This is a genomic window from Pseudomonas sp. PDM03 (assembly GCF_014852385.1).
Classification (GTDB): Bacteria; Pseudomonadota; Gammaproteobacteria; order Pseudomonadales; family Pseudomonadaceae; genus Aquipseudomonas; species Aquipseudomonas migulae.
Map to the genome: position 1 here is coordinate 1 of NZ_JACVBM010000017.1, position 115,343 is coordinate 115,343.

Annotated in this window: 94 protein-coding genes, 4 tRNA genes and 1 pseudogene (1 of these 99 running past the window's edge); 45 read left to right on the forward strand and 54 right to left on the reverse strand. The window is 59.7% G+C overall.

Going from position 1 to position 115,343, the window contains the following annotated elements:
* A pseudogene (locus tag IB254_RS21350) lies at window positions 1–121 on the forward strand (integrase core domain-containing protein); the annotation flags it as partial.
* Between the two features lie 14 nt (window positions 122–135).
* Here the strand turns inward: IB254_RS21350 and IB254_RS21355 are convergent.
* Window positions 136–294 (reverse strand): DUF3309 family protein, encoded by a 159-nt coding sequence (locus IB254_RS21355; protein ID WP_174602692.1) that lies wholly within the window; start codon window positions 292–294, stop codon window positions 136–138.
* Window positions 295–572: 278 nt separating this feature from the next.
* Here IB254_RS21355 and IB254_RS21360 point away from each other — a divergent pair, with 278 nt between their 5' ends.
* From IB254_RS21360 to csrA, 3 genes are all read left to right on the forward strand, one after another.
* On the forward strand, window positions 573–1,388 hold the full coding sequence (locus IB254_RS21360; RefSeq protein WP_008034550.1) for an SDR family oxidoreductase: 816 nt from the start codon (window positions 573–575) through the stop codon (window positions 1,386–1,388).
* 64 nt (window positions 1,389–1,452) lie between these two features.
* Entirely contained in the window at window positions 1,453–1,785 is a 333-nt protein-coding gene (locus IB254_RS21365; protein ID WP_192419301.1) for a YnfA family protein, read from the forward strand.
* Window positions 1,786–1,927: 142 nt separating this feature from the next.
* Entirely contained in the window at window positions 1,928–2,113 is a 186-nt protein-coding gene (csrA, locus tag IB254_RS21370) for a carbon storage regulator CsrA (RefSeq protein ID WP_008034548.1), read from the forward strand.
* A 5-nt stretch (window positions 2,114–2,118) separates the two neighbouring features.
* On the opposite strand, the gene IB254_RS21375 is transcribed toward csrA, so the two are convergent.
* The 5 genes from IB254_RS21375 to mnmC form a co-directional block, all read right to left on the reverse strand.
* Window positions 2,119–2,346, reverse strand: coding sequence for a YheU family protein (locus tag IB254_RS21375; RefSeq protein ID WP_003199186.1), 228 nt, complete (start codon window positions 2,344–2,346; stop codon window positions 2,119–2,121).
* 204 nt (window positions 2,347–2,550) lie between these two features.
* Window positions 2,551–3,741, reverse strand: a complete 1,191-nt coding sequence (locus tag IB254_RS21380) for an osmoprotectant NAGGN system M42 family peptidase (protein ID WP_192227889.1) — start codon at window positions 3,739–3,741, stop codon at window positions 2,551–2,553.
* Window positions 3,742–3,878: 137 nt separating this feature from the next.
* Complete coding sequence (ngg, locus tag IB254_RS21385; RefSeq protein ID WP_192419302.1) at window positions 3,879–5,627, reverse strand: N-acetylglutaminylglutamine synthetase; 1,749 nt, start codon at window positions 5,625–5,627, stop codon at window positions 3,879–3,881.
* A 3-nt stretch (window positions 5,628–5,630) separates the two neighbouring features.
* The gene (locus tag IB254_RS21390) at window positions 5,631–7,403 is read right to left on the reverse strand and encodes an N-acetylglutaminylglutamine amidotransferase (protein ID WP_192419303.1); all 1,773 of its coding nucleotides are present in this window, start codon (window positions 7,401–7,403) and stop codon (window positions 5,631–5,633) included.
* Between the two features lie 176 nt (window positions 7,404–7,579).
* The gene (gene mnmC, locus IB254_RS21395; protein ID WP_192419304.1) at window positions 7,580–9,559 is read right to left on the reverse strand and encodes a bifunctional tRNA (5-methylaminomethyl-2-thiouridine)(34)-methyltransferase MnmD/FAD-dependent 5-carboxymethylaminomethyl-2-thiouridine(34) oxidoreductase MnmC; all 1,980 of its coding nucleotides are present in this window, start codon (window positions 9,557–9,559) and stop codon (window positions 7,580–7,582) included.
* Between the two features lie 160 nt (window positions 9,560–9,719).
* Between mnmC and pap the strand changes: the two genes are divergently transcribed.
* Both pap and IB254_RS21405 read left to right on the forward strand, forming a co-directional pair.
* Window positions 9,720–11,243: a polyphosphate:AMP phosphotransferase gene (gene pap, locus IB254_RS21400; protein WP_192419306.1), complete on the forward strand. Its 1,524-nt coding sequence runs from the start codon at window positions 9,720–9,722 to the stop codon at window positions 11,241–11,243.
* A 101-nt stretch (window positions 11,244–11,344) separates the two neighbouring features.
* Window positions 11,345–12,529: a thiolase family protein gene (locus tag IB254_RS21405; RefSeq protein ID WP_192419308.1), complete on the forward strand. Its 1,185-nt coding sequence runs from the start codon at window positions 11,345–11,347 to the stop codon at window positions 12,527–12,529.
* 120 nt (window positions 12,530–12,649) lie between these two features.
* Here IB254_RS21405 and IB254_RS21410 read toward each other — a convergent pair whose 3' ends face one another.
* A complete protein-coding gene (locus tag IB254_RS21410) occupies window positions 12,650–12,844 on the reverse strand; it encodes a DUF6316 family protein (RefSeq protein WP_192419310.1) in 195 nt (64 codons plus the stop codon).
* A gap of 210 nt (window positions 12,845–13,054) precedes the next feature.
* Here IB254_RS21410 and IB254_RS21415 point away from each other — a divergent pair, with 210 nt between their 5' ends.
* Entirely contained in the window at window positions 13,055–14,014 is a 960-nt protein-coding gene (locus tag IB254_RS21415; RefSeq protein ID WP_008040922.1) for a DMT family transporter, read from the forward strand.
* A 129-nt stretch (window positions 14,015–14,143) separates the two neighbouring features.
* Here the strand turns inward: IB254_RS21415 and IB254_RS21420 are convergent, their stop codons facing one another.
* On the reverse strand, window positions 14,144–15,538 hold the full coding sequence (locus tag IB254_RS21420) for a class II fumarate hydratase (protein WP_192419312.1): 1,395 nt from the start codon (window positions 15,536–15,538) through the stop codon (window positions 14,144–14,146).
* 192 nt (window positions 15,539–15,730) lie between these two features.
* Here IB254_RS21420 and IB254_RS21425 point away from each other — a divergent pair, with 192 nt between their 5' ends.
* From IB254_RS21425 to IB254_RS21445, 5 genes are all read left to right on the forward strand, one after another.
* Window positions 15,731–16,261 carry a DUF2059 domain-containing protein gene (locus IB254_RS21425; protein ID WP_008035681.1) on the forward strand — a complete coding sequence of 177 codons (531 nt, stop codon included), beginning with the start codon at window positions 15,731–15,733 and terminating at the stop codon, window positions 16,259–16,261.
* 12 nt (window positions 16,262–16,273) lie between these two features.
* Entirely contained in the window at window positions 16,274–16,570 is a 297-nt protein-coding gene (locus IB254_RS21430) for a BolA family protein (protein ID WP_008035680.1), read from the forward strand.
* 266 nt (window positions 16,571–16,836) lie between these two features.
* Window positions 16,837–17,778, forward strand: a complete 942-nt coding sequence (locus IB254_RS21435) for a rhodanese-related sulfurtransferase (RefSeq protein ID WP_017340054.1) — start codon at window positions 16,837–16,839, stop codon at window positions 17,776–17,778.
* 3 nt (window positions 17,779–17,781) lie between these two features.
* Window positions 17,782–18,420: a DsbA family protein gene (locus tag IB254_RS21440; protein WP_008035678.1), complete on the forward strand. Its 639-nt coding sequence runs from the start codon at window positions 17,782–17,784 to the stop codon at window positions 18,418–18,420.
* Window positions 18,413–20,230 (forward strand): ABC transporter ATP-binding protein, encoded by a 1,818-nt coding sequence (locus tag IB254_RS21445; RefSeq protein ID WP_192419314.1) that lies wholly within the window; start codon window positions 18,413–18,415, stop codon window positions 20,228–20,230. The genes IB254_RS21440 and IB254_RS21445 overlap by 8 nt, the downstream gene beginning before the upstream one ends.
* Window positions 20,231–20,244: 14 nt before the next feature.
* On the opposite strand, the gene IB254_RS21450 is transcribed toward IB254_RS21445, so the two are convergent.
* Window positions 20,245–24,906 (reverse strand): deaminase domain-containing protein, encoded by a 4,662-nt coding sequence (locus IB254_RS21450; protein ID WP_192419316.1) that lies wholly within the window; start codon window positions 24,904–24,906, stop codon window positions 20,245–20,247.
* 290 nt (window positions 24,907–25,196) lie between these two features.
* On the opposite strand from IB254_RS21450, the gene IB254_RS21455 reads away from it, so the two are divergent.
* Window positions 25,197–27,656 carry an EAL domain-containing protein gene (locus IB254_RS21455; protein WP_192419318.1) on the forward strand — a complete coding sequence of 820 codons (2,460 nt, stop codon included), beginning with the start codon at window positions 25,197–25,199 and terminating at the stop codon, window positions 27,654–27,656.
* A gap of 78 nt (window positions 27,657–27,734) precedes the next feature.
* Window positions 27,735–28,496 carry an iron-containing redox enzyme family protein gene (locus IB254_RS21460; protein ID WP_225602451.1) on the forward strand — a complete coding sequence of 254 codons (762 nt, stop codon included), beginning with the start codon at window positions 27,735–27,737 and terminating at the stop codon, window positions 28,494–28,496.
* Between the two features lie 79 nt (window positions 28,497–28,575).
* Here the strand turns inward: IB254_RS21460 and sugE are convergent, their stop codons facing one another.
* The 3 genes from sugE to rdgC form a co-directional block, all read right to left on the reverse strand.
* Complete coding sequence (gene sugE, locus IB254_RS21465; protein ID WP_008035664.1) at window positions 28,576–28,890, reverse strand: quaternary ammonium compound efflux SMR transporter SugE; 315 nt, start codon at window positions 28,888–28,890, stop codon at window positions 28,576–28,578.
* A gap of 119 nt (window positions 28,891–29,009) precedes the next feature.
* Window positions 29,010–29,975, reverse strand: coding sequence for a bile acid:sodium symporter family protein (locus tag IB254_RS21470; protein WP_192419322.1), 966 nt, complete (start codon window positions 29,973–29,975; stop codon window positions 29,010–29,012).
* 151 nt (window positions 29,976–30,126) lie between these two features.
* Complete coding sequence (rdgC, locus tag IB254_RS21475) at window positions 30,127–31,047, reverse strand: recombination-associated protein RdgC (protein WP_008035659.1); 921 nt, start codon at window positions 31,045–31,047, stop codon at window positions 30,127–30,129.
* 160 nt (window positions 31,048–31,207) lie between these two features.
* On the opposite strand from rdgC, the gene IB254_RS21480 reads away from it, so the two are divergent.
* From IB254_RS21480 to IB254_RS21495, 4 genes are all read left to right on the forward strand, one after another.
* Window positions 31,208–31,283 (forward strand) — tRNA-Val (locus IB254_RS21480).
* Between the two features lie 19 nt (window positions 31,284–31,302).
* A tRNA-Asp gene (locus tag IB254_RS21485) sits at window positions 31,303–31,379 on the forward strand.
* A gap of 188 nt (window positions 31,380–31,567) precedes the next feature.
* Window positions 31,568–31,643: transfer RNA gene (locus IB254_RS21490), tRNA-Val, on the forward strand.
* A gap of 19 nt (window positions 31,644–31,662) precedes the next feature.
* A tRNA-Asp gene (locus IB254_RS21495) sits at window positions 31,663–31,739 on the forward strand.
* 143 nt (window positions 31,740–31,882) lie between these two features.
* Here the strand turns inward: IB254_RS21495 and IB254_RS21500 are convergent.
* Both IB254_RS21500 and IB254_RS21505 read right to left on the reverse strand, forming a co-directional pair.
* Window positions 31,883–33,052, reverse strand: coding sequence for a catalase family protein (locus tag IB254_RS21500; RefSeq protein WP_008030405.1), 1,170 nt, complete (start codon window positions 33,050–33,052; stop codon window positions 31,883–31,885).
* Complete coding sequence (locus tag IB254_RS21505) at window positions 33,049–34,857, reverse strand: di-heme-cytochrome C peroxidase (protein ID WP_192419324.1); 1,809 nt, start codon at window positions 34,855–34,857, stop codon at window positions 33,049–33,051. Before IB254_RS21505 ends, IB254_RS21500 begins: the two co-directional genes overlap by 4 nt.
* Window positions 34,858–35,126: 269 nt before the next feature.
* On the opposite strand from IB254_RS21505, the gene IB254_RS21510 reads away from it, so the two are divergent.
* The 5 genes from IB254_RS21510 to IB254_RS21530 all read left to right on the forward strand — a co-directional run bounded on the left by IB254_RS21510 (window position 35,127) and on the right by IB254_RS21530 (window position 37,826).
* Window positions 35,127–35,843 carry an FKBP-type peptidyl-prolyl cis-trans isomerase gene (locus IB254_RS21510; RefSeq protein WP_008030401.1) on the forward strand — a complete coding sequence of 239 codons (717 nt, stop codon included), beginning with the start codon at window positions 35,127–35,129 and terminating at the stop codon, window positions 35,841–35,843.
* A gap of 293 nt (window positions 35,844–36,136) precedes the next feature.
* Window positions 36,137–36,592, forward strand: coding sequence for a YkvA family protein (locus IB254_RS21515; RefSeq protein WP_192419326.1), 456 nt, complete (start codon window positions 36,137–36,139; stop codon window positions 36,590–36,592).
* Between the two features lie 113 nt (window positions 36,593–36,705).
* On the forward strand, window positions 36,706–37,047 hold the full coding sequence (locus IB254_RS21520; protein ID WP_008040908.1) for a helix-turn-helix domain-containing protein: 342 nt from the start codon (window positions 36,706–36,708) through the stop codon (window positions 37,045–37,047).
* Window positions 37,044–37,415, forward strand: a complete 372-nt coding sequence (locus IB254_RS21525; RefSeq protein WP_003223109.1) for a hypothetical protein — start codon at window positions 37,044–37,046, stop codon at window positions 37,413–37,415. Before IB254_RS21520 ends, IB254_RS21525 begins: the two co-directional genes overlap by 4 nt.
* Entirely contained in the window at window positions 37,416–37,826 is a 411-nt protein-coding gene (locus IB254_RS21530; RefSeq protein WP_192419328.1) for a sel1 repeat family protein, read from the forward strand.
* Between the two features lie 120 nt (window positions 37,827–37,946).
* On the opposite strand, the gene IB254_RS21535 is transcribed toward IB254_RS21530, so the two are convergent.
* Both IB254_RS21535 and IB254_RS21540 read right to left on the reverse strand, forming a co-directional pair.
* Window positions 37,947–39,737, reverse strand: a complete 1,791-nt coding sequence (locus IB254_RS21535; protein ID WP_192419331.1) for a bifunctional diguanylate cyclase/phosphodiesterase — start codon at window positions 39,735–39,737, stop codon at window positions 37,947–37,949.
* Window positions 39,738–39,869: 132 nt separating this feature from the next.
* Window positions 39,870–41,951 (reverse strand): carboxy terminal-processing peptidase, encoded by a 2,082-nt coding sequence (locus IB254_RS21540; protein WP_192419431.1) that lies wholly within the window; start codon window positions 41,949–41,951, stop codon window positions 39,870–39,872.
* Window positions 41,952–42,089: 138 nt separating this feature from the next.
* Between IB254_RS21540 and IB254_RS21545 the strand changes: the two genes are divergently transcribed.
* Entirely contained in the window at window positions 42,090–43,052 is a 963-nt protein-coding gene (locus tag IB254_RS21545) for a zinc-binding dehydrogenase (RefSeq protein ID WP_192419333.1), read from the forward strand.
* A 118-nt stretch (window positions 43,053–43,170) separates the two neighbouring features.
* Here the strand turns inward: IB254_RS21545 and IB254_RS21550 are convergent, their stop codons facing one another.
* From IB254_RS21550 to IB254_RS21575, 6 genes are all read right to left on the reverse strand, one after another.
* Window positions 43,171–43,824, reverse strand: coding sequence for an HAD family hydrolase (locus IB254_RS21550; RefSeq protein WP_192419335.1), 654 nt, complete (start codon window positions 43,822–43,824; stop codon window positions 43,171–43,173).
* Window positions 43,825–43,858: 34 nt separating this feature from the next.
* Window positions 43,859–44,848 carry an ABC transporter ATP-binding protein gene (locus tag IB254_RS21555; protein WP_008030381.1) on the reverse strand — a complete coding sequence of 330 codons (990 nt, stop codon included), beginning with the start codon at window positions 44,846–44,848 and terminating at the stop codon, window positions 43,859–43,861.
* Window positions 44,845–45,645 (reverse strand): ABC transporter permease, encoded by an 801-nt coding sequence (locus tag IB254_RS21560; RefSeq protein WP_008040901.1) that lies wholly within the window; start codon window positions 45,643–45,645, stop codon window positions 44,845–44,847. The genes IB254_RS21555 and IB254_RS21560 overlap by 4 nt, the downstream gene beginning before the upstream one ends.
* The gene (locus IB254_RS21565) at window positions 45,632–46,468 is read right to left on the reverse strand and encodes an ABC transporter permease (RefSeq protein ID WP_162130714.1); all 837 of its coding nucleotides are present in this window, start codon (window positions 46,466–46,468) and stop codon (window positions 45,632–45,634) included. Before IB254_RS21565 ends, IB254_RS21560 begins: the two co-directional genes overlap by 14 nt.
* Before the next feature lie 5 nt (window positions 46,469–46,473).
* Window positions 46,474–47,280, reverse strand: a complete 807-nt coding sequence (locus tag IB254_RS21570; RefSeq protein WP_192227872.1) for an alkaline phosphatase family protein — start codon at window positions 47,278–47,280, stop codon at window positions 46,474–46,476.
* Window positions 47,281–47,416: 136 nt separating this feature from the next.
* Window positions 47,417–48,481: an ABC transporter substrate-binding protein gene (locus tag IB254_RS21575; RefSeq protein ID WP_008030373.1), complete on the reverse strand. Its 1,065-nt coding sequence runs from the start codon at window positions 48,479–48,481 to the stop codon at window positions 47,417–47,419.
* 349 nt (window positions 48,482–48,830) lie between these two features.
* Between IB254_RS21575 and IB254_RS21580 the strand changes: the two genes are divergently transcribed.
* The gene (locus IB254_RS21580) at window positions 48,831–49,544 is read left to right on the forward strand and encodes a UTRA domain-containing protein (RefSeq protein WP_008030372.1); all 714 of its coding nucleotides are present in this window, start codon (window positions 48,831–48,833) and stop codon (window positions 49,542–49,544) included.
* 29 nt (window positions 49,545–49,573) lie between these two features.
* Here the strand turns inward: IB254_RS21580 and IB254_RS21585 are convergent, their stop codons facing one another.
* Window positions 49,574–50,341, reverse strand: a complete 768-nt coding sequence (locus IB254_RS21585; RefSeq protein WP_192419337.1) for a DODA-type extradiol aromatic ring-opening family dioxygenase — start codon at window positions 50,339–50,341, stop codon at window positions 49,574–49,576.
* A 102-nt stretch (window positions 50,342–50,443) separates the two neighbouring features.
* Between IB254_RS21585 and IB254_RS21590 the strand changes: the two genes are divergently transcribed.
* Window positions 50,444–51,100, forward strand: coding sequence for a thiopurine S-methyltransferase (locus tag IB254_RS21590; RefSeq protein ID WP_192419339.1), 657 nt, complete (start codon window positions 50,444–50,446; stop codon window positions 51,098–51,100).
* Between the two features lie 189 nt (window positions 51,101–51,289).
* On the opposite strand, the gene htpX is transcribed toward IB254_RS21590, so the two are convergent.
* Complete coding sequence (gene htpX / locus IB254_RS21595; RefSeq protein WP_008030365.1) at window positions 51,290–52,177, reverse strand: protease HtpX; 888 nt, start codon at window positions 52,175–52,177, stop codon at window positions 51,290–51,292.
* 318 nt (window positions 52,178–52,495) lie between these two features.
* The gene (locus IB254_RS21600; protein WP_008030363.1) at window positions 52,496–53,707 is read right to left on the reverse strand and encodes a pyridoxal phosphate-dependent aminotransferase; all 1,212 of its coding nucleotides are present in this window, start codon (window positions 53,705–53,707) and stop codon (window positions 52,496–52,498) included.
* A gap of 226 nt (window positions 53,708–53,933) precedes the next feature.
* Between IB254_RS21600 and msrB the strand changes: the two genes are divergently transcribed.
* From msrB to IB254_RS21615, 3 genes are all read left to right on the forward strand, one after another.
* Window positions 53,934–54,329, forward strand: coding sequence for a peptide-methionine (R)-S-oxide reductase MsrB (gene msrB, locus IB254_RS21605; RefSeq protein WP_192419341.1), 396 nt, complete (start codon window positions 53,934–53,936; stop codon window positions 54,327–54,329).
* 186 nt (window positions 54,330–54,515) lie between these two features.
* Complete coding sequence (locus tag IB254_RS21610; RefSeq protein ID WP_008030357.1) at window positions 54,516–55,001, forward strand: glutathione peroxidase; 486 nt, start codon at window positions 54,516–54,518, stop codon at window positions 54,999–55,001.
* Window positions 54,998–55,459 carry a MarR family winged helix-turn-helix transcriptional regulator gene (locus IB254_RS21615; RefSeq protein WP_008030355.1) on the forward strand — a complete coding sequence of 154 codons (462 nt, stop codon included), beginning with the start codon at window positions 54,998–55,000 and terminating at the stop codon, window positions 55,457–55,459. Before IB254_RS21610 ends, IB254_RS21615 begins: the two co-directional genes overlap by 4 nt.
* On the opposite strand, the gene IB254_RS21620 is transcribed toward IB254_RS21615, so the two are convergent.
* The gene (locus tag IB254_RS21620; RefSeq protein ID WP_276536153.1) at window positions 55,443–57,764 is read right to left on the reverse strand and encodes a response regulator; all 2,322 of its coding nucleotides are present in this window, start codon (window positions 57,762–57,764) and stop codon (window positions 55,443–55,445) included. The two genes, IB254_RS21615 and IB254_RS21620, sit on opposite strands and share 17 nt — an antisense overlap.
* Before the next feature lie 165 nt (window positions 57,765–57,929).
* Between IB254_RS21620 and IB254_RS21625 the strand changes: the two genes are divergently transcribed.
* Both IB254_RS21625 and IB254_RS21630 read left to right on the forward strand, forming a co-directional pair.
* Window positions 57,930–58,820 (forward strand): ATP-binding protein, encoded by an 891-nt coding sequence (locus IB254_RS21625; protein WP_008030353.1) that lies wholly within the window; start codon window positions 57,930–57,932, stop codon window positions 58,818–58,820.
* On the forward strand, window positions 58,817–59,299 hold the full coding sequence (locus IB254_RS21630) for a GAF domain-containing protein (RefSeq protein ID WP_008030351.1): 483 nt from the start codon (window positions 58,817–58,819) through the stop codon (window positions 59,297–59,299). The genes IB254_RS21625 and IB254_RS21630 overlap by 4 nt, the downstream gene beginning before the upstream one ends.
* Here the strand turns inward: IB254_RS21630 and IB254_RS21635 are convergent, their stop codons facing one another.
* The 9 genes from IB254_RS21635 to IB254_RS21675 form a co-directional block, all read right to left on the reverse strand.
* Window positions 59,300–62,242 (reverse strand): HD domain-containing phosphohydrolase, encoded by a 2,943-nt coding sequence (locus tag IB254_RS21635; RefSeq protein WP_192419345.1) that lies wholly within the window; start codon window positions 62,240–62,242, stop codon window positions 59,300–59,302.
* Between the two features lie 50 nt (window positions 62,243–62,292).
* Entirely contained in the window at window positions 62,293–65,592 is a 3,300-nt protein-coding gene (locus IB254_RS21640) for a transporter substrate-binding domain-containing protein (RefSeq protein WP_192419347.1), read from the reverse strand.
* A gap of 8 nt (window positions 65,593–65,600) precedes the next feature.
* On the reverse strand, window positions 65,601–66,227 hold the full coding sequence (locus IB254_RS21645; protein ID WP_008030344.1) for a response regulator transcription factor: 627 nt from the start codon (window positions 66,225–66,227) through the stop codon (window positions 65,601–65,603).
* A 250-nt stretch (window positions 66,228–66,477) separates the two neighbouring features.
* Window positions 66,478–66,870: a response regulator gene (locus IB254_RS21650; RefSeq protein WP_192419349.1), complete on the reverse strand. Its 393-nt coding sequence runs from the start codon at window positions 66,868–66,870 to the stop codon at window positions 66,478–66,480.
* 175 nt (window positions 66,871–67,045) lie between these two features.
* Window positions 67,046–68,374 (reverse strand): deoxyguanosinetriphosphate triphosphohydrolase, encoded by a 1,329-nt coding sequence (locus IB254_RS21655; RefSeq protein WP_192419352.1) that lies wholly within the window; start codon window positions 68,372–68,374, stop codon window positions 67,046–67,048.
* A 69-nt stretch (window positions 68,375–68,443) separates the two neighbouring features.
* Complete coding sequence (locus IB254_RS21660; RefSeq protein WP_192419354.1) at window positions 68,444–69,607, reverse strand: EAL domain-containing protein; 1,164 nt, start codon at window positions 69,605–69,607, stop codon at window positions 68,444–68,446.
* A gap of 124 nt (window positions 69,608–69,731) precedes the next feature.
* On the reverse strand, window positions 69,732–70,073 hold the full coding sequence (locus IB254_RS21665) for a hypothetical protein (protein WP_008044376.1): 342 nt from the start codon (window positions 70,071–70,073) through the stop codon (window positions 69,732–69,734).
* Entirely contained in the window at window positions 70,070–70,459 is a 390-nt protein-coding gene (locus IB254_RS21670; RefSeq protein WP_192227863.1) for a phage holin family protein, read from the reverse strand. The genes IB254_RS21665 and IB254_RS21670 overlap by 4 nt, the downstream gene beginning before the upstream one ends.
* Before the next feature lie 2 nt (window positions 70,460–70,461).
* Complete coding sequence (locus IB254_RS21675; RefSeq protein WP_008030332.1) at window positions 70,462–70,776, reverse strand: DUF883 family protein; 315 nt, start codon at window positions 70,774–70,776, stop codon at window positions 70,462–70,464.
* 305 nt (window positions 70,777–71,081) lie between these two features.
* Here IB254_RS21675 and IB254_RS21680 point away from each other — a divergent pair, with 305 nt between their 5' ends.
* Window positions 71,082–72,290, forward strand: a complete 1,209-nt coding sequence (locus IB254_RS21680; RefSeq protein WP_192227862.1) for an ammonium transporter — start codon at window positions 71,082–71,084, stop codon at window positions 72,288–72,290.
* 1 nt (window position 72,291) lies between these two features.
* On the opposite strand, the gene IB254_RS21685 is transcribed toward IB254_RS21680, so the two are convergent.
* Entirely contained in the window at window positions 72,292–74,004 is a 1,713-nt protein-coding gene (locus IB254_RS21685) for a cation:proton antiporter (RefSeq protein ID WP_192419356.1), read from the reverse strand.
* Window positions 74,005–74,215: 211 nt separating this feature from the next.
* On the opposite strand from IB254_RS21685, the gene IB254_RS21690 reads away from it, so the two are divergent.
* The 3 genes from IB254_RS21690 to IB254_RS21700 all read left to right on the forward strand — a co-directional run bounded on the left by IB254_RS21690 (window position 74,216) and on the right by IB254_RS21700 (window position 75,900).
* Complete coding sequence (locus IB254_RS21690; RefSeq protein WP_008030325.1) at window positions 74,216–74,452, forward strand: glutaredoxin family protein; 237 nt, start codon at window positions 74,216–74,218, stop codon at window positions 74,450–74,452.
* 165 nt (window positions 74,453–74,617) lie between these two features.
* Entirely contained in the window at window positions 74,618–74,938 is a 321-nt protein-coding gene (locus IB254_RS21695) for a hypothetical protein (RefSeq protein ID WP_008030323.1), read from the forward strand.
* A 71-nt stretch (window positions 74,939–75,009) separates the two neighbouring features.
* A complete protein-coding gene (locus IB254_RS21700) occupies window positions 75,010–75,900 on the forward strand; it encodes a pseudouridine synthase (RefSeq protein ID WP_032828803.1) in 891 nt (296 codons plus the stop codon).
* Between the two features lie 70 nt (window positions 75,901–75,970).
* Here the strand turns inward: IB254_RS21700 and IB254_RS21705 are convergent, their stop codons facing one another.
* Complete coding sequence (locus IB254_RS21705) at window positions 75,971–76,192, reverse strand: YgdI/YgdR family lipoprotein (protein WP_008030318.1); 222 nt, start codon at window positions 76,190–76,192, stop codon at window positions 75,971–75,973.
* Window positions 76,193–76,268: 76 nt separating this feature from the next.
* On the reverse strand, window positions 76,269–76,871 hold the full coding sequence (gene mobA, locus IB254_RS21710; protein WP_192419358.1) for a molybdenum cofactor guanylyltransferase MobA: 603 nt from the start codon (window positions 76,869–76,871) through the stop codon (window positions 76,269–76,271).
* Window positions 76,872–76,952: 81 nt separating this feature from the next.
* On the opposite strand from mobA, the gene moaB reads away from it, so the two are divergent.
* Window positions 76,953–77,492, forward strand: coding sequence for a molybdenum cofactor biosynthesis protein B (moaB, locus tag IB254_RS21715; protein ID WP_008030315.1), 540 nt, complete (start codon window positions 76,953–76,955; stop codon window positions 77,490–77,492).
* 22 nt (window positions 77,493–77,514) lie between these two features.
* A complete protein-coding gene (gene glp / locus IB254_RS21720; protein WP_192419360.1) occupies window positions 77,515–78,702 on the forward strand; it encodes a gephyrin-like molybdotransferase Glp in 1,188 nt (395 codons plus the stop codon).
* 66 nt (window positions 78,703–78,768) lie between these two features.
* Here glp and IB254_RS21725 read toward each other — a convergent pair whose 3' ends face one another.
* A complete protein-coding gene (locus IB254_RS21725; RefSeq protein ID WP_192419361.1) occupies window positions 78,769–79,077 on the reverse strand; it encodes a hypothetical protein in 309 nt (102 codons plus the stop codon).
* Window positions 79,078–79,305: 228 nt separating this feature from the next.
* Here IB254_RS21725 and yegS point away from each other — a divergent pair, with 228 nt between their 5' ends.
* Window positions 79,306–80,223, forward strand: coding sequence for a lipid kinase YegS (yegS, locus tag IB254_RS21730; RefSeq protein WP_192419433.1), 918 nt, complete (start codon window positions 79,306–79,308; stop codon window positions 80,221–80,223).
* Here the strand turns inward: yegS and IB254_RS21735 are convergent.
* The 3 genes from IB254_RS21735 to IB254_RS21745 all read right to left on the reverse strand — a co-directional run bounded on the left by IB254_RS21735 (window position 80,207) and on the right by IB254_RS21745 (window position 82,572).
* Window positions 80,207–80,866 carry a response regulator transcription factor gene (locus IB254_RS21735; protein WP_192419362.1) on the reverse strand — a complete coding sequence of 220 codons (660 nt, stop codon included), beginning with the start codon at window positions 80,864–80,866 and terminating at the stop codon, window positions 80,207–80,209. The two genes, yegS and IB254_RS21735, sit on opposite strands and share 17 nt — an antisense overlap.
* On the reverse strand, window positions 80,863–81,756 hold the full coding sequence (locus tag IB254_RS21740) for a sensor histidine kinase (RefSeq protein WP_192227965.1): 894 nt from the start codon (window positions 81,754–81,756) through the stop codon (window positions 80,863–80,865). Before IB254_RS21740 ends, IB254_RS21735 begins: the two co-directional genes overlap by 4 nt.
* A 345-nt stretch (window positions 81,757–82,101) precedes the next feature.
* Window positions 82,102–82,572 (reverse strand): hypothetical protein, encoded by a 471-nt coding sequence (locus IB254_RS21745; RefSeq protein WP_008030299.1) that lies wholly within the window; start codon window positions 82,570–82,572, stop codon window positions 82,102–82,104.
* 463 nt (window positions 82,573–83,035) lie between these two features.
* Between IB254_RS21745 and IB254_RS21750 the strand changes: the two genes are divergently transcribed.
* On the forward strand, window positions 83,036–83,971 hold the full coding sequence (locus IB254_RS21750; RefSeq protein ID WP_008044401.1) for a chemotaxis protein CheV: 936 nt from the start codon (window positions 83,036–83,038) through the stop codon (window positions 83,969–83,971).
* A gap of 126 nt (window positions 83,972–84,097) precedes the next feature.
* Entirely contained in the window at window positions 84,098–84,904 is an 807-nt protein-coding gene (locus IB254_RS21755; RefSeq protein WP_192419363.1) for an MOSC domain-containing protein, read from the forward strand.
* 70 nt (window positions 84,905–84,974) lie between these two features.
* On the opposite strand, the gene IB254_RS21760 is transcribed toward IB254_RS21755, so the two are convergent.
* The 8 genes from IB254_RS21760 to IB254_RS21795 form a co-directional block, all read right to left on the reverse strand.
* On the reverse strand, window positions 84,975–85,259 hold the full coding sequence (locus IB254_RS21760; RefSeq protein WP_054614024.1) for a pyrimidine/purine nucleoside phosphorylase: 285 nt from the start codon (window positions 85,257–85,259) through the stop codon (window positions 84,975–84,977).
* 69 nt (window positions 85,260–85,328) lie between these two features.
* The gene (locus IB254_RS21765; RefSeq protein WP_008030291.1) at window positions 85,329–85,871 is read right to left on the reverse strand and encodes an exonuclease domain-containing protein; all 543 of its coding nucleotides are present in this window, start codon (window positions 85,869–85,871) and stop codon (window positions 85,329–85,331) included.
* A 71-nt stretch (window positions 85,872–85,942) separates the two neighbouring features.
* Window positions 85,943–87,904, reverse strand: coding sequence for an acetyl/propionyl/methylcrotonyl-CoA carboxylase subunit alpha (locus IB254_RS21770; RefSeq protein ID WP_192419364.1), 1,962 nt, complete (start codon window positions 87,902–87,904; stop codon window positions 85,943–85,945).
* Window positions 87,905–88,020: 116 nt separating this feature from the next.
* Window positions 88,021–88,818: an enoyl-CoA hydratase/isomerase family protein gene (locus IB254_RS21775; protein WP_192419365.1), complete on the reverse strand. Its 798-nt coding sequence runs from the start codon at window positions 88,816–88,818 to the stop codon at window positions 88,021–88,023.
* Window positions 88,815–89,972, reverse strand: a complete 1,158-nt coding sequence (gene atuD, locus IB254_RS21780; RefSeq protein ID WP_008044426.1) for a citronellyl-CoA dehydrogenase — start codon at window positions 89,970–89,972, stop codon at window positions 88,815–88,817. Before atuD ends, IB254_RS21775 begins: the two co-directional genes overlap by 4 nt.
* A gap of 24 nt (window positions 89,973–89,996) precedes the next feature.
* A complete protein-coding gene (gene atuC / locus IB254_RS21785; RefSeq protein WP_192419372.1) occupies window positions 89,997–91,613 on the reverse strand; it encodes a geranyl-CoA carboxylase subunit beta in 1,617 nt (538 codons plus the stop codon).
* A gap of 3 nt (window positions 91,614–91,616) precedes the next feature.
* Window positions 91,617–92,501, reverse strand: a complete 885-nt coding sequence (locus IB254_RS21790; protein ID WP_192419374.1) for an SDR family oxidoreductase — start codon at window positions 92,499–92,501, stop codon at window positions 91,617–91,619.
* Window positions 92,502–92,513: 12 nt separating this feature from the next.
* Complete coding sequence (locus IB254_RS21795; RefSeq protein ID WP_192419376.1) at window positions 92,514–94,304, reverse strand: acyclic terpene utilization AtuA family protein; 1,791 nt, start codon at window positions 94,302–94,304, stop codon at window positions 92,514–92,516.
* A gap of 175 nt (window positions 94,305–94,479) precedes the next feature.
* On the opposite strand from IB254_RS21795, the gene IB254_RS21800 reads away from it, so the two are divergent.
* From IB254_RS21800 to IB254_RS21810, 3 genes are all read left to right on the forward strand, one after another.
* Window positions 94,480–95,106, forward strand: coding sequence for a TetR/AcrR family transcriptional regulator (locus IB254_RS21800; RefSeq protein WP_008030281.1), 627 nt, complete (start codon window positions 94,480–94,482; stop codon window positions 95,104–95,106).
* Between the two features lie 93 nt (window positions 95,107–95,199).
* The gene (locus IB254_RS21805) at window positions 95,200–95,994 is read left to right on the forward strand and encodes a substrate-binding periplasmic protein (RefSeq protein WP_192419378.1); all 795 of its coding nucleotides are present in this window, start codon (window positions 95,200–95,202) and stop codon (window positions 95,992–95,994) included.
* Window positions 95,995–96,095: 101 nt separating this feature from the next.
* Window positions 96,096–97,100: a GNAT family N-acetyltransferase gene (locus IB254_RS21810; RefSeq protein ID WP_192419380.1), complete on the forward strand. Its 1,005-nt coding sequence runs from the start codon at window positions 96,096–96,098 to the stop codon at window positions 97,098–97,100.
* A gap of 133 nt (window positions 97,101–97,233) precedes the next feature.
* On the opposite strand, the gene IB254_RS21815 is transcribed toward IB254_RS21810, so the two are convergent.
* A complete protein-coding gene (locus IB254_RS21815) occupies window positions 97,234–97,782 on the reverse strand; it encodes an RNA polymerase factor sigma-70 (RefSeq protein ID WP_008030278.1) in 549 nt (182 codons plus the stop codon).
* 372 nt (window positions 97,783–98,154) lie between these two features.
* On the opposite strand from IB254_RS21815, the gene IB254_RS21820 reads away from it, so the two are divergent.
* Both IB254_RS21820 and IB254_RS21825 read left to right on the forward strand, forming a co-directional pair.
* Window positions 98,155–111,153, forward strand: coding sequence for a non-ribosomal peptide synthetase (locus IB254_RS21820; protein ID WP_192419382.1), 12,999 nt, complete (start codon window positions 98,155–98,157; stop codon window positions 111,151–111,153).
* Window positions 111,154–111,335: 182 nt separating this feature from the next.
* Window positions 111,336–112,148: an alpha/beta fold hydrolase gene (locus IB254_RS21825; RefSeq protein WP_192419385.1), complete on the forward strand. Its 813-nt coding sequence runs from the start codon at window positions 111,336–111,338 to the stop codon at window positions 112,146–112,148.
* Between the two features lie 116 nt (window positions 112,149–112,264).
* On the opposite strand, the gene dsbG is transcribed toward IB254_RS21825, so the two are convergent.
* The 3 genes in view from dsbG to dsbD are tightly spaced (each overlapping or abutting the next) and all read right to left on the reverse strand, a layout consistent with a single transcriptional unit that may run on beyond the window.
* Entirely contained in the window at window positions 112,265–113,035 is a 771-nt protein-coding gene (gene dsbG, locus IB254_RS21830; RefSeq protein WP_192419387.1) for a thiol:disulfide interchange protein DsbG, read from the reverse strand.
* Window positions 113,011–113,877 (reverse strand): TlpA disulfide reductase family protein, encoded by an 867-nt coding sequence (locus tag IB254_RS21835; RefSeq protein WP_008044449.1) that lies wholly within the window; start codon window positions 113,875–113,877, stop codon window positions 113,011–113,013. Before IB254_RS21835 ends, dsbG begins: the two co-directional genes overlap by 25 nt.
* Window positions 113,877–115,343 carry the 3' portion of a protein-disulfide reductase DsbD gene (gene dsbD, locus IB254_RS21840; RefSeq protein ID WP_192419389.1) on the reverse strand. 270 nt of this gene lie beyond the right edge of the window, so 1,467 of the gene's 1,737 nt are visible here — the last part of the coding sequence; the start codon falls outside the window, past its right edge; it ends in the stop codon at window positions 113,877–113,879. The genes IB254_RS21835 and dsbD overlap by 1 nt, the downstream gene beginning before the upstream one ends.

Below are 115,343 nucleotides of genomic sequence, written 5' to 3' on the forward strand. Positions count from 1 at the left end.
GTGAGTGAATCAATATCGATCTACAACCACGAGCGTCCGCACCAGTCTTTGAAATACAAAACGCCCGATGCGATGCATCGGGCGCTGGGATGAAACAGGTGTAAACCTATTTCAGGACTAGACACTGTCAGATCTTTATATCTTGCCGAGTAACAGCAAAATCAACAGCACCACCAACACCACGCCGATGATACCCGACGGGCCATAACCCCAACTTCTGGAATGAGGGAAGACCGGCAGACCACCTACCAGCAGGAGGATCAGAATAATGATTAGTATTGTGCCCATGTCTATTTCCTTGTCGGAAGTGTTCTGAAATTGCCTGGTGTTAATTGTCAGCTGGACTGCAATAAACCCGAGCTGCTTACAAAATCCGACCGGTGCACTTGAAAGAAAATTCCAAGTTTTTTTAATGTTTTTCGAAGAAAGGCTTATTTCGTTTTCAGGGGCCTGGTTGATACAGGCGCGCTCGTGGTTTGCTCGCGCCATTCAGCAATCTGATGGAGCGTGGGTCGGGCAAGGTCCTTCGCTACACTCGACGCATCTTCCCCGGAACAACAAGGCTGTTTGCTATGCAAAATCGCATGATGATCACTGGTGCGGGCTCGGGCCTGGGTCGCGAAATCGCGCTGCGCTGGGCACGTGAAGGCTGGCAACTGGCTTTGTCGGATGTCAGCGAACCCGGTCTGCAGGAAACCCTGAAGCTGGTTCGCGAAGCCGGCGGCGATGGCTTTATCCAGCGTTGCGATGTGCGCGATTACAGTCAACTGACCGCGTTCGCCCAAGCCTGTGAAGTCAAGCTCGGCGGCATCGATGTCATCGTCAACAACGCCGGTGTCGCCTCGGGTGGGTTCTTCAGCGAACTGTCCCTGGAAGACTGGGACTGGCAGATCGCGATCAACCTGATGGGCGTGGTCAAGGGTTGCAAGGCGTTCTTGCCGCTGCTGGAAAAAAGCAAAGGCAAGATCATCAACATCGCGTCGATGGCCGCCCTGATGCAAGGCCCGGCGATGAGTAACTACAACGTGGCCAAGGCCGGTGTAGTTGCTTTGTCCGAAAGCCTGCTGATAGAACTGGCGCATCAGGAAGTTGGCGTGCATGTGGTGTGCCCGTCGTTCTTCCAGACCAACCTGCTGGACTCTTTCCGTGGTCCGACACCCGCCATGAAAGCGCAGGTTGGCAAGTTGCTGGAAAGTTCGCCGATTAGTGCGGCTGACATTGCCGACTACATCTATCAGCACGTCGCCGCCGGCGAATTCATGATCCTGCCCCACGAACAGGGCCGTATGGCCTGGGCGCTGAAGCAGAAGAACCCGCAACTGCTTTACGACGAAATGACCCTCATGGCCGATAAAATGCGCGCCAAGGCCAAACAGACCGCAGGCTGAACTTGCCCGCATACAACGTCGCCGTTAGGGTGGCCGCCATCGGTCATCCTCGCGAGACGTTCGCATGCTCAATTACCTGTGGTTTTTTCTTGCCGCGCTGTTTGAAATCGCCGGCTGCTTTGCCTTCTGGATGTGGTTGCGCCAAGGCAAAAGCGTCTGGTGGGTGGTGCCGGCGCTGCTCAGCCTGACCTTGTTCGCGCTACTGCTGACCCGTGTCGAGACGAGCTACGCGGGGCGGGCTTATGCCGCCTACGGTGGCATCTACATCATTGCGTCGATTGGCTGGCTGGCAGTGGTCGAACGGATTCGCCCGCTCGGTTCTGACTGGATCGGCGTGGCGCTGTGTGTGATCGGCGCAAGCGTCATCCTGTTCGGCCCGCGTTTTTCCGCTGCCTGAAGCAAAGCCACGGTTTGTAAGACGTTTCCTTAAGAGGTGTTCGCCTGGCGCTGTAGGGCGGGACTGTTTTGCCCTCGTCGCATTGAAGGCCCGCCGTGTGCCGGGCATCTTCAGGGTTCGATAACCCTGAAGGACGAATGCCATGCTTGTACTCAGCCGCGTTGTGGGCGAAATGATTTCCATCGGTGACGACATTTCGGTGCGTATTGTCGCCGTCAACGGCAACACGGTGCGCTTCGGCGTCGACGCGCCGCAAAGCGTCAATGTGCACCGTGCCGAAGTCTACAAGCGCATCCAGGTCAAACTGGCAAAAACCAAAGGGCGATGAAGGCGTCAGTCGAACAGATGCTTGGGCACGTCGTGCTTGAGCATCAACTGGCATTGCTCGCTTTCCGGGTCGAAGACAATCAGCGCCTGACCTTTGGTCAGGGCCTGGCGAACACGCAATACGCGGGTTTCCAGCGGCGTGTCATCGCCGTTATCGGTGCCGTCACGGGTCACGAAATCCTCGATCAGGCGGGTCAGGGTGTCGACTTCAAGTTGGTCGTGGGGAATCAGCATAGGCACCTCGGCTAAACAATGGCGCGATGCTACGGCGAATGATGGGTGGCGGCTAGTCTGCGTCTGATGGGGTGTCTGTCAGATCGCCATCGCCAGCAAGCCGGCTCCTACAGGTCTGCGTCGTTCAGGATTGGAGAACAACTCAAACCCTGTAGGAGCCGGCTTGCTGGCGATAGCGATCGATCAGTCAACGAAAATGCCGGATCAACTATCGGAGCGCTGCCCCACCAGACTATCCACCGAAGGCACCCGCGTATCGCTTTCCATCTGCGTGTCATGTTCGATCTGATGACTGAACCGGTCCAGCGAACCCTTGGCCGGTTGCGCATCGCTGGCGAACACCGGCGGGCTGAGGATGTAGGCGCCGAGCAGGCGACTGAGCGCCGCGAGGCTGTCGATGTGGGTGCGTTCGTAGCCGTGAGTCGCGTCGCATCCGAAGGCGAGCAGGGCGGTGCGAATGTCATGGCCGGCGGTGACCGCCGAATGAGCATCGCTGAAATAGTAGCGAAACAGGTCGCGGCGCACCGGCAACTCGTTGTCGCTGGCCAGTCGCAGCAGGTGCCGTGACAAGTGATAGTCATAAGGCCCGCCGGAATCCTGCATCGCCACGCTGACCGCATGTTCACTGGAATGCTGGCCGGGCGCGACCGGTGCGATGTCGATGCCGACGAATTCGCTGACGTCCCACGGTAACGCCGCCGCTGCACCGCTGCCGGTTTCCTCGGTGATGGTGAACAGCGGATGACAGTCGATCATCAGCTCTTCGCCACTGTCGACGATCGCTTTAAGTGCCGCCAGCAGCGCGGCAACGCCGGCCTTGTCGTCGAGGTGACGGGCGCTGATGTGGCCGCTTTCGGTGAACTCCGGCAACGGGTCGAACGCGACGAAATCGCCGACGCTGATCCCCAGTGAATCGCAATCGGCGCGGGTCGCGCAGTACGCGTCGAGGCGCAGTTCGATGTGATCCCAGCTGATCGGCATCTCGTCCACCGCCGTGTTGAACGCATGCCCGGACGCCATCAACGGCAACACGCTGCCACGGATAACACCGTTGTCGGTAAACAGGCTGACGCGGCTGCCCTCGGCGAAACGGCTGGACCAGCAGCCGACTGGCGCCAGGGTCAGGCGACCGTTGTCTTTCACTGCGCGAACGGCGGCGCCGATGGTGTCGAGGTGGGCGGAAACGGCGCGGTCGGGGCTGTTTTTCTTGCCCTTGAGCGTGGCGCGGATGGTGCCGCGGCGAGTCATCTCGAAAGGAATGCCCAGCTCTTCAAGCCGCTCGGCGACGTATCGCACGATGGTGTCGGTGAAACCGGTCGGGCTCGGAATGGCGAGCATTTCCAGGAGGACTTTTTGCAGGTAGTTGAGGTCGGGTTCCGGGATTTTATGGGTCATGGAAACTCCTGATGAGTTGAGCGCATCGATGGTTTCGATGAGGGGAATTTGTGGTGTCTGTGAGGCCGTCATCGCCAGCAAGCCGGCTCCTACAGGAGCTGGCTTGCCAGCGATGGCGTCAGCCCAGGAATACATACTTATGAGACCGCCGGCTGACTATGCGGAAACAACAGATCCACAAACCGCTCGGCTGTCGGCTGCGGCTCATGGTTGGCCAGGCCGGCGCGTTCATTGGCTTCGATAAACACGTAATGCGCCTGATCCGCCGCCGGCACCATCAGGTCGAGCCCGACCATCGGAATGTCCAGCGCCCGCGCCGCGCGCACGGCGGCCTCCGCCAGCGTCGGATGCAGGATCGTCGTGACATCTTCAAGAACACCGCCGGTATGAAGATTCGCCGTACGCCGTACGAACAAGTGTTCACCCGCCGGCAGAATGCTGCTGTAGTCGTAACCCGCTGCCTGCAACGTGCGTTCAGTCTCGTGGTCCAGCGGGATTTTGCTTTCACCACTGGTGGCCGCTTGCCGACGCCGGCTCTGGGCGTCAATCAGCGCACCGATGGAATGCTGCCCGTCGCCCACCACTTCGGCCGGTCGGCGAATCGCCGCCGCCACCACCTCAAACCCGATCACCAGAATCCGCAGGTCGAGGCCTTCGTGAAAGCTTTCCAGCAGCACGCGGCTGTCGAACTGACGGGCTGCTTCGATGGCTTGCTGGACGTCTTCGATGGTCCGCAGATCCACCGCTACCCCTTGACCCTGTTCGCCATCCAGCGGCTTGACCACCACCCGCTCGTGCTCGTCGAGAAACGCCAGGTTGTCATCGGCGTTGCCCGCCAGTTGCTGGCTCGGCAGATTCAGACCGGCCGCCTTCAACACTTTGTGCGTCAGGCTTTTGTCCTGGCACAGGCTCATGCTGATGGCGCTGGTCAGGTCACTCAGCGACTCGCGGCAACGTACCCGCCGTCCGCCGTGGCTGAGGGTAAACATCCCGGTCTCGGCATCATCGACCTGCACATCAATGCCGCGCCGATGGGCTTCCTCGACGATGATTCGCGCGTAGGGGTTGAACTCGGCTTCAGGACCGGGGCCGAGAAACAACGGTTGGTTAATGCCGTTCTTGCGCTTGATCGCAAAGGTCGACAGGTTGCGAAAACCGAGCTTGGCGTAAAGACTTTTCGCCTGGCGATTGTCGTGCAGCACGGACAGGTCCAGGTAACTCAGGCCACGGCTCATGAAGTGTTCGATCAAATGCCGTACCAGCACTTCACCGACGCCGGGCCGCGAACAGTGCGGATCGACCGCCAGGCACCAGAGGCTGCTGCCGTTTTCCGGATCGTTGAACGCCTTGTGATGATTGAGGCCCATGACACTGCCGATGACCGCGCCGCTGTCCTCGTCCTCGGCCAGCCAGTACACCGGGCCGCCCAGATGACGCGGGGTCAGCAGACGGGCGTCGATCGGCAACATGCCACGCGCCTGATACAACTGATTGATCGCCTGCCAGTCGGCATCACCTTGCGCACGACGAATGCGAAAGCCGCGAAACACACGGGTCGCCTGTCGGTAATCGCTGAACCACAAGCGCAAGGTGTCCGACGGATCGAGAAACAACTGGGCCGGCTCCAGCCCCAGCACTTGCTGGGGCGCGGCGACATAGAGGGCGATGTCGCGTTCGCCCGGTTGCTCATTGAGCAACTCTTGGGCGAGGCTCGCCGGGTCGGGGAACGTATGGCCGATCAACAACCGGCCCCAGCCGCAATGCACGGCAATCGGCGCGGTAGCGAGTTCACTGCCGTCTTCAGCGAGACGCGCCTGCAAGCGTTCGTAGGAGGGCGCCTGACCGCGCAACAAGCGTTGGCTGTACGCCGTGGCGTGAGGTTTCATCGATCAGATTCCTTGTTCACTGAGCCACAGGTTCAGCGCCGCCAATTGCCACAGCTTCGAGCCGCGCAACGGGGTCAACTGGCCTTGTGGATCGGTCAGCAAACGGTCGAGCATCGCCGGGTTGAACAGGCCGCGATCCTGGCTCGGGTCCAGCAGCAATTCGCGCACCCAGTTCAGCGTGTCGCCCTGCAAATGCTTGAGGCCCGGCACCGGGAAGTAACCCTTTTTACGGTCGATGACTTCACTCGGAATCACCAGTCGCGCCGCTTCTTTCAGCACTTGCTTGCCGCCGTCCGGCAGTTTGAATTTGCCCGGCACCCTGGCTGACAATTCCACCAGGCGATAGTCGAGAAACGGCGTGCGTGCCTCCAGGCCCCAGGCCATGGTCATGTTGTCGACGCGTTTGACCGGGTCGTCCACCAGCATCACCGTGCTGTCCAGACGCAAGGCTTTGTCCACCGCCGCATCGGCACCGGGCTGTGCGAAATGTTCCTTCACTAAGTCGCCGGCGGCGTCATTCGCGGTCAGCCATTTCGGCTGTACGGTGGCGGCGTAATCCTCGTAGCTGCGGTCGAAGAACGCATCGCGATACGCCGCGTACGGATCGGCCGCGCCATCGACCTGCGGATACCAGTGATAACCGGCGAACAATTCGTCCGCCCCCTGGCCGCTTTGTACCACTTTGCAATGCTTGGCCACTTCGCGGGACAACAGATAGAACGCGATGCAGTCATGGCTGACCATCGGTTCGCTCATCGCGCGGAAGGCGGCGGGCAGTTGCTCGATGATTTCTTTTTCGTCGATGCGCAGTTGATGGTGTTGGGTGCCGTAATGCCGGGCGATCAGGTCCGAATACTGGAACTCGTCACCGCGCTCGCCGCCGGCATCCTGGAAACCGATGGAGAAGGTCGACAGGTTCTCCACGCCGACCTCCCGCAACAGCCCGACGAGCATGCTCGAATCGACGCCACCGGACAGCAACACGCCGACGTCCACCGCTGCCCGTTGACGAATCGCCACCGCATCGCGGGTGCTGTCGAGTACGCGGTCGCGCCAGTCTTCGAGGGTCAGATTCTTCTCATCCTCGTGTGGGCCGTAGGGCAGGGTCCACCAGGTTTTCTGCTCGGTGGTGCCGTCCGCTTCGATGCGCATCCAGGTGGCGGGCGGCAGCTTTTCGATGCCGGCGAGCAAGGTGCGCGGCGCCGGGACCACCGCGTGGAAGTTCAGGTAATGATTGAGCGCCACCGGATCGAGGATCGGATTGATATCGCCGCCCTTGAGCAACGCCGGCAGCGCAGAAGCAAAGCGCAGGCGCTGGCCGGTGCGCGACAGGTACAGCGGCTTCACGCCGAGACGGTCACGGGCGATGAACAGGCGCTTGGCGTCGCGCTCCCAGATAGTGAAGGCAAACATGCCGTTGAGCTTGGGCAACAGCGCTTCGCCCCAGGCGTGGTAGCCCTTGAGCAGCACTTCGGTGTCGCCGCCGGAATAGAAGGCGTAACCGAGGGATTCAAGTTCGGTGCGCAGTTCGGGGAAGTTGTAGATCGCGCCGTTGAAGGCCAGGGACAGGCCCAGTTGATGGTCGACCATCGGCTGCGCCGAGCCGTCCGACAGGTCCATGATTTTCAGGCGACGATGACCAAGGGCAATCGGCCCCTGGCTGTAAAAACCCCACGCGTCAGGGCCGCGAGGCGCCAGGTGATGGGTGATTCGTTCAACGGCTGCAAGGTCTGCAGGTTGATGATCAAAGCGTAACTCGCCAGCTAATCCGCACATAAAGTCCTTACCGGTTTTTCCGTTGGGGAGGGTCAATCGATACCGCGCCCAAAGGGCAGGTACCCAGAAACTGACCCGGTGGGATCGTGGGAGTTTTAGATCGATAAGTAATAAGGGTGCTGGGTGCGTGCCAAGGCTTTAAGTACAAAACCTCGTATGCCCGGCAGCCAGGTGCCTCATTTGCCTCGAATCAATCGGCGCAAGGCGAAACGGTTCGGATGGCACGCCTCGGCCACGGCTCTGGGCAATGGCAGCGGTTCGTCATCCAGCCACGCGGCGAGCAATTCGCCTGACAACGGCGCGGTGATCAAACCCCGGGAGCCGTGGCCGCTGTTGACATACAAGCCGTCCAGCCATGGGCAAGGGATGTCCGGTGTTTGCCGGGCATCCTTGCTCAAGGCGCTGTAGGCGTCGGCGAACGCCTGACCGTCGGCCAGTGGGCCGACAATCGGCAAGTAGTCCGGGCTGGTGCAACGAAACGCTGCGCGGCCTTCAAGTGCTTCAGGTTGCAATGCATTTGCGCCGAGCCGAGCGACCAGGTCTACCGAGATTTCTTCGAGCATTTGCAGATTGCCTGCATGTTCGGCAGCGGTCGGGGTCAGGTCATCGGAGTTGAAATCGAAACTGGCGCCCAGGGTGTGTTCACCCAAACGAGCTGGCGCGACATAACCTTCGGCGCAGACGACGGTGCCCAGTGCCTGGCTTTCAGTCGTCTGTGGCAGGCGAGTGATTTGTCCACGAATGCGTTTGAGCGGCAACTCGCTGCTGTAAGTGAAACGCTTGATCTCGGCGGCGCCAGCCAGTACCACCACCGGGGCATCGGCCAGCACGGTTTCGCCATCCAGGGCTTGCCAGTGTCCGTGCGCTCGGCGCAACTCCAGCACCTCGCGATGGGTCAGGATCTGTATGTTCGGGTGCGCCGCTTGCCATTGGCACAGGGCGGGCGGGTGCACCCAGCCGCCTTCGGGGTAGAACAGGCCACCCGATTGCAGCGCGATGCCGGCGCGGATTTCGGCCTGCGCTTGATCGAGCGTGTGCAGCAAGTCTTCGGGAAACGCTGCGGCCAATTGCGCCTGACGCTCCGCTTCCTTGGCATTGAAGGCCAGTTGCAGCACGCCGCAGTCGTCCCAGTCGAGACCTCGATGCAACTGCTCAAGCAAGCGACGGGTGTGGCCGAACCCGCTGACGATCAATTGTGACAACGCGGTGCCATGGGCGGAAAGCTTGAGGTACAAAACCCCTTGAGGATTGCCCGAGGCTTCCTGCGCCAGTGCGCCGTGACGCTCCAGCAGACTGACTTGCCAACCCCGCGCCGCGAGGCTGGCGGCTGTCGCGCAACCGGCGAGGCCGGCGCCAATCACCAGGGCACGACGTTCGCCGGTCAGGGGGGCCGGACGCGCAAACCACGGTTTTACCATGACGGGTTTCGTGACCTCCTCAGGCCAACCGAGAAACACCCCGCGCAGGATTTCCCATTTGTGGCCGATGCCGGGCGTGCGTTTCATCTTGAAGCCTGCGGCATTCAACAGTCGACGCACCCAACCGGTGCTGGTGAAGGTGCTGATGGTCGAGCCGGGCGCCGCGAGTCGGGCCAGCTCGACAAACAGTTCGGCCGTCCACATGTCGGGGTTTTTCGCCGGGGCGAAACCGTCGAGAAACCAGGCATCGATCTGCGCGTCCAGCTGTGGCAACTGTTCCAGTACATCGCCGATCAGCAGCGTCAGGGTGATGCGTCCGTGGTCGAGAATCAGGCGCTGGAAACCTTGATGGATCGCCACGTATTGCGCCAACAGTTGATCGGCAAACGGTTTGAGCTCCGGCCACAAGGCCAGCGCCCGCTGCAGATCGGGCAGGCTCAGCGGGTACTTTTCGACACTGACAAAATGCAACCGCGCACCGGCCACAGCGTGCTGCTCGAACAACTGCCAGGCGCACAGGAAATTCAACCCGGTACCAAAACCGGTTTCGCCGATCACCAGTTTCCCGCCCACCGGCAACGCCGCGAAACGCTCACGCAACGCGTTCTGTTCGAGGAAGACGTAACGGGTTTCGTCCAGCCCGGACAGGTTGGAAAAATACACATCATCGAACACCCGCGAGCGCGGGAGACCTTGGTCGTCCCAGTCGAGCTGGGCGTGGGGCAGTACAGGTTTCATGGCAGGCTCGGCAACGGCAAGGCGACCATTCTAGCCGATCGCCGAGTCGCTGCTTGATCCATGGCAACGTCCGGATCTGGCCAGGCAGTGAAAATGGGATTTCTCCCACGCAGGAGAGGTCAATCCGCTAGTCTTGTTCAATCCTGGAAGGAGCCGTCCCATGTTCGAATCTGCTGAAATCGGTCACGTCATCGACAAAGAAACCTATGAAGCCGAAGTGCCGGCGCTGCGTGAAGCGTTGCTCGAGGCGCAGTTCGAACTTCAGCAGCAAAAACGCTTTCCGGTGATCATTTTGATCAACGGCATCGAAGGCGCCGGCAAGGGCGAGACCGTGAAGCTGCTCAACGAGTGGATGGACCCGCGCCTGATCGAGGTCCGCACGTTCGATCAGCAGACCGACGAAGAACTGGCGCGACCACCGGCCTGGCGCTACTGGCGGATGCTTCCGGCCAAGGGCCGCATGGGCATCTTCTTTGGTAACTGGTACAGCCAGATGTTGCAGGCCCGGGTTCATGGCGTGATCAAGGAACCCCGGTTCGATCAGAGCATCAACGGTGCCGAACGCCTGGAAAAGATGTTGTGCGACGAAGGCGCGCTGATCTTCAAGTTCTGGTTTCACCTGTCCAAGAAGCAAATGAAGGACCGCCTCAAGGCCCTGGCCGACGACCCGCTGCACAGCTGGCGCATCAGCCCGCTGGACTGGCAGCAATCGGAGACTTACGACAAGTTCGTCAAGTATGGCGAACGCATTCTGCGCCGCACCAGCCGCGACTATGCGCCGTGGCATGTGATCGCCGGGATGGACCCGCGCTATCGGAGCCTGGCGGTCGGCAAGATTCTGCTTGAAGGTCTGCAAGGCGCCTTGAAAAGGCCGAAGATCCACCCGGATAAAGTCAGCGCCGCACCATTGGCCAGCAGTGTCGATCTGGTGAACCTGCTCGACAGCCTCGACCTGAACCAGCACCTGGAAAAGGAAGACTACGAAGAGCAACTGATCACCGAGCAGGCGCGTTTTTCCGGTTTGATGCGTGACAAACGCATGCGCCGCCACGCCTTGATCGCCGTGTTCGAAGGCAACGACGCGGCCGGCAAGGGCGGGGCGATCCGCCGGGTGGCCGCCGCGCTCGATCCTCGGCAATACAGCATCGTGCCGATTGCTGCGCCCACCGAAGAGGAGCGGGCGCATCCGTATTTGTGGCGTTTCTGGCGACATATTCCGGCACGGGCCAAATTCACCGTGTTCGACCGTTCCTGGTATGGCCGGGTGCTGGTGGAGCGTATCGAAGGCTTTTGCAGCCCGGCCGACTGGCTGCGCGCCTACGGTGAGATCAACGACTTCGAAGAGCAGGTCGCCGATGCCGGAGTGATCGTGGTCAAGTTCTGGCTGGCCATCGACAAACAGACGCAACTTGAGCGCTTCGAAGAGCGCGAACAGATCCCCTTCAAGCGCTTCAAAATCACCGAAGACGACTGGCGCAATCGGGATAAGTGGGAGGCCTATCGCGCCGCGGTCGGCGACATGGTCGACCGTACCAGCACCGAAATTTCCCCCTGGACGCTGGTGGAAGCCAACGACAAGCGCTGGGCGCGGGTCAAGGTTTTGCGCACGCTCAACCAGGCGCTGGAAGCGGCGTTCGAAAAGTCCGACAAGCATGAAAAGAAACTGAAAAAGCCCAAGACTTGAACCGATGGTGACGCATACGCGGGGTGAATGATTGTCGCGACCGGTCACGGCTGGACTTATGCTCGATCCACTCTCAACCGACAACAATAATGAGGTATGCCATGCGTGAAGTGGTGATCGTCGACAGCGTGCGGACCGGCCTGGCCAAGTCCTTTCGCGGCAAGTTCAACCAGACCCGTCCGGACGACATGGCGGCTCACTGCGTCAATGCACTGCTGGCGCGCTCGGGCATCGACCCGGCCAGCGTCGAGGATTGCATCGTCGGCGCCGGCTCCAACGAAGGCGCCCAGGGCTACAACATCGGTCGCAACGTCGCGGTGCTGTCGCGCCTGGGCACCGGCACCGCCGGCATGACCCTCAACCGTTTCTGCTCATCGGGCTTGCAGGCGATTGCCATCGCTGCCAACCAGATCGCTTCGGGCTGCAGCGATATCATCGTCGCCGGTGGCGTCGAATCCATCAGCCTGACCATGAAAAGCGTCAACACCGACAACCTGATCAACCCGCTGCTGAAAGAACAGGTGCCGGGTATCTACTTCCCCATGGGCCAGACCGCCGAAATCGTTGCGCGTCGTTACAACGTCAGCCGCGAAGAACAGGATCTGTACGCCCTGCAAAGTCAGCAGCGCACCGCTCAGGCGCAGGCCGCCGGGTTGTTCGACGACGAAATCGTGCCAATGGCGGTGAAGTATCGGGTTGAAGACAAGGCCACCGGGCAGGTGCAGATCCTCGATGGTGTCGTTGACCGCGACGACTGCAACCGTCCGGACACGACCCTGGAAAGTCTGGCCGGGTTGAAGCCGGTATTTGCCGAAGACGGTTCGGTGACGGCGGGCAACTCGTCGCAGCTGTCCGACGGTGCGTCCATGACCCTGGTGATGAGCCTGGAAAAAGCGCTGGAACTGGGGTTGAAGCCGAAGGCGTTCTTCCGTGGTTTCACCGTGGCGGGCTGCGAACCGGATGAAATGGGCATCGGCCCGGTGTTTTCGGTGCCGAAGCTGCTCAAGGCCAAGGGTTTGCAGGTGGCCGACATTGACCTGTGGGAACTCAACGAAGCGTTCGCCTCGCAATGCCTGTACAGCCGCAACCGGCTGGGGATCGATAACGAGAAGTACAACGTCAATGGCGGCTCGATTTCCATCGGTCACCCGTTCGGCATGACCGGGTCGCGTCAGGTCGGGCATCTTGTGCGGGAATTGCAGCGACGTAAATTGCGCTACGGCATCGTCACCATGTGCGTGGGTGGCGGGATGGGCGCGACTGGGTTGTTTGAAGCGGTGCGTTAAGCCTTAAAGTTTGTGGTGATTATTACATCGCCATCGCCGGCAAGCCGGTCTCGCTCCCACAGTGGATTGCATTCCAATGTGGGAGCGAGACCGGCTTGCCGGCGATGGGAGCGCCGCGGTTTAACGACTGGCACTCAAATTCCGCATCCGCTCGATATAAGCCTCAATCTCCCGCGCCGCCGCCTCCGGGTTTTCAAACGGCCCCTCCAGGGTGTTTTCCCGGGTACTGAAATACAACTCTCCGTTCACCCGACACATCCGGTCACTGCGAAAGTGCACGGCGGGGGCGTTGTCCTGGGCGCGCATGCCGTACATGGCGGTCTCCTGAAGGGGGTTGCTGTTGGCGGATCCAATGAGCTTATGCATGAACCACTTGCAACGCCTGGCCAGCCGATCAGCGGCACATCGCCAATTTATTGCTGCGACCCGCACAGTTTCATTTGCGTCCGGCAGCCAACTGTCCCTGTGTACCAGGCACCGCTGGGCCTAGAATGACGGCTCTTGCCATCTGGCTTTGAGGTACGCATGCACATTTCATCGGGGCGCTGGGTTTATGGTCTGTTCCTGGCCTTGTTGACTGCGTTTTTGTGGGGAATCCTGCCGATCAAACTCAAGCAAGTGCTGCTGGTGATGGACCCGGTCACGGTGACCTGGTTTCGCCTGATGGTGTCCGGCGGCTGCCTGTTCATTTACCTGGCAGCGACCCGACGCCTGCCGAGCCGCAAAGTGCTCGGCCCGCGCGGTGGCTGGCTGGTGGTGATGGCGGTGCTCGGTCTGGTGGGCAACTACGTCCTGTACTTGATGGGCTTGAACCTGCTCAGCCCTGGCACGGCGCAATTGGTGGTGCAGATGGGCCCGATCATGTTGCTGATCGCCAGTCTGTTTGTGTTCAAGGAACGCTTCAGCGTGGGGCAGGGGATTGGCCTGCTGGTATTGCTGATCGGTTTCGGACTGTTTTTCAACCAGCGTCTGGTTGAGTTGTTCACCTCGCTGAGCGACTACACGGCGGGTGTGCTGCTGGTGTTGTTGGCGTCCACGGTCTGGACGTTCTATGCCCTGGGGCAGAAGCAGTTGCTGACGGTGTGGAATTCGTTGCAGGTGATGATGGTGATTTACCTGTTCTGCGGGTTGTTGCTGACCCCGTGGGTACACCCGCTGGAAGCGCTGCAACTGAATCCGCTGCAAGGCTGGCTGTTGCTGGCCTGCTGCATGAACACCCTGATTGCGTATGGCGCATTTGCCGAAGCGCTGGCGCACTGGGAAGCCTCGCGGGTGAGTGCGACGCTGGCAATCACGCCGTTGGTGACGTTCGCGGCGGTGGCCATGGCGGCCTGGTTATGGCCGGAGTATGTGCATGCCGAAACGATCAATGGCCTGGGGTATGGCGGGGCGGTGCTGGTGGTGCTGGGGTCGGCGCTGGTGGCGTTGGGGCCTTCGTTGATTGCGGGGCTCAAGGCGCGGAAGGTTCGGATGGCGGCCAGTTAGACCGCGTTATCGTTCATCGCGAGCAAGCTTGCTCCTACAGGGGTTGTGTCGATCACAAAATCTGCGACCGACACATAACTTGTAGGAGCAAGCTTGCTCGCGATGACGGACTGTCAGGCGCTGAAAAAATTAGCCCTTGGCCCCAGCCTCCAGCATATTCTCCGGCCGCACCCACGCATCAAACTGTTCATCGGTCAGATACCCCAACTGCAACGCCGCCTCCCGCAACGTCAGCCCTTCGGCATAGGCCTTCTTGGCAATTTCCGCCGACTTGTCGTAACCGATATGCGGGTTCAGCGCCGTCACCAGCATCAACCCACGCTCCAGATGCTCGGCCATTTTCTCGGCATCCGGCTCCAGGCCGGCGATGCAATGCTGTTGGAAGTTGCTGCAGCCATCGCCCAGCAAGCGGATCGATTGCAGCAGGTTGTGGATGATCACCGGTTTGAACACGTTCAGTTGCAGATGCCCCTGGCTTGCGGCGAAACCGATGGCCACGTCGTTGCCCAACACCTGGCATGCGAGCATCGACAGGGCTTCGCACTGAGTCGGGTTGACCTTGCCGGGCATGATCGAACTGCCGGGTTCGTTGGCCGGCAATTTCACTTCAGCGAAACCGGCACGTGGCCCGGAACCCAACAAGCGCAGGTCGTTGGCGATTTTCATCAGGGTCACGGCGAGGGTTTTCAGCGCGCCGGACAGCGTGGTCAGCGGTTCATGCCCTGCCAATGCGGCGAATTTATTCGGAGCGGTGACAAACGGCAGGCCGGAGAGCGCAGCCAGCTCGGAGGCAATCGCTTCGCCAAAACCGTGCGGCGAATTCAGCCCGGTGCCGACGGCGGTGCCGCCCTGGGCCAGTTCACACACATCGGGCAGGGCGCTGCGGATCGCCCGTTCGGCGTAATCCAGTTGCGCGATGTAAGCCGAGAGTTCCTGGCCGAAGGTGATTGGCGTCGCATCCATCATGTGGGTGCGGCCGGTCTTTACCAGCTTCATGTACCGCGCGGACAGCTCGGCCAGACCGCCCGACAGTTCGCTGATCGCCGGCAGCAAATGGTTCTGCACCGCCTGCGCGGCGGCGATGTGCATCGCGGTGGGGAAGCAGTCGTTGGAGCTCTGCGAGCGGTTGACGTGATCGTTGGGGTGCACCGGCACCTTGCCGCCGCGCGGGTTGCCAGCCAATTCGTTGGCGCGCCCGGCGATCACTTCGTTGACGTTCATGTTGCTCTGGGTGCCGCTGCCGGTCTGCCAGACCACCAGCGGGAACTGGTCGTCGTGTTTGCCGTCGAGCACTTCGTCGGCGGCCTGTTCGATCAGCCGGGCGATGTCGGCGGGCAGGTCGCCGTTGCGGTCATTGACCCGCGCCGCGGCTTTCTTGATCAGCGCCAGCCCATGCAGCACCGCCAGCGGCATGCGCTCGTTGCCGATGGCGAAGTTAATCAGCGAGCGTTGCGTCTGAGCGCCCCAGTAGGCCTCATCCGGCACTTCCACCTGGCCAAGGCTGTCGGTTTCGATACGGCTCATCATGCACACTCCTGTCAGTCTGATAGCGCAGTTTAGGCCGTGATCGCCGGCCGTGGTTCCATCGGTCAGTATTTTGACCATTCAACCCCTCTAATTCAGGCACGACAAGGCTTGGGGTTGAGCGACACACTTTTTTAGGCGCAGAATGGACGCCCTTGGGGTTTTACCTCGCCTGCTAGAAAAGGAAACTCGATGACTCGTCTTCGTGCCATCTGTACCGCGGTTGCACTGGTTTGCGCCAGCGGCCCTGTTTTTGCCGATACCGCCAGCCACAACGCCAGTGCCGAAGCTTTCCTGACCCTGGCGCACGCTGACAAATTGGGCACTCCGGTGTACATGCAAGTGCAGCAAATGTTCGCTCAGCGCTTTGAACAGACCAAAGCCCCTGAATCGAAAAAAGCCTTGCTGGAAACCTACCAGGCCAAAGCCAACGCCGCTCTGGATCAAGCCATTGGCTGGAACAAGCTGAAGCCGGACATGGTCAAGCTGTACACCTCCAACTTCAGCGAATCCGAGCTCAAGGACCTGGTCGCGTTCTACCAGTCGCCACTGGGCAAGAAAGTCCTGGAAAAAATGCCGCAGCTGACCCAGCAATCGGCCCAGATGACCCAGGCCAAGCTCGAAAGCGCCGTGCCAGTGGTCAACAAGCTGTTGGCTGACATGACCAACGAGCTGGACCCTAAGGCTAACGCCGCTGCACCTGCTGCCAAGAAAAAGCCTTAAGCGGAGTTCGGTATGACCATGCAACAACGCATCGAATCGACGCTGGGCCTGTTACAGCCCGAGCACCTGCAAGTGCTGGATGAAAGCCATATGCACAGTCGTGGGTTGCAGACCCATTACAAGGCCGTGGTGGTCAGCCAGCAGTTCGAAGGGCTCAACCGCGTCAAGCGTCACCAGAAAGTCTACGGCACGCTCGGCGAGCTGATGGGCGAGTTCCATGCGTTGGCGCTGCATACCTACACGCCTGAGGAATGGGCACAGATCGACACGGCTCCGGCCTCGCCGACCTGTGCCGGCGGCTCGCACTAATCAAATGCGCCATCTTCGGCGCTGCCTTTTGTAGGAGCCGGCTTGCTGGCGATGACGGTGGATCAGTCGACATCTTTGCTGGCTGTTCGGACGCTATTGTCGGAACGCCGCCCGCAGCAAGCCGGCTCCTACAAAGAGGTGTGGATAGTCGACATTAAGCCGGCTCCCACAATTTTTGCTAGAATCCGCAACGCGCCGCTTACCCGGCGCGTTTTTTTTCGCATCCGGTTCACCCCTTACGAGGGTAGCCACCTGGAGAATCACCCATGACACAACAGATTGTCGTGGCGGCACTGTATAAGTTCGTCACCCTGGAAAACTACGTCGACCTGCGCGAGCCGCTGCTGCAGGCCATGGTCGACAACGGCATCAAAGGCACGCTGCTGATCGCCGAAGAAGGCATCAACGGCACCGTGTCCGGCAGCCGCGAAGGCATCGACGGGCTGATGGCGTGGCTCAAGAACGACCCGCGCATGGACGACATCGACCACAAAGAGTCGTACTGCGACGAGCAGCCGTTCTATCGCACCAAAGTCAAACTCAAGAAAGAAATCGTCACCCTCGGCGTCGAAGGCGTGGACCCGAACAAAAAGGTCGGCACCTACGTTGATCCAGAGAACTGGAACGCGCTGATCAGCGATCCGGAAGTACTGTTGATCGACACCCGCAACGATTACGAAGTCTCGATTGGCACCTTCGAAGGCGCCATCGATCCGAAAACCACCAGTTTTCGCGAATTCCCCGACTACATCAAAGCCAACTTCGACCCGGCCGTGCACAAGAAAGTCGCGATGTTCTGCACCGGCGGCATTCGTTGTGAAAAGGCTTCGAGCTACATGCTCAGCCAGGGTTTCGATGAGGTCTACCACCTCAAGGGCGGCATTCTGAAGTACCTCGAAGAGGTGCCGCAGGAAGAAACCAAATGGCAGGGCGACTGCTTCGTGTTCGATAACCGCGTGACCGTTCGTCATGACCTCAGTGAAGGTGACTACGATCAATGTCACGCCTGTCGTACACCGGTTAGTGTTGAAGACCGCGCGTCCGAGCACTATGTGGCCGGCATCAGCTGCCCGCATTGCTGGGATAAGCTGAGCGAGAAGACCCGTCGCAGTGCCATCGATCGGCAGAAGCAGATCGAACTGGCCAAGGCTCGCAACATGCCGCACCCGATCGGCTACAACTACAAGCAAACCCCTTCCGAGGCTTGAACCATGTCTGCACGCCGCCTGCTCTATGTGATGGACCCGATGTGTTCCTGGTGCTGGGGCTTTGCGCCGGTGGCCAATGCGCTGGTCGAGCAGGCGCAGGCGGCGGGTGTGGACGTTCATTTGATTGTGGGCGGTTTGCGCACCGGCAGTGGTTCGGCGCTGGAGCCGACCACCCGGCGCTACATTCTGGAACATTGGCAGGCGGTCACCGAGGCCACCGGTCAACCGTTCAAGATCGAAGGTGCATTGCCCGACGGCTTTGTGTACGACACCGAGCCGGCCTGTCGGGCGTTGGTGACGGCGCGCAGCCTGGCGCCGGATTGTGCGTGGAAACTGCTTGGTCTGATCCAGCATGCGTTTTACGCAGAAGGGCGCGATGTCACCCACGCCAGTGTGCTGGTGGAACTGGCGGAGCAAGCCGGTTTGCCGCGCATCGAGTTCGCAGCCGCGTTCGACCGCGCCGATCAACATGCCGCGACCGCGGCCGATTTCACTTGGGTGCAGGACCTCGGCATCGCCGGTTTCCCCACCTTGCTGGCAGAGCGTGATGGTCAATTGGCGTTGTTGACCAATGGCTATCAGCCTCTCAGCGTACTGTCACCGCTGCTCGGCCGCTGGCTGGAGCGCGCTGCCTGTGCATGATCTGCCTGACGACGCCCCCACCGCTGCACGTGTCGACCGTCTGAGCTGGGCGGAAATCCGCCGCCTGGCCCTGCATCACAAGAAATCCCTGTGGATCGCCAACGGCGTGGCCGTGCTGGCGACGTTGTGCAGCGTGCCGATTCCCTTGCTCTTGCCCTTGCTGGTGGACGAAGTGCTGCTGGGCCATGGCGACGCCGCGCTAAAAGTCATGAACCACGCACTGCCCGAAGGCTGGCAGAAAGCGGCGGGGTACATCGGCCTGATGCTGCTGGTGACCTTGTTGCTGCGCTGCGGTGCCTTGCTGTTCAACGTGGTGCAGGCCAAGTTGTTCGCGGCACTGGCCAAAGACATCGTGTACCGCATCCGCCTGCGGCTGATCGAGCGCCTCAAGCGCATCTCATTGGGCGAATACGAAAGCCTGGGCAGCGGCACGGTGACCACGCACTTGGTCACGGACCTGGACACGGTGGACAAGTTCGTCGGCGAAACCCTCAGCCGGTTTCTCGTCGCCATGCTGACCCTGATCGGCACCGCGAGCATCCTGATCTGGATGCACTGGAAACTGGCGCTGCTGATCATGCTGTTCAACCCGCTGGTGATCTATGCCACGGTGCTGCTGGGCAAGCGGGTCAAGCACCTGAAGAAACTCGAGAACGACAGCACCTCGCGTTTCACCCAGGCGTTGACCGAGACCCTCGACGCCATCCAGGAAGTGCGCGCCGGCAACCGTCAGGGTTTTTTCCTCGGGCGTCTCGGCCAACGTGCGCGGGAAGTGCGCGATTACGCGGTGAATTCCCAGTGGAAAACCGACGCCTCGAACCGGGCCAGCGGTTTGCTGTTCCAGTTCGGCATCGATATTTTCCGCGCTGCGGCGATGCTCACGGTGTTGTTTTCCGACCTGTCCATCGGCCAGATGCTCGCGGTGTTCAGCTACCTGTGGTTCATGATCGGCCCGGTGGAACAGCTGCTGAATCTGCAATACGCCTATTACGCCGCCGGTGGTGCGCTGTCCCGAATCAATGAGTTGTTGGCAAGGGCCGATGAGCCTGAGTACCCGGGTGGGGTCGACCCGTTCAACGGTCGCGAAACCGTGGGTATCGAAGTTCAGGGATTGAGTTTCGGTTACGGCGACGAACTGGTGTTGAACCAGATGAACCTGTCCATCGCTCCTGGTGAAAAAGTCGCAATTGTCGGCGCCAGTGGCGGTGGCAAAAGTACGTTGGTGCAATTGCTGCTGGGCTTGTATACGCCACTGGCCGGGACGATCCGCTTCGGCGGTTCGACCCAGCAGGAAATAGGCCTGGAAACGGTGCGTGAAAACGTAGCGGTGGTCCTGCAACATCCGGCGCTGTTCAACGACACCATCCGCGCCAACCTGACCATGGGGCGCGAGCGCAGCGACGAGGCCTGCTGGCAGGCGCTGGAAATTGCGCAGCTGCACAACACGGTTCGGGAATTGCCCAACGGCCTGGACAGTATCGTTGGACGTTCCGGCGTGCGCTTGTCCGGCGGTCAGCGCCAACGCCTGGCGATTGCAAGGATGGTGCTGGCCGAACCGAAAGTGGTGATCCTCGACGAGGCCACTTCAGCGCTGGATGCCGCCACCGAATACAACCTGCACCAGGCGCTGGCGCGGTTCCTGAGCCACCGCACTACGCTGATCATTGCGCACCGATTGTCCGCCGTGAAGCAGGCCGACCGGGTGCTGGTATTCGACGGCGGGCAAATTGCCGAGGATGGCGACCATCAGCAATTGATTGCCGAGGGTGGTTTGTACGCCAAGCTGTATGGGCATTTGCAGCAGCACTGATCAGTGCTGCGCGGCTACTTCCAGATCACGTTCAACGCCTCGGGATTGCCGTCATAACCGAATTGCTTCATGACGATTGAACACGAATCGCAGGGGGCCATGGTGGTGGCGATGGTGATGGACTCAAGCTCCTGAGAGTCCGGATATTTCTGGCGTATGACGCTGATGAGTTTGCTCTCGGTGTCCAGTGAAGTAGGGCGTTGGGTGAGTTCGGGGGTGTATGTGCCGACGTCTTTGATCGTGTGCGGAATCGCTCGCAACTTGCCAGAAGCGGAGACGTTCAGCGATGTCTGTGGGAAGTTGGCACCGTGATCGATGTTGATGTAACTCGTGCCGTCTATGACCACCTCTTTCGATCCTCCGTTTCTCTCAAACAATGGCAGGTAAGCGGTGTCACCCTGTCTGCCGGAAACGCTGACATAAACCTCCCGAATACCCTGTCTTGTCTTGATTTCAGCGAATGCAACATTGCGCAGCTTGCCCAATTCACTGTTGTGAATGGTGCTGATGCGTTGCTGTAACTCCAACATGACGCGATCGATTTTCAACGCCTTGGGCCCACCCCGAACCGACGATTCCAGGGTGATGACGTTTTTCTGAAACAGCGTATTGATTACTTGCGCTGTCGTTTCACGGACACTTTCCGGAGCATTCAAGGAGGCTGACCAGGTCGTTGCGCCATCGGTGGAGTGCCTGACGATCATCCGGGTCGAGTGATCGAACAGCACGGCCTCGCCGGGGCTGGTATCGACCTTGATCAGCCTGAGTGTATCGGGTGGATTGGCATGGCCGCCGATAGGTATGGCGATGGTGTTCATCGCTCTCATGGCGCGCTCAACGAGAGTCACACCGTAAATCCTCGCCATGTTGTTGGCATTCAACGAGCCGGTGTACACCACCATCAACTCGTGCCGCAGCTCGGCGGGCAAGGTTGACGCTTGTTTGAAGGTCAGTGCGTTACGCAGGCTTTGCCCTTTTGCCAGTTCGGCAACGTAAAAATCCCCCGCATCGAGACGTGTGAAAACATACCGTTTCGAACCGTCTACGGAGTCCACGATGATGGCTCCGGAGTGGAAGATATCGGTCACACGTTTTTCGGTCACGTTGACTTTGACACGCCCGTAAATGCCTTTGCGGAACTCCATCGTCGCGCCGAGTGTTGTGTGAGTGGCCAACGAAACCTTTGTCAGGGGGGCGCCGGCAGCGCCTGGTGTGTAAATGCTGTCGCCAAACCAGGTGGCCCATCCCTTGGTTTCATCGAACGTGCCGACCGCGGGTGTCGGGGCCGGGTCTCGCGTCACATAACGGGTCGTGCACACGTCTGCTCCCGGTGCGCGCCGTGGCCGGCAAGGTATCGACTTCAGCGAATCACTCGTGTCAATCAAGTCAGCGCGGCGTAGCGTGTCACCCTCCAGCCGGTACGGTACGTCATCGATGAACAGTGTGGTTCGGCCGTCCACTTCAAGCACTTCGCGTACCTGGCGAGTCGTGGCTAGCTCCACAACCGATTGCTGGTTGCGGCTTTCCAGGGTGCGGTAGTGCGATTGCCCGGGTGAGAAGTCACTGGCGCGAGTTGTTAACGGAGGACCAAAGGGCTTGGAGGACAATGGATCGACCAGGCGCCAGTCGGTCTTGCCAGAGGCTCCGATGTTGCGTATTGGCACATCGTCTATGCCTTTGATGCTGGCTAACTGATCTCCAAGCGTTGCAGGCTTCCAGCGTCCGGCATCACTCAACTGCGGCAAGCTGCGCACGTACTCGTAGTAGCGGATTGTTCCCATGAATTCGTTGAAGTTGACCGTGACGGCTTTGTAAATGTACCGCAGTGCTTTTCCCAGACCTTTGAGCAGCGCGGGAACAATTTCCAGCGGGTTCAGCGCTCGCAATGTCGATACCAGCAGCGTTTTTGTCAGCATTGAAAATGAAGGAAGCGTTGCGCGCGTGGCCAGCCGGCCTGCGTTGCTGATCAGTCTGACCGACCCCGAGGCGAATTTGCCAATGGGGATCGCGAATGAAATCACGTCAAAAAACAGGCCGACTATCCCCAGCGCGATGCGGTTCTTGTCGCCTGACATCAGGTCTTCGGCAGGGCCCCAGAACGGTACAAACATCTTTGCGAGCTGGAGTGTCTTTCTACGTTGAGCGTCTTCGAGTTCAAACTTGGTCTGACCGTTCGCAAACGTGCGCAACTCTTTCGGGTCAACGAACAGGAGTTCGGTTGCTATGTGGCGGCTGATATCCATTGAGCGGCTGGACGACAGGGTCAATGGGGCGCGCTGATGTTGGTCTGTGATCTCGGAGCTGGCGCTTAGAGCCGGCGGCAGCTGATCGATGATGGCCTCGCAGAAGGCTGTTGCCTTGGGCAGAGTACCGGTCGAATGTGCGTCCCAGTCGAAGGGTAAATGCCGGTCGCGGATAACATCGACATAGTCCCCATTGGAGGTGGTTGCCATCGCCCCAATCCGGGGAGTCACCAACGTTGCATCAAAGTTTTCGAGGCGGCGTATGACTCCGGCTTTCGGGAGGAGTTCGTAAAAAGTGCTGACGGAAACGGCGGCTTCGTCCCCGATGGGCGCGTTTGTTTGAGTCGCTTGCAGGATCACGCCGTTGCGCGTTCTGAGCGGCAACGTAATTTCGGGCGTTTCGTCTTTGGCGGCGATTTTGCGGGTTTCTTTGCGCAGGCTGTAAATCTTGACTTCACCCAACTCCAGCGCCAGGCGGTCGGCATATGGAAGTGAGGTTAACAACGTTCTGATCAATGTTTGATAGGCCGTTGTGATCGTTTCCAGATGCCGCTTGAACTCATCGTCAAACAGCGCAGGGACATGGGGGATTTTGGTCAGCGGAGACAAGACTGGCCGAAGGCGGCCTTCCCAGTTGATACCGGGCACCGGCCAAGGCGCATCGGTTTTTACATACCGATCCTTGTCCATCCTGATCCATTGTTTGCTCAAGGTCTCGCCGTCGGCCTCAGTCACAAACCATATTTTCTGATCGTCGAACATGCCGGACGCCAAGACATCGGCGAACGAGTAATACTTGTATTCCTTACCCCTGAATGGCGGTGGGTCGCGAAAGCCGATCGAAGCCAACTCGTCATGCCTGGCCAGTTTTCGCCCGTCGGTATTGAACGCTTCGTTTCCGAACAGCGTTTGGATTTCAGCCTTGGCGATGGCCAGTCGTTTGGGTGGCTCTTCATCGATTCGGATAACCGCTTGATTGACCTCGTTCGAGTGTTTTTCCAGTTCGGAGCAGGCTCGTTCGATGTCGGCTTGCGTGTAGTCCTTGAGGTCTTTTTGCGAAACGAAACCCTGGGTGACAGCCCAATCCAGGGTCGGAAGCAGCCTGGTGATACTGAGGAGGTTCAATTCTTCCGTGGTTGCCACTTCGGCCCTGTGCATGGGCAAGTTGACCAACTGCTGGAAGCTCAGTCTGTCCAGCAATTCGGGGGAGACGGATTTGACGAAATTGACTCCGTTCAGGAAGTTGACCCAGACAACCGTGCTCCGGTAAGCGAGATCTGCCGGAATGTCCCGGACACGAAACTCAAAGGGGAACCGGGACAAAAACAATCGCGAAATGACCACGGCCTCTTTGTCCGACGATGCCAGTTTTGACGTGAGTAAATGGGCTTCAAATGCCTCGCGGATAGCCTGGTAGCTCTTTCCCCAATTCTCGTGAGTTTGCCAGTCGTAACCGGCGATCAAGTTGCTGGAATCCAGGGTCTGTGCACAAAGCCAATGCTGCAGCGCGTTGGCTATCAGTCTGGTGCGGATATAAGGCGAAGTCTCTTCACCGGTTTTTCCGCCGTACCAATCCATTGTCGTCAGTAAGGTGTTTCCTAGTTCTTGAGCCTCTGCGCTCTGCAGGATTTTTTCGAGATACACACTCGGCGTTGCGCGCACTTGTTCAATCGTTGCGGTAGGAAGAATGTCCTTGGCAAGGTAAGTCAGCGGCGAAGTAACGCTCTCCGGTAGAAATTGATTAACCGCATCAACTATTTCACCGCGGACCTGGCCGCTATGGAGTAACTGCGTATCGACTGGAGTGTCAGGAAATTCTTGTTGGATAGTCGCGAACGTTTCCAGATCCTTTTCTGTGGGAGGGGACTTCAGATCAAGGGCTTCAAACGCGTCCTCCAGTCTCAAACGATGGCTGGCGATCCTGTCTTGAACGATCTTTATCGTGGCCTGAACTTTTTGCGGATCTCCCGAAGTCAATGCAATGCCGTAAAAGACGCACATTCTTTCGAAGCCAATGGTGCGGTTTGAATTCAACACTCCGCCCAGCAATGCTGCTGCCCGCTCAATCCGCAGTTTCAGCGGCTGCCATTTGGCGTGTTCGGTCAACTCCAGCGTGACTTTATATCCTGTGTTTTTCCAGGCCCGGTAGACATACTTGCCTTCCTTGAACGCGACGGACAGATCACCGTGCTTTATTTCAAGCCTTGTGCACGCATCGATGTAATCCCGATCGCGTAGCACTTGCCATAACGCTGTTAATCCATCTGCGCTCACCTGGGTGAGCGGTGAAAAAGGTTTTAGTGGCAAATTGGGCCATAGAATATTTGCAGGTGTTTCGCGCAAGGTCGCGAGCAGAAGTTCGTAGTCCTCCAGTTGGCCTGCATGTAACTCAGCCTCGGAGGGTGAAGGTGGGTTTGAAATGTTCGATTGCATGTAATCGCTTCTCTAAGTTGTCGGTTGATCTGCGCATCGCTCTGGTGCGATGGCGTCGTTGGCCGATTTCAAGCGAAAACAAACAGGAGAGAGCGGTACATAGTTAGGTGATGGCGGTTTTTCTCCAGGAACTGTGTCGCGCGGGGTGTCCGCCACTCAATGAAAACCGTTATTTACCGGCACTTGCCCATAGAAAGGGCTTCCCGCTTGCCGGGATCGAGAACGCACCCTAGTCTAGCTGTAGCGATCACGTTGGATGATGATCTGGCAGTGCTAAAACAAGGGACCTCATGAATCAAACGCGGACTCTCGGAACGCCACGGTTGCTGGGCATCGTCTGGCCATTTATCGCTGTCGTGCTATTTCAGGCGCTGTTGGGCGGTTTCAGCCTGTATGTTCTGTCGGCGGTGCGCGGCTATGTCGCCGGCGAAAGCCTCTGGTCCAAGGGCCAGAAAGATGCCATCTATTACCTGAATCTCTACGCAGACAGTCGCGACGAGACGATATTCCTCAAATACCAGAACGCCATCGCCGTGCCTCAAGGGGGCCACGAGTTACGTGTGGCGCTGGACCATCAGCCGCCGAACATCGAAGCGGCACGCCAGGCGATCCTCAAGGGGGGCAACCATCCGGATGACGTCTCCAGCCTGATCTGGCTGTACCTCAATTTCCGCCACTTCTCTTACCTTGAGAAAGCCATCGACCTCTGGACGGTAGGGGATGCGTATCTGCTGCGCCTGGGTGATGTTGCACGGGAAATGCATCAGCGCATCACCGCCAGCCAGGCCACCAATGGCGATATCCAGCGCTGGAAAGATCAAATATTTGCGATCAACGATGAAGTGACGCCGGCGGCGAAGGCCTTCAGCGATGCCCTGGGTGAAGGCTCGCGGGTGATTCTGCGCCTGCTGCTGTTGACGAACCTCGCCACCGCCCTGGGTTTGATTGTCCTGGCCCTGATGCGCACGCACAAATTGCTCAAGCAGCGCCATGCGTTCGCCGACGCCTTGCAGTTGGAGAAGGAGCGCGCGCAGATCACCCTGCAATCGATTGGCGATGCCGTGATCACCACCAATGTCGACGGCGCGATTGCCTACATGAACCCGGCCGCCGAAGCGTTGACGCACTGGAAGGGCGAGCAGGCGACAGGCTTGCCCTTGGCCGCGCTGTTCAATCTGCTGGACGAGAATGCCCAGGCCGACGGTTTTACGCTGATCGAGCACATCCTGAGCGGTCAACTCAGCGGCGGCAGCGAGCATTCCAAATTGATTCAACGGCTGGATGGCAGCACGGTTTCGGTCACGCTGGTCGGTGCGCCGATCCGCAATGCCGGCAAGGTCAGCGGCACCGTGCTGGTGTTGCACGACATGACCCAGGAGCGGCAATACATTGCCAATTTGTCCTGGCAGGCGACCCATGACGCCTTGACCGGGCTGGCCAATCGCCGCGAATTCGAATATCGCCTGGAACAGGTGCTGCACAACCTGACGCGACATCCGGGGCGTCATGCCTTGATGTTTCTCGATCTGGACCAGTTCAAGCTGGTCAACGACACCTGCGGCCACGCGGCGGGGGACGAGTTGTTGCGGCACATCTGTGCGTTGCTGCAATCGGGCTTGCGCGAAGGCGATACCCTGGCCCGCCTGGGCGGCGACGAATTCGGCATCCTGCTGGAGAGTTGCGCGCCGGAAGCCGCGGAGAAAATCGCCGAGGGCCTGCGCCAGACTGTGCAGAACCTGCACTTCGTCTGGAAAGGCCGGCCGTTCGTGACCACCGTGAGCATCGGCCTGGTACACATCAATCAGCACCCGACTACCCTCGAAACATCGCTGCGTGCCGCCGATATGGCCTGTTACATGGCCAAGGAAAAGGGCCGCAACCGGGTTCAGGTCTATCACGCCGATGACTCGGAATTGTCCCTGCGCTTTGGCGAAATGGCTTGGGTGCAGCGCTTGCACATGGCGCTGGAAGAGGACCGCTTTTGTCTGTATGCCCAGGAAATCGCAGCCCTGGGTCATGTCGAAACAGGCGGCGGGCATATCGAAATCCTGTTGCGCCTGCATGACGAAGCCGGACGCATGATATTGCCCGACAGTTTTATTCCGGCGGCGGAACGTTATGGACTGATGACTTCGCTTGATCGTTGGGTTGTGCAGAATGTTTTCAAGATCATTGCCCAATGTATATCGGAGAAACACAAAGGGCCGTTGGCGATGTGTGCGATTAATCTGTCAGGCACAACTATAGGAGATGAGGCGTTCCTGGACTTCCTGCGTCAACAGTTCATTACTTATTCCATACCGCCTGAAATGATTTGTTTTGAAATTACTGAAACCAGTGCTATTTCCAATCTTGGAAGTGCAATTAGATTTATTAATGAACTCAAAGGGTTAGGTTGCCACTTTTCGTTGGATGACTTTTGCGCCGGTATGTCCTCATTCGCCTACTTGAAACATTTGCCTGTAGACTTCCTGAAGATCGACGGGAGTTTCGTAAAGGATATGCTGGACGACCCGATTAACCGCGCCATGGTCGAAGTGATCAATCACATCGGCCATGTAATGGGTAAGCGTACGATTGCCGAGTTTGTTGAAACACCCCAGATTGAACAGGCATTGCTGGAAATCGGGGTGGATTACGCTCAAGGGTATGTGATTGAGCGCCCGCATTTGTTTACCTGCGATAGTTTACAAAGTCGTCCTGCCAGGCCTCAGCCGTTGTTGTTCAAGGCGCCTGGCACGTTCCGTTGAAATCTCTTGCTGATCCTTACAATCACAATCAAAAGGAACCCGACAGTGATCGACGCATTCAACAGAACCGGACCCCTCATGGAAGCTGCAAGTTATCCCGCCTGGGCTCAGCAACTGATCCAGGACTGCAGCGAGAGTAAACGCCGGGTTGTCGAACACGAATTGTACAGGCGCATGCGAGATAACAAACTCAGCGCAAAGACCATGCGCAACTACCTTATCGGTGGTTGGCCCGTGGTTGAGCAATTCGCGTTATATATGGCACAGAACCTCACCAAGACCCGCTTTGCCCGCCATCCCGGCGAGGACATGGCGCGACGATGGTTGATGCGCAACATTCGTGTGGAATTGAACCATGCCGATTACTGGGTGCATTGGAGCCGTGCTCACGGTGTCAGCCTGGAAGAACTGCAGGCGCAAAAGGTGGCCCCTGAACTTCACGCCTTGAGTCATTGGTGCTGGCACACCAGTTCGGCGGACTCGCTGATCGTTGCCATTGCCGCCACCAACTACGCCATTGAAGGCGCGACCGGCGAGTGGTCGGCGCTGGTCTGTTCCAATGGCGTCTACGCGGCATCGTTCCCCGAAGAGGATCGCAAGCGAGCCATGAAGTGGCTGAAGATGCATGCCCAGTACGATGACGCCCATCCGTGGGAAGCGCTGGAAATCATCTGCACACTGGCGGGGCTGAACCCGAGCAAGTCATTGCAGGCCCAATTGCGCGAGGCCGTGTGCAAAAGCTACGACTACATGTACCTGTTCCTGGAACGGTGCATCCAGCTTGAGCATGCGGAAAAGGCTCCGGTCGCGCGTGGGCGCATGGCATTGGCCGAAAGCTGATCGGTTGGACTCACCATTGAAAAAGCCCGCGCCCTCTATCGATAGAGGGCGCGGGCTTTGTCGTATTGGCCGCAAGCCGTCAGGCGCTGACTTTCAGTCCAATCAGCCCGGCAATGATCAAGGTCACGCTGGCCAGCCTGAACAGCGCCATCGATTCACCGAACAGGATGATCCCGGCGATGACCGTGCCGACGGCACCCACGCCGGTCCAGATCGCATAGGCAGTGCCCAGGGGCAATTCCTTCATCGCCAGCCCAAGCAGGCCAAGGCTGATGGCCATCGCGGCAATCGTCAACGCAGTAGGGAGAGGACGGCTGAAACCGTCGGTGTATTTCAGGCCGACAGCCCAGCCCACTTCGAACAGGCCGGCGAAAAACAGAATGATCCAGGACATGAGAGACCTCCATCGATTGACGGGGTCGTCCCCAGATTAATGACTCGATCGAGCCGCGAGGTCGTCCTCGCGTTGCGCAGTATGGTGCCCATCATTAACCCGGGGATCAAGTTTTCCGCTTACTCGGTCACTTGCCGAGCCGCGGTTTCCCGGTCTTCTTTCTCGCTCATCCGGCGGAAATACGTCGAGAGCAGCGCCCCGGAAATGTTGTGCCACACACTGAACAACGCGCTCGGCACCGCCGCCAGCGGCGAGAAGTGCGCACTGGCCAGCGCGGCGCCCAAGCCGGAGTTTTGCATGCCGACCTCCAGCGCCAGGGATTTACGCTGGGCCAGTGGCAACTTGAACAGCCGTCCGGTGAAGTACCCCAGCAGATAGCCGAAGCTGTTGTGCAGCATCACCACGGCCATGATCAGCAGGCCGGACTCGGCGATCTTCGCCTGGCTGGCTGCGACGACAGCCGTGACGATGATCACGATGCTGACAACAGAAACCAGCGGCAATACGTCCACCGCGTGGCGAACCCGATCCCCGAGCACGCGCTGAGCGACCACGCCGAGCACGATCGGCAGCAGCACCACTTGCAGGATCGACCAGAACAACTCCATGAAGGACACCGGCAACCAGGCCGAGGCGAGCAGCCAGATCAGTGCGGGCGTCAGCAGTGGAGCGAGGAGGGTGGTGACGGCGGCGATGGCCACCGACAGCGCCAGGTCGCCACGGGCCAGCCAGGTCATGACGTTTGATGAGGTGCCGCTTGGGCAGCAACCGACCAGGATGACACCCACGGAGATTTCCGGCGGCAGATGGAACACCTGGCAGAGCAACCACGCCACACCGGGCATGATCACGAAATGTGCAACCACGCCCAGCGCCACGCGCCACGGATGGCGAGCGACTTCGGCGAAGTCTTCGAGCTTGAGGGTCAGGCCCATGCCGAACATCACCAGGCCCAGGAGCGGCACGATCGCGCCTTTCAGGCCGATGAACCATGCCGGTTGCAGGAAAGCCACGACGGCGAAAATCAGAACCCAGTAAGCGAAGGTGTTGCCGACAAAGCGACTCAATGCAGCCAATGCACGCATGGCCTGATCCTTATTTATAAGTAACGCCACAAAACCCCTGTAGGAGCGAGCCTGCTCGCGATGGTGTGTCAGGCAACACGTGTCTACTGACACTCCATCGTCGGAACGCCGCCCGGAGCCGGCTCGCTCCTACATTAGGGATCACCAGGCTTTAGATTCCCTGCGGCGTCTCTTCACCGCCCAACGCTTCAACCAGCGCCGGGAGGAAGTCGCCGAAAGTCAGCATCATCAGGGTGAAACTGGCGTCCAACTGGCCGAGGGCTTCTTCGCCGCCGTCCTGTTCCGCCTGATCCTGCAGCAGGTCTTCGAACTTCAGGCGCTTGACCACCATCTTGTCGTCGAGGACGAAGGACAGTTTGTCTTGCCAGGCCAGCGACAGCTGAGTGACCACTTTGCCGGTGCTCAGGTGCAACTGGATTTCTTCGCTGGTCAGGTCCTGACGCTTGCAGCGCACGATGCCGCCGTCTTCGTGGGTGTCGCGCAGCTCGCACTCGTCCAGCACAAAGAAGTCATCCGCGGCTTTCTGGGTGGTGACCCATTCAGTCATGGTGGCGGTCGGGGACATTTTCACGGTCAGCGGACGTACCGGCAGGGTACCGATGACTTCACGCAGGGTGGACAGCAGGTCCTCGGCGCGTTTCGGGCTGGCCGAGTTGACCAGAATCAGGCCCTGTTTCGGCGCGATCGCAGCGAAGGTCGACGAACGACGGATAAAGGCACGCGGCAGGAAGGCCTGGATGATTTCATCCTTGATCTGATCGCGTTCCTTTTTGTAGACCTTGCGCATTTGTTCGGCTTCGATCTCTTCGACCTTTTCCTTAACGGCGTCACGCACGACGCTGCCCGGCAGGATGCGTTCTTCCTTACGGGCGGAGATCAGCAGGAAGTCGCCGCTGACGTGCACCAGTGGTGCATCTTCGCCCTTGCCGAAAGGCGCGACGAAACCGTAGGTGGTCAACTCCTGGCTTGCACATGAACGCGCCAGTTTGGTGGCCAGTGCAGTTTCCAACGCCTCGGCATCAAAAGGCAGATCTTGGGTCAGGCGATAGATAAGCAGGTTTTTGAACCACATGGGGCGAGTCTCTCCTTTATACAAAGTGGGGCATTATTCTCTTCGTGGCGCCATAGGCCAACCCTTCTCTAAGCCTTTGGAAGGCCTGAAAAAATTATTTAAAAAAGTGCTTGCCAGAGGTGAGGTCGCTCCGTAGAATGCGCGCCACACCGAAAGTGAAGGGTGATTAGCTCAGCTGGGAGAGCGTCTGCCTTACAAGCAGAATGTCGGCGGTTCGATCCCGTCATCACCCACCATTCGCTTCAAGTGTTACGCGCAGCGGTAGTTCAGTCGGTTAGAATACCGGCCTGTCACGCCGGGGGTCGCGGGTTCGAGTCCCGTCCGCTGCGCCATATTCGGTAACCTGGAACGCTGAACGCCAGGTCACCACGGAAAAGCCCGCTAACGCGGGTTTTTTTCTGCCTGAAGTTCCTGCTGGATGTGTCGTTTCGCCGGTTTTCAGATTTTTTTGAATTATTTATCAATTAAATCAACACGTTATGAAAATCTGTGGCACAATGCGCCCCGCAACGAAGTTAAAGGGTGATTAGCTCAGCTGGGAGAGCGTCTGCCTTACAAGCAGAATGTCGGCGGTTCGATCCCGTCATCACCCACCATTTACTTTCAACGCTACGCGCAGCGGTAGTTCAGTCGGTTAGAATACCGGCCTGTCACGCCGGGGGTCGCGGGTTCGAGTCCCGTCCGCTGCGCCATATTCGGTAACCTGGAACACTGAACGCCAGGTAACCACGGAAAAAGCCCGCTTTAAGCGGGCTTTTTGCTGTCTGGAGTTTGGCTTTATGCCGACTTCCATTAAAAAAGCGACCTTCGGGTCGCTTTTTTCGTTTGTGCCTGCTTACTGTTCGGCGTTTCGGCTGTGTCGGTAATCGCTGACCGCCTCGTAAACAGCTTTGCGCAAGCGGTTGATGCCGCCAATCGGGCGATGGGCCTCAACACCAAACCATGGATTGAACGACTGGTTGTCGCATTGCAGGTTCAATGCTGGCGTGTCGAAGTCCTGGGCGGGCACGTTGATCCGCGCCACCGTCTGGAAAGGCGCGTCGCTTTCCTTCCATTCAACGCTGGTGTCCTCGATCGGCATGTACTTGCCTGCATCTTGCCGCTGGATCTGCAGGACAAAACAGGCGGGCACCCGATCGGTCGACAATTGCTGGTTCAGCGCATTGCGCAGAAAGTTCGGCAGCTTCTGGTTTTGCGCGGGCAGGGCATAGGTCGGGCAGTTCGCTGGGTCGGGCATGACCCGAAACTTGGCATTGGCCTCACCGAATTTGTAGGGCGAAACCGAAAAATACGTCGTCTGGGTCGGGCTCGGTGGTGGCGGAGAAAGCGTCGCTAAGGCAATAAACAGATGACGGACCTGCCAGGTGCGCGGGTCCCAGCCCGGAAAGAACGCCATCACCTTCTTGCCGTCCGCCTGGGCGGCGACATTCTGACGATACTCTGCGACATCGCTGACAAAGAAGTTCGGATGGCTGAACATCACGAAGTCCTGTTCGCCGCGACGCTGTTGATCGCTGAGCAATTGTTTGCCCGGCACATCGAGCAGTTTGATCGCCATGCCCCGCGCATCGCGGATGCTGTCGAATTGCGGGTAGGCATTGCCGTTGGACAGGCGCATCGTCGCTTGCCAGGTCTTGCCCGGCTCACTGAACACACCTTGACGCAACTCTGTCGCCAGATCCGGCAACACCTGCACTTCGGCCTTTACACAACCATGGGCCTTGGCATGGGCATCACGCAGATAGCGGGTGCTTTCACGGTGTTGATCGACAATCCGCACGGCGGTCTGGATCACGTCCTGGGTCATGGCGGCTTCGCCATCCGGAATCTGCTCCAGTGCCGAGACCGGTCCGCGGTGCTGCCAGGCAAACCAAGCGGTGGCCAGCGCCCAGCCAAGCAAGCCGATGCACAGCAAAACCAGCAGGGTTTTGCCGAGCAGGCGGCCCAGCCACAACCAGAACCGGGCAAACATCGGCAAATCCTTCTTGAAGGTGGTCATGATCATGGCAATTGCGCCTCCAGCGGGCCGCCCAGCACTTTCAGGTACTCCAGCAACGCAAAGCGTTCCTCGGGTTGCAGCAGCCGGCCAATCACCCCGTTGCCGCGTTTACCGGCGCGGAATTCATGGCCGCTGTTGTGGTTGCCGGTAATGCGCGTGTCGAACAGGAATGCATTGGTGAAGGCTTCGGTGCGATAGCCCAGGTGTTTCGGGTCGTACTCGAACGTGCCTTTATAGAAGGTGGCCGCGCGTTCGTCCTGAGGCGAGAGCAATTGATAAATGCTGGGTACCGAGCCGTTGTGCAGGAACGGTGCTGTCGCCCAGACGCCTGGCAGCGGCCGAGCCTTGTAGGCGACTTTTTCACGAACGCCGATCGGCAGGCCGAAGCCATCGAGCCGAGGCTTTTCTGCGGCTGTGACCTTGGCCTCCCGGTAAGCCCGGTCCTCGACGAACGCGGTGACGTAGGCCAGTCCCTTGGCCACCGAAAGCTGGCTCAGGTCCAGCGGCTCCTCGGGTGTCGGGTGCAGCTTCACGTCCATCTGTGCCAGTTCGGTCGGGTCCCATTGCAGCGCGGTCAGGTCGAAACGGTGGTTGGCGATGTTGCTCGCCGCTGTCGGATCAGTGCCGATGACGTCGACGGGCAGCATGTGCAACTGCTGCACCCAGCGCTCGCCGTCCTGGATCGTCCGCGGAACGTGGCAACCGGCGCAGTTCTCGGTGAACAGTGCGCGACCTTTGGCGGCCAAAGGTTTGTCGACAGCGCCCAGCAGCTCTTCCGGCCAGGCAGGTGGTTTGAGTCGTTGCAGGGTTTCTTCGATCAGGTGCAAATCGCGCACCCGCACGCTGGACGGATATCGGTAGTCGCCCTTGAGTGGCTGCCCGTTGCTGTCGAAGAAATTCAGCGTGGCGCCTACGCCCAACGCCTCACCGATGTTGCGGGCCATCGGCTGCTGCGCCGAACCGTTCCACTGCACCCAGTCGAATGTCCACATGTCCCACAGTTGCGGGTAGTCGACCGGCGCATTGGCCACCCGGTAGTTGGCCGGTGAGATCGCGTCGCCGAAGCTGGCGTTGGCAATACGCCCGAACGCGTCGGTGCGGCCAGGGCCTTCCTCGGTCGGGTAGAGCCCTCGATGGGTGTCGTTCCAGGCTACTTTCAGGAACGTATCGAGAGAGGTTTTGAAGTCTTTGCGCAGCTGTTGATGCCGGGCGTCGTATTCCTGGCCCAGCACGTTGCGAGCGAAACGTTCGAATTTCCATGGGTTGTAGTAAGTCGACGTCAGACTGGCGACCAGAGCTTGTCCGAAACTGCCACCGCGCAGTGTCGGAACGCTGGACGGCAAGACGTGTTGCGCCGCACCACCATCGATGCGGATGGCCTGACCGTTGAAGCGCAATTCGCCGGTGTGGCAGGCGGCGCAGGTGATATCCAGAAACTGTTCCTGGCTGCCGGGGTTTTGATGGCGGGCGAAACCCACGGGCAAGTTGCCGGGGTTGTTTGGCGTGGCTTTCTGGCCGGGATCGACCAGGAAGCCGAAGCGCGCAAGGTACTCCGGACTGGCGAATCGCTGTTGCGAAAAGGGCAGTTCGAGCGCATTGAACCACTCGTAGCGCAAGCCTTTGACCTGAGTGCCCTGGGGCGTGAAGTAGTAGGTCTGGCGGTCGGCCGCGCTCCACTGCTCCAGGTAATGCACTTGTTGTGCTGGCGACCAGTTCGGCAGTTTCGGGTTGGCTACGTAATACAGAATCACGGCGAGGGCGAGGCCCAGCAGCGCAACGATCAGAATCAGAAAGCGATAAAAGAGGCGCAAGTTAAACATCCTTGTCGAGTTGTCGCTCTCTTATGCCTCAGCTGCAATCGTGGGGCAAGTGGCCATTACGTCAGTTGTTGTGGGACGAAGCCGTCGTCCCTGTGGGGCGAAGATGACAGAAGCTTCATCATCCGATTCCGGAAATGCGTTAAAACACCTGAACTTATCAGAAGTTTCCTGCTCTCATGCCGGTAGCCATTGGTCGTGGCCGCCTGATAAGCTCGCGGCTTTACTCGATTGCCCTTTAGGCGCATGAACAAGGAAATAGCATGAAACAGCATCGGTTGGCGGCGGCGGTGGCCCTGGTTAGCCTGGTACTTGCGGGTTGCGACTCGCAGACCAGCGTAGAGCTGAAAACCCCGGCGCAAAAAGCTTCCTACGGGATTGGCCTGAACATGGGCAAGAGCCTGGCTCAGGAAGGCATGGATGATCTGGACTCCAAAGCCGTTGCCCAGGGCATTGAAGATGCCATCGGCAAGAAAGAACAGAAACTGAAGGATGACGAGTTGGTCGAAGCCTTCGCAGCACTGCAGAAGCGTGCTGAAGAACGTATGGCCAAAATGAGTGAAGAATCGGCAGCCGCCGGCAAGAAATTCCTCGAAGACAACGCCAAGAAAGCCGGTGTCACTACCACTGCTTCGGGTCTGCAGTACGAAGTGGTCAAGAAAGCTGATGGCGCACAGCCTAAGCCGACCGATGTGGTGACTGTTCACTACACCGGCACCCTGACCAACGGCACCGTGTTCGACAGCTCCGTGGAGCGTGGCAGCCCGATCGATCTGCCGGTCAGCGGCGTGATTCCGGGTTGGGTCGAAGGCCTGCAACTGATGCACGTTGGCGAGAAGTACAAGCTGTACATCCCTAGCGAGCTGGCTTACGGCGCCCAAAGCCCAAGCCCGGCGATTCCAGCCAACTCGGTGCTGGTATTCGACCTGGAACTGCTGGCGATCAAGGATCCGGCAAAACAAGACGACGCTGCCAAGTAATTAGCGTTTGTCCTGACAACAACGCCTCGCTTATGCGGGGCGTTGTTGCATCTGGCGTCCGGCAAGGGTAAACAAAGCGAACGGATGTTTCAGGCTGGAGTCATAGCCATTGAGAGCGCCTGCGCTAGCCGCGGCGGAGCGCCAAGTCAATGAAATCTTGGGTTTTTTTATGTGAGTAAAAAACGCCCGATCTGAGTTGAGCCCTTATGAAACGGGGCTTTCAGCCGTGAAATGCAGCTCTGTTCACAAGGTTATCCACAATTTGTGTGGATAACATTTCAGCGGGAGGAATGATGAAAGCACCCTGGAATTTCGCTCGTTTCCTGCCACTGGCCGGACGTCTGCTCGCTCGTGGGCGTTTGCCGACCTTATTGTTCGCGGTAGCCAGCAAAGGTGCCAGCCAGGGCAACCGTTTGGGCAAGCTCAAAGACGACCTGCGCTTGTTGCAGGCGTTGTGCCTGGCTTACTGGCGCGGTGAATACCGGGCCATCAGCCCTAAAGCGCTGATCTCGGTGGTGGCAGGCTTGATGTATTTCCTGAGCCCGGTGGATGCGATTCCGGATTTCATACCGGTGTTCGGCATGTTCGATGACATCGCCGTGCTCGCCTGGCTGATGAAGGTTCTAGACGACGAGCTCAACGCCTTCCGCGCCTGGCGCAATCGCCAGGTGCCAGAGAAGCTCGCGGTGGTCGAGCGTTTGCCCGATACCCCGGAACAACTTCAACTGCAGGGCCCGAAAAAAACCTGAGTCGATTCAGGATCATCCCTATATTCATACCCCCGCGACCTTGGCCGCTGTTAGGATTACACTTCTAAGGAAAAGCGCCGACTCGCTAAGTGTCGTTGTCCTACGGGGAAGTCATGGATATTCAGATAATCACACGCGAAGGCGAGCCCGAGTATGCGGTTGTTCCGTGGGCTCAGTATCAGGCTCTACTCAAAGCAGCAGGCATCGATCAACAACCGCCGCGCGAGGCTCCGGTGCAACGCGTGGCAACACCAGACCAGATTCTTCCGGGTCTGGATCAGCTACGCAGTTTGCGCGAAGGAAAGGGCATCGCCATCGAGGCGCTGGCCCGCACGGTAGGCATCAGCCCGTCATATCTGGCCTTGATCGAAAGTGGCGAGCGTCAACCCGACGCTGCGATTCGCCGAAGCCTGGCCTGGGAATTGACGGTGCCAGGGTGGAGGGAAGAATCGTGAGCGTACGCATCAGTCGTCAACATTGGGACGGATTGCTGGGCGAGCTGGATCAGGCGCGCCGCCAGCGTCATTTGCTGACCTACCGCGCGTTGCTTGAGCGCCTGCAATTGCCGACGCCGGCCATGCAAACCTTGACCGCGGCCCTTGAACACCTGGCCGCACTGGACGCCAAGGCCGAGCAGCCACTGCGCAGCTCGCTGGTAATCAGCCAGGGCGCCAGTCGCCTGCCGCGCACCGGTTTTTTCGAATGTGTCGAGCGCCTGGGGCGTTTCTCCGGGCCGTCCGATGGTGTCGCCGCCGCCTCGTGGCATGCCTCGGAAGTGGTGCGGGTGTTCGAATACGAGTACCCCGAATCGGCGGAAGCCTGAGTGTTTTTAAAGCTCAAGGCACGGGCCGGTTACTGGCTGGCTCGCCGGTTGTTTCACTGGTCGTGGTTTGTGCGTCAGCCACGCTGCTGGAGTTGGCTTGAAGGCCAGCTTGCACGCATGGCGAACCTGGGCGATGTCGACGCTCAAAGCTTCTATGGCCACATTCTGGCCTTTCGCGGCGTGGGCCTCGGGGCTCGTGAGGAAGGTGTCCGCTTGCTGCGCCTGGCGGCGTTGGCGGGGGATGGCAAGGCGGCGTATCAGGTGGGGGTGATCAGTCTGGCCGGGACGGCGAGCAAGGCACCGGATCCGGATGAGGCTGCCCGGTTTTGGGCGATGGCTGCCAAGGCCGGACATCCGTTGGCTGAGATCAAATTGAAAGAGTTGGCTGCTCGCGGTCCTTTGGATAATTAGTGGCTGATCCGACGCCTTCGCGGGCAAGTCGGACCGCCGCACCGCTCGCTCCTACGGGGAATCTTCAGTGCGCATAGATTTCTGTGGGAGCGAGGCTTGCCCGCGAAGGCGTCAGAACAATCACCGCTGCCCCATCAGCAATTCACCCTCTGGCCCAGGCACCGTCAGACTATCAATCACATGCACGCTATACCCCGGCACATTCTTCGCGTGGTGTTTAGCCTGCGAGGCCATCTCCGCCAACTGGCTCGCATCGAGTTGTCCACAGGCCTGTGGATGCAAATGCACCACGCCGATCGACAGCGATAACAACGGAAATTCCTGGCGCACGCCCTGGCGATTCGGGGCAATGAAGCAGCCGGCTTCCAGGTGTTCGCTGCGGTAGAAGCGTCGACATTGGCTCTGGAAGTCGTCGAGCAACTGGTTCAAACGTTTACGCCAGTCTTCCGGCCCGAGCACCAGCAGGAAATCATCACCGCCGATATGGCCGACAAAGTCGCGGGACGGGTCGACGCGATCATTCAGGCATTGCGCCAGGCACAGCAGGACTTCGTCCCCGCGACCGTAGCCGTAGATGTCGTTGAAGGGTTTGAAGCTGTCGATGTCCACGTAGCAGATCACTGATTCCCTTTGCTGTTGCAGCAGGCGCGTCAGGCATTGCTGGATCGGCACGTTACCCGGCAGCAAGGTCAGCGGGTTGGCGTAACGGGCTTGCTGGATCTTCAGTTCAGTAATCAGCTTCAATACGTCGATGACCCGACCCAGTCCCAGATAGCCGCCGTTGAGGGTGATGATGAAGTCTTCCTCGATGCGCTGCCGGGCGCGGCTGGTGATCAGGCGGCTGACTTGTTGCAGCGACTGGCTCATCTCGACGGCGAGAAAGTCGTCGTTCATCAACCGGCTGATGGGCTTGCGGGCAAAGAGGTCGGTGGCAAACGGTTTGAGCAGGGCGTCCGACAGCGAATGCCGATGGACGATGCCGCAGGGGTGGCCTTGCTCATCGAGCACCGCCAGTGAGTTCAGGTTGGCCTGGCGGCGGAAGGCTTCCAGCACCGTGGCAGTCGGCGTACCTCGCGCGACCGCTGGCTGATCGATCAAAAGAGCACTGAGGTCACTGCCTTCGTCGTTCAGCGCCACCGCAGAGCTGTCCTGTTTGGGCATCAGGTTTCGCGCTTCCCTTGGCGGGTGTTCTTGAGGGCGGCAGAGCAAGTAACCCTGGACCAGATCGACGCCCATATCGGTCAACACCGCGAGCTCCTCCGGCAACTCGATACCTTCAGCAATCACTTGTGCCCGAGAGGCTTTGGCGATTTGCATGATGGAACCGACAAATTCACGCTTGAGCGCATCCTGATGGATGCCGTCGATGAAGTGCCGATCGATCTTCACATAGTCCGGCCGCAGCTCGGACCACAGGCGCAGGCTCGAATAACCGGCACCCAAATCATCCAGCGCAATGGAAAAGCCCATCGCCCGATAGTGATGCAGCGCGTTTTGCAGCAGCTGGAAGTCGTCGGTCGGCGTCTGTTCCGTCAGTTCGATGACCACCTGGCTGGGCGGTATGCCGAAATCCTGTAGCAGTTGCAGGGTCCGACCCGGTTGGTGAGCCGCTTCGAGCAGCGACTCCGGCGACACGTTGAGAAAGAGTTTGCCCGGCAGTTGCTGCTCATTAAAGCGCCGGCAAGCGCTCTCGCGGCAGGCAATCTCCAGCTCGTTCAAACGACCGGCCTGGCGGGCGACGGCAAACAAGGCGATGGGCGAGTGCAGCGGGCTGTTGGAGGGGCCACGGCTGAGGGCTTCGTAACCGATGATCTGTCGTTCAGAGAGCGAAATGATTGGCTGGAACAGGCTGTGCAAACCGCTTTGAGTCAGTATTGAACTCAACGCACTCAGCTGTTCGGTAGTGGTCATGGCGGTCTCTGGCGAAAAAAAAAGGACTGGGAGCCAAAGCTCTCAGTCCCGTATTTCACGACAGAATGATGACTGTTTGATGACGCTAAGGGGGCGTCAGCATTAAATTGCCATCATCGTGCTTGTAACAACTTAGTGTTTGGCAACCGCGGTGTTGAGTTTCAGGTAGTCCAACAGAATCCGACCGGTCTCGCTCAGGTAGGCATCGTCTTCTGGTTTGACCTTGTCTGGCTCGGCCGCAGCAACGTCTTCGTCTTCTTTCTTCAGCTCTTTGAGCGGCTCTTCGCCCTTGGCCTTGCGACGGATGTTTTCCATCGCAAGCTGCTTGGCTTCGATATCCGCGTGTTGGGCACGACGCTCGGCTTCATTGAGGCTGACGGTTTTTTCTGTCATCAGTTTCTGCGCCAGGGCCAGTTTGTCGCGGATGAACACGAACTCCGCGTCTTTGGCCGAACGTACGTCATGCTCGGATTTGAGCTGCGAAATGTATGGCTTGAACGGGTCGACAGCAGGCTTGATGGCCGCGCGGATGGTGTCCCACGGCATGGCTTCCGGCAGGGCGCTCTCGCCGATTTCCTTGGTGTCGATGATCGACGGGTAATCGATGTCCGGCAGTACGCCCTGATGCTGGGTGCTCTGGCCGGAAACCCGGTAGAACTTGGCCAGGGTCAGTTTCAGTTCGCCATGGTTCAGCGGCTGAATGGTCTGCACGGTGCCTTTACCGAAGGTCTGGCCGCCAATGATCAGTGCACGGTGGTAGTCCTGCATGGCGCCGGCGAAAATCTCCGAAGCCGAGGCGGACAGGCGGTTGACCAGCAACGCCATCGGGCCTTTGTAGAAGGCGCCCGGGTTTTCATCTTCGAGTACATCGACCCGGCCATCGGCGTTACGCACGAGCACGGTCGGGCCTTTGTCGATGAACAGGCTGGTCAGCTCGGTGGCTTCCTGCAAGGAGCCGCCGCCGTTGTTGCGCAGGTCGATGACCACGCCGTCGACTTTCTCTTTCTGCAACTCGGTCAGCAGTTTCTTGACGTCGCGCGTGGTGCTCTTGTAGTCCGGGTCGCCAGCACGGAAGGCCTTGAAGTCGAGGTAGAAGGCTGGAATCTCGATGACGCCGAGTTTGTAGTCCTTGCCATCCTGTTTCAGGTTGAGGACCGACTTTTTCACCGCCTGGTCTTCAAGCTTCACCGCTTCGCGGGTTATCGGCACGATCTTGGAGGTCTGGTCGTTCGGCGCATTGCTGGCCGGGATGACTTCCAGGCGCACCACGGTACCTTTCGGACCACGGATCAGCTTGACCACTTCATCGAGGCGCCAGCCGACCACATCGACCATCTCTTTGTTGCCCTGGGCAACGCCGATGATCTTGTCGGCCGGTGCGACCTGCTTGGTCTTGTCGGCAGGGCCAGCCGGCACCAGACGCACGACTTTCACCTGGTCGTTGTCGCTCTGCAACACAGCGCCGATGCCTTCGAGGGACAGGCTCATGTTGATGTCGAAGTTTTCCGCGTTATCCGGCGACAGGTAGTTGGTGTGCGGGTCGTAGGACATGGCGAAGGTGTTGATGTACGCCTGGAAGATGTCTTCGGCACGGGTCTGGTCCAGGCGCGCCAACTGGTTCTTGTAGCGCTTGGTCAGGGTTTCCTGAATCTGCTTGGAGTCCTTGCCCGCAATCTTCTGCCGCAGCACTTCGTCCTTGACGCGTTTGCGCCAAAGGTCGTCGAGCTCTGCGGTGGACTTGAGCCAAGGCGCGTCCTTGCGATCGATCAGCAAGGTTTCCTTGGCGGTGAAGTCGATCTTGTCGACGCCCTTGTTCAGCTCCGCAAGGGCAAAGTCCAGACGCGCTTTTACGCGGTCCAGGTAGCGCTTGTAGATGGTGAACCCGGCGTTGAGGTCGCCGCTTTTGAGGAAGTCGTCGAACTGGGTTTTCCACTTGTCGAATTCGGCAATGTCGCTGGCCATGAAGTAGCTGCGCGACGGATCCAGCAGCTTGAGGTAGCTGTCGTAGATGATCACGGAGCGCGCGTCATCGAGCGGCGGCTTGCTGTAGTGGTGACGCTTGAGCAACTCGACGACATTCAGACTGGCGATCACTTCGTCACGATCTGGCTGAAGCTTGTCCCAGCTATTGGCTGCGAACGTATTGCTCGACATCGGCATCAGGCCGATACCAATAAATAGGGCGAGGGCGGTGCTGGGGAACAGATGCTTCATGCTGATTCGACGCGGGGACAATTGATAACGCATATTAGGCCGTCTTTGAAGTCGCCGGTACCACAAGGGCCGGTCGCATAATGCAAAAAGCCCGGCGCTACAGCTTCGGGCTCAGTCCAGACTCACTATGGAGGCACTGTGAAAGCATTGCAAGGCGTTGACGGTCAAGTGGAGTGGGTTGAAGAGCCCGGTCCTACATGCGATGTAGGGCAAGTTCGCATTCGCGTGGCGGCAGCGGGCCTCAATCGCGCCGATTTGTTACAGAAGGCGGGCCTTTATCCGCCACCGCCGGGGGCCAGTCAGGTACTGGGTCTTGAGTGTTCCGGGGTGATCAGTGAGGTCGGCCCGGGCTCGTCCTGGCAGGTCGGTGATCGGGTCTGCGCCTTGCTGGCCGGGGGCGGGATGGCCGAAGAGGTGGTTGTCGACGGACGGCATGTGCTGCCGGTCCCCGAAGGATTGTCCCTGGTCGAGGCGGCAGCGCTACCCGAAGTCTATGCGACCGTCTGGCTGAATTTGTTTCAATTGGCTGCGCTCAAACCGGGTGAGAAAGTTCTTCTTCACGCCGGAGCAAGTGGAATCGGTTCAGCTGCCATTCAGCTGTGCAAGGCGTTTGGCAACCCATGCTGGGTCAGCGTCGGTTCTGCCGAGCGTCTGGCCTATTGCGAAGCGCTGGGTGCACAGGGTGGCGTGGTGCGCACCGACGATCTGGACAGCTTGAGCGACCTGGGGCCGTTCGATGTGATTCTCGACCCGGTCGGCGGTAACTACGCAGCGTTGAACCTGAAGCTGCTGGCTCTTGATGGCCGTTGGGTGCTGATTGGCCTGATGGGCGGCCGTGAGGCAAAACTGGATCTGGCGCAGGTGCTGGCCAAACGCGTGCAGTTGCTGGGTTCGACCTTGCGCAGCCGTGACGATCAGTTCAAGGCGGATTTGTTCAGTGATTTACGCCAGCATGTCTGGCCGTTGTTTGCCGAAGGGCGATTGAGCCCGCAGTTGGCGCAGACCTTCCCGATCAAGGATGCCGAAGCGGCATTTGCCGAGTTGGCGACGAACAAGGTGGCGGGGAAGTTGGTGTTGGTGATTGACGAAAGCCTGACCTGAGATCTGGTACGGCGCCACCCTTGTAGGAGCTGGCTTGCCGGCGATTCAGACGATGCGGTCTACAGTGGCACCGCGTTATCGTTCATCGCTGGCAAGCCAGCTCCTACAGGGTTTTGCGTTATTTCCAGAGGTGGATCGGCCAGCCGGCTTTTTCGGCGTGCTCGCGCAATACCGGATCAGGGTTCACCACGTGTGGGAAATCTACCTTCAGCAACAGCGGCAAATCGTTACGTGAGTCGGAATAGAAACTCGCGCCCTCCAGGTTTTCCTCTTCCGCATCCAGCCATTCCAGCAAACGGGTGATCTTGCCTTCGCGGTAGGTCAGCGTGCCGACGGTGTTGCCGCTATAGACCCCATGCAGCACTTCCAGCTCGATGCCCAGAATCTCGTCGATGCCCAAGCGGTCGGCAATCGGCCTGACCAGGTGCGTACCCGACGCCGAAATCACCAGTATCCGGTCACCGGCCTTGCGATGGGCGGCGATGGCTTTGGTAGCGTCGCTGAAGATGATCGGTTCGATGAAGTCTTCCACCCACGGTCCGACCAAGTGATCGACCTCTTCGGGTGTGCGCCCGATCATCGGTTCGAGGCTGAAGGCCATGTACTCCTCCATGCGCAACTTGCCGTGGCTGTAAGCGTCCATCAGTTCGTTGTTCTGACGCATGAACGACTCGGGATCGACCCAGCCCAGCCGGCCCATCTGTTCGCTCCAGAGGGTGGCGCAGTCGCCGTGGATCAGGGTTTCGTCCAGATCAAAAATTGCCAGGGCCATCAGTGCAGTTCTCTCTTCAACATCAGCAAAGTCATCAGGCTACCTCACAGAGGGCCGTCGGATCGATGGAAAGCGCCAGACGCTGACCATCGGGGTGCAGATCGGCCGCCGAGCGGTTGAGCACATCCACTACCAATTCCACGCCCCTGGCCTCGATCCGGTAGCGAATCACGTTGCCCAGCAGGCTGTGGCTGCGCACTTGTGCGTCAAGTTCGCCGTTCAGGCTCAGTTCGATGGCTTCCGGGCGAATCGCGATGCGATGGGTAATCGGTCGTTGCAGCAATTTCGAGGCGTTGTCGGCGTCGAGCAGGTTGTAGTTGCCGATAAAGCCGGCAGCGAACACATCCACCGGCGCGGTATACAGGGTTTCGGCGTCGCCGCTCTGTACGATCTTTCCCTGATTCATCAGGAAAATCCGGTCAGACATGGTCAGCGCTTCTTCCTGATCGTGTGTGACGAAGATCGTAGTCAGGCCGAGCTCGCGCTGGATCTGACGGATCTGTTCGCGCAAATGCTTGCGAATCCGCGCATCAAGGGCCGACAGCGGTTCGTCCAGCAGCAACAGGCGTGGACGGGTCACCAATGAGCGGGCGAGGGCGACGCGCTGGCATTGACCGCCGGACAGTTGGTGCGGATAACGGGCGGCGAAATCGTTGAGTTCCACCAGTTTCAGCACTTCGGCAACGCGCTTTTGGCTGTCGTCGCTGTTGACCTTCTGCATGCGCAAACCAAAGGCGACGTTTTGCTCCACGGTCATGTTCGGGAACAGCGCATAGCTTTGAAACACCATGCCGATCCCGCGTTTCTGCGGGCTCAGCGGCACGATGTCGACACCATCGAGCAAGATCTTGCCGCCATCTACCGAGGTCAGCCCGGCGATGCAGCGCAGCAGCGTGGATTTGCCGCAACCGGACGGGCCGAGCAGGGTGACGAATTCGCCCTTCTGGATTTCGCAGTTGATATCGCTGAATACGGTGGTGCCTGCATAGTTTTTCTGCAGATGTTGGACGCTGACATAGCTCATTCGCTTTTGTCCTTGTTCAAGATATTGGCCGCCCAGGTCAGAACCAGTACGAAGAAGAAGTAGGAAATCACCAGCGCACTGGTGAAGTGGCCGCTGCTGTTACGCATGTTGTTGAGGTAGACCTGCAGGGTTTCGTAGCGGGTGCCGACGAGGATGTTGGCGAACACGAACTCACCGAACAGGAACGAGAACGACAGCAGCAACGCGACCATCAGACCTTTGCGCAGGTTCGGCAGCACCACCAGGAATGCCGCCTGAAAAGTGCTGGCTCCAAGCAGTTGGGCGGCGTCCATCAGGTCGCGCAGGTTGATCGCTTGCAGGTTGTTGGTGATCGCGCGGTACATGAACGGCAGCGCCACGGTGAAGTAGCAACCGATCAGAATCCACGGCGTGCCGACCATCGCGAACGGCCCCGAACCGTAAAGCTGCAACAGCCCCACCGACGACACCACCGGTGGCACCGCGAAGGGCAGCAGGATCAGGATGTTCATCAGCGCATCGAGTTTCGGGAAGTGGTAATGCACCACAAACAGCAGCGGCAGGATCAGCACCACCGACAGGATCAGCGCACCGACGCAGACCAGCAGCGATTGGCCAAAAGCACTCAGGAATCGCGGATCGCTCCACAGCTGCACATACCATTTGACGGTGAAGCCGCTGGGCAGAATGGTCGCCGACCAACTGCTGGCAATCGAGTAGATCAGCGTGCCAACCAGTGGCAGCAACAGAATGGCAAACAGCAGGTAAACCACGACGCGGTGATAGATACCGACGGGGCCCAATTCAGCGCGAGACATGGTAGCTCCTCTTCAACAGCAGCTGATGCACGATGGTGACCAGGGTCATCAACGCCACCAGCACCACGGCCAGCGCACTGGCGAGGTTCGGGTCCAGGGAAATGTCACCGGAGACCATCGCCGCAATACGGATCGGCAGCACGTTGAAGTTGCCGGTGGTCAGTGCGTAAACCGTGGCGTAGGCGCCGAGGGCGTTGGCCAGCAGGATCACGAAGGTGCCGAGCAGTGCCGGCGTCAGCACCGGCAAACCGATGTGTCGCCAGAACTGCCAGCCGTTGGCGCCCAGCAGCGCGGCAGATTCACGCCAGTCTTCGCGCAGGGCGTCGAAGGCCGGGTAGAGCAGCAGCACACCGAGGGGGATCTGGAAATACGTGTAGAGAATGATCAGCCCGGTTTTCGAGTACAGGTTGAAATCCTGAATGATCCCGGCCTGCTTGAGCATGATGGTGATGCTGCCGTTGAAACCCAGCAGGATGATGAACGCGAAGGCCAAAGGCACGCCGGCAAAGTTGCTGGTCATGTTGGCGAAGGCGTTGACGAAGTTACGCAGCTTCGAGTCGACACGACGCAGGGAATAAGCGCCGAGCACCGCGATGATGATCCCGAACACGCTGGACCAGAAACTGATCTCGAGGCTGTACTGGATCGCCTGCAAATAGAACTTCGAATTGAAGATCTTGGTGAAGTTGGCCAGGCCCCAGCCGAACTCTTCCGATTGCAGGCTGTTGATCATCACCCAGATGAGCGGGGCGATCTCGAACACGATAAAAAACAGTGCGAAGGGCACGAGGCACAAGGCCGCCAGCCATTTGCCGCGAGTCATGGCATTCACTTGAGCAGCTCCCGGCACACTGGTTTGTCGTGGGCCACGCCCAGCAGTTCGCAGACGGTGCCGCAGATGTCTGTCTGTTTCGGTTCGGCGCCGGCGTTGAAGCTGAAGGCGTCACCGAGCACGAACAGTGGCACTTCGCGTTCTTCCGGCAGCAGGCCGTTGTGGGAGCGGTCGTTGTTCATGCCGTGGTCGGCGGTCACCAGCACCTGGTAACCGGCGTCGAGCCAGCCTTGCAGGTAGTCGGCGAGAATAATGTCCGCCGAGCGGGCGCTGTTGCGGTATTGCGCGGTGTCGAGGCCGTGCTTGTGCCCGGCGTCGTCGATGTTCATGGGGTGCACCAGGAGAAAATTCGGTGCATGGCGCAGGCGCAGGTGTTCCGCGTCGGCGAACAGGTGCGAGTCCGGGTAGTGATCGTTCCAGTAGAAGTGCCCATGCTGGATCGGCAATTCGGGGGCGTCGGTGTGACGGTCCCGGGCGGCCACGAACGGCGAACGGTTGTACAGCTCGCTGACCCAGTGATAAGCCGCGGCAGCGGTTTTCAGGCCCGCTTCGCTGGCGTAGTGATAAATGCTGCGTTGGTTGGACAGGCGCGAAACGTTGTTGTGAACGATGCCGCTATCGATCGGCGTGACGCCGGTCAGGATGCATTCATACAGCGGACGGGACAGGGCCGGCAGTTCGCACTCCAGTTTGTAGAGTGCCGCGCGTCCTGCGCCGACGTAAGCCTGCAGGTGCCCCATGGCGTGGCGCGCAACCTCGTAATTGAGGCCGTCGAGCACGACAAGGATGACGTTGTGCTTCATAGGGGCGGGACTCCGCGAAACAGATGGCTCAACATGAATCTGTAGGAGCCGGCTTGCTGGCGATTGCATCACCGCGGTGCTCTGGATAGACCGCGGTGCTTGGATCGCCAGCAAGCCGGCTCCTACAGATGAAGCATTACTTCATCTCGACGATGACTTCTTCGTTCCACTTCTGCGGCAGAGCCTTGGAAGTTTTTTCCCACGCATCCGCGTCTTTGATCGGCGTGACCTTTTTGTACTGCTCGTTCGGCAGCAGCTTGGCCTGGACTTCGGCTGGCAGGGTCAGGTGCTCGGCACGGATCGGACGGGCGTTACCCTTGGCCAGGTTGATCTGGCCGGCATCGCTGAAGATGTATTCACGAGCCAGTTTGGCGGCGTTCGGGTTCTTGGCGTATTTGTTGATGATGGTGGTGTAACCGGAAATCACCGAACCATCGGAGGGGATCAACACCACGTAGTCATCCGGATTGGCCATCTTGGCCTTGTAGCTCAGACCGTTGAAGTCCCAGACCACGCCGACCTCGATTTCACCCTTTTCCATGGTGGCAATCGTCGGGTTGGCCATGGACAGGCGGCCTTGTTTCGCAATGTCAGCGAACAGCAACAGGGCCGGCTGAAGGTTTTTCTCGTCGCCGCCGTTGGCAAGGGCTGCCGCCAGAACGCCGTTGGCGGCCTGAGCAGCGGTGCTCACGTCACCGATGGATACTTTGTATTTACCGGTTTTAAGGTCGGCCCATTTGGTCGGCGCTTCCGAACCGTGCAGCAGTTTTTTGTTGACGATGAACGCGATGGTGCCGGTGTAGGCCAGGGCCCAGTTGCCGTCCTTATCCTTCGCCCAGGCAGGTACCTGATCCCAGGTGCTTGGCTTGTACGGCTGGACCACGCCTTGCTTGACCGCGATAGGGCCGAACGCTGCACCGACGTCGCCGATGTCGGCCGTGGCGTTGTCTTTTTCAGCGGCGAACTTGGCGATTTCCTGCGCCGAGCTCATATCGGTGTCGATGTGTTTCAGGCCGTAGATCTTGGCCAGGTCTTCCCAGGTGCCTTTCCAGTTGGCCCAGTCATCGGGCATGCCGACGCTGTTGACCGCACCTTCCGCTTTCGCAGCGGCTTCGAGGGTTTTCAAATCATCAGCCGCCATGGCGGCGGTGCACATGGCAATGGTCGAACCTAACAGTGATGCCAGGAAAAGCTTTTTCATCCGAAGCTCCTTTGGGCGTTTTCAACGCTGCGATTGCGGTTGTGTTGGTCTAGGTCAGCAATACCTGAGCCAATCTAGGCGCCCCTGATGACATTTTGATGTCGACCAGCGGTCCGTCTGCATTTTCTTCAGATCAACGCTCAGGCTTGCGAGTAAGCGTAGACCATGGCTAAAGAACTGATATGAAAGGACTTGGCCGTTAAATTGCACACGTTTGACTGCACCGTTCAGCGTCTTTGTCATCTGTCAGTCATGTGCAGTGCCTAGGCTTGCTGAAAGTTGACGGAGTCGTTTCAAATGACGGTTCTGCTCCGAAACAGTGCTGGTCTAGTCCAGATAGGTAACGTTGATGCGCATTGAGACAACCAAAGCGGTGACAGCCATCGGGCAGGTTCTTCAGGAACAGCTTGACCACGGCCTGTTGGCGCCTGGCAGCAAGTTACCGGCGGAACGCAAGCTCAGTGAGTTGTTCGGCACGACACGCATTACCGTGCGCGAAGCGTTGTTGCAGCTGGAGGCTCAAGGGCAGATTTATCGCGAAGAGCGCCGGGGCTGGTTCGTGTCGCCACCGCGTCTGGCTTACAACCTGATGCAGCGCAGCCACTTTCACGCGATGGTCAGCGCTCAAGGGCGGGTGCCATCTACCGAGGTGATTTCGGCGCGCTTGCAGCCTGCGTCGGCGGCGGTCTGTGCCTGGTTGCAGTTGCCGGCATTGTCGAGCGTGATTCAGATCTGCCGCGCACGGCGAATTGATGAGCGGCTGGTGTTGTACGTGGAGCACTACCTCAATCCGCAGTATTTCCCGGGGATTCTGGAGTTTGACCTGAATCAGTCGATCACCGAGCTGTACGCGCGGCATTACGATTTGCATTACGGGCGGGTGCGCTTCGAGATCGTGCCGACGGCGTTGTCGGTGGATGCTGCGGCGGCGTTACGGGTGTCGGTCGGCAGTCCGGGATTGCGCATTGCCCGGGTCAATTACGACCAACACGAACGGTTGATCGATTGTGACCTGGAGTTCTGGCGGCACGATGCGATCCATGTCGGTGTTGATGTGGTCTGAGCCTGGCCGCCGCAGGTCTCGGTTTTTCATTACCCGAAGCGGTAAATGTCCATACCCAGCGCGCCCATGGTGAAACCCTGGTGGCTGACGCTGAATGCCCCGCCGGCACTGCGGGCAAAGTACAACGGCAACAAATGTTCATCGCTGGGGTGGTTGCGCACGGCGTTCGGTGCTTGCTGGCGATAGTCGTGTAACGCGGCTTCGTCGTTGGCCTCAAGTTTCTCGATCATCCAGTCGCGAAACACCTTCGCCCACGGTTCTACGCTTTCCGGTCCGGCGTGCCAGTCCAGTTCGCGCAGGTTGTGGGTGATGCTGCCTGAACCGATCAACAGCACGCCGTGTTCGCGCAGGCTGCTCAGGGCATGGCCGACACGGGTTTGCAGCGCAGGACCGCCGCGTGTGGGCAGCGAGACTTGCACCACCGGGATATCCGCCTGCGGATACATCAACGACAACGGCACCCAGACGCCATGGTCGAAGGGGCGTTTGCTGTCGATGCGGGCGGGCAGGTCACTGCGTTTCAGCAACTCGACAACCTCGGCGGCCAGTTGTGGATCGCCGGGTGCCGGGTATTGCACCTCGAACAACGCCTTGGGAAAGCCGCCGAAGTCATGCCAGGTTTCAGGCTGTGGATTGCCGCTGACCAGCAATTCATTGCTTTCCCAATGCGCGGAAACAATCACGATGGCCCGGGGTTTCGGCAATTCGGCAGCCAGGCGCGCGAGCGCCGGCCCACTGGCACCGGGTTCCAGTGCCAGCATGGGTGAGCCATGAGAGATGTAAAGGCTGGGGAACATGAAGGAGCTCCTGAGAGTAAGATGGGCCCATCTTCAGTCAGATCATTGATCTAAATCTAATATAAGTTTTAGGGTGTTTTGATCGAATTTTCGGAGATATTTATGCAGCCGGAGTTTTGGCACAAGCGATGGCAGTCGAATCAGATCGGCTTCCATCTGCCGCAGGTGAACCCTTATCTGCAACGTTTCTGGCCGCAATTGGGGCTGGAGGAGGGGGCGCGCGTACTGGTGCCGTTGTGTGGGAAAAGTCTGGATTTGTTGTGGCTGGCGCACCAGGGGCATGAAGTCCTGGGAATTGAGCTGTCGGAAAAGGCTGTCGAAGATTTCTTCAGTGAACATCACTTTGACCCGAACGTCACTGAGCAGGGGCCGTTCAAGGTGTATCGCGCAGGCTCCATCGAGTTGTGGTGTGGTGATTTCTTCGAATTGACGGCCGGCGATGTTGCCGATTGCGCCGGCCTGTACGACCGGGCGGCATTGATCGCTCTGCCACCGGTCATGCGCGAGCAATACGCGGCTCATCTGAACCGGATTTTGCCAAAGGACGCGTTGGGGCTTTTGATCACACTGGATTACGACCAGACGCAAAAAGACGGACCGCCGTTTGCCGTGCTTGATGATGAAGTGCAACGATTGTTCGGGGCTGTGTGGTCGTTGAAGATTCTGGAGGATCAGGACGTTCTGGGTGAGAGCTGGAAATTCGTCGAAAGCGGCGTGACGCGGCTTGAGGAGCGGGTTTATCGGGTTTCCAGCCGATAAGTTGTGTTGATTGTGCTGGCCTCATCGCGAGCAGGCTCGCTCCCACATTAGACAGTGTCAGCTAGAACGACTCGGTCCACTGTGGGAGCGAGCCTGCTCGCGATGGGGCCGGATTGAGCGCAGCAAAACTCATACAGACAAAAAAAGGCCCGCATCACTGCGGGCCTTTTCTTTTAGTGCCGAGTCAAATCAGCCCCGACGACGCAATGCGTCGATGCGCTCTTCCAGCGGCGGGTGGCTCATGAACATGCGGGCGAACCCTTGTTTGATGCCACCGTTGATGCCAAAAGCGTTCAGGGTGTCCGGCATGTGCACCGGCAGCCCTTGTTCCGCTCGCAGGCGTTGCAGTGCGCCAATCATCGCGTTGGTGCCCGCCAGGCGTGCACCGGCTTCGTCGGCACGGAACTCGCGTTTGCGCGAGAACCACATGACGATGGAGCTGGCCAGAATACCCAATACCAGTTCGGCGAAGATGGTCGCGATGTAGTAGGCGATGCCTTGGCCTTCTTCGTTCTTGAAGATCACCTTGTCGACAAAGTTGCCGATGATCCGCGCGAAGAACATGACGAAGGTGTTCACCACGCCCTGGATCAGCGCCAGGGTAACCATGTCGCCATTGGCCACGTGACCGATTTCGTGGGCCAGAACGGCTTTCACTTCATCCGGCGAGAATCGCTCGAGCAAACCCTGGCTGACCGCGACCAGTGCATCGTTCTTGTTCCAGCCAGTGGCGAACGCGTTCGCCTCGTAGGCCGGGAAAATCCCGACTTCCGGCATCTTGATCCCGGCTTCGCGAGACAGTTGCTCGACCGTTTGCAGCAGCCATTGCTCGTGACGTGTGCGCGGCTGGGTGATGATTTGGGTGCTGGTGCTCATCTTCGCCATCCACTTGGAGATGAACAGCGAGAACAGGGAACCGGCAAAACCAAAGACCGCACAGAAAATCAGCAGCTGATTGAGGTTGAGATCAACCCCATTGGCCGCCATGAACCCGTTGAAGCCGAAAAGGCTCAGGGTGATGCTGGCAATCAGCACGACCGCCAGGTTAGTGGCCAAAAACAGCAGGATGCGCATCATGGTTGTAGAAATCTCCTTTTGCTAAAGATGTAGCGTACTGCGGGGTATATAAGGTGCTGCAACGGGCTATTCAACCGGGTGACTATTTCAAACTGTGTCCTACAGCAACAGTCTAGTCGCTTGCAGGGCATTTCCGACGTGGGCAGGGGAAGTGTTTGTCAGCCGATTCGCGTTGCGAGCCCCGTGATTGTTGGACTCGGTCACAAAGCTTGCTACCGGGCAGCGATTGCAGTGGGGATGTACGGCGAGGCTTAAAGATATGTTGCTGAATTAATCCTCGTGCGACTTTCGTGGAAAAGTCGCACGCGGCCAGTCCGATTACTGGCGATAGGATTTGAGGAAGTTGCCGATTCGTCCGATGGCCATGTCCAGGTCGTCGACGCGCGGCAGGGTCACGACGCGGAAGTGGTCCGGCCATGGCCAGTTGAAAGCGGTGCCTTGAACCACCAGCAGCTTTTCCGACAGCAGCAGGTCGAGCACGAATTTTTCGTCGTTGTGGATCGGGCAGACTTTCGGGTCGATGCGCGGGAACGCATAGAGCGCGCCCATCGGCTTGACGCAGCTCACACCGGGAATGTCGTTGAGTAATTCCCAGGTACGGTTGCGTTGCTCCAGCAGGCGACCTTGCGGCAGGACCAGATCGTTTATGCTCTGATAACCCCCTAGGGCGGTCTGGATTGCGTGCTGGCTCGGCACGTTGGCACACAGGCGCATGTTCGCCAGCATGTCGATGCCTTCAATGTAGCTTTGCGCGTGATGTTTCGGACCGGAGATAGCAATCCAGCCGGAACGGAAACCGGCCACGCGATAGGACTTGGACAGGCCGTTGAAGGTCAGGCACAGCAGGTCCGGGGCCAGGGACGCGGTGCAAATGTGCACGGCATCGTCGTACAGAATCTTGTCGTAGATCTCGTCGGAAAACACCACCAGGTTGTGCTGACGGGCCAGTTCCAGCATGCCCAGCAGGACTTCCTTCGAATACACCGCGCCGGTCGGGTTGTTCGGGTTGATGATCACCAGCGCTTTGGTATTGGGGGTGATCTTGGCCTTGATATCGGCCAAGTCGGGCCACCAGTTGGCCTGCTCGTCGCACAGGTAATGCACCGGGTTGCCGCCCGACAGGCTCACGGCGGCGGTCCACAGCGGATAGTCGGGAGCCGGCACCAGCACTTCGTCGCCGTTGTTGAGCAGCGCTTGCATCGACATCACGATCAGCTCGGAAACGCCGTTGCCCAGGTAAATGTCTTCAATGCCGACGCCTTCTACCTGCTTCTGCTGGTAGTACTGCATGACGGCTTTACGCGCACTGAACAGGCCTTTGGAATCGCTGTAGCCCTGAGCGGTCGGCAGGTTGCGGATCACGTCTTGGAGGATTTCATCCGGCGCTTCGAAACCAAAAGGCGCCGGGTTGCCGATGTTCAGCTTGAGGATGCGATGGCCTTCCTCTTCCAGGCGTTTGGCGTGCTTGAGCACTGGGCCGCGAATGTCGTAGCAGACGTTGGCGAGCTTGTTCGATTTGCTGACCTGCATGGCGATGTGTTCCCGAAAATGAACGATCCAGGCGGCGTATGAACTACCGTACTGGGAATCCTGCGTATTCACACAGGCCTGGCGCCTTGAGAGGCAGCACCCATAAATCCGTTTGAATGCGCGTGGTCTGGCTGCCAGACTGGCGTTTGACGAGGCGCAATCATACGTGCCGCCCGATCCGTGGAAAAGGTACAGATCGGGCTTTTTCAGCTGCTGAGGTGTGATGATGGAAAAGTTGGAAAAAACCCTGGAAGAATGGCGGGCGATGCTCGATCCGGAGCAGTACAACGTTTGTCGCCTCAAGGGCACCGAACGGCCGTTTTCCGGCAAGTACAACGGCACCAAAACCGACGGTGTTTACCACTGCATCTGCTGCAATGAGCCGCTGTTCGACTCAAAAACCAAATTTGACTCCGGCTGCGGCTGGCCGAGTTTCTATGCGCCGATCGGCGACAGCGCCATGACTGAAATCCGTGATGTCAGTCACGGCATGATCCGTACCGAAGTGGTCTGCGCCAAATGCGATGCGCACCTGGGGCATGTGTTCCCGGATGGTCCGCCGCCGACCGGCCTGCGGTATTGCATCAACTCGGTGTGCCTGGATCTCGTTCCGCGCGGATAAGATGACCCCTTGTAGGAGCCGGCTTGCTGGCGATCGGAACGCCTCGGTGCGTCAGATTCACCGCTATCGCCAGCAAGCCGGCTCCTACAGTTTGTGTGGCGTGGTCGAGGATCGATTAATTAAATTGCACACAATTCAATTGCTCGCTATGTTTACCTCATCTTCTTTCATTCGAGAGTCCGAATCATGAGCGACAACCTGCTGAGCATCCCTTGCACCACCATCAAGGGTGAGAAAAAGACCCTGGCGGATTACGCCGGCAAAGCGGTGCTGGTGGTCAACACCGCGAGTAAATGCGGCTTCACGCCGCAATACAAAGGGCTGGAAGAACTGTGGCAGACCTACAAGGATCAAGGGCTGGTGGTGCTCGGTTTCCCGTGCAACCAGTTCGGCAAGCAGGAGCCGGGCAATGAAGGTGCGATTTCCGAGTTCTGTGAACTGAACTTCGGTGTCAGCTTTCCGCTGTTCAAAAAGATCGACGTTAACGGTGCCGACGCCCACCCACTGTTCGTGCAACTGAAAAAACGCGCACCGGGTGTTCTGGGTTCTCAGGGCATCAAGTGGAACTTCACCAAATTCCTGATCGGCAAGGACGGCCAACTGGTCAAGCGCTTCGCTCCCGCGACCAAGCCGCAAGACCTCAGCCGCGAGATCGAAGCCCTGCTCAAATGAATACCTTGTCCGTCGATTCCCTGAAGCTCGACAGCCAGCTCTGCTTCAAGCTGTACGCCGCTTCCCGGGCGGTGATCCGCGCTTACAAGCCGATGCTCGATCAGCTCGGCCTGACATACCCGCAATACCTGGCGATGCTGGTTTTGTGGGAATGGCAGGAGGCGGCGCCGGAGCAGCCGACGGTCAAGGCGTTGGGCGAGCGCCTGGCGCTGGATTCCGGCACGTTGACGCCGTTGCTCAAGCGACTTGAACAACTGCAACTGGTGCAGCGACAGCGTTCAGCGCGGGATGAGCGTGAAGTGCACCTGAGCCTGTCGCCCACGGGCAAGGCGTTGCGCGATCAGGTCGGGCCGCTCAAAGCCCGACTGTTGTGTGATAGCGGTGTCGATCTGGATCGCTTGAATGATCTGCGCGAGGGGCTTGATCACTTGTTGGGACAAATCAAGGCACTGTCGTAGCGGGCATCCACAGGTCCAGCAGGGCGGCCAGTTCTTCCCGGCGGAAAGGTTTGGCCAGGTAATCGCTCATGCCCGCCGCACGGCAGCGTTCGCGTTCCTCGGACATGGCGTTGGCGGTCAGGGCGACGATGGGCAATTGCGGCCAGCGACCGCTGCGACGGATTTGCCGACTGGCTTCGTAGCCGTCCATCACCGGCATGTTGCAGTCCATCAGCACCAGATCGAATTCGCTTTGCTCCAGTTGATCCAGGGCCTCGCCGCCGTGGGCGGCGACAATCACCTCGCAGCCGAGTTTTCCGAGCATGCCCTTGGCCACCAATTGATTGACCGGATTATCCTCCACCAGCAGCACCCGTCCACGGCGCTGGGGAGTGAGCGCCTCCAGTCGCGCATCGTTGATGGTGTTGATTTCCGGCTGCAACACTCGCCGCAGTGTCTGGTACAGCGCATTGCGCGCCAAAGGACGGGCCTGTTGTTGTAACGGCGCCAGGGCGCTGGCCTGTTCACTGGGCATGAAACTGCCGTAAGCGGTCACCAGCAGAATCGGTGCGGTACACGTGGGGCGCAGGCGAAACAGGCATTCCGGGCAATCGGTGATGACCACATCGGGCTTCAGACCGATCATCACGTCATCGATCGAACGCTGCTGATAGTCGAGCCCCCAACCCGGCAACAGACTCTTCAACAGTTCCGCCAGGCCACTGCTGGCGGTGGTGATCGCGATCACCTTGCCGTGCAGTGTGCCCGGGGCGAAGGCGCGGGTGTGGCTCGGCAGCGGCAGGTCGGCGCAGAACTGGCTGCCGAAACCGGCTTCCGAGCTGATGGTGAGGCGCCCCTGCATGGCTTCGCAGAGGTTGTAAGTCAGCGCCAGCCCCAGCCCGGTGCCGCCAAACTGTCGGGTAATGCCAGCACCGGCTTGGGTGAATGGCTGGAAAATCTTGACCTGAGCGTCCTGGGCGATGCCGATACCAGTGTCGCAGACTTCGATTCTGACGCCGTCTTCGTACGTCGACAGGCGCACATCGACCCGGCCGAAACGGGTGAATTTGAGGGCGTTGGACAACAGGTTGCTGACGATCTGCCGGACCCGGGTCGGGTCACCGAGCACCAGCGCCGGGAATGTCGGTTCGATCAGGCACGTCAGTTCGACGCTTGGCGCCGCGTTTTGCGACAGCAGGTTGGCGGTGTCCTCGATCAGCGAACCGAGGTCGAACGGAATGTGTTCGAGTTCAAGCTGACCGGCGTCGAATTTCGACAGATCGAGAATATCGTTGAGCAACTCCACCAGCACTTTGCCCGAGTCGTGGGCGATGGACAGTTGTTGCTGTTGCTCGGCATTGAGCGGGCCGTCGAGGGACAGCGCGATCATCCCCAGCAAGCCATTGAGGGGCGTACGGATCTCGTGGCTCATGTTGGCGAGAAATACCGAGCGTGCCTCGGCCATGTCCAGGGCGGTGCTGCGCGCGACTTCCAGTTCCTGGTTGGACTGGCTGAGCCGGCTGTTGATCGCCTTGAGTTCGGCGGTGCGCGCCGACACGATGTTTTCCAGTTGCCCGAGGTAATCGGTCAAACGGTTTTCAGCGTTGCGCCGCTGCTGGATTTCAGTGGCAATGTTCTCGAATTGCTGGTTGGCAACCTTGACCAGCACGCCGATCTCATCGTTTTTATGCCCGCTCGGGTACTCCAGCCAGGTCGGTTCGACACTGCGCGGATCGCGGCTGCTAAGCTCGCGGATAACCCGCACCAGCGGTTTGGTCAGCATCACATAGAACAGCGCCAGCAGGATGCCGGTCAGGATCAGGCTGCGGGCAAAGCCATTGAGCAGGGTCACTTCGGCCCGACGCAGGAAGCGGTTGCCGAAAGAATAGGTGTCGACTTCCAGGCGCAAGGTGCCGAGGGATTCGTTGGGCAAGTGATCCAGATACAGCCGGTCTTCGAACGCCCGGTTGGCACCGAACAGGAAGTCGCTGATCACCCGATAGCCGCTCTGCGATGGCGGGCGTTTGACACTGGCCAGCACCGAGCCGTTGTTGTCGGTCAGTTGCGCAGCGATGATCGCCGGTGAACGCAGCAGGCCCAGGGTCAGTTCCTGGGCGAGTTCGGCGTCGATGTTGTAGGCAATGCGCGAAGCGGGGTTATGGCTGATTTCCAGCAAAGACACTATTTCACGGTTGATGGAGGCGTCTTCACTGGCATAATCGATGCCTATTTGCAGCAGGCTGAGCAGCGTGCCCAGAATGAAACCGACCAGCACGGTAAGCCGGGCTTGCTTGTAGGACAGCCGGTTGGTGAACTTGATATCCATGGGGTGTCGAACCACTTCCGTTTCCCTTCGCTGCTCAAGCATAGTCGATCATGCATGGATACCGATGTTCTCGCGAGCCCTTGTGCACGGGATGAACAGGTCACTGAATGCTGTATTTCGTCGCTGTAGCGCCATCATTACTGTGAACGTGCCCGAGGAGAAGACGTGGATTCCCGATTGAATGCTTTTCTTGAACGCGCCGATGCCGTTCTGGCCCGTATCGAACCGCTCTTGCCCGCACCTCGGCAAGCCATCGACTGGACGCATTGCCTGGCCGCACGCTGGCAGCGGGAAGGGCGCAGCGGTTTTCTGCTGCCGCTGCAGGTCAGCCTCGATACGCGGTTGTCCGACCTGATCGGTGTTGACCGCCAAGTAGAGCAACTGGGCCGAAACACTCAACAATTCCTCGACGGCATGCCAGCCAACCACGCGTTGCTCTGGGGCTCGCGTGGCACCGGTAAATCGTCGCTGGTGCGCGCGCTGCTGGCCGAACACGCCAAGACCGGTCTGCGACTGATCGAGATCGAACGCGATCACTTGGCTGACTTGCCGCGTGTGGTCGAGCAAATCGCCAAACTGCCCCAACGTTTCGTGCTGTTCTGCGATGACCTGTCGTTCGAGGCGGGCGAGGGCGACTATCGCGTGCTCAAGAGCGTGCTCGACGGCTCTCTCGAACAGGCGCCGGACAATGTTTTGCTGTACGCCACTTCCAACCGTCGCCACCTGGTGCCGGAAAAGGAAAGCGATAACGAAAACTGGAAAAGGGTCGACGGCGAATTGCACCCCAGCGAGGCCGTGGAAGACAAGATCGCGCTGTCGGACCGTTTCGGTCTGTGGTTGTCGTTCTATCCGTTTACGCAGGAACACTTCCTTAATGTGGTCGAGCACTGGATCGGTCAACTGGCCGACAAGGCTGGCCTGAAGTGGCAGCGTGACGAAGAACTGGACATCCTCGCGGTGCGCTGGGCCACCGGCCGAGGCAATCGCAACGGACGTTGCGCCTATCAATTTGCCCGCTATTGGGTCGGGCTCAAGCTGTTGGAGCACAAGGCATGATCGATTTACAACAAAGCGGCCAAGGCCTCGAGGGCTACGGCATGCTGCACGCGCAGCTGGAATCCTTGCTGGCGGACGAGCGTGATTTCATCGCCAACGCCGCACAGTTTTCCGCGTTCCTGTACAACCAGCTAGACGACTTGAACTGGGCCGGTTTCTACCTCAATCGCAATGAAGAGCTGGTGCTGGGTCCGTTCCAGGGGCAGATCGCCTGCGTGCGCATCCCGTTCGGTCGTGGCGTGTGCGGGACAGCGGCGGCGACGTTGCAGACTCAGTTGGTCGAAGACGTGCACGCCTTTCCCGGGCACATTGCCTGCGACAGCGCGTCGAACAGCGAGCTGGTCGTGCCGCTGGTCAAGGACGGTCGCCTGATCGGCGTGCTGGACCTCGACAGCCCGAAACTGGCGCGCTTCACCGAACATGATCAAGCCGGGATTGAAAAGCTGGCGGCCATCTTCCTGCGCCTGACCGACTGCTGATCACGCCCTCAAGCCTGCCTTGGCCAGCAGGCCTGGCGGGTCTATGGCATCGATCTGTTGCGGATCGAGAAATCGCTCGGCGTATTGCCGGTAGATTTCGGCGTTGATGAACAGCCTGAACAGTTCCGGGTCGATGTGGGCGTCACGGCACATGGTGGCCATGATGCCCAGTGCTTCGCTCAACGGCTTGGCTTTCTTGTAGGGACGATCGGCGGCGGTCAGCGCTTCGAAAATATCGGCAATCGCCATCATCCGCGCCGGCAGGCTCATTTCCTCGCGCTTCAACTGTTTTGGATAACCGGTGCCGTCCATTTTTTCGTGGTGGCCGCCGGCGATTTCCGCGACGTTGTTGAGGTGGCCGGGGAAGGGCAGGTGGCTGAGCATCAGGATCGTCTGCACCATGTGGTGATTGATGATGTAGCGCTCCTCGCGCGTCAACGTGCCTCGGGCGATGCTCAGGTTGTAGAGTTCGCCCCGGTTGTACTTGTAGCGGGGCACATCGAGTTTGAACCCCCAGGGATTGTCTTCCGGCATCAGCTCGCTTTCCGAGCGTTCGAACAGATGCTCCGGTTTGTCCGCCAGCAGCGGCTCGCTGACCGGCAGGGTCGGCGCCGATGTTCGCGCCTGACGCCGGTTCTCTTCCCAGGAAACGCCCAGCCGGTCATCAAGGGTTCGGGTCCAGGTGCGCTGTGCCAGGCTGCGCAGGCGTTGCAAATCGGACTCGGCCATCGCCTCGCTGCCCAGATTGCAGCGGGCAACAAACGCGAAATCATCGTCCAGCGCCGCCAGCGTGGCATTGCGCAGTTCCGCCAGGTGCTGCTCGTCACCACCCAGGGCAATGGCTTGCCAGTAGCTGATCCAGGCATCGCGCTTGAGCACTTCGAAGCGGGTGCGGATTTCGTGGATGCGGTCGTTCAGGGTTTCGAGCTTGGTGGCTTTATCGACCACGTACTCCGGTGTGGTGACCTTGCCGCAGTCATGTAGCCAGGCGGCGATGTGCAGCGCCTCCCACTCGTCCTCGGTCGGTTGATAACTGCTGAAGGCCGGGTCCTGACTGGCCGCGGCAGCCTGGGCGAGCATCAACGTCAGCGCCGGCACTCGCTGGCAATGGCCGCCGGTGTAGGGGCTTTTCGCGTCAATGGCTCCGGCCAGCAGTTGAATGAACGCGTCCAGCAGTTGCTTTTGTTTGGCTTGCAGGCGCTGACTTTCGATACTCACGGCGGCCGCGCCGGACACAGCCTGAAGGAACGCGATACGGTCCGGACGAAGCTTTTCCAGATCACTTTGATCGCCGCTGTCCGCCAGCAACAGGACCAGCAGGCCCACGGTTTCGTTATGGCGATTGTGCAGGCGGATACCGATCAGATGCACCCGCGGGCATTCCATCGCCAGCAACACTTTCTGCAAATCCCCCACTTGTTCGAAACCGAGACTGGTGACCACGTTGTTGGCATGCGACAGCTGCTGTAGCCAGGCAGGGCTCTGTGGGTCCTGAAGTTCGTGGCCGCGAATGTCGAACGCGGGCAATGCCTGTGAAATGTCGTTGATGAACAGGCCGTGAGGTGTCATGCGATCGCCGTCATTTTCCCGCAGATAGATCAGGCCCGCCTGGGCCTGGCCGATTTTTACGGTTTCGAACAACACCCTTTCCAGCAAGGGGGCAAACCGGGTCTCGGCGCTCAGGCTGTCGGTGATCCGGAAAAAACTCGCCAGGGTGTCTTTCATGCGCGCCATCGACACGCTCAGTTGGTCGACTTCGAGTACCGGAGAGCGACGGGAGGCCGGAAATTTGAAATTGAAACTGCGAATCGCATCGGCCTCCTGCACCAGTGCACGCAGGGGTTTGACCAGAATTCTGGAGGTCAACCAGCCCACGGGCAGGCACAAAAGCAACGTGGCCAGCGTAATCAGCGCGCCTTGCCAACGCATGCGGTAGGCATCGGCGAGCAATTCGTCTTCCGGTACCAGCAGCGCCAGTTGCAGCCCCTGCGGACCACCTTCCTGCATGGTGCTGCGGGCAACGATCCACTGCCGACCGGCAGCCATCAGCCGTTTGCCTGTTGGCGGGTTGTTCAGCAATGCGCCGAGGCCGGGACTCAGGTCGGCGGCCTTGCTCAGGTGTGCGGTCTGATCGTCGACGATCAGTTTGCTGCTGTCGGGGTATGCGATGGCATTGCCCTGGGCATCGAACAGCACGATTTCGGTATTGGGGGTTACAACGTGCTTGGCCAGCGTCGCGGACAGTTCCGCCAGGGTCAGGTCGGCGCCCATGATGGCGTGCTCGCCGCTACGCCGGGCGAGGGTGGTGCCGACATTGCGGGTGGAGAAAAAGAGGTAGGGCTCGGTGGTGATCTGATCGCTGTCGCCGCGAGCGCTGGAGTACCAGGCGCGGGTGCGCGGATCGTAGGTGTCGTCGGGGTTGTCGTGACGGCTGAGGAGGTTCAGTTCCTGATCGAAAAACAATGACTGGGAATGTACCGGGCCGCGGTTTTGCTCGATGCTCCATACTTGATAAACCGCTTTGTCCGGGGCCTTGAGCAGCGCTTTCAGGGCGGCGGTTCGCAAGGGGCGAACCATGAAGAAATCACCATTGTCGTAGCCCAGATACAGCGAGGCCAGGTCAGGATTGTCCTTGAGCGACTGGCTGAAGGGTTTGAGCAATGCCAGGCGCTGCTCCAGATCGGACGCTTGCGCCGCCGGGTTGAACACCAACAGGCTCAACAGATGGCGAATGGGCTCATAGGTGGCGTGCAGGTCCAGGCGGACATCTTGCTCGATGCGCTCGAAGAGCTTCTCACTGCTGGACAGAATGATTTGTGTGGTTTGCCCATAGTTGAAAATGCCCAGCACCACGCCAGTCAGCAGCAACAGGAAGGTGAACATCACGCTGATATGGACGTGCAGGGGAAACCGTCGCTGATCCGGGCGCAGTGGGCTGGTCATTGCGGGGTCTCTCCATGATGTTTAACACACTGCTCAGCGACCAAGCATAGTTAAGGCTCCGTCATTCTGCTTTTGTCGTTTTGTCCAATTTGTTGCTGCAATGCCTGTTCCAGTTCAAGCATGGCGCGCTCCATGGCTTTGCAGCATTGCGCCACTTCTTCGTGATGGAAGACGCCATGGCAGACCTGCTCAAGCGCCTCGCAGCTGTCCATCAAACGGGTGGCCTGGACAATGCGCGCGGCGCCCTTGATTTTGTGGGCGACGTCGAGAAAAGCCCGCGGATCTTTTGACCGGGATAATGCCCGCAGCGCTTGCAGGTCCTGGCGGTTACTGCTCTGCAGCTCGGTCAACAATCGCCTGTCCATCACTGGATTGCCACCGGTCAACAGGTGCAGCCCTTGCAGGCTGAAGGCTGGATCGCGAACGGGCGGTTTGATGCCGGCCACCCATTCGCTCAACGCGGTCAGCGTCAGTGGTTTGAACAGGCAATCGTCCATCCCGGCTTGTTTGCAGCGCAGTAGTTCTTCGGGCTGTGCGTTGGCGGTGAAGCCGAGCACGGTGCAGGGCGGTCGTTTCGAATGCTGTTCATGGCGGCGAATGGCGCGGGTCAGCTCGTATCCGTTCATGACCGGCATGTTGGAATCGACAATCACCAGATCGAACAGCCCGTTTTTCCACGTATCCAGTCCTGCTTCGCCGTCTTCTGCGACGCTGAATCGATGCCCCAGAAACTCCAGTTGCTGACACATCAGCAAGCGATTGGCCGGGTGATCGTCGACCACCAGAACGTTCAAGGGCGTCGTCGTGTGGATGGGCACTTCGGCGGCTTTCGGCACCTGTGCGACGGGCACTGTGGCCAGGTGCAGCGAAACCTGAACCTGCGTGCCTACCCCCGGCTGGCTGCTCAAATGCAGGCTGCCGCCCATCATTTCGCACAGGCTTCGGCTGATCACCAGGCCCAATCCGGCGCCGCCTCTGCCGGCCTGCCCGTGGTCATTGGCCTGGGCGAAAGGTTCGAACAGCCGTTGCTGATCCTGTTCGCTGATACCGATGCCGCTGTCCTCAACCAGCAACAGCATCCGGATGTGCCCGGGCTCGCTGCACTGGAGCAACTCAACAGTGATTCTGACCTCGCCTTGCTCGGTGAACTTAATGGCGTTGCTGACCAGATTCGATAGCACCTGCTTGAAGCGCATCGGGTCCAGCAGGACACCGACGGGCGGGTTGGCCGGGTTGAACTCAAGCCGCAGATCGAGGTTTTTCTGGCGGGCCAGCCCATCGAAGATCCTTGCCACCGAGCCGATGATTTCAAGCGGATTGACGCGTTGCGGGCTCAGGCTCAAGCGCCCGGATTCGATGCGGGCGATGTCGAGAATGTCCCCGATCAGTGCCAGCAGGTCCTTCGCCGAGTTGTACGCCACGTCGATGGCCGGGCGATCCGGGTGGTTGCGATCGATCCGCCTCAGCGTCAGTTCGAGCATGCCGATGACGGCATTCATCGGGGTGCGGATCTCATGGCTCATGGTCGCCAGGAACGTGCTTTTAGCCCGGTTGGCTTCATCGGCACGATCTTTCGCACAACGCAGCTCGTCGAACAGCTGCCGCCGTTCACGCAATTGATCGTTCAACGCACGCTCAGCCGCCTGACGTTGTTTGATCTGACGACGCATGTAAGCGTTCCACGCAGCGGAAATCAGCAGCAGTACGCCGGCTCCGATAACGATCTGATAGAACAATCGCTGGTAGTTGCGCCAGGTACTTTGCGACGACGCCGAATAGCCACGCCAGCGGCTGTTGATGATGCCGAGTTCTTCCGGCGCGATGCTCAGCAGCGCCTTGTTGAGGATGGCGTTGAGTTCTTTGGCGTCTTGCCCGGTCGCCAGGGCGAACGCGGCCTGGCGGGTGCCGATGGTGGTGCTGATCTGAAGCGTGTGTTCAAAGAGACGCGATGACATGAAGTAGTTGGCGATCACCAGAGAGTTCACCGCACCTTCCGCCTTGCCTTCGGCGAGCAACTCAACCGCGCTGAACGTGTCTGGCGTCTCTATGAGCTTGATCCGCGGGAACTCGCGGCGCAGGTAATCCACCAGTGGGTTGCCTTGGGCGATGGTCAGGCGCTTGCCTTGCAGTTGCTCAAGGTTGGTCGGGCTGTCGGCGGCTTTGCGCGTCAGCAACACAAAGGAGTTTTGCAGATAGGGACGAGTGAAGTTCAGGATCGTTTCACGTTCATCGCTGGGGAGCAGGGCAGCAATCACGTCGGCCTGATGGTCTTTGATCTGTCTGATCATCTCGTCATCGCTTCGGCTGCGTCGGATGTCGAAGCGCAGGCCGGTACGCAATCTGATCAGTTCGAGCAGGTCTGCGGTAACGCCGCGAAAGTTGCCATCGCTGTCGAAAAACGTCAGCGGCGCATAGGCTTCATTGACCACCACGCGCACCACCGGGTGTTGCGCGAGCCAGCGTTCTTCGAGGTGGGTGAGCTGCAGTTTCTGGTCGGTGAGCAGGATGTCGCTGCCGGCACTCCAGCGTTCGGCAATGTTTTCCCGCTCGCTGGCGGGGATGGCCATGAGCATCGCGTTGATGATTGCGAGCAGTTCCGGGTTGTCTTTGTGCACGGCAAAACTGAAACCATGGGCTTCGTGTTTGCCGAAGTTGGCCATGCGGATATTGTTCAGGTAACCCTTGTTGATCATGTAGTGGGTCGAGATGGTGTCGCCGAGGAAGACGTCAGCCTGGTCGAAAGCTACGGCATTGATTGCATTCTGGTAGGACGGATAAGACGTGATGATGGCTTTGGGATACAGGGCCCGGACTTCCTCCAGCGGCAAATAGTGATACACCATGCTCAACCGCAGACCGGCGAGGCCGTCGGTCAGGGATCGGGTTTCTCCTTCCCGTGTCACCAGAACCGGCTGGTCCACGGCGTAGGGGGTTGAAAGCACAATATCGGCGTTGTGAGCCTCAAAGCCATTGGCGGTGCCGAGCAGATCGACCTCGCCTTTTTCGAGCGCCTTGATCGCAGCCCCTCGGGAGGGAAAGCGCTGCACCTTGATCGGCAAACCGATGGCCTTGCCGAGGAGGCCCGCATAATCGGCGGTGAAACCTTCGTAATCCTGGCCGCTGACGGTCAGGTCGAAAGGTGGGTAGTCCGGTGCTGACGTGCCGAGAATCAGTTGCCGTTTACCGGTGATCCATTGTTGTTGTGCTTGATCCAGTTGGACGTCCAGGTGTCCGGCCGTTGAGCGACTGAGCAGGTTGTAGTGCTCGCTGGCAGGCTGTGCGGCAAGCACCGAAGAGGTCAGGCATACGGCGGCCATGAGTAGCAGATAATCCTTTATGCGACTGGGCATCCTGTGTCTCACACCAATGCGTTACGTTTTGCCATCTCGATGAGTTCAACCAGGGATTTGGCTCTGAGTTTTTGCATGAGTCTTTTTTTGTAGGTGCTCACAGTCTTGTTGCTCAGAAACATGCCTTTGGCAATTTCCTTGTTGGTGCGGCCCTGGGCAAAAAGTTGCAACACCATCAGCTCTCGGTCGTTGACTGACTTGAACAATTCCAGTTCTGCACAGCGCACCTCATCGCCGCGAACAGGATTCAGTGCCTGGCTCGGGAAGTAGTTGTAACCGGACAATACTGCTTTGATAGCACTCACCAGTTCACTCAGGTCTTCCTGTTTGCATACATAACCTGAAGCACCGGACTGCATGCAGCGAATACCGAAAAGTGTCGGGCATTGTGCAGTTAATACCAATGTTTTCAGGGGGGTACTCATCGCGTTGAAGCGGGCGAGAACTTCGAGGCCATCCAGTTTCGGGATACTGATATCGAGAATGACCAGGTCGGGCATGCATTCGCGAACCATCTGCATGGCATCGACCCCATTGTCGGTTTCGCCGACGACTTTGTAGCCTTCGTGCTCCAGCAACATTCGGACGGCGAGACGGATGACGGGGTGATCGTCGACAATAAAAACGGAGTTCATAATCAAATCCCATACGAGCTCTAATAAAGCGCGCACCTTAGCTCAGATAGTTGAGGGGACGCATGAACTGACGGACCTCAAGCAGCAATATAGGAATAATCCTACAAATGAATAGGAAAGGGGCTACGAATCAACTAGGTTTTTAATGAAGATGGCTGGAAGTTGCGTGTGATCAGTCGGTCTGTTGGGAGTTTTTGTTTGTTGTTTTCAAGTTGTGTGTCGATAAGCAATTATCGCACTTGTGCTGTCTTTATAATGAGGTCAAGGTCAATAAGTTTCTGAATTCGGATTGTTTCAAGGGTTTGATCAAATAACCAAGTAAGGGTAGCCCCCGCTCGTTGGCTGTTTTCTCAATTTCATCAAGTTCTGTACAACTCAGGCTGCTTAACAGTATGGCTTGCCTGATCATTCCTCGATGACTGGCGAACTGAACAAGATCAAGTCCGGGAAGGTCGGGCAAACACTGATCGCACAATAGAATGTCGAACGGTTGCACAGCCTTGAGCATTTGCTGCAACGCGCCTTTGGCACTGTCGGTGGTGGTCACTTGAGTGAAGCCGTAACTTTCAAGCAGGTACTGAGTTGCCCTGAGTTGAAAGGGATGATCTTCCACCAGCAGGATGCGCAGGTCGTCTTTGAACATGGAGTTACTCACGCTTCGTCTCTGGGACGCGTGATTATTTCGCGAGTATTCCGAGTAATCGATCAGCTTGCTCGACGTGAGGTGTAGGGCGATTCAGCGAACGTTGAGTGCACTTGGGCGTTGGGAGGCTGATCAGCCATTTCAGGCGGCGTAATGGCTGATCAACCTGCTCTCGTCAGTGGCTCGAACGACCTGTCATCTCCAGGGCCATTTCGCTGGCATAGCTGTCGGTCATGCCGGCGATGAAGTCAATCATGCGCAGGAACGACGTGTGCAATGGCCCGTGAGGGTCTGGCGCGTTGTTACCCAGCAGATCGAGGATGCGACGGCTCTTGAACGAAGGCGCCCGCCCGTTGTGCTGTTCCAGGGCTGCGCCGCAGAAGGCGTTGAGCAGGATTTCCAGCGTGGTATAGGCGCCGATTTCGTGCAGGGTCTTGCGCTTGTCCTGAAAGATTTTCTTGCGCGCCATGTCCTTGGCATTCAGTACGCAACGCTTGGCCGGACCGTGCATGTGCTCCACCAGATCACCGGGCAGTGTACCGGCCAGCAATGCATCCTGTTGCTCGACAAAAGCGCGGGCGGCGGCGTTGGTCAGGTGTTCGATGGCTTTGCCGCGCAGAATCGCCAGTTTGCGTCGGCGCGAATCACGCGGGCCCAGCAGGCGATAGGTTTCCGGCAGATCGTCGCCGACCAGGTCCAGCAACAGGGACTCGACTTCGGTGTACTCCAGCAACTCCATTTCCAGACCGTCTTCCAGATCGATCAGCGCGTAGCAGATGTCATCGGCGGCCTCCATCAGATAGACCAGCGGATGGCGGGCCCAGCGCTGCTCTTCGAGTTGCGGCAGGCCGAGTTTATGAGCGATCTGCTCCAGCAGCGGCAGCTCACTCTGATAGCAGCCGAATTTGTGCTTCTTGTAACCCAGCGAATCGGCGTGCATGGCCGTCCATGGGTATTTCAGATAAGTGCCCAGCGTGGCGTAGGTCAGCCGGGTGCCGCCATCGAACTGATGGTACTCAAGCTGCGTGAGTACCCGGAAACCCTGGGCGTTGCCTTCGAAGTTGAGGAAGTCATTGCGTTCGGCTTCGCTCATTGCATCCAGCCAGCCGCGGCCGGCAGCCTGTTGGAACCAGTGACGGATCGCGTCTTCGCCGGAGTGGCCGAAGGGCGGATTGCCGATGTCGTGGGCCAGGCAAGCGGATTGCACCACCATGCCCAGGTCACTGGGTTCGCACCAGTCGGGCAGGGCGCTGCGGATGGTTTCACCGACACGCATGCCCAGCGAGCGGCCGACGCAACTGACTTCCAGCGAGTGGGTCAGGCGCGTGTGGATGTGATCGTTGCTGGTGACCGGATGGACCTGGGTCTTGCGTCCGAGGCGGCGAAACGCTCCCGAGAAAATGATGCGGTCGTGGTCTTTGTGGAAAGGGCTGCGGCCGAGTTCTTCCGGGCTGTGCAGCGGCTTTCCGAGGCGTTCGCGGGTAAGCAGGGTTTGCCAATCCAAGGCTGATTCTCTCCGTCAGGTGACTGATGCCTTAAGCTTCCCGGTTCGCGTCAGGACCTGCAAGCGGAACTACAGCCCCGCAGCGTCGATGTCGATGAGCAGCAGTCGCTCGCCGTTGGCGAAAAATTGCCCGGCGGTGAGGCAGTACTGGTTGCTGGTGGCGTCGCGGTAAGTGTTGGAAAGCGTCAGTCGGCGCTCATCCCAACCCTCCGCCAGCAAATGATAAAAGTACGGACGCCATGACCAGTTGTGGCCCAGGTAGCGATCGTCGGCTTCCCAGCCGCTGTTGCGCCATTCGAGGTTGGGTGTCAGTTGGGTGCCATGGCGGTCGCATTGATAGAAACGCAAGAGCCAGGGAAAGGCGTCCAATTGTGGCAACGCGCTCAGCGGCGCGCGGGCCTGGGCCCAGGCTTGCAGAATCGCCATCAGCTCGCAAAGTTGCTGGCGCATGCTCATCAGGCGACCGCGCTCAGTCAGTTTTTGCTGTACATAGCGCTGACGCAGCTGGGCGAAGCGCTCGACGAAGGCGTCGGTGGCGAAGAAGTCTGCTTGCGCGCGGGCAAACAGAAAACCCTGCACATAACGCGATCCGCACTCCAGGGCAAAATTCAGTTGAGCGTCGGTTTCCACCCCTTCGGCAATGATCCAGCACCCGGTTTTCTCCGCCATTTGCGCCAGGGCCTTGACCACGTCGCTGCTGGGGCCGCCCAACGCCGCGGCCTGGAACAGTCGCATGTCGAGCTTGAGAATGTCCGGTTGCAGGGCCAGCACGCGATCAAGCTGTGAGTAACCGGCACCGAAATCATCGATGGCGATTCGCGCGCCGGCGTGTCGGTATCGCGCCACCACGTCGGCCAGACGCTGGATGTCACCGCCCAGTTCGGTGATCTCGAACACGATTCGCTGCGGGTCGACGCCGTGCCGGCTCAATTGCTTGAGGCTCGGCAGTGCCTGGTCCGCACGCAAGCGACTGATCCAGCGCGGTGACATGTTCAGGCTTAGAAACCACTCCGGGGGCGCTTCATGCAAACGGCTCAGGGCGTTATCGCGGATCTGGCGGTCCAGGCGACGCAGAGCGATGGCGGGTGTTCTCGGGTCGGCGAACAGTGGACCCACCGAGGCCAATTGACCGTCGGCCTGACGCAGTCGGCCCAGTGCTTCGACGCCGGCGATACGGCCGGTGGCGGTATCGATGAACGGCTGAAAGCAGGCGAGCGGTTGCCCGTCGATCACGAGGCCTCCTTAGTAAGGTCTTGTTTTTGGATTAATCCTGATGCCGGGTAGGCGCGCAGGTTTGAACCCCTCGATAAAGAGGTTCATCCCGGAGATGTTGCAAGAATGCAGCCAGCTAGTGGCTTCAGTGTTTGGGCGAGTTGCCTTGCAGGATCAGCTTGATCAGCGGCCCCAGCGTGGTGCCTAGCCGAACCAGTCGAGTCAGGCTGCTGACGCCACCGCTCTTGGCGCCCTTGCCGGTCAAAAAGCCCAGCAGGGTCACGGCCGCTACGCCCCAGAGCGGGGCGTGCTTGATGCCGAAGCCGTCTTGCAGGTTTTGCGTCATCCCGCGCACACGTTGCAAGGGTTGCAGCAGTTGTGCGGATTCATGACGGATTTCCTGGCGATGCATTTCCATACGCAGACGGATCAGCGCCTTGCGCATTTCCGTGCGCGAGCTGTTGTGAGGCAGTTCAGGCAGGCTCATGGCAGCAGGCGCTCCCGATCGTTGGCCAGTTCTTCCAGGGTGCCATTGAAGGGCGAGGACTCATCGAAAATCGCTGCTCTCAAGCGCATCGCGCAGAAGATGGCTGCGAGGGTGTAGAACACGCAGAGCCCGATGATGGCGGGCAGGCGATAGGTGTCCCAAAACAGGATCAACACCAGCGTCGACAACCCCACCAGCAACAGCAAGGCAAACACCAGCGCCAGGCCTGCGAACAGCAACAGGCTGACGGTGCGGGCTTTTTGTTCCTGCAATTCGATGCCGAACAGTTCGACATGGCTGTGCAGCAGTCCAAGGAAAGCGGCACCCAGGCGCCGCGATGAGGAGCTTGGGCCCGTCGCGGACGAGCCGGATTCACCGATCGCCATAATCAGCGCCGTGTTGCCAGCAGACCGATCAGGAAACCCACGCCGGCCGCGATCCCGACCGATTGCCATGGGTTGGCCTGAACATAGTCTTCAGTGGCGGTGACGGCGGCCTTGCCGCGTTCGCGCAGGGAGTCTTCAGTCAGTTTCAAGGTTTCGCGTGCACGCAGCAGGCTGTCGTGGATCTGTTCGCGCAACTCATCCGCCTGATCACCGGCCAATGTGGCGGTGTGTTCCAGCAACCGCTCGGTGTCGCTGACCAGAGTCTGGAAGTCGTTCATCAGGATTTCTTGAGCAGTCTTTGCCTTGATGCTGGCCATTGGTGATCTCCGTAAGTGGCTTCTGTTGCGTTCGAGTATGAGCCTTGCGCGAAGGTTCAGTACAAATGACTGGTACAACTTTTGCTATGTCGTGGTGCGTCAGCCCGCGTGTTTGCGCTGTTGCTGGGCAAGAATCGAGCAAAACCTTATCTCAAATAATGAAACCTCGCGCAAAGGTTCCAACCTTGTGCGCCAAAGTGACTCATCGGGATCAATGGACTGATCCGGCGAAGTTGCAACTTGGTGCATGAATTATCTGCGCGAACTGCTTTGGTGCTTTTTTAGCCTTCAGGTCTGCCAACTCCATGGAAAATCTGCAAAGCGCTGTGGACAGTCTGGTCCATAGCTCCAACACGTTGTTCATTCTGATCGGTGCAGTCATGGTCTTGGCCATGCACGCCGGTTTTGCCTTTCTCGAAGTCGGCACGGTTCGACAGAAGAACCAGGTCAACGCCTTGTCGAAGATCCTCAGCGACTTCGCCATTTCGACCCTTGCCTACTTCTTTATAGGCTATTGGATTTCCTACGGGGTCACCTTCATGCAACCGGCGGCGGTGATCAATGCCGATCATGGCTATGGCCTGGTGAAGTTTTTCTTTCTGCTGACGTTCGCCGCAGCCATACCGGCAATCATTTCCGGCGGCATCGCCGAGCGCGCCCGGTTCGTTCCGCAGTTGTGTGCGACGGCGTTGATCGTGGCGTTCATCTATCCCTTTTTCGAAGGCATGATCTGGAACGGCAACTTTGGCTTGCAGGCCTGGTTGCTGGCGCGCTTTGGTGCCAGCTTCCATGATTTCGCCGGTTCGGTGGTGGTCCATGCCATGGGCGGCTGGCTGGCGCTGGCGGCGGTGTTGTTGCTCGGGCCGAGGCAAGGTCGCTATCGCGAGGGACGACTGGTGGCGTTCGCACCGTCGAGCATTCCCTTCCTGGCCCTGGGCTCGTGGATTCTCATCGTGGGCTGGTTCGGTTTTAACGTGATGAGTGCGCAAACCCTGCAGGGTGTCAGCGGGTTGGTCGCGGTGAACTCGCTGATGGCCATGGTGGGCGGCACCGTGGCAGCGCTGATCGTCGGGCGCAATGACCCCGGCTTTTTGCACAACGGCCCACTGGCCGGGTTGGTGGCGATCTGCGCCGGTTCCGATCTGATGCACCCGGTCGGCGCGCTGGTGACCGGCGCCATCGCCGGGGCGCTGTTTGTCTGGTGCTTTACCGCTGCGCAAGGCAAATGGCACATCGATGACGTATTGGGTGTCTGGCCGTTGCACGGTCTGTGCGGTGTCTGGGGCGGGATCGCCTGTGGCATTTTCGGTCAGAGCGCACTGGGTGGCCTGGGTGGGGTGAGCCTGGTCAGTCAGTTGATCGGAACCTCCCTCGGGGTGGTCGTGGCGCTGGCCGGCGGCTTCACCGTGTATGGCGTGATCAAGGCGTTCCATGGCCTGCGCCTGAGTCAGGAAGAAGAGTATTACGGCGCGGACCTGTCGGTGCACAAGATCGGCGCCGTGAGCCAGGACTGAGTCAGGTTTCTTCATCGTCGGCACCGGGATAAAAACCGTGCAGCAGGCGATAGCGGTCATGCCGTATCTGGTCGGCCCGCTCTTGGACCTGATGCGCGGGTATACCCAGCATGATCAACGCGTGGGAGGCGAGCATCAGGCTCGACTCCAGCAATTCGGGCACGACTTCGCTGGCGCCGGCTGCTTTCAACTCGGCCAGTTGGCTGTCGTCCCGAGTGCGTACCAGGATTGGAACCGTCGAGTTTAATCGGCGCGCCTCCTGGAGAATCAGTAACGCGATATCGGCCTGGTCCACGGCAATCACCAGCAGCCTGGCGCGCGCCAGTCCTACCGCCTGCAGCAGTTCACCGCGTCGTGAGTCGCCATAGTGCACACAGGTTTCACCCACGGCGGCTTCCTGGACACGCACCGGATCGGTGTCCAGCGCGATATAGGGCTGCAGCGCATTGCGCAGCGCTCGCCCGATCGACTGACCGACGCGACCATAGCCACAGATCACCACATGGCTGTGCAGTCCGGCGTTCAGCGCGCTTATTTCGTCGAGCTTCGCTTCTTCGTTGGGCTTGCGGTGCAGACGCGTTGCGATGCGGGGCGCCGAACGCAGCAACAGTGGCGTCAGCAGCATCGAGCAGAAAGTCGCGGCCAGCAGCAGCCCGCCGAGGTCGGCGGGCATCATTTTGTTTTGTTGCATCAGGGCCATCAACGCGAAGCAGAACTCGCCGCCCTGGGCCAAAGCCAGGCCGCTGCGCCAGGCGGTTTCGACATCGCTGCCGCGCCATTTGACCAGCAGCGCGACCACGCAGCCTTTGATCAGCAGCAAACCGAGGGTCAGGCCGAGGATCAGCAGGCCGTGGCTGGCAAACAACTGCAGGTCGATCAACATGCCGATGCTGACGAAAAATACCCCGAGCAGAATGTCGCGGAACGGACGGATATCGGCCTCGATTTGATGACGGTAATGACTTTCCCCCAGCAGCATGCCGGCGAGAAACGCCCCCAGGGCAGGGGAGAGACCGAGCAGGTGAGTCAGCCAGGCGGTCAGCAGCACAATGACCAGTGCCAGCAGCACAAACAGCTCGGCGGAGCGGGCCGCCGCCACTTCATGGAACAGCCGCGGCAGCAACCAGCGACTGGCCATCAACAGCCCAAAGAACAGCACAACGGTCTTGCCGAGCGTCACAGGTAACGCCCAGTACCAGGCCTGATCGCTGTTCCCGGCAAACACCGGCACCAGGGTCAGCAGCAACACCGCCACGACGTCCTGGAACAGCAACACCGCAATGGCGTTCTGGCCGTGGCTGCTGAAAATCTCGCCGAGACTGCCCAGCTCCTTGCTGACAATGGCGGTGGACGACAGCGACAGACCGGCACCGAGCAGCAGTGCAGGGGTTACCGACATGCCGAGCAACATCAGCACCCCCCCAAGCAGTGTCGCGGTGACCAGTACTTGCAGGCCGCCCAGCCGGAAAACCACGTGGCGCAACGCGAGCATTTTCGTCAGGGAAAACTCCAGCCCGAGGGAGAACAGCAGGAACACCACGCCCAGCTCGGCGAGGTCGGGCAACTCCTCGCTTTCATTGACCCAGTTGAACGCGGTCGGTCCGATCATCAACCCCACGCACAAATAGCCCAGCACCGGTGGCAGGCGAAGGCGCTGGAACAGTGCAATCACCACCAGAGAGGAGGCGAGGATGATCAAAAGGTTGGCGAACACAAAAAAACTCCGGTCAAGGTGCGAGTTACTCAAGCGTAGAGGCAAAAAAAGCCGCGAGCATCGCGCAAGTGACATTGAGCTTGAGTGATTTGAGTCAGGGAGTTGCCGAAAACTTTGGAAATTCGCCGTTGCCCAGGCGCCTGAGTCATTGGCTCGACTGCTTCCCATAGCGGGCCTAGAATAAACGCTCACTTTACCGGGTTGTGTGCTCATGCCTCCTGAATGTCAGCTTTTCGGCACCCTTGGGTGCCATCTTTGTGAAGTGGCCGAAGCCATGCTGATGGAATTTGTCGAGCGCGGTCTGCTGGTCGAGCTGGTGGATATCGCAGAGAACGAATCATGGTTCGAAGCTTACAGTTTGCGCATTCCGGTGTTACGGCGAGTCGACACCGGCGCTGAGCTGGGTTGGCCATTCAGTGCCGACCAGGTCGTGGCGTTCCTGCGCTGACCTCGACATTTTTCTCGATTCCCATCTGTCGCTGTTCTCGTTTCGGTCATTGGCGAAATACAGGTTATTCGGTTACTGTATGTGCATACAGTTATTCCGGTCACCTGTCGTGTTCTCTTTATTGCGGATTCAGGCAGGCGATCCTGGAAGTCAGAGGGATGAATCTTGGTCAATGTCGAACAGTTGAAGAACAGCGTGAACCGGATGTCGGTGGACGTAGTGCGTGAGGCCGTCCACGAGTTGCGTCTGGATGGTCTGGTCACGGAAGGAAAAACGCCGTTCAACAAGCTGCATTTCAATACCTGTTTCGCTGAAATCGAAGCACTGTTCCAGCGCGCGGGTTATCACCGGCAGCTGGACGTCGTGGGCTATCAGGGCTTGTTGTACGCACTTTACGATCCGGGTCGCTGGGAGGCGGTCGATGTGTTGCGCTGGCTCAAGGAGTTCACTGAAGCGGCGGCGCGCACGCAGTCGATTCCGGCCTGAGGATTCTCTGCTAGGTTCGGTCCGGCCTCTGTTGGATAATGCCGCCCTGCATTGAGGGTCAGAACTTCCGTATGTCCACTTCATCTTTTTCTGCTGCGCACAGCCAGGCCAGTACGCTCTACTTGCCGCCTGGCCCGTGGCAGACCGTACTTGAATGCCTGTGCGAGCACTTCAGTGCCATCGGTCGCGAGCAATGGCTGGACCGAATCGCCCGTGGTCGCGTACTCGATGGGCACGGTGCGCCAATCGCCCTTGATCTTCCTTACAAGGAAGGCCTGCGGATCCACTACTTTCGGGAAGTGCCGGACGAAAAGCCGATCCCTGTGGTCGAGTCGATTCTGTACGCGGACGAGCACCTGGTGGTGGCTGACAAGCCGCATTTCCTGCCTGTGACGCCAGCGGGTGAATATGTCGAGCAGACGCTGCTTCGACGGTTGATCCGTCGGCTGGATAACCCGCACCTGGTGCCGTTGCATCGCATTGATCGGCATACGGCGGGGCTGGTGCTGTTTTCAGCCAATCCTCAGAGCCGTTCCGCGTATCAGTCGTTGTTTCCAACGCGGCAGATCGAAAAGCGCTACGAGGCTATTGCCAGGGCATTGCCGGAACTGACCTTTCCCTTGGTCCACAAGAGTCGGCTCGTTGATGGCGAGCCTTTCTTTCGTATGCAAGAGGGGCCGGGCGCCAGCAATACCGAGACGGCCGTCGAGGTCAGGGAGAAAAACGGCGATCTCTGGCGATATGCGCTTTACCCGGTGACAGGCAAGAAGCATCAGTTGCGGGTGCACATGACGGCTTTGGGGGCCAGCATCTGCAATGACCCGTTCTATCCGCAAGTGCTCAAGGATGTCGAAGACGACTATGCCAATCCGTTGAAGTTGCTCGCACAAGGGCTTCGGTTTGTGGACCCGGTCACGGGTGAGGAAAGAGACTTCGAAAGCGCTATCACCCTGCAATGGTGATGGCCGTTCTTCAGCCACGAAAAAGCCCGCATAAAGCGGGCTTTTCTGTATCTGGTCGGTGCCGCAAAGATTACAGCTCTTTGACGGTACGAACTTGATCCTTGTTGACGCGGGTTTGTTTGCCGTCCAACTGTTCAAATTCGTAGAAACCCGATTCCTTATCGTATTTTGGCGAGTCGACAGCCTGGATTTCGCGACCGTCATTCAAGGTGATCACTGCAGGCGATGCGCAACCGGCAAGGGTAGCGAGGCCGAGTGCGAGCATGAAAGCGGCGAGGGTCCGTTGAGTCATGAGTGTGTCTCCGAGTATGAATTCTTTTGGTAACTGAGCTTGAGACGTTCGCGACACGTGCAAGTTCATTCTCGTGTCAGTCTGACACAGTGTTGTGGGCACTTAACAGTTCCGGTGTATTGAGGTTGGCCAGGCGAGGATCGTTGTCGGGGCATTGCAGCGCCGTGGCGCTCAGTTTGCGCATGAGGCGCCCCGGGCTGCGTTCGCCGTCATTCCAGGCACTTTCGAACGCTTCTCGCAGGGCAACCGGAATGATGCACAGCAAGGGTTCCCAGTGTCCGTCATGGCGCAGCATCAGCGGTTTGTCCGGATGCTCGCTGGCGGTTTCGCGCATGCTGTGGAGCAGCGCGGCATCGATGCGCGGTACGTCACAAGGCAATACCAGTAGATATGCATGACGAGCGGCCTTCAGGCCTGCACGCATGCCAGCCAACGGACCGGGGAAATCGCCTTCGTCGTCATGGACCAACAGGTCGGCGTAGGGCGCATACTTTTCCAGATTCCTGTTGCAGGAGATGATCAGGTCATCGCTCAACGGACGGGTCTTGCGATGCAAATGCGCGATCAGTGGCTCGCCGTGCCATTCGATCAGCCCTTTGTCCTGGCCGCCCATGCGTTGGCCGCGCCCCCCTGCCAGGAGCAGAATGGAACAGGGTGGTAAATGTGTATTCGAGGTCATGGCAGGTCTCCATGGGGGCGGCGAAAAAAGGAGGCGCTGTGATATAACACCGGGCTGTTTCTCCTACAACTGGACGAGCCTATGAAAGCCAAGGCTGATGTACCTTTCGCACCGCTCAACATCGCGGTGCTGACTGTCAGCGATACCCGTACTCTGGAAACCGACACGTCAGGCCAGGTCTTCGTTGACCGCTTGATCGCTGCTGGCCATAACCTGGCCTCTCGGGTTCTGCTCAAAGATGACCTCTACAAAATCCGTGCGCAAGTCGCTAACTGGATTGCCGACGATGTGGTGCAGGTTGTCCTGATCACGGGTGGTACGGGATTCACCGGGCGCGACAGCACGCCCGAAGCGGTGAGCTGCCTGCTGGACAAGCAGGTCGATGGATTTGGCGAGCTTTTCCGGCAGATATCGGTGGCGGATATTGGCTCCTCCACTGTTCAGTCCCGCGCCTTGGCCGGTTTGGCCAATGGCACGCTGGTCTGCTGCTTGCCCGGCTCGACCAACGCTGTGCGAACCGGTTGGGACGGTATTCTCGCTGAGCAACTGGATTCGCGGCACCGCCCATGCAATTTCGTGCCTCATCTGAAACAGGCGCAGCCCTGTGAATCCCGTGGGTAAGCCAGGCAAGACAGGCAGCCTGATGGCTGTCGAAGTCGCACTGGCGCGCTTACTGGAAATGGCTGAAACCACGCCGATTCGTGAGCGTGAGCGCCTGCCCCTGGCGCAGGTTGAGGGTCGTGTTCTGGCCGATGACCTGATCTCGACGCTTGATCTTCCTCCGTGGCCCAACAGTGCAATGGATGGTTATGCGTTGCGCGCAGCCGACTGGACGGGAGAGCCGTTGGTGGTCAGCCAGAAGATTTTTGCAGGCAACGCTCCGCCGCCTTTGAAGCCCGGCACCTGTGCGCGAATCTTCACCGGTGCGCCGGTTCCTGCTGGGGCCGACTGCGTCGAGATGCAGGAAAACGCTGAAATCCAGGCGGATGAACGAGTCCGTTTCACCGAAGCCCTTGCGCCAGGACAAAACATCCGGCCACAAGGCCAGGAAACCACCGTCGGTGAACTGATTCTGCCTGCCGGCACGCGGCTTGGGCCAATTGAGCAGGGATTGGCTGCTTCACTGGGATGCGCAGAGCTGGAGGTGATTCGCAAAGTTCGCGTCGCCGTTTTGTCCACCGGTGATGAATTGGTTGAGCCGGGTAAGCCGCTGGGACCTGGCCAGATCTACAACAGCAATCGTGTGTTGCTCTGCAGCTGGTTGCAGCGATTGGGTTGTGAGGTGATCGACGCCGGTATTCTTCCAGACGACCTCGAGACCACTCGTGCCCGTCTTGCCAGTTTGGCAAGCGTCGATCTGATCCTCTCGACCGGTGGCGTATCGGTGGGTGAGGCGGATTTTCTGGGCATTGCCTTACGGGAGGAGGGCGAGCTGACATTGTGGAAACTCGCTATCAAGCCGGGCAAACCGCTGACCTTCGGACATTTCCGTGGGGTTCCGGTCATTGGTTTACCCGGTAACCCGGCGTCGACCCTGGTGACCTTTGCCTTGTTGGCAAGACCCTACCTATTACGCCGCCAAGGCGTAAAAGTGGTTGAGCCGCTGAAATTTCAGGTGCCGGCAGGGTTTAACTGGTCCAAAGCCGGCAGTCGACGCGAGTACTTGCGTGGACGTCTGGAAAACGGCCGGGCGATCATCTACAAAAATCAGAGTTCAGGTGTACTGCGCAGCGCAGCCTGGGCCGATGGTCTGGTTGAAGTGCTGGAGGATCGCACGCTGATCGAAGGTGACAGCGTGTATTTCATTCCGCTGAGCGAAGTTCTGGGCTGATACCTGCCTCACGCTGGCCACGCAAACCCGGTTGATCGAACCGGGTTTTGCGCTGATGGCTGACGCTTAATGCGCGACGAGTGCCACGACCTGGTCGAAACGACTGTTGGCGATCCAGCCCAGAAGGCCGAGCACCACGGCTGTGCCACCGGCTGAATAGGCAAGCCGGTGTTTGATCGACTTCACGTCACTGCGGACTTCATCCATGTCTCTTCGGATGTATTCGAGGTGAGTTTCCAGTTCGACGACGCGAGGTTCCATTTCGGCTTCTCCAGTGGGTTTTGCGCTGTTATTGAATTCGGCTTGCTGTTTGGCCCGTCTTTCCGCGAGTGGTGCAACCGGGATGCCCGGTAACCTGATGTCATGGCTTTGCATGGTACGTCCCTGTAATTCCTGCTGATGACTGATAAACCGCAGCCACCAAGGTGTACCAATCAAACGGGTGGGTCAATTGAGCCGATTCCTCAGGTTTTGTAAGAAAAAATCCCGCCTTGTAGGACCTCAATTCCGGACTCCTTGAAATAATTCGGTTTCCTGCGACTTTTATGGTGCGCATCGCGGTCAACATCTCCCATACGGAATGCAAACATGGGGGTGATCACAATGAGCGAACGCAAGGCACTGTTGATTCTGCATGGCAAGCAGGCGCTCAACGAGGAGGTTCGTGCGGCGGTCGAGGGCAGGCGCGCACAAGGTTGGGAGTTGGCTGTTCGATTGACCTGGGAGGCCGGCGACGCACGACGCCTGGTGGATGAGGCTCTGGCGGCGGGCTACAGGCAGATCATCGCTGGGGGCGGTGACGGAACGTTGCGTGATATTGCCGAGGCCATGGCTGCGCAGTCGACGCAGGCCAGCCTGGTGCTGATGCCGTTGGGAACCGCCAACGATTTCGCGCGCGCTGCCGGTGTGCCTCTGGAACCCGCCCAAGCCTTGAATCTTCTGGATACTGAACCGTGTGCCATCGACCTGGGAGAGGTCGGCGGGCAGGTGTTTCTGAATATGGCCACGGGCGGTTTCGGCAGTCAGGTCACGGCCAATACCTCAGAGGACTTGAAGAAAGTGCTCGGAGGTGCGGCCTACCTGTTCACGGGGTTGTCACGTTTCAGCGAGTTGCATGCGGCCTATGGCGAGCTGCATGGCCCGGATTTTCAGTGGAGTGGCGAGCTGCTGGCACTGGGCATCGGCAATGGCCGCCAGGCGGGCGGTGGTCACGTGCTGTGCCCGCAGGCGCTGGCGGATGACGGTCTGCTGGATATCAGTATTCTGCCTGCACCGCAGGAAGTGGTGAGTACGTTGAAAAGTTTGCTCTCCGATGGCTTCGGTATCGACAGCATGTTTGTGCGCGCCCGTCTGCCATGGGTCGAGATCAAGGTCTCGGAAGGTCTTTACATCAATCTCGATGGTGAACCACTGGAAGGCGACAGCTTGCGTTTCTCGGCGCGCCCGGCAGCACTGCGGGTTCATTTGCCCGAGGACTCGCCGCTGCTGAGCATTCCGGCAATGATCAATCGTCCAGACTGATGATCTGCTCGCGCACGGCGAACAGCACCAGGCCTGCCACGTCGTAAATCTGCAAGCGCTTCATGATTTGCGAGCGGTGGGTTTCGACCGTCTTGATACTCAAACCCAGGCCATTGGCGATTTCCCGGGTGGATTTTCCGCGAACAATCAGCCGCAGGATTTCCAGCTGACGTGCCGTCAGGTTGTGCGAGTCCGCGGGTTCCTGCTGATGTTTCTGGTTGCGGGTCAGCGCCTGGTTGATGACCGTATGGGCGATGGCCGGGCTCAGGTAGCGCTCGTTGTTGCGCAGGGCTTCCAGGGCATGTTCGAGTTCGGTGGCCGTGGTGTCCTTGAGCAGGTAACCGTGGGCGCCGGATTCCAGAGCCTGCATGATGAGCGCCGGGTCGGTGTGCATCGACAGAATCAGTACCTTGCTTTGCGGGCGTACGCGCTTGAGGCGCTGCAAGGCTTCAAGGCCACCGGTTTCCTTCATGGAAATATCCAGCAGCACGATGTCCGGGGAAAGATGCTCGACCATTTCGAGCAGCTGCGAGCCGTCATTGGCCTCGCCGATGACGGCGTAGCCCGGAATATCCAGCACCAGAGCGCGCACGCCAGCCCTGATAAGCGAGTGGTCATCCACCAGAAGTAAGTTACAAGTCAACGCATAACCTTATTCGTACTGGCCCGTTCGAGCGCACGTGGCGCCCAGGGGAAGAGAGCTTCGATTTGAGTACCTTTGCCCGGTTCGCTGGTGACGGTCAATGTACCGCCCAGTTGATCGATACGTTCCGACATTCCGGCCATTCCGCGCTGGCCCTCACGACCCGGATCCGTCGCCGGCGCGAAACCCAGGCCGTCGTCGCTGATCAACAGCGTCAAGCCTTGAGGCTGGCGTTGCAGGCGGACCAACAGATTTTTCGCCTCGGCGTGGCGCAGTATGTTGGTCACCGCTTCCTGGGTGATTCGAAAGGCGGCCACCGCCATTTCTTCGGGGATGCCGGTCAAGCGTGAATGGCATTCCAGGCTCCAGTTCACCGTCGTATTGCCCAGTGTCTTGAGCAAATGTGCACGCAGACTGGCTTCCAGCCCCAGGCTGGTCAGCTGTCTGGGGTTAAGGATGGCCGATACGTCACGCACTTTGGTCAGGGTTTCTTCCAGCGTGCCGCAGAGCACCGCGCATTGCTCTTGCAGTTCTTCGGGCATTCGGCGTTTGAGCCACTCACTTTGAAGTTTTGCCGCCGTCAATAACTGGCCAATATCGTCATGCAGTTCACGACTGAGCCGGTGACGTTCGTTCTCCTGAACCTTCAATAAACGGTCGGCGAGCTCTTGAGGCTCGAACTTTATCGACTTGCGCGACAGGCGATGCTGCACCCAGACGCACGTCAGCGCTGCAATATTGAGCAGCAGCAGACTTAGCGGCAAGCGTGTGGACAGGCCATAGATCAGCAGGCTGCCGAGCGCCGAGCAGGTACACAACAAAAGCGTGAACCGACGCGCGTTTACTCGGGAGGGGGGCCACATGGTGATTGACTTGAGGCTGGCGTACATAACGGATGGAGCCAATGGATGTTCGCTGCGGGCAGACCGGTCTAATGGACTGACGGGTCTCTGTCTGAGTCACTCTGCCATTAATTGACGTCAACTAATGGTCGGCATAATACCACTTAACATACCGTTGGTCGCGCTCGGTATATATGTCTATACAGTCAGGAAATAAAGGTTTTGGACGATAGTTCCACAATGGAAAAGTTTATCGGCAGGAAGGGAATAGTTACTTGTATCGGGCTGTCGTTGACAGGCATGAAATATTCAATTGCGACATGAGCGTGATCAAGTTACAGAGTGACATCTTGGCAATATGAATACGAACCACGGCGTTATTATCGGGTGAAATTAAGCCTGCCGTTCCGTAAAGGAAACGAGCCGGAACGGTTTGGAATTAACCGGTGGCTGAAACTGGTTTTGCCCGACCTGGTAGGCAAAGGCTTCGATCAATGAGGTTTGTTCACTGTCGTCGAGGCTGAGTTGGCCGGTGGTCTGATCGATCAGTTCGAGTTGCCAGGCCATCAATGTGAAGCAGTCTTTCAACGCATCCAGCGCCTGAGCATGCAGGTCGACGTGGTTTTGGGCATGGTTCAGCAGACCATGAATGTGCAACGAAAACTCCGAAACGGCGACCAGGGCGAGGGCATCGGCCTTGTTGGCCAGCTTGAGCAGGGTACTGAGCATGCATTCGATGGCGTCCTTGTCATTGCTGATCAGTTGCAAATGACTCAGGCACTCCTCGGATTTGGCCAGGAGTGTTTCAGCTTCGGCGAGAAACTCCGGGAACCGCTTGGCCCACTCGTTACGGTCGTTCGGCATGCTTATCTCCACAACGTCATGTCAAATGAGGGAATGTCGTGTGTGTCAGCGAGAATGATCTGCGCCATGGCGTTGCCGTGCCGTCGTGAGATCGCGCTCCAGCCGGGCTGTCTGCAGGCGGAGGAGTTCAAGAGGGTGGATGGCCACTGACCTGCGATCGCACACAAAAGCCTGACTCCGTTCATGCAATGAGAATGGCGTCACATTAATGGCTATTGGATATTGCGAATATCAGGTTGGGCCTGATTGTTACTAGGGGAATCCCTTACGCACGGGAACCTAATGGACGAAACAGGGTCGCGCCGCAGGGAGTGAAGCAGATGAAGTGATGGCGCCAGTAAAGCATGATGTTAATGTGACATCAATGCCTGAGCGTGGCATTTTGCATCGGGGTCAAGGTCCTGAAAAAACAGCCGATAACCCTCTTTAGTGAATTCATCAGAACAAGTACCAGGAGTCATTGATGGCCGGCATTCTCGACACGGTAGACCAACGCACGCAACTGGTGGGTGAGAATCGCCTGGAAATTCTCATGTTCCGCCTGGCTGGGCGGCAATTGTTCGCGATCAACGTTTTCAAAGTGCAGGAAGTGCTGCAACTGCCGAAACTGACCCTGATGCCCCAGCGCCATCCGTTTGTCTGCGGCGTGGTCAACCTGCGTGGCCAGACGTTGCCGGTGATCGACCTGTCCCAGGCCATCGGCATGCGTCCGTTGGTGCCGAGCCCTACCAGCACGATCATCGTCACCGAGTATAACCGCTCCGTGCAGGCTTTCCTGGTTGGCGGCGTGGACCGCATCGTCAACATGAACTGGGAAGCCATTCTGCCGCCGCCTACCAGCGCCGGCCGTCAGCATTACCTGACTGCCATCAGCAAGGTCGATGATCAGTTGGTGGAGATTATCGACGTCGAGAAAGTCCTCGCCGAAATCGTTCCATACAACGCCAAGGTGTCCCGCGACAAACTTGACGATCCAATACTGGAGCGCGCCCGTGGCCGTGAAGTGCTGCTGGTGGACGACTCCAACGTGGCGCTCTCGCAGTTGCGCGACACCCTCGGCCAGTTGGGCGTGAAGATGCACATTGCCAGCGATGGCTTGAAAGCGCTGAACATGCTCAAGGGCTGGGCGGATACCGGCGTGAACATGACGGACAAATTGCTGATGATCTTCACCGACGCCGAGATGCCGGAAATGGACGGCTATCGCCTGACCACCGAGATCCGTAACGATCCGCGTCTGCGCGGCCTCTACGTGGTTCTGCACACCTCGTTGTCCGGCAGTTTCAACGACTCGATGGTCAAGAAGGTCGGCTGTGACAACTTCCTCTCCAAATTCCAGCCGGACAAACTGGTCGATGTGGTGCGTCAGCGCCTGATGCTCGACGAAGTGCCGGCCTGATCACGATACAGTTTCCTGTGGGAACGAGCCTGCTCGCTCCCACAGGATGGGCAATCCAGTTCGCAGTCTTTGATTCGGCGATCAAGCTCGTATAGGGTGGCATTTTTGTCCTCCAGGGAGCTGGTCATGCTGCGTCTGAGCGCGCTTTATCGTTATCCGTTGAAATCCGGCAAGGGCGAGATCCTGCAACAGGTCAGTCTCGACAAACTGGGGCTGGACGGGGATCGACGCTGGATGCTGGTGGACGAGGCCAGCGGGCGCTTCCTGACCCAGCGTGCGGTGGCGCAGATGAGTCAGCTGTCGGCGTTGTGGAATGCCCAGGGCGGTTTGACCCTCAGCGCTCCCGGCCACACGCCGATCGATATTGCCTTGCCTGCCAGCGACGCTGAGTTGCGTGGCGTGACCATCTGGCGCGACACCTTGCGTGTGCCTGATGCCGGTGACGAGGCGGGGGCCTGGGTCAGTCAATTCATTGGCAAGCCGACTCGCCTGGTGCAAGTACCGGTTGATCGCGCACGGACCACACAGGCCGGTTATGGCAAGGACGATGACCAGGTGGCTTTCGCCGATGGCTTCCCGTTGCTGTTGATCGGGCAGGCGTCCCTTGAGGATCTGTCACAAAAAGTCGGGCGTTCGTTGGAGATGCTGCGTTTTCGACCGAATCTGGTGATCGAGGGCAGCGAGGCGTATGCCGAGGACGGCTGGAAGCGTATCCGTATCGGCGATGTCGAGTTTCGTGTGGTCAAGCCGTGTTCGCGCTGCATTCTGACCACCATCGATCCGCAGACCGGCGAGCGCAGCGATGATCGTGAACCGCTCGCGACCTTGCAGAAGTATCGTGCCCAGGAAGACGGTGCGATGTTTGGCCAGAATCTGGTCAATGACGGCAATGGCCAGCTCGAAGTCGGCATGCCGGTCACGATCCTGGAATAAGCGACCCTGAATGAAAAATGCCCGTGTCCAAGGACACGGGCATTTTTTTGCGCTGTGAAAACCCGGGGTTTTAGCCGCGGTATTCGCACAGGTAAGCGGTGTCGACGGCCACTTTCAGCTGGAATTTGCTGTTGGCTGGCACGTTGAACTGGCTGCCGGCGGCGAAGGTTTCCCAGTCGCTGCTGTCTGGCAGTTTGACGGTCAGGGCGCCGGTCACCACGTGCATGATTTCACGCTGGCTGGTGCCGAATTCGTATTCGCCCGGAGCCATGACGCCAATGGTCGCCGGACCTTCAGCGGTGCCAAAGGCGATCGACTTGACGGTGCCGTCGAAGTACTCGTTGACTTTAAACATGGGCGATTCCTCGAAAAGGGCTAAAAAGGGCCGGCCAGTATGCACAAGGCCCTTGGCGCCGTCACCTCTCTAGAGCGGGAGAATCAGCGGTAACAGACGCGCTGTATTGCGCGCATCTTCCAGTGCACGGTGCTGTTGGCCAGTGAACTGCATGCCGGCAAGTTGCAGGGCGCCGTTGAGTCCCAGCGGGCGTTCCAGACGTCGGGCCTTGGCAAAGCGCTGCTTGAGGTTCATGTGCGGCACGCGACTCAGTTGGCTGTCGAGTTGCAGGCGCTCCCACTCCTGAAGCAGTTGCCTGCGATCGTAATCGCCCCAACTGGCCCAGCCTTCCAGTCGTGAATGATGTTGGCCGAGCCAGCGCTCGAAGACCGGCCAGACCTCGGTCAGCGCCTGTGCGCTGTCGATATTGGCCTGGGTGATGCGAGTCAGCTCGCGACAAAACGGCGTGAGCAGGGGCCGTCGCAGCGGTCGCACGAAGCGCTGGAAATGGTCCTGCTCACGCCCTTGGCGGTCCACCAGCGTGGCGCCGATTTCGATGATTTCCATTTCCGTAACTGGCCAGCCACCTTCATCGGTGGTGGCTTCCAGATCGATCACCAGCCAGTGAGGCATTGAAGGGTTCCCGGTATCCGCATCCTGATAGGGCTTGAGCGTAGCCAAACCCGACGGATCCGCCTAGCGGCTTATTCGACCTCCAACAAAATCTGACGATTTTTTACCTGATCGCCGACCTTGACCTGCAAGCGTTTGAGCACGCCGTCGATGCCGGACTTGAGCGGATGCTCCATTTTCATCGCTTCCAGCACCACCAGCAGTTGGCCTTTACTGACCGGGCTGCCTTGCGCGACCAGCACGTCGACGATCGCGCCATCCATCGGCGCCTTGAGCGTGCCGGAGCTGACGCTGGCCTGGCCGCAGACCAGCGCTTGCGTGCGATCCTCCAGGCGCAGGCTGCCGGGGCGGGTGAACAGCCAGAGTTGTCCGGCCTCCAGACGATAGGCATGACGCTGGCGGATGCCGTTGATGTCCAGGGTGGCCCAGCGTCCATCACACTGGATGACGTTCAGTTCGAAGGCCTGGGCGGCGACTTCAATCCGGTACGGTTCGCCTGGTACCGCGTTCAATTGCACCGGCCAGTCCCGATCCTCCAGGCCGATGCGATAGTGCAGCGGCACACTGGCGTTGTTGCGCCAGCCGGCCAGCGCGGCGGGATGAACCTGCGTCGAAGCCTGATAAAACAGCGCCGCCGCAATCGCCAGTTCTTCAGCACTCGGGTTATGCGGATGCAAACAAGGATGGTCGGCGAAATGCGTCGGGATGAACCCGGTGCTGAACTCGCCACTGATGAAGCGTGGATGTTCCAGCAGGCTGGCGAGCAAGCGCTGATTGCTCGGCAAGCCCATCAGCACACTGTCTTGCACCGCGCGCAGCAACTTGCGCCGGGCTTCTTCACGGGTAACGCCGTGGGCGATGATCTTGCCCAGCATCGGGTCATAGAACGGGCTGACGTGTTGACCTTCGATCAACCCATGATCGATCCGCACTCCGCTCAGCAAGGCCGGTTCCCAGGTGGTGATGCGCCCGGTCTGCGGGAGGAACCCTTGGGTCGGGTCTTCGGCATACAGCCGCACTTCCATGGCGTGGCCGTTGAGTTGCACCTGTTCCTGGCGCAATGGCAGCGGTAGCCCTTCGGCGACGTGCAACTGCCAGGCCACCAGATCGAGACCGGTGATCAATTCAGTCACCGGGTGTTCCACCTGCAACCGCGTGTTCATTTCCAGAAAGTAGAACTGCCCGTGCGCGTCCAGCAGAAACTCCACAGTGCCAGCGCCCACATAGTTCACCGCGCGACCGGCCTTGAGCGCCGCTTCCCCCATGGCCTGGCGCAGTTCGGCGGTCATGACCGGGCAGGGTGCTTCTTCGATGACTTTCTGATGGCGACGCTGGATCGAACAGTCGCGTTCGCCGAGGTAGATCAGGTTGCCGTGTTGGTCGCCGAACAGCTGAACCTCAACGTGACGCGGATCGATCAGCGCTTGTTCGAGGATCAGTTCGTCGCTGCCAAACCCGTGCAATGCCTCGGAGCGCGCGGTGCGAATCTGTGCGAGCAAATCCCCTGCATCGTGTACCAGGCGCATGCCGCGCCCGCCACCGCCGGCACTGGCCTTGATCATCAACGGAAAGCCGATGCGTTCGGCTTCGCGGCTCAGGGTCGCGTCGTCCTGCCCGGTGCCTTGATAGCCTTTGATGCAGGGCACGCCGGCGTCGAGCATGGCGAGTTTCGACAGGCGTTTGCTGCCCATCAGCTCGATGGCTTCGGGGCTGGGGCCGATGAAAGTGAGGCCGGCATGCTGGCAGGCGCGGGCGAATTCGGCATTTTCCGAGAGGAAGCCGTAGCCGGGGTGGATCGAATCGGCACCGGTGCGGCGGGCGGCGTCGAGGATGGCCGGGATGTTCAGGTACGACTGCTGGACCGGGGCCGGGCCGATGTTGACGGCTTCGTCGGCGATTTGTACGTGCAAGGCATCCGCATCTGCGTCGCTGAACACGGCGACGGTGCGGTAGCCCAAGGATTGGGCCGTGCGCTGGATGCGGCAGGCGATTTCACCGCGGTTGGCGATCAGGATTTTTTTCAGGGCGGGCATGGTTTATTCCCTTGGTTTTGCGGTGAAAGTGATGGCCTCATCGCCGGCAAGCCGGCTCCTACAGGGATTTGTGTCGTTCACTAGACCGTGTAGGAGCCAGCTTGCTGGCGATGCTTTTATGGCGCCCACCCCGGTTTACGTTTTTGCACAAATGCCATCGTGCCCTCGACGCCTTCAGCCCCGGTCACCGCTTCGCTGAACCACTCGGCCGCTTCATCCAGCAACGCATCCGACGGTTGCCCGGCACTCGCCAGCAACAGTTTTTTAGTCGTCGCATTGGCCCCCGGCGCGCAGCACAGTACGTGCGCCAGAATTTCACCAAGACGCTCGGCCAAGGCTTGCGCGTCATGCTCGACAAAATGCACCAGCCCCATGCGCCGCGCCTGGTTGCCATCGAACCGCGCCGCCGTCAGCGCCAGGCGCCGGGCCTGAGTCAAGCCGATGCGCTGGACCACAAACGGCGCGATCTGCGCGGGCAGCACGCCGAGGCTGGTTTCCGGCAGCCCGAATTGCGCCTGATGATCCGCCAGGGCGACATCGCTGACGCAGGCCAGACCCAAACCGCCGCCAAGCACTGCGCCTTGCAGCACGGTTATCACCACTTGCGGCGCGTGTTGCACCTCTTGCAGCAGCGCCCCGAACGCACGGTTCAGATCACGGTAGGCGTTCGCGCCTTGAGCGCGGGCGTTGGCCATGTCCTTGATGTCGCCACCGGCACAGAAATGCCCACCGGCACCGCCGATCACCAAGGCCCGAATCGCACGGTCATCGCGCACGGCCAACAGCACCGCACGCAGTTCGGCGACCATCAGCAGGCTCATGGCGTTGCGGCTTTCCGGGCGATTGAGGGTGATGTGCAGCACGCCGTTATGCGGTTCGAGCAGTAACGTCTGGCAATCCGGCAGGGTGCTCATTTCTTTTTCCCCGGCAGGATGCCCATGAGTTTGCAGATGATCCCCAGCATGATTTCGTCGGCGCCGCCGCCAATCGACACCAGCCGTACATCGCGGTAAGCGCGGGCCACGGGGTTGTCCCACATGAAGCCCATGCCGCCCCAATATTGAAGGCAACTGTCGCTGACTTCGCGGCCCAGCCGCCCGGCCTTGAGTTTGGCCATCGACGCCAGACGCGTGACGTCCTGACCTTTGATGTACTGCTCGGTGGCCTGATAGACCAGCGCCCGCAGGCATTCGATTTCGGTTTGCAATTCGGCGAGGCGGAAGTGGATGACCTGATTGTCGATCAGCGCATTGCCGAAGGTTTTACGTTCCTTGCAATACTCGATGGTGCTGTCGATGCAGTATTCCAGGCCCTTGATCATGTTCGCTGCGCCGAACAAGCGTTCTTCCTGAAACTGCAGCATTTGCATCATGAAGCCCGCGCCTTCATGGCCAATGCGGTTGCGTTGCGGCACGCGCACGTTGTCGAAAAACACCTGGGCGGTTTCCGAGCTGCGCATGCCGAGCTTGTCCAGGTGCGAGCTGAGGCTGATCCCCGGCGTGTTCATCGGCACCATGATCAGCGACTTGTTGATGTGCGGTTTGTCGTCCGAGGTATTGGCCAGCAGACAAATGAAATCGGCGCTTGGCGAGTTGGTGATCCACATCTTGCTGCCGTTGATCACGTAGTCGTCGCCGTCCTTGCGGGCGGTGGTTTTCAACCCGGCCACGTCGGAACCGGCGCCGACTTCGGAAACGCCGATGCAACCAACCTGTTCGCCGGTAATGGCAGGGCGCAGAAACTCTTCACGCAGTTCATCGGAACCGAAGCGCGCCAGCGCTGGAGTGCACATGTCGGTCTGCACACCGATGGACATCGGAATGCCGCCGCAATGAATGGTGCCGAACTCCTCGGCGGCGACAATCGAATAGCTGTAGTCGAGCCCCATGCCGCCGAATTTCTCCGGTTTGGAAATTCCCAGCAGGCCCAGGTCACCGGCCTTGCGGAAGATTTCGTGGATGGGAAAGCGCCCGGCCTTTTCCCATGCCTCGACGTGCGGGTTGATCTCGTTTTCGACGAATTGACGTACGGTGCGGCGCAGTGCTTCGTGTTCCTGGGTGAAGATCATTTTTATTGTTCTCCTCTGGCCGGTTCAGAACCGGGCTACGCCAAAACTGTTGGTTTGCAGCGGCCGCACATCGGCCTCATGACAGATGTCCAGCAAATAACCGAGCAGGGTCCGGGTGTCCCGCGGATCGATGAGCCCGTCGTCCCACAGACTGGCGCTGCCATAAAGCGCGGTGGACTGGCTGTCGAGTTTCTGTGCGGTGACCTGCTCCAGCATGTCGAGCATTTTCGGGTCGGGCACCAGGCCGTCCTTGAGCTGTTTGGCTTCGGTGACGATGCGCAGCACCTTGCCGGCCTGCGCGCCGCCCATCACTGCCGTGCGGCTGTTGGGCCAGGCGAAGATGAAGCGCGGGTCGAGGCCGCGACCGCACATGGCGTAGTTGCCGGCGCCATAGGAGCCGCCGACGACGATGGTCAGTTTCGGTACGCGGGCGTTGGCCACCGCCTGAATCATCTTCGCGCCGTGCTTGATCACGCCTTGCTGTTCCGACTCGGTGCCGACCATGAACCCGGTGGTGTTGTGAAAGAACAGCAGCGGCGTCTGGCTCTGATCGCAGAGCTGGATGAATTGCGCGGCTTTACTCGCCCCTTTGGGGGTGATCGGGCCGTTGTTGCCAATGAATCCGCAGGCGCGCCCCTGAATGTGCAAATGGCCGCAAATGGTTTGCTGATCGAATTCACCCTTGAACTCAAGGAAGTTCGAGCCGTCGGCGATCCGAGCAATGATTTCGCGCACGTCGTAGGGCTTTTTCGGATCGTCCGGGATCAGTCCCAGCAGCTCGTCGATAGGGTAGAGGGGGTCTTTCCACTGCCGTTCGGGCAACCATTGCAGCTGCTCGTTCCATGACAACAGGCTGACAATCTCGCGCACCAGGCGCACGCCATCGGCATCGTTCTCGGCCAGGTATTCAGCGGTGCCGGCGGTTTGCGCGTGCATCTCGGCACCGCCCAGTTCTTCGTCGGTCGCCACTTCTCCGGTCGCGGCTTTCAGTAACGGTGGGCCGGCGAGAAACAGTTTGGCTTTGCCACGCACCACCACCGTGTAATCCGAGAGCCCTGGCTGATAAGCGCCGCCCGCCGTGGCCGAACCGTGGACCACGGTGATCTGCGGCAACCCCATGGCCGACATCCGCGCCTGATTGGCAAAACTGCGCGCACCTTCGACGAAAATTTCCGCTGCGTAATTGAGGTTGGCGCCGCCGCTTTCGGCGAGGGTGATCACCGGCAGTTTGTTCTCCATGGCGATCTGTTGCAGGCGGAGGGACTTTTTCAAACCGCTGGGGGAAATCGTCCCGCCCTTGATCGCGCTGTTGTTCGCCACGACCAGAACCCGCACGCCGGACACGTAACCGATCCCGGCGATCAAACCGCCGCCGGCTGAGCTGCCGTCTTTGTCGTCATGCAATTTGTAGCCGGCCAGGCTCGCCAGTTCGAGGAACGGCGCACCGGGGTCGAGCAGAAGATTGAGGCGTTCGCGGGGCAGCAATTGCCCGCGCTTGTCGAACCTGGGTTTGGCTTCGGCCGCTTTGTTCAGCAGGTTCTGTTCGAGCTGACGGACTTGCTCGATCCCGGCCAGCATCGCTGCACGGTTCTGGGCAAACTGTTCGCTGAACGGGTCGACTTGCGACTGAATCACCGGCATGACTTATTCCTTGTCCTTGAGCACGTCCGGCCTGAGCACTTCTGGTAAGTCGGCGCGGTGGAACCCGTTGTACGACTCACTGATCCTGGCCTTGTGGATCGGCCACGCCCGACCGCCAAGGCTGGCGGCGCCGTCGATACGCAAGGTGCTGCCACTGACAAACGCTGCGGCCGGACTGAGCAGGAAGACGATCGCGGCGCTGACTTCCGATTCGGTGCCGATGCGTTTCAGCGGCACGTGCTCGCACAAGGTCGGAATCACCGCTTTGAACGCACCTTCGTAAGTGTCCATGCCGCTGGAGGCGATCCAGCCCGGCGCCACTGCATTGACCCGCACCCCGGCGTAACCCCATTCAAACGCAGCGGTCTTGGTCAGGTTGTCCATGCCCGAGCGCGCCGCACCCGAGTGGCCCATGCCGGGCATGCCGTTCCACATGTCGGCGAGCATGTTGACGATGGCGCCGCCGTGTTGGCTCATGGACTGGTTGAAGACTTCGCGCGCCATCAGGAAACCGCCCACCAGGTTGGTGCGCATCACGGTTTCGAAACCCTTCTGGTTGATCGAGGCCAGTGGTGAGGGGAATTGGCCGCCGGCATTGTTGACCAGTCCGTGGATCGGACCGTGCTTGCGGATCAGTTCGCTGACCAGATGCTTGACTGCTTCTTCGTCGCGAATATCGCAGGTCTGCCAATCGGCCTTGCCGCCATCCTCGGTTATCTCGGCAACCACGGATTTCAGTTTGTCGGCATTGCGCCCGATCAACAGCACATGGGCGCCGAGGGCCGCCAGTTCATGGGCGGTGCAGCGACCGATGCCGCTGCCGCCACCGGTGACGATGATGTTTTGGCCGGCAAACAGATCAGCTTTGAAAATCGAATCGTAGGCCACGGCGGCAGTCCTCTAGTTGACCTGGTCGGCGATGCGCTGCGGCACCGGAATCTGGATGTCCAGCAGTTGTTGGGCGAAGGCTTTGCCTTGCGGATCGATCCGCAGACTGGCCACGCCGCCACCGCCAAGGGCGTTTTCCAGCAAGAAATTCAGGCTGTGGGTCGCGGGCAGGTACCAGCGCTCGACACGCCCGTGAACCGGGTCGAGCACATGGCTCATCCAGTCGACCATCACTTCCGGGGTCAGGGCTTCGGCGATCCACGGCAGGTACTCCGGCTCGCGAGCCATGACGCCGATGTTGCTGTGATTGCCCTTGTCACCCGAGCGTGCGACCGCGAGCTTGATCAGCGCCACGCTGGCATCGGCGCGACCGGTGGGTTTCGGTGGGTCGTACGGCACCGGCAGGTCCGCGGTGGTGAGCGCGTCGAGGGCGGGCAGGGCGCACGGATGACGCTGACCATTGAGATCAATGTCCAGCGTGCAGGCGGATTTGTCGATGAGGAACGAGAACAGCCGGATCAGCGGATACACCGTCGGCCGTCCGCCGACGATCCCGGTCAACCCCGGCGCCATGCCGGTGGCGGCCTGGGCGATTTCCCGGGAGAACACGATCAGCGCCTGTTTGTCCGGATGGCGCACGGCGAGCTTGATCACCACTTCGCGGCTGTCGTGACGCTGGCCATGGGGACCGTACGTGGCCTCGCTGCCGAGCAGTTCAATATTGACTTCGCTGTAGGGCGCCCAACCTCGCTGGCTGAAGATTTCCGAGGTCTTGCTGATAATCGCTTCGCTGACACGCCGCGCCTTGTCCACCGCATCGATCCCGGCGATCAGGCAACTGGCGGTGCAGCGGAAACCATCCGGATACGTCGCGCTGACCTTGTACTGATCGGTGGGCGGCAAGCCTTTGGCGCCGTGTACCTGAACGGCGTTCTTGCCTTGTTGCTGAAGTTTGACCTGGGTGAAATCGCAGATCACATCAGGCAGCAGATAGGCCTGCGGGTCGCCGATTTCATAAAGCATCTGCTCGCCGACCGTAAGTGGCGTGACGAGACCGCCGGAGCCTTCGGGTTTGCTGACGATGAACTGGCTGTCGGCGCTGACTTCGACGATGGGGAAACCGATGTGTTCGTAGTCGGGCACGTCGCGCCAATCGGTGAAGTTGCCGCCGGTGCACTGGGCGCCGCATTCGATGATGTGACCGGCGAGTGCGGCTTGCGCGAGTTTGTTGTAGTCGTGCCAGGACCAGCCGAATTCATGCACCAGCGCAGCGCTGACCACGGCGCTGTCGACCACGCGCCCGGTAATGACGATGTCCGCGCCCAGGCGCAAGGCTTCGACGATGCCGGGCGCACCGAGGTAGGCGTTGGTGGAGACGCACATCGGCGGCAAGGGCGCGCCGCTGAACATTTCGTGAAGGCCGCGGGTGCTCAGGTGTTTGAACTGCGGTTGCAGGTCATCGCCCAGCAACACGGCGATTTTCAGCGCCACGCCGGCCTTGTCGCAGGCCGCTTGCAGGGCAGCGGCGCAGGCTTGCGGGTTGACGCCGCCGGCGTTGCTGATGACGCGGATGTTCTGTGCGGCGAGCTGCGTGAGCAGCGGGCTGAGCACTTCGATGAAGTCGCTGGCGTAGCCGGCCCGGGGATCTTTCATCCGCGCACCGGCCATGATCGACATCGTGATCTCGGCCAGATAATCGAACACCAGGTAATCCAGGCGTCCGCCTTCTACCAGTTGCGCGGCGGCGGTCGAGGTGTCGCCCCAGAAGGCGCTGGCGCAACCGATGCGAACAGTTTCAGGCACAGCCCTTTCCATAGCCACCTCCCTCAGACGTGTATCGAGACTACCAAGCAAGCGCTTGGTTTGTAAACGACTTAAATATCTTCTGCCCGAGCGCTTGCTTGGTTGCCTTCGTCAGCTTAAATTGCCCGCGCAACCCCGCTGTTTTAGCGGTGAGTACGACTGTAGGAGAGAACGGGTGGACGAGCAAAAAGCCCTGAGGGTAATGCGCGAATTGGTCGACAACGGCCAGTTGACCGACCCGGACAGCGCCCGTGGCAAATTGCTGCAAGTGGCGGCTCACCTGTTCCGCAACAAAGGCTATGAGCGCACCACCGTGCGTGATCTGGCCGGCGCGGTGGGGATTCAGTCGGGCAGCATTTTTCATCACTTCAAAAGCAAGGACGAGATCCTGCGGGCAGTGATGGAGGAAACCATTCGTTACAACACCGCGTTGATGCGTGCGGCGATCGCCGAAGCCGAAAACGTGCGCGAACGGGTACTCGCGCTGATTCGCTGTGAGTTGCAGTCGATCATGGGCGGCAGCGGCGAGGCCATGGCGGTGTTGGTGTATGAATGGCGTTCGCTGTCCGAAGACGGGCAAGCGAAGGTGTTGGCGCTGCGCGACATCTATGAAGACCTCTGGCTGCAGGTGCTGGGGGAGGCCAAGGACGCGGGATTCATTCGCGGGGACGTGTTCATCACCCGGCGTTTTCTGACCGGTGCGCTGTCCTGGACCACGACCTGGTATCGCCCGGATGGCAGCGTGAACCTCGATCAATTGGCCGATGAGGCGTTGATTCTGGTGCTCGAAGAAAAACAATAGTGTTGCCCAGTGCCGCAGGAAACTGGCGAAGTGGCCGAAACCGCCTAGCTTGAATGAATTGATGCGTACTTTTTTGGGGAGTGGGTTGTTTTGATGTCTTCGCCAATTCGGACGGCCTCGCGGCTTTTTCTGGCGGCGCTTGCAGCGCTTTGGGTATTGCCCTCTCCGGCGGCGCAAGTGGTGCGGGTCGGTGCCGCGCATTTTCCGCCTTATACCGTGCGCCCGGAATCCGGCGCCGACACCGGTCTGCTGCCGCAGTTGGTCGAAGCGCTCAATGCGTTACAAAGCGACTATAAGTTCGAGCTGGTGCCAACTTCCATTCCGCGACGCTTCGGTGACTTCATACAGGGCCGGGTGGACATGGCTATTTTCGAGAACCCGAACTGGGGCTGGAAGGACATTCCCCACACCAGCGTCGACATGGGTCTGGAGGACGCCGAGATTTTTGTCGCGCAACGGATTCCCAATCGTCAGCAGAATTATTTCGCCGATCTTGCCGGCAAGCGTCTGGCGCTGTTCAGCGGCTATCACTACGAATTCGCCAACTTCAATGCCGACCCCAAGGTCCTCGCGCAAAACTACAACGCCACGCTGACCTATTCCCATGACAGCAACCTGCTGATGGTGCTGCGCGGGCGCGCCGACATTGCCCTGGTGACACGCTCCTACCTGAGCGATTACCTGCTGCGTAACGAGAAGGTCGCTGATCAGCTGCTGGTGTCCGAACGCATCGATCAGGTCTATCACCATTACGCCATTCTCCGTCCGACAGCGCCCATCAGCGGCGTTGCCTTCGGCAAGTTGCTGCAAGGGTTGCGGGACAACGGCCAGATGCTGAAGATTTTCGATCCGTACAGGATCGCCGTGGTGCCGGTTCCCGGCAGCTGAGTTTGCGTCGCCGGGCGGTGTTTTTGCCGACCTTCCTTAAATTTCCCGCACTGGCTCACGTCACTTCGTTGAACTGTCGACGATTATCGTGAGCCCGACCCATGCCCAATCTGAATGACCTGACTGCCCTGGCTTTGCCGACAGGCAACCGCCTTGTCGCGGATGAAACCGAAAACCGCCTGAGCCTGAGCCTGGACGCGCAACCGCTGATTACCCTGCGGCTGACGCGTGAGCCCGAGTTGCACGTGCACGTCGAGGCACGCGTCGACACTCAGGCCGTATGGGCCGCCGGTTATTGGCTGTTTGCCCGTGACCCGGCTTGCCAGCGGCTGACCTGGCACATCGATGAAGCTCCCGCCGAAGCCTTGCTCAGCGGTTTGCTGGTGTCGACCGAATTCGCCGGCCAGTATCGCTGCGAGCGCATGCTGTTCTGGCAGTTGCCGCAGCCTTGGCTGGGGACGTCGTTGACCAGCGGCTACCCGCAGCAAATGGTGATCAGCGCTGGCAAGCGTCATCCATTGCGTCCGGTGAAACCGCGCGGTGAAGTTTATCGACGTTTCGATGCGCGACTGGGGGCGTGGATTTCCCTGCGTACGCTGGATATCGACCTGGACCTGGCGCGGTTCAATCGCTGGCAGAACAGTGCGCGGGTGGCGAGTTTCTGGCAGGAAGAGGGCAGCCTCGAACAGCATCGCGAATACCTGGGCAAACTCGACGCCGACCCCCACACCGTGACGTTGATCGGCTGTTTCGATGATCAGCCATTTGCTTATTTCGAAGCCTACTGGGCCAAGGAAGACCGCATTGCGCCGTTCTACGATGTCGATGATTACGACCGTGGCATTCACATGCTGGTTGGCGAGGAAAACCATCGCGGTCCGCACAAGGTGGCGAGCTGGTTATCGGCGTTGACGCATTACCTGTTTCTCGACGATCCGCGTACCCAGCGGGTGGTTGCAGAGCCGCGAGCCGACAACGCGAAGATGATCGGGTACATGCAGAGTCAGCGGTTTCATTGCGAGAAAGAGTTCGACTTCCCGCACAAGCGCGCGGCGTTGATGGTGTTGGGGCGGGAGCGGTTTTTTGAGTGGTGTGGGTTGGCGTGATTAGTAGGGTTCAAGATTCGTAGCGGTCTTGAGTCCGCCATCGCGAGCAGGCTCGCTCCCACATTGGTCCGGTGTACACAGATCAAATGTGGGAGCGAGCCTGCTCGCGATGGGGGCGATGAGATTTCAGATCTTAGCGGCGGGAGAAAGTATCTGCGCGACTGCCCGACACCTTGCGGCAATGCACCAGCGCGTCGCGAATCATGAAGTTCACCAAGGTCGGCGAAACACCCAGTTCCTTGGCGATGTCCTTTTGCGGCACGCCGTGCAGGCGGTACATCTCGAAGGCGTAGCGGGTGCGGCTCGGCAGCTCCGTCAGCGCGTCGGCGATGTTTTCCAGGGTCGAAAAATTGATGTGCGAGGTTTCCGGCGAAGCGCCTTGAATCACCACGTTCAGCCCTTCTTCTTCAGGCCCCGAATACTTCTGCTCCAACGCCTGTTTGCGGTAGTGGTCGATCGCCAGGTTACGCACGATCTGGAACAGGTAACTGAGCTGAGCCTTGATCGAGGAGGTGATCTGCGGCGCCGATTGCAGGCGGAAGAACGCATCCTGAACCACATCTTCGGCACGTGAGCGGCAGCCAGTAATACGGGCGGCAATCTTGACCAGAATCAGTCGATTGTCCACGAATGCCTGAAGTAGCGGTGAATCGCACCTGCTTGTGGATACTTGTTCCGTCATGGAAATCACCTTGCTGCAAATGGGGTCGTGGGACGACGGGTATATCGGAGCCGTCCTACACATCGAGCGACAAATTATTCTGAATGATAATGATTGTCAATTGAGAAAGAGAAGTAATCCTTCTCTTAAGTGAGCAGTGAGAACTGCGACACGCTGCCGCACCCAGCCCCCGTTGGCGATCAAGCCTGCCGACTAATTATTTCAAGACGTCATCCGTTCTCATTGGTGAATGGCTCCGGGCGCAAGCCCCGGCCAAAACAGCATTCCCAATGCCTCGCGCGGTCGGCGAAGACCGCGTCCTGCATGCCCCTGACGGGGCGTGAAAGCAGAAAACCGATTCCACTTGCAAGCCGAATTCAGGCAGGAAACCTCATGACCGACGCGTTCAAAATACCTGGCACACTGGTCCAAGCCCTTCAGCGCCGCGCGGCCCTGACGCCGGATCGGGTGGCCTTGCGTTTTCTCGCCGAAACCCCGGATCAGACGGTGGTGCTCAGTTATCGCGAACTGGATCAGCGGGCGCGCACCATTGCCGGCGCGTTGCAGGCCGAAACTGATTTTGGTGATCGCGCGGTGCTGCTGTTTCCCAGCGGTCCGGACTACGTCGCGGCGTTTTTTGGCTGCCTGTATGCGGGCGTGATCGCGGTGCCGGCTTATCCGCCGGAGTCGGCCAAGCGTCATCATCAGGAACGCCTGTTGTCGATCATCAGCGACGCCGAACCGCGCCTGCTGCTGACCAGTGCCGGCCTGCGGGATGCGTTGCTGCAAATCGAAGGCGCGCCACCGCTGCTGTGCGTCGACACCCTTGACGGTGCACTGGCCGCAAAGTGGGTCGAACCGAATATCGAAGGCGACCACATCGCCTTCCTGCAATACACCTCGGGCTCCACCGCGCTGCCAAAAGGCGTGCAAGTCAGCCATGGCAACCTCGTCGCCAATGAGTTGCTGATTCGCCACGGTTTCGGCATCGACCTGAACCCTGACGACGTGATCGTCAGCTGGCTGCCGCTGTACCACGACATGGGGTTGATCGGCGGTCTGTTGCAGCCGATTTTCAGTGGCGTGCCGTGCGTGTTGATGTCGCCGGCGTACTTCCTTGGTCGGCCGCTGCGCTGGCTGGAAGCGATCAGCGAGTACGGCGGCACCATCAGCGGCGGGCCGGATTTTGCCTATCGACTGTGCAGCGAGCGGGTCAGCGAATCGGCGCTGGAACGCCTCGACCTCAGTGGCTGGCGTGTGGCGTATTCCGGTTCCGAACCGATTCGCCTCGACACCCTCGACCGTTTCGCCGAGAAGTTCGCGAGCTGTGGTTTCACCCCGGACAGTTTCATGGCGTCTTACGGCTTGGCCGAGGCCACGTTGTTCGTCGCCGGCACACCCCGTGGCCAAGGCATCGGCAACCTGCGCGTGGATGATCAGGCGTTGGCGCAAAACCGTGCCGAAGCGGGTGAAGGCAGCGCGATCATGAGTTGCGGCATCAGCCAGCCGGATCACTCGGTGCTGATTATCGATCCGTTGGCGCTGACCGAACTGGCCGACAACGCGGTCGGCGAAGTCTGGGCCACCGGGCCGAGCATCGCTCATGGCTACTGGCGCAACCCCGAGGCCAGCGCCAAGACCTTCGTTCAACACAACGGCAAAACCTGGCTGCGCACCGGCGACCTGGGTTTCATGCGTAACGGCGAGCTGTTCATCACCGGTCGCCTGAAAGACATGCTGATCGTTCGCGGTCACAACCTGTACCCGCAGGACATCGAGCAGACTATCGAGCGTGAAGTGGAAGTGGTGCGCAAAGGTCGCGTCGCCGCGTTCGCCGTGAATATCGACGGTCAGGAAGGCATCGGCATCGCCGCGGAAATCAGCCGCAGCGTGCAGAAAATCCTGCCGTCCGAGGCACTGATCAAAGCCATCCGCCAGGCGGTGGCCGAGGCGTATCAGGAAGCACCGAGCGTGGTGGTGTTGCTCAATCCGGGCGCATTGCCGAAAACCTCCAGCGGCAAACTGCAACGTTCGGCGTGCCGCAATCGCCTGGCGGATGGCAGCCTCGACAGCTACGCGGTGTTCCCGTCGGCGGCCCCTGACAACCAGACAAAAACCGAGTCGGATTCCGAGCTGCAAAGCCTGATCGGCCAGATCTGGGCCGAGCAGTTGCAGGTGAAACAGATCAGCGCCGATGACCACTTCTTTCTGCTCGGTGGCAACTCCATCGCCGCCACTCAGGTGGTTGCGCGTTTGCGCGAAGAGTTGGGACTGGAGCTGAACCTGCGCCTGCTGTTCGAAGCGCCGACCCTCGGTGCATTTACCGCCGTGGTCGCACAGCAACAACGGGACGGCGGCCTGGCCCAAGGCGCGATCAGCACACTCTCGCGCAGCGAAGCGATGCCGCAATCCCTTGCGCAAAACCGTTTGTGGATTACCTGGCAGCTCGACCCGCAAAGCAGTGCCTACAACATTCCCGGCGCCTTGCGTTTGCGTGGCGAGCTGGATGAAGACGCCATGCGCGCCAGCTTCCAGCAACTGATCGAGCGCCATGAATCCCTGCGCACGCGCTTCTTCGAGCGTGACGGCGTGGCGCTGCAACAGGTCATTGCCGCTGGCGAATTCAACCTGCAACGGATCGACATCAGCGATTTGCCCGTCGCCGAGCGTGAAGCTCGCGCGCAGCAAATCCGCGAGGATGAAGCGCACACCCAGTTCGACCTGGAGAAAGGTCCGCTGCTGTGGGTGACGCTGGTGCGCCTCGATGACGAGGATCACCAGTTGCTGGTGACGCTGCACCACATCATCGCTGATGGTTGGTCGCTGAACGTGCTGATCGAGGAGTTTTCGCGCTTGTATGCCGCTGCGTCCCAAGGGCAAACGGCATCGCTCGCGCCATTGCCGACCCAGTACGCCGACTATGGCAGCTGGCAGCGTCAATGGCTGGCGCAAGGTGAGGGCGAGCGGCAACTGGCCTACTGGAAAACGCAGTTGGGCGATGAGCATCCGACCCTGAACCTGGCCACCGATCACCCGCGCTCGGCGCAACACCGTCACAGCGCCGCGCGCCACACCGTGCGTTTGGCTGCGCCCGTCAGCGAAGCGATTCGCCAGACCGCCCAGGCCCACGACGCCACGTCCTTCATGCTATTGCTCGCTGCGTTCCAGAGCCTGTTGCACCGCTACAGCGGCCAAACCGACATCCGCATCGGCGTGCCGAACGCCAACCGTCCGCGCCTGGAAACCCAGGGCCTGATCGGCTTCTTCATCAACACCCAGGTGCTGCGCGCCGAGGTGGATTCGCGGTTGCCGTTTGTTGAACTGTTGGCGCAAACCCGCCAGGCGGCCTTGGGCGCCCAGGCGCATCAGGACCTGCCGTTCGAACAACTGCTGGAAGCGTTCCCGCAGGCCCGTGAACAAGGCTTGTTCCAGGTCATGTTCAACCATCAGCAACGGGACCTGAGCGCACTGCGTCGCTTGCCTGGGCTGCTTGCCGAAGAACTGCCGTGGCACAGTCGCGAAGCCAAGTTCGACCTGCAACTGCACAGCGAGGAAGACCGTAACGGTCGCCTGAGCCTGTCGTTCGACTATGCCAGCGAGCTGTTTGACGCCACCACCATCGAGCGTCTGGCCGAGCATTTCAGCAACCTGCTGCGGACCATTTGCGAGCAGCCGGCCACCACCGTCGGCGACCTGCAACTGTTGACCGCGAGCGAGCACGATCAGCAAACCTCGTGGAGCGTCGCACCGTGCACACCGGCCAGCCAATGGCTGCCGGAACTGCTGAGCGAACAGGCACGCCTGACCCCGGAGCGCACCGCGCTGCTGTGGGACGGCGGCAGCCTGGGCTTCGCCGAACTGCACGCCCAGGCCAACCGCCTCGCACATTACCTGCGCGACAAGGGTGTCGGCCCGGACGTTTGCGTGGCCATCGCCGCCGAGCGTTCGCCGCAACTGTTGATCGGCCTGTTGGCGATCATCAAGGCCGGTGGTGCCTACGTGCCGCTGGACCCGGATTACCCGGCCGAACGCCTGGCGTACATGCTCGGCGACAGCGGCGTCGAATTGCTCCTGACCCAAACCGAATTGCTCGACCGGCTGCCGGCCACCGATGGCGTCAGCGTGATCGCCATGGATGCACTGCACCTGGAGAACTGGCCAAGCCAGGCGCCGGGCCTGCATCTGCACGGCGACAACCTTGCGTATGTGATTTACACCTCCGGCTCCACCGGCCAGCCGAAGGGCGTCGGCAACACCCACGCGGCGCTCGCCGAACGTCTGCAATGGATGCAGAACACCTATCGCCTGAACGACACCGACGTGCTGATGCAGAAGGCGCCGATCAGTTTTGACGTGTCGGTGTGGGAATGCTTCTGGCCGCTGATCACCGGGGCGCGTTTGCTGATTGCCGGGCCCGGTGAACACCGCGATCCGCAGCGCATTGCCCAACTGGTTCAGCAATACGGGGTGACCACGCTGCACTTTGTGCCGCCACTGCTTTCGCTGTTCATTGACGAGCCGCTCACCGCCGAATGCACCAGCCTGCGTCGTGTGTTCTCGGGCGGCGAAGCCTTGCCGGCGGAACTGCGCAACCGCGTGTTGGCGCAGCTGCCGGCCGTGCAACTTCACAACCGTTATGGCCCGACTGAAACCGCGATCAACGTCACTCATTGGCATTGCAGCACGGGCGATGGCGAGCGCTCGCCGATTGGCCGTCCGTTGGGCAACGTGATCTGCCGCGTGCTCGACAGTGAGCTCAACCTTGCGCCGGCCGGTGTGCCCGGTGAGTTGTGCATCAGCGGCATCGGTCTGGCCCGGGGGTATCTGGGGCGTCCGGCTCTGACCGCCGAACGTTTTGTCGTTGACCCGTTGGGCGAGCAGGGCGCACGTCTGTATCGCACCGGCGACCGCGCTCGTTGGACCGCCGATGGCGTGATCGAATACCTCGGCCGTCTTGATCAGCAGGTCAAACTGCGGGGCTTTCGCGTTGAACCGGAAGAAATCGAAGCACGTCTGCTGGCTCAAAACGGTGTTGCGCAAGCGGTGGTGTTGGTGCGCGAAACCGCCGCTGGCGGGCAGTTGATCGGTTACTACACGGCCAGCGAAACCAGTGAATCCGAGGATGCTCAAACCGCTCGCCTGAAAGCCGCGCTGGCGGCCGAGCTGCCGGAGTACATGGTCCCGGCGCAGCTGATGCGCCTTGACGAAATGCCCCTCGGCCCAAGCGGCAAACTCGACCGCCGTGCCTTGCCGGAACCGCAATGGCAGGTGCGCGAACACGTCGAGCCGGTGACTGAACTTGAGCAGCAGATCGCCGCGATCTGGCGTGAAGTGCTGAGCTTGAAGCAGATCGGTCTGCGCGACGACTTCTTCGCCCTCGGTGGCCACTCGCTGCTGGCCACGCAAATCATCTCCCGCACCCGTCAGGCCTGCGACGTCGAATTGCCGCTGCGCGCGTTGTTCGAAAACAGTGAGCTGGGGGCATTCTCCCGGCAGGTTCAACAGATTCAGGCCAGCGGCAACACCAACAAACAACCGCCGATTGAAAAGATCGACCGCAGCCAACCGGTGCCACTGTCCTATTCCCAGCAACGCATGTGGTTCCTCTGGCAGATGGAGCCGGACAGCCCGGCCTACAACGTCGGCGGCATGGCGCGGTTGCGCGGGGTGCTGGACATCGGGCGCTTCGAGACGGCGTTGCAAGCGCTGATCAAGCGTCACGAAACCTTGCGCACCACGTTCCCGAGCATCGACGGCGTGGCGCAACAGCGCGTGCACCCGGAAACCGGGATGCGCATGGACTGGAAAGATTTTTCCGCGCTGGACGCCGACTTGCGCGAACAGCGGGTGCAGGCACTGGCCGACAGCGAAGCGCATCAACCCTTCGATCTGGAAACCGGACCGCTGCTGCGCGCCTGCCTGGTCAAGACCGCCGAGCAGGAACATTACCTGGTGCTGACCCTGCACCACATCGTCACCGAAGGCTGGGCGATGGACATTTTCGCCCGGGAACTCAGTGCGCTTTACGAAGCGTTCGTCGATGACCGCGAATCGCCACTGGCGCCGCTGCCGGTGCAATACCTCGATTACAGCGTCTGGCAGCGTCAGTGGCTGGAATCCGGCGAGCGTCAGCGCCAGCTCGACTACTGGACCGCGCAACTGGGCCGCGAACATCCGCTGCTGGAATTGCCCGCTGACCGTCCGCGTCCTGCGGTGCAAAGCCATCAGGGCGAGCTGTTCCGTTTCGACCTGAGCGATGATCTCGCGGCACGGGTCCGCGCCTTCAACGCGCAAAACGGCCTGACCCTGTTCATGACCATGACCGCCGCGCTGGCCGTGCTGCTTTACCGCTACAGCGGCCAGACCGACCTGCGCATCGGCGCGCCGGTGGCCAACCGTATTCGCCCGGAAAGCGAAGGGCTGATCGGTGCGTTCCTCAACACCCAAGTGCTGCGTTGCCAGCTCGACGGGCAGATGTCCGTTGGCGAACTGTTCGAGCAGGTGCGCCACACCGTGATCGAAGGCCAGTCTCATCAAGACCTGCCGTTCGATCATCTGGTTGAAGCGTTGCAGCCACCGCGCAGCGCTGCGTACAACCCGCTGTTCCAGGTGATGTGCAACGTGCAGCGCTGGGAATTCCAGCAGAGCCGTACGCTGGCCGGCATGACGGTCGAATACCTGGCGAACGATGCGCGAGCGACCAAGTTCGACCTCAATCTGGAAGTGACCGACCTCGATCATCGGTTGGGTTGCTGCCTGACTTACAGCACCGACCTGTTCGATGAACCGCGCATTGCGCGCATGGCCGGGCACTGGCGCAATCTGCTGGAAGCGTTGCTCGCCGATCCGCAACAGCGCCTCAGTGAACTGCCGTTGCTCGAAACCACGGAACAGCAAAAGCTGCTCGACAGCCTGGGCATCGAACCGGGTGAACATCGACTGGATCAGTGCATCCATCACCTGTTCAGCGAACAGGCGCTGGTGCGCAAGGATGCGCCGGCGCTGACGTTCGCCGGGCAAACCCTGAGCTACGCCGAACTCGACAGCCGCGCCAATCGCCTGGCCTGGATGCTGCGCGAACGGGGTGTCGGGCCGCAGGTTCGCGTCGGTCTGGCACTTGAGCGATCGCTGGAAATGGTCATCGGCCTGCTGGCGATCCTCAAGGCGGGTGGCGCCTACGTGCCGCTCGATCCGGAATACCCGCTCGATCGCCTGCATTACATGATCGAAGACAGCGGCATCGGTTTGCTGCTCAGCGATGCGGCGATGTTCCAGGCCCTGGGTGATCTGCCGACAACTGTCAGTCGCTGGTGCCTCGAAGATGACGCTGCCGAATTGGCCAACTACCCGGCCACCGAGCTGCCGTTCATCAGCCTGCCGCAGCATCAGGCGTACCTGATTTACACCTCCGGCTCCACCGGCAAGCCGAAAGGCGTGGTGGTGTCCCACGGTGAAATTGCCATGCACTGCCAAGCGGTGATCGAGCGTTTCGGCATGCGTGCGGACGACTGCGAACTGCACTTCTATTCGATCAACTTCGACGCCGCGACCGAGCGTCTGCTGGTGCCGTTGTTGAGCGGTGCGCAAGTGGTCTTGCGCGCTCAAGGGCAGTGGGACGCAGAAGAAATCTGCGGATTGATCCGTCGCCACAACATCAACATCCTCGGCTTCACCCCAAGCTATGGCAGCCAACTGGCGCAGTGGCTGGCGACTCAGGGTGAAACCTTGCCGGTGCGCATGTGCATCACCGGCGGTGAAGCGCTGACCGGCGAGCACTTGCAGCGCATTCGCGCAGCGTTCAAACCGAGCCTGTTCTTCAACGCCTACGGCCCGACGGAAACGGTGGTCATGCCGTTGGCCAGTCTTGCACCGCAGCAGCTTGAAGAAGGGTTGGGCAGTGTGCCGATCGGCAGCGTGATCGGTGCTCGCGTGGCCTACATTCTCGATGCCGATCTGGCACTGGTGCCGCAAGGCGCAACCGGTGAGTTGTACGTCGGCGGTGCCGGTCTGGCCCAGGGTTATCACGACCGTCCGGGCATCACGGCGGAACGCTTCGTGGCCAACCCGTTTGCAGCGGATGGCGGGCGGATTTATCGCACCGGCGACCTCGTGCGGCAGCGCGCCGACGGTCTGGTGGAATACCTCGGCCGCATCGACCATCAAGTGAAAATCCGCGGTTTCCGCATCGAACTGGGCGAGATCGAAACCCGCCTGCTGGACCATGATTCGATCCGTGACGCGGTGGTGCTGGCGCTGGACGCCCCGAGCGGTAAACAACTGGTCGGCTATCTGGTCACCGAAGTGGCTGAGCAGGACGAAGCGCATCAAGCCCAATTGCGCGAAGCCCTCAAGGCTCACCTGAAATCGCAATTGCCGGAATACATGGTGCCGACGCATCTGATCCTGCTGGCGAGCATGCCGCTGACTGCCAACGGCAAACTCGACCGTCGCGCACTGCCGGCACCGGACCCTGAGCTGAATCGTCAGGACTATGTGGCGCCAAGCAACGAGCTGGAGCTGACATTGGCGCAGATCTGGTGCGAAGTGCTGAACGTCGCGCAGGTCGGCCTCAACGACAACTTCTTCGAACTAGGTGGCGACTCGATCCTGTCGATCCAGGTGGTCAGCCGCGCGCGGCAGCAGGGCATTCACTTCAGCCCGCGTGACCTGTTCCAGCACCAGACTGTTCAAACACTCGCCGCTGTGGCCAGCCGCACCGAGCAGGTGACGGCCGAGCAGGGTTTGCTCACCGGCGAATCGCGTCTGACCCCGATCCAGCACTGGTTCTTCGACACCGACATGCCCGAGCGTCAGCACTGGAACCAGGTGTTGTTGCTGGAACCGACCGTTGCGCTGGAACCTCATCGCCTGGAGCAAGCGCTGCTGGCGGTGATCGAGCAGCACGACGCCTTGCGCCTGCGCTTCACCGAGGCGAGCGGCGCATGGACGGCGGCGCACCAGAAGGTGGGAGACGCTCCCGTGTTGTGGCAAGTGCATGTGTCGGCGATGGATAAATGCGCGGCTTTGTTTGCCGATGCCCAGCGCAGCCTCGACCTCGAACAGGGGCCGTTGATGCGGGTGCTGCTGATCGATGGTCCCGAGGGCCAGCAACGGCTGTTCTTCGCGATCCATCACTTGGTGGTGGACGGTGTTTCCTGGCGTGTATTGCTGGACGATCTGCAAACGGTGTATCGCCAACTGGCGGCTGGGCAGTCGGTGAAACTGCCGGCGAAAACCAGCGCCTTCAAGGATTGGGCGGCCCGTTTGCAGGCGTATGCCGGCAGCGAATCCCTGCGTGAAGAACTGAGCTGGTGGCAGTCGCAGCTGGCCGGCCCGAGCGTCGAATTGCCGTGTGATCGCCCTGAGGGCGGCCGGCAGAATCGTCATGCGCAAACCGTCAGCGTACGCCTCGACAGCGAGTTCACTCGCCAGTTGCTGCAACAGGCACCGAGCGCCTATCGCACCCAGGTCAACGACCTGTTGCTGACGGCATTGGCCCGCGTGCTTTGCCGCTGGACCGGTGACGAATCGGCGTTGATTCAACTCGAAGGCCACGGCCGCGAGACGCTGTTCGACGAGATCGACCTGACCCGCACCGTCGGCTGGTTCACCAGTGCCTACCCGCTGCGTCTGACCCCGCTGAACGTTGAAGAAGCTGCGGGACAGGGCGCCTCGATCAAGGCAATCAAGGAACAACTGCGTAGCGTGCCGCACAAAGGCCTGGGTTATGGCGTGCTGCGTTACCTCGCCGACGACCTGTGCCGCGAGGCCATGGCCGCATTGCCGGCAGCGCCGATCACTTTCAACTACCTTGGCCAGTTCGACCAGAGCTTCGGCGCGGACGCGTTGTTCCGTCCGCTGGATGAGCCGATCGGTGCCGCCCACGATCCACGAGCGCCGCTGCCTAACGAGCTGAGCGTCGACAGTCAGGTCTACGGCGGCGAATTGGTGCTGCGCTGGACCTTCAGCGCCGAGCGCCACGATCCGCAAACCATCAGTGAACTGGCGGACGCCTACCTCGGCGAATTGCAGAGCCTGATCGTGCATTGCCTGCGTGACGAGGCGGGCGGCCTGACGCCGTCGGACTTCCCGCTGGCGAAGCTGACCCAGCCGCAACTCGACGCACTGCCGATTCCGGCCGCCGCCATCGAAGACGTCTACCCGCTGACCCCGATGCAGGAAGGCATGCTGCTGCACACCTTGCTCGAACCGGGCACCGGCCTCTATTACATGCAGGACCGCTACCGCATCAACAGTGCGCTCGATCCGCAACGTTTTGCCGAGGCCTGGCAAGCGGTGATCGCCCGTCACGAAGCCTTGCGCGCATCGTTCTGCTGGAACGTTGGCGAAGACATGCTGCAGGTTATCCACAAGCCGGGCAGCACGCCGATCGAGTCCCTCGACTGGACGGCAATCGCCGAGGCCGAGCAAGAACCGAAGTTGCAGGCGTTGCTGAAAAGCGAGCGTGAAGCCGGGTTCGATCTGCTGAATCAGGCACCGTTCCACCTGCGTTTGATCAAGGTTGGCGAAGCGCGCTACTGGTTCATGATGAGCAACCACCACATCCTCATCGATGCCTGGTGCCGCTCGTTGCTGATGAACGATTTCTTTGAGATCTACACCGCGTTGGGTGAAGGTCGCGAAGCTCAGCTACCTGTGCCGCCGCGCTACCGCGACTACATCGGCTGGCTGCAACGCCAGAGCCTGGCCGAAGCGCGGCAGTGGTGGAAAACCAACCTGCAAGGCTTCGAACGGACCACGCCGATCCCGAGCGACCGGCCGTTCCTGCGTGAACATGCCGGCGACAGCGGCGGCATGATCGTCGGCGACCGCTACACCCGACTCGATGCCCGCGACGGTGCGCAACTGCGTGAACTGGCGCAGGCCCATCAACTGACCATCAACACCTTCGCCCAAGCGGCGTGGGCCCTGGTGCTGCGGCGCTTGAGCGGTGATCGCGACGTGCTGTTCGGCGTCACGGTGGCCGGGCGCCCGGTGGAAATGCCGGAGATGCAACGCACCGTCGGGCTGTTCATCAACAGCATCGCGCTGCGGGTGAAGATGCCGGAAGACGACCAGCGTTGCAGTGTTCGCCAGTGGCTGAGCGGCTTGCTCGACAGCAACATGCAACTGCGCGAGTACGAATACCTGCCGCTGGTGAGCATTCAGGAAAACAGCGAATTGCCGAAGGGCCAACCGCTGTTCGACAGCCTGTTTGTGTTCGAAAACGCGCCGGTGGAAGTCTCGGTACTGGACCGTGCGCAGAGCCTCAACGCGACCTCGGATTCGGGCCGCACCCACACCAACTTCCCGCTGACGGCGGTGTGCTATCCGGGCGATGACCTGGGTTTGCACCTGTCTTACGACCAGCGTTATTTCGATGAGTCGACCGTTGAACGCATGCTCGGTGAGTTCAAGCGCCTGTTGCTGGCACTGGTCGAAGGTTTCCATGGCGACATGGCGGACTTGCCGCTGCTGGGTGCCGAGGAACAGGATTTCCTGATCCACGGCTGCAACCAGAGCGAACACGATTACCCGTTGGAGCAGAGCTACGTTGCGTTGTTTGAAGCGCAGGTTGCGCAGCATCCGCAACGGATCGCCGCCAGTTGCCTCGATCAGCAACACAGCTACGCCGAACTGAACCAGCGCAGCAACCGTCTTGGTCATGCGCTGAAGGCAGCCGGTGTCGGGCTGGATCAGCCGGTGGCGTTGCTGGCTGAACGCAACCTCGATCTGCTCGGAATGATCATCGGCAGCTTCAAGGCCGGCGCGGGTTATCTGCCGCTGGATCCGGGGCTGCCGAGTCAGCGCCTGAGCCGGATCATCGACCTGAGCCGCACGCCGTTGCTGGTCTGCACCCAGGCCTGTCGCGAACAGGCGGTGGCGTTGCTGGAGGAGTTCGGTTGCGCCAATCGGCCACGGTTGCTGGTGTGGGAGGAGGTGCAGGCGAGCGAAGTGTCGGTGGCGAATCCGGGCATCTACAGCGGCCCGGACAACCTTGCCTACGTGATTTACACCTCGGGTTCGACCGGCCTGCCCAAAGGTGTGATGGTCGAGCAGCGCGGCATGCTCAACAACCAATTGAGCAAGCGGCCGTACCTGAACCTCAGCGATGCCGATGTGATCGCCCAGACCGCTTCGCAAAGCTTCGACATTTCGGTCTGGCAGTTCCTTGCCGCACCGTTGTTCGGCGCGCGGGTGGACATCGTGCCGAACACCATTGCCCACGATCCGCAGGGCTTGTTGGCGCATGTATCGGTTCAGGGCATCACCGTGCTGGAAAGCGTGCCGTCGCTGATTCAGGGCATGCTCGCCCAGGAACGCATGAGCCTCGACGGCCTGCGCTGGATGCTGCCGACCGGTGAAGCGATGCCGCCGGAACTCGCCCATCAATGGTTGCTGCGCTACCCGGACATCGGGCTGGTGAATGCTTACGGGCCGGCGGAATGTTCGGACGACGTGGCGTTCTTCCGTGTCGACATGGCGTCGACTCGCGGCAGTTACTTGCCGATTGGCACGCCGACCGACAACAACCGTTTGTACCTGCTCGATGGCGCGCTGGACCTGGTGCCGCTGGGTGCGGTGGGCGAGTTGTGCGTGGCCGGCACCGGGGTCGGGCGCGGTTATGTCAGCGATCCGTTGCGTACCGCGCAGGTGTTTGTGCCGAACCCGTTTGGCGCGCCGGGTGATCGTTTGTATCGCACCGGCGACCTTGCCCGTCGTCGCAGTGACGGCGTACTGGAGTACGTTGGGCGCATCGACCATCAGGTGAAAATTCGCGGCTACCGCATCGAACTGGGTGAAATCGAAGCGCGTCTGCATGAGCAGCCGGAAGTGCGCGAAGCGGCGGTTGGTGTGCAGGAAGGCGTGAACGGCAAGCATCTGGTTGGCTATTTGGTCGCGACTGATTCGTCACTTCATCCGACTGAACGCCTGGAACGTATCAAGCAGCGCCTGCGCGCCGAGCTGCCGGAATACATGGTGCCGCTGCACTGGTTGTGGCTGGAGCGGATGCCGCTCAATGCCAACGGCAAACTGGACCGCAAGGCGCTGCCGGCGCTGGAGATCGGCCAGTTGCAGAGCCAGGATTATCAGGCGCCGCGTAATGAACTGGAGCAGACGTTGGCGGGTATCTGGGCCGAGGTGTTGAAGGTCGAAAAGGTCGGTGTGCGCGACAACTTCTTCGAGTTGGGCGGGCATTCGCTGCTGGCGACGCAGATTGCGTCGCGGGTGCAGAAAGCCCTGCAACGGGATGTGCCGCTGCGGGCGATGTTCGAGTGCAGCACGGTGGAGGAATTGGCGGAGTACATCGATGGGTTGGCGGCGAGTGATATCACCGAGGACAAGGTCGATCGGTTGAATGACTTGATGGCGGAGTTGGAGGGGCTGTAATTCTCTAGCGTCTGTAAGGGCCTATTCGCCAGCAGGCTGGCTCCCACATTTGAACTGTGTTCGCAGAACAAAATGTGGGAGACAGCCTGCTGGCGATGGGGCCTCTTAAAGCACCACAAGGTTGACTGTGGAACCACAGCAGCACAGTCTCCCTGCTCCGGTTTTCACAAAGGAAAAAGCCAATGCCCTTCGTTACGATTGACGGACAACCCCTTCACTACATCGATCAAGGCACCGGCCCTGCCGTATTGCTCGCCGGCAGCTACCTCTGGGACCAAACCATGTGGGCGCCGCAGATCGCCGCCCTGTCGCAGCAATACCGGGTCATCGCCCTGGACCTGTGGGGCCACGGTGAGTCAGGCTCGCTACCCGAAGGCACGCAATCACTGGATGACATTGCACGTCAGGCGCTGGCCTTGCTCGATCATCTGCACATCGACCGTGTCACGCTGGTCGGTCTTTCCGTCGGTGGCATGTGGGGCGTGCGTCTGGCGCTGTCGGTTCCACAGCGTATCAACGGCCTGGTGCTGATGGACACTTACGTCGGCGTCGAACCTGAACCCACCCGCCAATACTATTTTTCGCTGTTCAAACAGATCGAAGACAGCGGCGTGATTGCACCGCAACTGCTCGACATCGTCGTGCCGATTTTCTTCCGTCCGGGCATCGACCCGCAGTCGGCGCTGTATCAGGATTTCCGCGCAAAACTGGCGGCACTGCCGCCAGAGCGTCTGCGCGAAAGTATCGTGCCGATGGGGCGGATCACATTTGGGCGCGATGATGTGTTGCCGCGCCTGGGCGAGCTGGAGGCTGAGGCCACGCTGGTGATGTGTGGTGATCAGGACAAGCCGCGACCACCGTCGGAAACCATTGAAATGGCCGAGTTGATCGGTTGCCCTTATGTGCTGGTGCCGGAGGCGGGGCATATCTCCAATCTGGAGAATCCGCGGTTTGTGACCGAAGTGTTGCTGGAGTTTCTAGCCCGGAGAAATTAGTCGGTTGTAGCGCCCCCATCGCGAGCAGGCTCGCTCCCACATTGGAATGCAATCCTCCTGTGGGAGCGAGCCTGCTCGCGATGGGGGCGGTGAGGTCACTAAACCTCTGAAAAAAACTACTTCGGCCCGAGAATCTTCACCAGCTTGTCCGGCGACGGCGCGCCTTGCTGCTGTTGCAGCTCGCCCTTGTCGTCCATGTAGAAAATCGTTGGCGTGGCCTGCAACTCCAGGTCTTCCATCAACTGCATGTTCGCCGCCAGTTTCGCCTGAATCGCCGGCGGTACTTCTTTCAGCGCCTTCAGCGTACTGGCCTTGCCAGCCCCTTCGTGGTCTTGCAGGGCTTTTTGCGGATCCTTGGCGGCCAGCAATGCCGCGGATTTGCCCGGGCTGTCTTCACGAATGATACCGACCATGATGTGCCGCAGCTGCACCTTGCCGGCCTTCACCCACGGCCGCGCCTGTTCCCAGAACACGTTGCAGTAAGGGCAGTTCGGATCGCTGAACAGGTACACCACGCGTGGCGCATCCTTGTTGCCGTCACCGATCCAGTTGCTCGTTTCCATCTTGCCCCAGATTTCCTTGGCCATCGGCGCGTACACCAGTTTCTGCAACGGCGCGCTGCTCAGGTCTTTGCCGTCGGCGTCGTACAAATTGCCCAGCAACACATGTTTGCCATCCGGCGTCAGGTACAGCGCCATGCCACGGTTCTGGTACTGCGCGGCATAACCGCGCAAGCCATCGGGCGCATCGAACTGGCCGACGATTTTCGCGCCCTTGGCTTCGATCTTCTTGATCGCTTCGGGCAATTCTTCGGCAGCCTGTACCGACGGCAGGTGCAGCAGGGCAGCGCCCAGGGTCAGCGTCAGCAGGTGGCGGAGGCGGGGCATGGCAGTTTCCTTGAAGAAGTGGACGGTGTGGCCGGATTCGGGGTGTCAAAGTTTTCCAGGGCGCGGGCCAGGCTGGCGTCCGACAGTTCGCCCAGGTGACTGCCCAGCAAGCGACCGTCAGGGCTATAGAACAGCGTAGTCGGCAATGCCATCGAACCGACGGCCTGACCCAATCGGCCGCTGCCGTCGAACAACACGTTGGACAGGCTCAGGCCCTGGGTTTCCAGAAAGGTGCTGACGCTTTGCATGCTTTCCGCCTGATTGACGAACAGGAAAGTCAGGTCCGGGCGGTGTTGCTGAGCGTTTTCCAGCACCGGCATTTCCCGGCGGCACGGCGGGCACCAGGTGGCCCAGAGATTGATCACCAGCGGCCCGCCCTTGTAATCCGCCAGTTGCACCGTTTCACCGGCGGCATTGCGCAGGGTGATGTCCGGCAGGCGCGTGCCTTGTTCGTAAATGCTCAGGGAGAACGTCGCGAGCAGCCAGAAAGCCAGGCCACTGGCCACGCCAAAGCCCAGTGGGCGACGTAAACCCGGTTGACGCCAGCCTCGATACACCGCGGCCAGCAGCAGCGCGATCACACCCGGCCAGGCGAGAAAACCACCGTCGCGCAGGTCGATGACTTGCCACGGATCGTCGCGATAGTGCTTCCAGTACAGCGCGACGAAACTGATTCGGGCCGCCAGCATACCCAGCAGGAACAGGCTGAACAGCACCGACTCGGGATTTTCACCGCCACGCTTGGCCGCCCGCCAGCCGACAAACGTCGCCAGCGCCAGGGCACTGATCAGCAGCAGGTGGTTAAGCGCGATGGCAAACGTGCCGAGGGTAAAAGTCAGCATTAACGGGCGTCTCGGGTGGTGGTCCAGCGTTGCAGGAAGGTGTCGGCATCGACCTCGCCGGTGATGCGCTGGCTGCGACGCTCGATGCCATCGGCGCCGATCCACAGAAAACTCGGTGGCCCCGGCACTTTATAACGGCCAAGCAGTTCGCGGCTGGCGGCATTGTCGGCGGTGACGTCCAGCCGTAGCAAGCGCACATCGCTCAAGGCGTCGAGCACACGGGGTTGGCCGAACACCTGTTTTTCCATGACCTTGCACGACACGCACCAATCGGCGTAGTAGTCCAGCAGCACCCATTGGCCCTGAGCTTGTGCGGCATCGAGCTCCCGTTGCAGAGCGGCCGGGTCCTTGATTGTGGTGAAAGCCTCGTGGCCGACGGGGCGGGCGACATTGCCCGCATTGGCGGCGCTATAGACCTGCAGCGGTTTCAACAGGTCATCACCGCCGCCCGCCGCACCGATCATCAACAGACTGCCCCAAAGGCCGAGCAACAATGAGCTGGCACCGAACAGATGCGCGACTCGCCCGAAACCTTGTGACTGCTTCCAAGCGCTGTAGGCGGCAATCAGTAACAACGCACCGCACAGACCGATCCACAGCGATTCATCCAGTACCGGCCGCAACATCAACAACGCGGTGGCGAGGAACAGGAAGCCGAACACGCCTTTGAGCAGGTTCATCCAGGCCCCGGGTTTGGGCAGGAAGCGGTTGCCGACGGTCACCAGCAACAACAGCGGCACACCGATGCCGATGCCCATGGCAAACAGAATCAACCCGCCGTGCAGCGCATTGCCGCTTTGCGCGATGTAGAGCAGGGCGCCGGCCAGCGGGGCGGTCATGCACGGACCGACCAGCAGACCGGACAGCGCGCCCAGCACACCGGCGCCGATCAGGCTGCCACCGCGCTGATTGCGCGAGACGTTTTCCAGCCGATCGCGCACGGCGACCGGCAGTTGCAGCTCGAAGAAGCCGAACATCGGCAACGCCAGCAGCACAAACACCGCGGCGAAACTGCCCAGCAACCAAGGGTTTTGCAGCAGTGCCTGCAAATTCGCACCGAGCAACGCCGCCAGAACGCCCATCGCCGCATACACCAGCGCCATGCTCACGACATAACTGGTGGCCAAGGCAAATCCGCGTTTGGGCGTCGCGCCACTGCCGACGATCATACCGGCCAGAATCGGCAGCATCGGCAACGAGCAAGGGGTGAAGGCCAGCAGCAGGCCCAAACCGAAGAACACCAACAAGCTCCAGCCCAGCGCCCGTTGTTGCAGGCTGCTGGCCAAGGCTTGATCCGGCGCTTCATTGGCCGCCGAAGCGACAGCGCTGCCGCCCAGGTCCACGACCTGGGTTTGCGGCGGATAACACAACCCGGCATCGGCGCAGCCCTGGAAGCCGACCTTGATCTGGCCGGTCGCGCCCGCCGGGATCTTCAGCTCCAGACCCTGGCGATAAACCGGCTGTTC

What these genes read in the sequence shown, in the direction of transcription:
- IB254_RS21600 (WP_008030363.1), bottom strand. Translation starts at nt 53,707, where the DNA reads ATGCAGGTCAGCAAATCGAACAAGCTCGCCAACGTCTGCTACGACATT.
- moaB (WP_008030315.1), top strand. Translation starts at nt 76,953, where the DNA reads ATGAAAGCCAAGGCTGATGTACCTTTCGCACCGCTCAACATCGCGGTG.
- IB254_RS21765 (WP_008030291.1), bottom strand. Translation starts at nt 85,871, where the DNA reads ATGCCTCACTGGCTGGTGATCGATCTGGAAGCCACCACCGATGAAGGT.
- IB254_RS21390 (WP_192419303.1), bottom strand. Translation starts at nt 7,403, where the DNA reads ATGTGCGGATTAGCTGGCGAGTTACGCTTTGATCATCAACCTGCAGAC.
- IB254_RS21535 (WP_192419331.1), bottom strand. Translation starts at nt 39,737, where the DNA reads ATGACCACTACCGAACAGCTGAGTGCGTTGAGTTCAATACTGACTCAA.
- IB254_RS21585 (WP_192419337.1), bottom strand. Translation starts at nt 50,341, where the DNA reads ATGTTCCCCAGCCTTTACATCTCTCATGGCTCACCCATGCTGGCACTG.
- IB254_RS21650 (WP_192419349.1), bottom strand. Translation starts at nt 66,870, where the DNA reads ATGTTCAAAGACGACCTGCGCATCCTGCTGGTGGAAGATCATCCCTTT.
- IB254_RS21835 (WP_008044449.1), bottom strand. Translation starts at nt 113,877, where the DNA reads ATGCTGACTTTTACCCTCGGCACGTTTGCCATCGCGCTTAACCACCTG.
- IB254_RS21405 (WP_192419308.1), top strand. Translation starts at nt 11,345, where the DNA reads ATGCGTGAAGTGGTGATCGTCGACAGCGTGCGGACCGGCCTGGCCAAG.
- IB254_RS21410 (WP_192419310.1), bottom strand. Translation starts at nt 12,844, where the DNA reads ATGTACGGCATGCGCGCCCAGGACAACGCCCCCGCCGTGCACTTTCGC.
- IB254_RS21705 (WP_008030318.1), bottom strand. Translation starts at nt 76,192, where the DNA reads ATGACTCAACGGACCCTCGCCGCTTTCATGCTCGCACTCGGCCTCGCT.
- IB254_RS21510 (WP_008030401.1), top strand. Translation starts at nt 35,127, where the DNA reads ATGAAACAGCATCGGTTGGCGGCGGCGGTGGCCCTGGTTAGCCTGGTA.
- IB254_RS21555 (WP_008030381.1), bottom strand. Translation starts at nt 44,848, where the DNA reads ATGAGCTATGTCAGCGTCCAACATCTGCAGAAAAACTATGCAGGCACC.
- IB254_RS21645 (WP_008030344.1), bottom strand. Translation starts at nt 66,227, where the DNA reads ATGAACTCCGTTTTTATTGTCGACGATCACCCCGTCATCCGTCTCGCC.
- sugE (WP_008035664.1), bottom strand. Translation starts at nt 28,890, where the DNA reads ATGTCCTGGATCATTCTGTTTTTCGCCGGCCTGTTCGAAGTGGGCTGG.
- pap (WP_192419306.1), top strand. Translation starts at nt 9,720, where the DNA reads ATGTTCGAATCTGCTGAAATCGGTCACGTCATCGACAAAGAAACCTAT.
- atuD (WP_008044426.1), bottom strand. Translation starts at nt 89,972, where the DNA reads ATGATCTTCACCCAGGAACACGAAGCACTGCGCCGCACCGTACGTCAA.
- dsbG (WP_192419387.1), bottom strand. Translation starts at nt 113,035, where the DNA reads ATGCCCCGCCTCCGCCACCTGCTGACGCTGACCCTGGGCGCTGCCCTG.
- IB254_RS21440 (WP_008035678.1), top strand. Translation starts at nt 17,782, where the DNA reads ATGTCTGCACGCCGCCTGCTCTATGTGATGGACCCGATGTGTTCCTGG.
- IB254_RS21500 (WP_008030405.1), bottom strand. Translation starts at nt 33,052, where the DNA reads ATGATCATGACCACCTTCAAGAAGGATTTGCCGATGTTTGCCCGGTTC.
- atuC (WP_192419372.1), bottom strand. Translation starts at nt 91,613, where the DNA reads ATGCCGGTGATTCAGTCGCAAGTCGACCCGTTCAGCGAACAGTTTGCC.
- IB254_RS21750 (WP_008044401.1), top strand. Translation starts at nt 83,036, where the DNA reads ATGGCCGGCATTCTCGACACGGTAGACCAACGCACGCAACTGGTGGGT.
- IB254_RS21360 (WP_008034550.1), top strand. Translation starts at nt 573, where the DNA reads ATGCAAAATCGCATGATGATCACTGGTGCGGGCTCGGGCCTGGGTCGC.
- IB254_RS21620 (WP_276536153.1), bottom strand. Translation starts at nt 57,764, where the DNA reads ATGGATATCAAGTTCACCAACCGGCTGTCCTACAAGCAAGCCCGGCTT.
- msrB (WP_192419341.1), top strand. Translation starts at nt 53,934, where the DNA reads ATGGAAAAGTTGGAAAAAACCCTGGAAGAATGGCGGGCGATGCTCGAT.
- IB254_RS21680 (WP_192227862.1), top strand. Translation starts at nt 71,082, where the DNA reads ATGGAAAATCTGCAAAGCGCTGTGGACAGTCTGGTCCATAGCTCCAAC.
- mnmC (WP_192419304.1), bottom strand. Translation starts at nt 9,559, where the DNA reads ATGAAACCTGTACTGCCCCACGCCCAGCTCGACTGGGACGACCAAGGT.
- IB254_RS21380 (WP_192227889.1), bottom strand. Translation starts at nt 3,741, where the DNA reads ATGACCCATAAAATCCCGGAACCCGACCTCAACTACCTGCAAAAAGTC.
- IB254_RS21570 (WP_192227872.1), bottom strand. Translation starts at nt 47,280, where the DNA reads ATGAAGCACAACGTCATCCTTGTCGTGCTCGACGGCCTCAATTACGAG.
- IB254_RS21820 (WP_192419382.1), top strand. Translation starts at nt 98,155, where the DNA reads ATGACCGACGCGTTCAAAATACCTGGCACACTGGTCCAAGCCCTTCAG.
- glp (WP_192419360.1), top strand. Translation starts at nt 77,515, where the DNA reads ATGGCTGTCGAAGTCGCACTGGCGCGCTTACTGGAAATGGCTGAAACC.
- IB254_RS21375 (WP_003199186.1), bottom strand. Translation starts at nt 2,346, where the DNA reads ATGCTGATTCCCCACGACCAACTTGAAGTCGACACCCTGACCCGCCTG.
- IB254_RS21640 (WP_192419347.1), bottom strand. Translation starts at nt 65,592, where the DNA reads ATGCCCAGTCGCATAAAGGATTATCTGCTACTCATGGCCGCCGTATGC.
- IB254_RS21550 (WP_192419335.1), bottom strand. Translation starts at nt 43,824, where the DNA reads ATGGCCCTGGCAATTTTTGATCTGGACGAAACCCTGATCCACGGCGAC.
- IB254_RS21810 (WP_192419380.1), top strand. Translation starts at nt 96,096, where the DNA reads ATGCCCAATCTGAATGACCTGACTGCCCTGGCTTTGCCGACAGGCAAC.
- rdgC (WP_008035659.1), bottom strand. Translation starts at nt 31,047, where the DNA reads ATGTGGTTCAAAAACCTGCTTATCTATCGCCTGACCCAAGATCTGCCT.
- mobA (WP_192419358.1), bottom strand. Translation starts at nt 76,871, where the DNA reads ATGACCTCGAATACACATTTACCACCCTGTTCCATTCTGCTCCTGGCA.
- IB254_RS21610 (WP_008030357.1), top strand. Translation starts at nt 54,516, where the DNA reads ATGAGCGACAACCTGCTGAGCATCCCTTGCACCACCATCAAGGGTGAG.
- IB254_RS21450 (WP_192419316.1), bottom strand. Translation starts at nt 24,906, where the DNA reads ATGCAATCGAACATTTCAAACCCACCTTCACCCTCCGAGGCTGAGTTA.
- IB254_RS21560 (WP_008040901.1), bottom strand. Translation starts at nt 45,645, where the DNA reads ATGTCTCGCGCTGAATTGGGCCCCGTCGGTATCTATCACCGCGTCGTG.
- IB254_RS21670 (WP_192227863.1), bottom strand. Translation starts at nt 70,459, where the DNA reads ATGGCGATCGGTGAATCCGGCTCGTCCGCGACGGGCCCAAGCTCCTCA.
- IB254_RS21365 (WP_192419301.1), top strand. Translation starts at nt 1,453, where the DNA reads ATGCTCAATTACCTGTGGTTTTTTCTTGCCGCGCTGTTTGAAATCGCC.
- IB254_RS21690 (WP_008030325.1), top strand. Translation starts at nt 74,216, where the DNA reads ATGCCTCCTGAATGTCAGCTTTTCGGCACCCTTGGGTGCCATCTTTGT.
- IB254_RS21455 (WP_192419318.1), top strand. Translation starts at nt 25,197, where the DNA reads ATGAATCAAACGCGGACTCTCGGAACGCCACGGTTGCTGGGCATCGTC.
- htpX (WP_008030365.1), bottom strand. Translation starts at nt 52,177, where the DNA reads ATGATGCGCATCCTGCTGTTTTTGGCCACTAACCTGGCGGTCGTGCTG.
- IB254_RS21825 (WP_192419385.1), top strand. Translation starts at nt 111,336, where the DNA reads ATGCCCTTCGTTACGATTGACGGACAACCCCTTCACTACATCGATCAA.
- IB254_RS21805 (WP_192419378.1), top strand. Translation starts at nt 95,200, where the DNA reads ATGTCTTCGCCAATTCGGACGGCCTCGCGGCTTTTTCTGGCGGCGCTT.
- IB254_RS21700 (WP_032828803.1), top strand. Translation starts at nt 75,010, where the DNA reads ATGTCCACTTCATCTTTTTCTGCTGCGCACAGCCAGGCCAGTACGCTC.
- IB254_RS21565 (WP_162130714.1), bottom strand. Translation starts at nt 46,468, where the DNA reads ATGACTCGCGGCAAATGGCTGGCGGCCTTGTGCCTCGTGCCCTTCGCA.
- IB254_RS21575 (WP_008030373.1), bottom strand. Translation starts at nt 48,481, where the DNA reads ATGAAAAAGCTTTTCCTGGCATCACTGTTAGGTTCGACCATTGCCATG.
- IB254_RS21635 (WP_192419345.1), bottom strand. Translation starts at nt 62,242, where the DNA reads ATGACCAGCCCACTGCGCCCGGATCAGCGACGGTTTCCCCTGCACGTC.
- IB254_RS21420 (WP_192419312.1), bottom strand. Translation starts at nt 15,538, where the DNA reads ATGAGCCGTATCGAAACCGACAGCCTTGGCCAGGTGGAAGTGCCGGAT.
- IB254_RS21435 (WP_017340054.1), top strand. Translation starts at nt 16,837, where the DNA reads ATGACACAACAGATTGTCGTGGCGGCACTGTATAAGTTCGTCACCCTG.
- IB254_RS21740 (WP_192227965.1), bottom strand. Translation starts at nt 81,756, where the DNA reads ATGTACGCCAGCCTCAAGTCAATCACCATGTGGCCCCCCTCCCGAGTA.
- IB254_RS21615 (WP_008030355.1), top strand. Translation starts at nt 54,998, where the DNA reads ATGAATACCTTGTCCGTCGATTCCCTGAAGCTCGACAGCCAGCTCTGC.
- IB254_RS21775 (WP_192419365.1), bottom strand. Translation starts at nt 88,818, where the DNA reads ATGAGCACCCTGCCGGATTGCCAGACGTTACTGCTCGAACCGCATAAC.
- IB254_RS21515 (WP_192419326.1), top strand. Translation starts at nt 36,137, where the DNA reads ATGAAAGCACCCTGGAATTTCGCTCGTTTCCTGCCACTGGCCGGACGT.
- IB254_RS21470 (WP_192419322.1), bottom strand. Translation starts at nt 29,975, where the DNA reads ATGCGTGCATTGGCTGCATTGAGTCGCTTTGTCGGCAACACCTTCGCT.
- IB254_RS21725 (WP_192419361.1), bottom strand. Translation starts at nt 79,077, where the DNA reads ATGCAAAGCCATGACATCAGGTTACCGGGCATCCCGGTTGCACCACTC.
- IB254_RS21590 (WP_192419339.1), top strand. Translation starts at nt 50,444, where the DNA reads ATGCAGCCGGAGTTTTGGCACAAGCGATGGCAGTCGAATCAGATCGGC.
- IB254_RS21675 (WP_008030332.1), bottom strand. Translation starts at nt 70,776, where the DNA reads ATGGCCAGCATCAAGGCAAAGACTGCTCAAGAAATCCTGATGAACGAC.
- IB254_RS21430 (WP_008035680.1), top strand. Translation starts at nt 16,274, where the DNA reads ATGACCATGCAACAACGCATCGAATCGACGCTGGGCCTGTTACAGCCC.
- IB254_RS21760 (WP_054614024.1), bottom strand. Translation starts at nt 85,259, where the DNA reads ATGTTTAAAGTCAACGAGTACTTCGACGGCACCGTCAAGTCGATCGCC.
- IB254_RS21815 (WP_008030278.1), bottom strand. Translation starts at nt 97,782, where the DNA reads ATGACGGAACAAGTATCCACAAGCAGGTGCGATTCACCGCTACTTCAG.
- IB254_RS21665 (WP_008044376.1), bottom strand. Translation starts at nt 70,073, where the DNA reads ATGAGCCTGCCTGAACTGCCTCACAACAGCTCGCGCACGGAAATGCGC.
- yegS (WP_192419433.1), top strand. Translation starts at nt 79,306, where the DNA reads ATGAGCGAACGCAAGGCACTGTTGATTCTGCATGGCAAGCAGGCGCTC.
- IB254_RS21630 (WP_008030351.1), top strand. Translation starts at nt 58,817, where the DNA reads ATGATCGATTTACAACAAAGCGGCCAAGGCCTCGAGGGCTACGGCATG.
- IB254_RS21755 (WP_192419363.1), top strand. Translation starts at nt 84,098, where the DNA reads ATGCTGCGTCTGAGCGCGCTTTATCGTTATCCGTTGAAATCCGGCAAG.
- IB254_RS21580 (WP_008030372.1), top strand. Translation starts at nt 48,831, where the DNA reads ATGCGCATTGAGACAACCAAAGCGGTGACAGCCATCGGGCAGGTTCTT.
- IB254_RS21770 (WP_192419364.1), bottom strand. Translation starts at nt 87,904, where the DNA reads ATGCCCGCCCTGAAAAAAATCCTGATCGCCAACCGCGGTGAAATCGCC.
- IB254_RS21460 (WP_225602451.1), top strand. Translation starts at nt 27,735, where the DNA reads ATGGAAGCTGCAAGTTATCCCGCCTGGGCTCAGCAACTGATCCAGGAC.
- IB254_RS21520 (WP_008040908.1), top strand. Translation starts at nt 36,706, where the DNA reads ATGGATATTCAGATAATCACACGCGAAGGCGAGCCCGAGTATGCGGTT.
- IB254_RS21745 (WP_008030299.1), bottom strand. Translation starts at nt 82,572, where the DNA reads ATGCCGAACGACCGTAACGAGTGGGCCAAGCGGTTCCCGGAGTTTCTC.
- IB254_RS21425 (WP_008035681.1), top strand. Translation starts at nt 15,731, where the DNA reads ATGACTCGTCTTCGTGCCATCTGTACCGCGGTTGCACTGGTTTGCGCC.
- IB254_RS21415 (WP_008040922.1), top strand. Translation starts at nt 13,055, where the DNA reads ATGCACATTTCATCGGGGCGCTGGGTTTATGGTCTGTTCCTGGCCTTG.
- IB254_RS21540 (WP_192419431.1), bottom strand. Translation starts at nt 41,951, where the DNA reads ATGAAGCATCTGTTCCCCAGCACCGCCCTCGCCCTATTTATTGGTATC.
- ngg (WP_192419302.1), bottom strand. Translation starts at nt 5,627, where the DNA reads ATGAAACCTCACGCCACGGCGTACAGCCAACGCTTGTTGCGCGGTCAG.
- csrA (WP_008034548.1), top strand. Translation starts at nt 1,928, where the DNA reads ATGCTTGTACTCAGCCGCGTTGTGGGCGAAATGATTTCCATCGGTGAC.